The sequence below is a fragment of the Rhodococcus sp. T2V genome (assembly GCF_029269925.1).
Taxonomy (GTDB): Bacteria; Actinomycetota; Actinomycetes; order Mycobacteriales; family Mycobacteriaceae; genus Rhodococcus_F; species Rhodococcus_F koreensis.
This window is the reverse complement of sequence record NZ_JARJBD010000009.1, coordinates 57,672-172,708: the sequence shown is the minus strand read 5'-3', so window position 1 is coordinate 172,708 and position 115,037 is coordinate 57,672. Positions and strand designations below refer to the sequence as shown.

General features: G+C 69.0%; 102 protein-coding genes and 1 pseudogene (2 of these 103 cut by a window edge). 49 read left to right on the top strand and 54 right to left on the bottom strand.

Translation table 11 applies throughout. The features are described from left to right. Both P3H15_RS11095 and P3H15_RS11090 read left to right on the top strand, forming a co-directional pair. Nucleotides 1–958: the 3' portion of an acyclic terpene utilization AtuA family protein gene (locus P3H15_RS11095; protein WP_276137275.1), read on the top strand. Its footprint begins 416 nt before the window's first position; only the last 958 of its 1,374 coding nucleotides appear in the window; the start codon falls outside the window, past its left edge; it ends in the stop codon at nt 956–958. Further along, entirely contained in the window at nt 955–1,284 is a 330-nt protein-coding gene (locus P3H15_RS11090; protein ID WP_276137274.1) for a hypothetical protein, read from the top strand. Before P3H15_RS11095 ends, P3H15_RS11090 begins: the two co-directional genes overlap by 4 nt. Here P3H15_RS11090 and P3H15_RS11085 read toward each other — a convergent pair. The 7 genes from P3H15_RS11085 to P3H15_RS11055 are packed head-to-tail and all read right to left on the bottom strand — an operon-like array spanning nt 1,281 to nt 7,705. Continuing rightward, nucleotides 1,281–2,678: an AMP-binding protein gene (locus P3H15_RS11085; RefSeq protein WP_276137273.1), complete on the bottom strand. Its 1,398-nt coding sequence runs from the start codon at nt 2,676–2,678 to the stop codon at nt 1,281–1,283. The two genes, P3H15_RS11090 and P3H15_RS11085, sit on opposite strands and share 4 nt — an antisense overlap. After that, a complete protein-coding gene (locus tag P3H15_RS11080; protein ID WP_276137272.1) occupies nt 2,671–3,273 on the bottom strand; it encodes an energy-coupling factor transporter transmembrane protein EcfT in 603 nt (200 codons plus the stop codon). Before P3H15_RS11080 ends, P3H15_RS11085 begins: the two co-directional genes overlap by 8 nt. Further along, entirely contained in the window at nt 3,270–3,950 is a 681-nt protein-coding gene (locus P3H15_RS11075; protein WP_276137271.1) for an energy-coupling factor ABC transporter ATP-binding protein, read from the bottom strand. The genes P3H15_RS11080 and P3H15_RS11075 overlap by 4 nt, the downstream gene beginning before the upstream one ends. Then, nucleotides 3,947–5,074 (bottom strand): thiolase family protein, encoded by a 1,128-nt coding sequence (locus P3H15_RS11070; protein WP_276137270.1) that lies wholly within the window; start codon nt 5,072–5,074, stop codon nt 3,947–3,949. The genes P3H15_RS11075 and P3H15_RS11070 overlap by 4 nt, the downstream gene beginning before the upstream one ends. Beyond that, entirely contained in the window at nt 5,071–6,192 is a 1,122-nt protein-coding gene (locus P3H15_RS11065) for a class I adenylate-forming enzyme family protein (protein ID WP_276137269.1), read from the bottom strand. The genes P3H15_RS11070 and P3H15_RS11065 overlap by 4 nt, the downstream gene beginning before the upstream one ends. Further along, entirely contained in the window at nt 6,189–6,773 is a 585-nt protein-coding gene (locus P3H15_RS11060; protein WP_083395608.1) for a biotin transporter BioY, read from the bottom strand. Before P3H15_RS11060 ends, P3H15_RS11065 begins: the two co-directional genes overlap by 4 nt. Continuing rightward, complete coding sequence (locus P3H15_RS11055; RefSeq protein WP_276137268.1) at nt 6,770–7,705, bottom strand: DMT family transporter; 936 nt, start codon at nt 7,703–7,705, stop codon at nt 6,770–6,772. The genes P3H15_RS11060 and P3H15_RS11055 overlap by 4 nt, the downstream gene beginning before the upstream one ends. Nucleotides 7,706–7,788: 83 nt before the next feature. Between P3H15_RS11055 and P3H15_RS11050 the strand changes: the two genes are divergently transcribed. Continuing rightward, nucleotides 7,789–8,727 carry a LysR family transcriptional regulator gene (locus P3H15_RS11050; RefSeq protein WP_276137267.1) on the top strand — a complete coding sequence of 313 codons (939 nt, stop codon included), beginning with the start codon at nt 7,789–7,791 and terminating at the stop codon, nt 8,725–8,727. Here the strand turns inward: P3H15_RS11050 and P3H15_RS11045 are convergent. The 5 genes from P3H15_RS11045 to P3H15_RS11025 form a co-directional block, all read right to left on the bottom strand. Then, the gene (locus P3H15_RS11045; RefSeq protein ID WP_276137266.1) at nt 8,724–9,725 is read right to left on the bottom strand and encodes a sugar phosphate isomerase/epimerase; all 1,002 of its coding nucleotides are present in this window, start codon (nt 9,723–9,725) and stop codon (nt 8,724–8,726) included. The two genes, P3H15_RS11050 and P3H15_RS11045, sit on opposite strands and share 4 nt — an antisense overlap. A gap of 49 nt (nt 9,726–9,774) precedes the next feature. Continuing rightward, the gene (locus P3H15_RS11040) at nt 9,775–10,953 is read right to left on the bottom strand and encodes a Gfo/Idh/MocA family protein (protein ID WP_219457066.1); all 1,179 of its coding nucleotides are present in this window, start codon (nt 10,951–10,953) and stop codon (nt 9,775–9,777) included. A gap of 229 nt (nt 10,954–11,182) precedes the next feature. Next, nucleotides 11,183–12,250, bottom strand: coding sequence for a LacI family DNA-binding transcriptional regulator (locus P3H15_RS11035; protein ID WP_276137265.1), 1,068 nt, complete (start codon nt 12,248–12,250; stop codon nt 11,183–11,185). A gap of 141 nt (nt 12,251–12,391) precedes the next feature. Further along, nucleotides 12,392–13,573 (bottom strand): DUF2254 family protein, encoded by a 1,182-nt coding sequence (locus tag P3H15_RS11030; protein WP_276137264.1) that lies wholly within the window; start codon nt 13,571–13,573, stop codon nt 12,392–12,394. Then, entirely contained in the window at nt 13,570–14,235 is a 666-nt protein-coding gene (locus P3H15_RS11025) for a hypothetical protein (RefSeq protein ID WP_276137263.1), read from the bottom strand. Before P3H15_RS11025 ends, P3H15_RS11030 begins: the two co-directional genes overlap by 4 nt. Nucleotides 14,236–14,450: 215 nt before the next feature. Between P3H15_RS11025 and P3H15_RS11020 the strand changes: the two genes are divergently transcribed. The 6 genes from P3H15_RS11020 (at nt 14,451) to P3H15_RS10995 (ending at nt 23,115) form a co-directional block, all read left to right on the top strand. Continuing rightward, complete coding sequence (locus P3H15_RS11020; protein ID WP_276137262.1) at nt 14,451–16,805, top strand: arylsulfatase; 2,355 nt, start codon at nt 14,451–14,453, stop codon at nt 16,803–16,805. A 131-nt stretch (nt 16,806–16,936) separates the two neighbouring features. After that, nucleotides 16,937–18,841 (top strand): GAF domain-containing protein, encoded by a 1,905-nt coding sequence (locus tag P3H15_RS11015; protein WP_276137261.1) that lies wholly within the window; start codon nt 16,937–16,939, stop codon nt 18,839–18,841. Nucleotides 18,842–18,988: 147 nt separating this feature from the next. After that, the gene (locus P3H15_RS11010; protein ID WP_276137260.1) at nt 18,989–20,263 is read left to right on the top strand and encodes a hydroxymethylglutaryl-CoA reductase, degradative; all 1,275 of its coding nucleotides are present in this window, start codon (nt 18,989–18,991) and stop codon (nt 20,261–20,263) included. A 1-nt stretch (nt 20,264) separates the two neighbouring features. Next, nucleotides 20,265–21,233: a hydroxymethylglutaryl-CoA lyase gene (locus P3H15_RS11005; protein ID WP_276137259.1), complete on the top strand. Its 969-nt coding sequence runs from the start codon at nt 20,265–20,267 to the stop codon at nt 21,231–21,233. A gap of 32 nt (nt 21,234–21,265) precedes the next feature. After that, nucleotides 21,266–21,739 carry a hypothetical protein gene (locus P3H15_RS11000; RefSeq protein WP_276137258.1) on the top strand — a complete coding sequence of 158 codons (474 nt, stop codon included), beginning with the start codon at nt 21,266–21,268 and terminating at the stop codon, nt 21,737–21,739. Then, nucleotides 21,736–23,115: a tripartite tricarboxylate transporter permease gene (locus P3H15_RS10995; RefSeq protein ID WP_276137257.1), complete on the top strand. Its 1,380-nt coding sequence runs from the start codon at nt 21,736–21,738 to the stop codon at nt 23,113–23,115. Before P3H15_RS11000 ends, P3H15_RS10995 begins: the two co-directional genes overlap by 4 nt. 9 nt (nt 23,116–23,124) lie before the next feature. On the opposite strand, the gene P3H15_RS10990 is transcribed toward P3H15_RS10995, so the two are convergent. Next, complete coding sequence (locus tag P3H15_RS10990) at nt 23,125–23,823, bottom strand: GntR family transcriptional regulator (RefSeq protein ID WP_276137256.1); 699 nt, start codon at nt 23,821–23,823, stop codon at nt 23,125–23,127. 90 nt (nt 23,824–23,913) lie between these two features. Here P3H15_RS10990 and P3H15_RS10985 point away from each other — a divergent pair, with 90 nt between their 5' ends. Next, the gene (locus tag P3H15_RS10985) at nt 23,914–25,032 is read left to right on the top strand and encodes an AbrB family transcriptional regulator (RefSeq protein ID WP_276137255.1); all 1,119 of its coding nucleotides are present in this window, start codon (nt 23,914–23,916) and stop codon (nt 25,030–25,032) included. 201 nt (nt 25,033–25,233) lie between these two features. Here P3H15_RS10985 and P3H15_RS10980 read toward each other — a convergent pair whose 3' ends face one another. Next, a complete protein-coding gene (locus P3H15_RS10980; RefSeq protein ID WP_219457049.1) occupies nt 25,234–25,722 on the bottom strand; it encodes an FBP domain-containing protein in 489 nt (162 codons plus the stop codon). Between the two features lie 142 nt (nt 25,723–25,864). Between P3H15_RS10980 and P3H15_RS10975 the strand changes: the two genes are divergently transcribed. The 4 genes from P3H15_RS10975 (at nt 25,865) to ligD (ending at nt 29,576) form a co-directional block, all read left to right on the top strand. Then, the gene (locus P3H15_RS10975; RefSeq protein WP_276137254.1) at nt 25,865–27,475 is read left to right on the top strand and encodes a serine/threonine-protein kinase; all 1,611 of its coding nucleotides are present in this window, start codon (nt 25,865–25,867) and stop codon (nt 27,473–27,475) included. A 92-nt stretch (nt 27,476–27,567) separates the two neighbouring features. After that, nucleotides 27,568–28,002 (top strand): PAS domain-containing protein, encoded by a 435-nt coding sequence (locus P3H15_RS10970; protein WP_072946891.1) that lies wholly within the window; start codon nt 27,568–27,570, stop codon nt 28,000–28,002. A 180-nt stretch (nt 28,003–28,182) separates the two neighbouring features. Beyond that, a complete protein-coding gene (locus tag P3H15_RS10965; protein ID WP_276137253.1) occupies nt 28,183–28,464 on the top strand; it encodes a DUF4190 domain-containing protein in 282 nt (93 codons plus the stop codon). 140 nt (nt 28,465–28,604) lie between these two features. Continuing rightward, complete coding sequence (gene ligD, locus P3H15_RS10960; protein ID WP_276137252.1) at nt 28,605–29,576, top strand: non-homologous end-joining DNA ligase; 972 nt, start codon at nt 28,605–28,607, stop codon at nt 29,574–29,576. Between the two features lie 6 nt (nt 29,577–29,582). On the opposite strand, the gene P3H15_RS10955 is transcribed toward ligD, so the two are convergent. From P3H15_RS10955 to P3H15_RS10905, 11 genes are all read right to left on the bottom strand, one after another. Then, nucleotides 29,583–31,343 (bottom strand): MOSC domain-containing protein, encoded by a 1,761-nt coding sequence (locus P3H15_RS10955; RefSeq protein ID WP_276137251.1) that lies wholly within the window; start codon nt 31,341–31,343, stop codon nt 29,583–29,585. A 476-nt stretch (nt 31,344–31,819) separates the two neighbouring features. Continuing rightward, entirely contained in the window at nt 31,820–33,037 is a 1,218-nt protein-coding gene (locus tag P3H15_RS10950) for a VWA domain-containing protein (protein WP_276137250.1), read from the bottom strand. Next, the gene (locus P3H15_RS10945; protein WP_276137249.1) at nt 33,034–33,696 is read right to left on the bottom strand and encodes an SRPBCC family protein; all 663 of its coding nucleotides are present in this window, start codon (nt 33,694–33,696) and stop codon (nt 33,034–33,036) included. Before P3H15_RS10945 ends, P3H15_RS10950 begins: the two co-directional genes overlap by 4 nt. A 12-nt stretch (nt 33,697–33,708) precedes the next feature. Beyond that, nucleotides 33,709–34,596, bottom strand: a complete 888-nt coding sequence (locus P3H15_RS10940) for a MoxR family ATPase (RefSeq protein ID WP_072946900.1) — start codon at nt 34,594–34,596, stop codon at nt 33,709–33,711. Beyond that, nucleotides 34,593–35,480 (bottom strand): XdhC family protein, encoded by an 888-nt coding sequence (locus P3H15_RS10935; protein ID WP_276137248.1) that lies wholly within the window; start codon nt 35,478–35,480, stop codon nt 34,593–34,595. The genes P3H15_RS10940 and P3H15_RS10935 overlap by 4 nt, the downstream gene beginning before the upstream one ends. Nucleotides 35,481–35,510: 30 nt before the next feature. Then, a complete protein-coding gene (locus P3H15_RS10930) occupies nt 35,511–37,910 on the bottom strand; it encodes an aerobic carbon-monoxide dehydrogenase large subunit (protein WP_276137247.1) in 2,400 nt (799 codons plus the stop codon). After that, nucleotides 37,907–38,485 carry a (2Fe-2S)-binding protein gene (locus P3H15_RS10925; RefSeq protein WP_095863487.1) on the bottom strand — a complete coding sequence of 193 codons (579 nt, stop codon included), beginning with the start codon at nt 38,483–38,485 and terminating at the stop codon, nt 37,907–37,909. Before P3H15_RS10925 ends, P3H15_RS10930 begins: the two co-directional genes overlap by 4 nt. Nucleotides 38,486–38,487: 2 nt before the next feature. After that, nucleotides 38,488–39,393: a xanthine dehydrogenase family protein subunit M gene (locus P3H15_RS10920; RefSeq protein WP_276137246.1), complete on the bottom strand. Its 906-nt coding sequence runs from the start codon at nt 39,391–39,393 to the stop codon at nt 38,488–38,490. Between the two features lie 75 nt (nt 39,394–39,468). Continuing rightward, entirely contained in the window at nt 39,469–40,611 is a 1,143-nt protein-coding gene (locus P3H15_RS10915) for an XdhC/CoxI family protein (protein WP_276137245.1), read from the bottom strand. 37 nt (nt 40,612–40,648) lie between these two features. Then, entirely contained in the window at nt 40,649–42,460 is a 1,812-nt protein-coding gene (locus P3H15_RS10910; protein ID WP_276137244.1) for a DUF4873 domain-containing protein, read from the bottom strand. Continuing rightward, nucleotides 42,457–43,353, bottom strand: a complete 897-nt coding sequence (locus P3H15_RS10905) for a diiron oxygenase (protein ID WP_276137243.1) — start codon at nt 43,351–43,353, stop codon at nt 42,457–42,459. Before P3H15_RS10905 ends, P3H15_RS10910 begins: the two co-directional genes overlap by 4 nt. 154 nt (nt 43,354–43,507) lie before the next feature. Between P3H15_RS10905 and P3H15_RS10900 the strand changes: the two genes are divergently transcribed. Genes P3H15_RS10900 through P3H15_RS10885 form a run of 4 tightly spaced genes read left to right on the top strand, consistent with a single transcriptional unit; the run spans nt 43,508 to nt 45,429 of the window. Next, on the top strand, nt 43,508–44,125 hold the full coding sequence (locus tag P3H15_RS10900) for a TetR/AcrR family transcriptional regulator (RefSeq protein WP_276137242.1): 618 nt from the start codon (nt 43,508–43,510) through the stop codon (nt 44,123–44,125). A 33-nt stretch (nt 44,126–44,158) separates the two neighbouring features. Next, nucleotides 44,159–44,476, top strand: a complete 318-nt coding sequence (locus P3H15_RS10895) for a helix-turn-helix transcriptional regulator (protein WP_276137241.1) — start codon at nt 44,159–44,161, stop codon at nt 44,474–44,476. Next, complete coding sequence (locus tag P3H15_RS10890) at nt 44,473–45,036, top strand: SRPBCC family protein (RefSeq protein ID WP_276137240.1); 564 nt, start codon at nt 44,473–44,475, stop codon at nt 45,034–45,036. Before P3H15_RS10895 ends, P3H15_RS10890 begins: the two co-directional genes overlap by 4 nt. A gap of 42 nt (nt 45,037–45,078) precedes the next feature. Then, nucleotides 45,079–45,429: a VOC family protein gene (locus P3H15_RS10885; RefSeq protein ID WP_276137239.1), complete on the top strand. Its 351-nt coding sequence runs from the start codon at nt 45,079–45,081 to the stop codon at nt 45,427–45,429. Nucleotides 45,430–45,434: 5 nt separating this feature from the next. On the opposite strand, the gene P3H15_RS10880 is transcribed toward P3H15_RS10885, so the two are convergent. The 3 genes from P3H15_RS10880 to P3H15_RS10870 form a co-directional block, all read right to left on the bottom strand. Beyond that, the gene (locus P3H15_RS10880; protein WP_276137238.1) at nt 45,435–45,914 is read right to left on the bottom strand and encodes a sigma factor-like helix-turn-helix DNA-binding protein; all 480 of its coding nucleotides are present in this window, start codon (nt 45,912–45,914) and stop codon (nt 45,435–45,437) included. Nucleotides 45,915–46,039: 125 nt separating this feature from the next. Further along, on the bottom strand, nt 46,040–46,483 hold the full coding sequence (arfB, locus tag P3H15_RS10875; RefSeq protein WP_346348772.1) for an alternative ribosome rescue aminoacyl-tRNA hydrolase ArfB: 444 nt from the start codon (nt 46,481–46,483) through the stop codon (nt 46,040–46,042). A 14-nt stretch (nt 46,484–46,497) separates the two neighbouring features. After that, entirely contained in the window at nt 46,498–47,487 is a 990-nt protein-coding gene (locus P3H15_RS10870) for an alpha/beta hydrolase family protein (protein WP_276137236.1), read from the bottom strand. A gap of 176 nt (nt 47,488–47,663) precedes the next feature. Here P3H15_RS10870 and P3H15_RS10865 point away from each other — a divergent pair, with 176 nt between their 5' ends. Both P3H15_RS10865 and P3H15_RS10860 read left to right on the top strand, forming a co-directional pair. Then, the gene (locus P3H15_RS10865) at nt 47,664–48,758 is read left to right on the top strand and encodes a DUF1524 domain-containing protein (protein ID WP_276137235.1); all 1,095 of its coding nucleotides are present in this window, start codon (nt 47,664–47,666) and stop codon (nt 48,756–48,758) included. Between the two features lie 108 nt (nt 48,759–48,866). Next, the gene (locus P3H15_RS10860; RefSeq protein WP_072947495.1) at nt 48,867–49,163 is read left to right on the top strand and encodes a response regulator transcription factor; all 297 of its coding nucleotides are present in this window, start codon (nt 48,867–48,869) and stop codon (nt 49,161–49,163) included. A 4-nt stretch (nt 49,164–49,167) separates the two neighbouring features. Here the strand turns inward: P3H15_RS10860 and P3H15_RS10855 are convergent, their stop codons facing one another. Beyond that, entirely contained in the window at nt 49,168–50,454 is a 1,287-nt protein-coding gene (locus P3H15_RS10855) for an alpha-hydroxy-acid oxidizing protein (RefSeq protein ID WP_276137234.1), read from the bottom strand. 117 nt (nt 50,455–50,571) lie between these two features. Here P3H15_RS10855 and P3H15_RS10850 point away from each other — a divergent pair, with 117 nt between their 5' ends. Further along, nucleotides 50,572–51,345, top strand: a complete 774-nt coding sequence (locus P3H15_RS10850) for a VOC family protein (RefSeq protein WP_276137233.1) — start codon at nt 50,572–50,574, stop codon at nt 51,343–51,345. Nucleotides 51,346–51,378: 33 nt separating this feature from the next. Here P3H15_RS10850 and P3H15_RS10845 read toward each other — a convergent pair whose 3' ends face one another. After that, nucleotides 51,379–52,308: an alpha/beta fold hydrolase gene (locus P3H15_RS10845; RefSeq protein ID WP_276137232.1), complete on the bottom strand. Its 930-nt coding sequence runs from the start codon at nt 52,306–52,308 to the stop codon at nt 51,379–51,381. 49 nt (nt 52,309–52,357) lie between these two features. Next, nucleotides 52,358–52,975, bottom strand: coding sequence for a TetR/AcrR family transcriptional regulator (locus P3H15_RS10840; RefSeq protein WP_276137231.1), 618 nt, complete (start codon nt 52,973–52,975; stop codon nt 52,358–52,360). 87 nt (nt 52,976–53,062) lie between these two features. Here P3H15_RS10840 and P3H15_RS10835 point away from each other — a divergent pair, with 87 nt between their 5' ends. The 3 genes from P3H15_RS10835 (at nt 53,063) to P3H15_RS10825 (ending at nt 56,452) form a co-directional block, all read left to right on the top strand. Continuing rightward, nucleotides 53,063–54,409 (top strand): cytochrome P450, encoded by a 1,347-nt coding sequence (locus P3H15_RS10835; protein WP_276137230.1) that lies wholly within the window; start codon nt 53,063–53,065, stop codon nt 54,407–54,409. Nucleotides 54,410–54,455: 46 nt separating this feature from the next. Beyond that, complete coding sequence (locus P3H15_RS10830) at nt 54,456–55,616, top strand: alkaline phosphatase family protein (RefSeq protein ID WP_276137229.1); 1,161 nt, start codon at nt 54,456–54,458, stop codon at nt 55,614–55,616. A 74-nt stretch (nt 55,617–55,690) separates the two neighbouring features. Next, complete coding sequence (locus tag P3H15_RS10825) at nt 55,691–56,452, top strand: HNH endonuclease family protein (RefSeq protein ID WP_276137228.1); 762 nt, start codon at nt 55,691–55,693, stop codon at nt 56,450–56,452. Here the strand turns inward: P3H15_RS10825 and P3H15_RS10820 are convergent, their stop codons facing one another. Next, entirely contained in the window at nt 56,453–57,076 is a 624-nt protein-coding gene (locus P3H15_RS10820) for a DUF3060 domain-containing protein (RefSeq protein ID WP_276137227.1), read from the bottom strand. A 34-nt stretch (nt 57,077–57,110) separates the two neighbouring features. Next, a complete protein-coding gene (locus P3H15_RS10815) occupies nt 57,111–58,130 on the bottom strand; it encodes a beta-ketoacyl-ACP synthase III (protein WP_276137226.1) in 1,020 nt (339 codons plus the stop codon). 285 nt (nt 58,131–58,415) lie between these two features. Between P3H15_RS10815 and P3H15_RS10810 the strand changes: the two genes are divergently transcribed. The 4 genes from P3H15_RS10810 to P3H15_RS10795 all read left to right on the top strand — a co-directional run bounded on the left by P3H15_RS10810 (nt 58,416) and on the right by P3H15_RS10795 (nt 63,249). Next, on the top strand, nt 58,416–59,531 hold the full coding sequence (locus tag P3H15_RS10810; RefSeq protein WP_276137225.1) for a DUF4185 domain-containing protein: 1,116 nt from the start codon (nt 58,416–58,418) through the stop codon (nt 59,529–59,531). Between the two features lie 21 nt (nt 59,532–59,552). Then, complete coding sequence (locus P3H15_RS10805) at nt 59,553–60,176, top strand: bifunctional 2-polyprenyl-6-hydroxyphenol methylase/3-demethylubiquinol 3-O-methyltransferase UbiG (protein WP_276137224.1); 624 nt, start codon at nt 59,553–59,555, stop codon at nt 60,174–60,176. A gap of 82 nt (nt 60,177–60,258) precedes the next feature. Then, entirely contained in the window at nt 60,259–62,094 is a 1,836-nt protein-coding gene (locus P3H15_RS10800) for an acyl-CoA dehydrogenase (protein ID WP_276137223.1), read from the top strand. A gap of 171 nt (nt 62,095–62,265) precedes the next feature. Beyond that, the gene (locus tag P3H15_RS10795) at nt 62,266–63,249 is read left to right on the top strand and encodes a hypothetical protein (protein WP_276137222.1); all 984 of its coding nucleotides are present in this window, start codon (nt 62,266–62,268) and stop codon (nt 63,247–63,249) included. Between the two features lie 72 nt (nt 63,250–63,321). On the opposite strand, the gene P3H15_RS10790 is transcribed toward P3H15_RS10795, so the two are convergent. Together P3H15_RS10790 and P3H15_RS10785 are read right to left on the bottom strand one after the other, a co-directional pair. Next, on the bottom strand, nt 63,322–65,616 hold the full coding sequence (locus P3H15_RS10790; RefSeq protein ID WP_276137221.1) for a VanW family protein: 2,295 nt from the start codon (nt 65,614–65,616) through the stop codon (nt 63,322–63,324). A 331-nt stretch (nt 65,617–65,947) separates the two neighbouring features. Continuing rightward, nucleotides 65,948–67,282, bottom strand: a complete 1,335-nt coding sequence (locus P3H15_RS10785) for an acetyl-CoA C-acetyltransferase (protein ID WP_276137220.1) — start codon at nt 67,280–67,282, stop codon at nt 65,948–65,950. 130 nt (nt 67,283–67,412) lie between these two features. Here P3H15_RS10785 and P3H15_RS10780 point away from each other — a divergent pair, with 130 nt between their 5' ends. After that, nucleotides 67,413–68,759, top strand: coding sequence for a 3-oxoacyl-ACP reductase (locus P3H15_RS10780; protein ID WP_276137219.1), 1,347 nt, complete (start codon nt 67,413–67,415; stop codon nt 68,757–68,759). After that, nucleotides 68,759–69,622: a MaoC/PaaZ C-terminal domain-containing protein gene (locus P3H15_RS10775; RefSeq protein ID WP_276137218.1), complete on the top strand. Its 864-nt coding sequence runs from the start codon at nt 68,759–68,761 to the stop codon at nt 69,620–69,622. The genes P3H15_RS10780 and P3H15_RS10775 overlap by 1 nt, the downstream gene beginning before the upstream one ends. 48 nt (nt 69,623–69,670) lie before the next feature. Here the strand turns inward: P3H15_RS10775 and P3H15_RS10770 are convergent, their stop codons facing one another. Continuing rightward, a complete protein-coding gene (locus tag P3H15_RS10770) occupies nt 69,671–70,270 on the bottom strand; it encodes a TetR/AcrR family transcriptional regulator (protein WP_072947513.1) in 600 nt (199 codons plus the stop codon). 103 nt (nt 70,271–70,373) lie between these two features. Continuing rightward, nucleotides 70,374–71,549, bottom strand: coding sequence for a glycoside hydrolase family 3 N-terminal domain-containing protein (locus tag P3H15_RS10765; RefSeq protein ID WP_276137217.1), 1,176 nt, complete (start codon nt 71,547–71,549; stop codon nt 70,374–70,376). 118 nt (nt 71,550–71,667) lie between these two features. Between P3H15_RS10765 and P3H15_RS10760 the strand changes: the two genes are divergently transcribed. The 4 genes from P3H15_RS10760 (at nt 71,668) to P3H15_RS10745 (ending at nt 77,909) form a co-directional block, all read left to right on the top strand. Then, nucleotides 71,668–72,135, top strand: coding sequence for a universal stress protein (locus tag P3H15_RS10760; protein ID WP_072947517.1), 468 nt, complete (start codon nt 71,668–71,670; stop codon nt 72,133–72,135). A 30-nt stretch (nt 72,136–72,165) separates the two neighbouring features. Further along, nucleotides 72,166–73,257: an isochorismate synthase MenF gene (locus P3H15_RS10755; protein WP_276137216.1), complete on the top strand. Its 1,092-nt coding sequence runs from the start codon at nt 72,166–72,168 to the stop codon at nt 73,255–73,257. Between the two features lie 127 nt (nt 73,258–73,384). Then, nucleotides 73,385–73,558: a DUF2613 domain-containing protein gene (locus tag P3H15_RS10750; RefSeq protein WP_072947516.1), complete on the top strand. Its 174-nt coding sequence runs from the start codon at nt 73,385–73,387 to the stop codon at nt 73,556–73,558. 46 nt (nt 73,559–73,604) lie between these two features. Beyond that, nucleotides 73,605–77,909: an alpha-(1->3)-arabinofuranosyltransferase gene (locus tag P3H15_RS10745; RefSeq protein WP_276137215.1), complete on the top strand. Its 4,305-nt coding sequence runs from the start codon at nt 73,605–73,607 to the stop codon at nt 77,907–77,909. Nucleotides 77,910–77,932: 23 nt separating this feature from the next. Here the strand turns inward: P3H15_RS10745 and P3H15_RS10740 are convergent. Then, nucleotides 77,933–78,988: pseudogene (locus P3H15_RS10740) on the bottom strand (acyltransferase family protein); the annotation flags it as partial. 220 nt (nt 78,989–79,208) lie between these two features. Between P3H15_RS10740 and P3H15_RS10735 the strand changes: the two are divergent. Beyond that, the gene (locus P3H15_RS10735) at nt 79,209–80,366 is read left to right on the top strand and encodes a DUF3068 domain-containing protein (RefSeq protein ID WP_276137214.1); all 1,158 of its coding nucleotides are present in this window, start codon (nt 79,209–79,211) and stop codon (nt 80,364–80,366) included. A 102-nt stretch (nt 80,367–80,468) separates the two neighbouring features. Here the strand turns inward: P3H15_RS10735 and P3H15_RS10730 are convergent, their stop codons facing one another. Next, the gene (locus tag P3H15_RS10730; protein ID WP_276137213.1) at nt 80,469–81,665 is read right to left on the bottom strand and encodes a polysaccharide biosynthesis protein; all 1,197 of its coding nucleotides are present in this window, start codon (nt 81,663–81,665) and stop codon (nt 80,469–80,471) included. 62 nt (nt 81,666–81,727) lie between these two features. Here P3H15_RS10730 and P3H15_RS10725 point away from each other — a divergent pair, with 62 nt between their 5' ends. Beyond that, nucleotides 81,728–83,449: a hypothetical protein gene (locus tag P3H15_RS10725; RefSeq protein WP_276137212.1), complete on the top strand. Its 1,722-nt coding sequence runs from the start codon at nt 81,728–81,730 to the stop codon at nt 83,447–83,449. Here the strand turns inward: P3H15_RS10725 and P3H15_RS10720 are convergent. Continuing rightward, nucleotides 83,390–84,610 carry a glycosyltransferase family 4 protein gene (locus tag P3H15_RS10720; protein WP_276137293.1) on the bottom strand — a complete coding sequence of 407 codons (1,221 nt, stop codon included), beginning with the start codon at nt 84,608–84,610 and terminating at the stop codon, nt 83,390–83,392. The two genes, P3H15_RS10725 and P3H15_RS10720, sit on opposite strands and share 60 nt — an antisense overlap. A gap of 174 nt (nt 84,611–84,784) precedes the next feature. On the opposite strand from P3H15_RS10720, the gene P3H15_RS10715 reads away from it, so the two are divergent. From P3H15_RS10715 to P3H15_RS10695, 5 genes are all read left to right on the top strand, one after another. Further along, nucleotides 84,785–85,540 (top strand): bifunctional 2-polyprenyl-6-hydroxyphenol methylase/3-demethylubiquinol 3-O-methyltransferase UbiG, encoded by a 756-nt coding sequence (locus P3H15_RS10715; protein WP_276137292.1) that lies wholly within the window; start codon nt 84,785–84,787, stop codon nt 85,538–85,540. 2 nt (nt 85,541–85,542) lie between these two features. Next, entirely contained in the window at nt 85,543–86,430 is an 888-nt protein-coding gene (locus P3H15_RS10710; protein ID WP_276137211.1) for an ROK family protein, read from the top strand. 80 nt (nt 86,431–86,510) lie between these two features. Then, nucleotides 86,511–87,680, top strand: coding sequence for a phosphotransferase family protein (locus tag P3H15_RS10705; protein WP_276137210.1), 1,170 nt, complete (start codon nt 86,511–86,513; stop codon nt 87,678–87,680). After that, nucleotides 87,677–88,822, top strand: coding sequence for a hypothetical protein (locus tag P3H15_RS10700; RefSeq protein ID WP_276137209.1), 1,146 nt, complete (start codon nt 87,677–87,679; stop codon nt 88,820–88,822). The genes P3H15_RS10705 and P3H15_RS10700 overlap by 4 nt, the downstream gene beginning before the upstream one ends. Before the next feature lie 28 nt (nt 88,823–88,850). Continuing rightward, nucleotides 88,851–90,299: an aldehyde dehydrogenase gene (locus tag P3H15_RS10695; protein ID WP_276137208.1), complete on the top strand. Its 1,449-nt coding sequence runs from the start codon at nt 88,851–88,853 to the stop codon at nt 90,297–90,299. 68 nt (nt 90,300–90,367) lie between these two features. Here the strand turns inward: P3H15_RS10695 and P3H15_RS10690 are convergent, their stop codons facing one another. The 5 genes from P3H15_RS10690 to tnpB form a co-directional block, all read right to left on the bottom strand. Next, entirely contained in the window at nt 90,368–90,868 is a 501-nt protein-coding gene (locus P3H15_RS10690; RefSeq protein ID WP_276137207.1) for a hypothetical protein, read from the bottom strand. A 151-nt stretch (nt 90,869–91,019) separates the two neighbouring features. Continuing rightward, nucleotides 91,020–92,849, bottom strand: coding sequence for a phosphoenolpyruvate carboxykinase (GTP) (locus P3H15_RS10685; RefSeq protein WP_276137206.1), 1,830 nt, complete (start codon nt 92,847–92,849; stop codon nt 91,020–91,022). A 274-nt stretch (nt 92,850–93,123) separates the two neighbouring features. Continuing rightward, on the bottom strand, nt 93,124–93,435 hold the full coding sequence (locus P3H15_RS10680; RefSeq protein ID WP_276137205.1) for a DUF6802 family protein: 312 nt from the start codon (nt 93,433–93,435) through the stop codon (nt 93,124–93,126). Between the two features lie 161 nt (nt 93,436–93,596). After that, entirely contained in the window at nt 93,597–94,187 is a 591-nt protein-coding gene (locus P3H15_RS10675; RefSeq protein ID WP_276137204.1) for a hypothetical protein, read from the bottom strand. 126 nt (nt 94,188–94,313) lie between these two features. Continuing rightward, nucleotides 94,314–95,750 (bottom strand): IS607 family element RNA-guided endonuclease TnpB, encoded by a 1,437-nt coding sequence (gene tnpB, locus P3H15_RS10670; RefSeq protein WP_276137203.1) that lies wholly within the window; start codon nt 95,748–95,750, stop codon nt 94,314–94,316. Between the two features lie 102 nt (nt 95,751–95,852). Here tnpB and trmB point away from each other — a divergent pair, with 102 nt between their 5' ends. From trmB to P3H15_RS10655, 3 genes are read left to right on the top strand one after another with little or no spacing between them, the layout of a single operon-like run. Next, nucleotides 95,853–96,629, top strand: coding sequence for a tRNA (guanosine(46)-N7)-methyltransferase TrmB (gene trmB, locus P3H15_RS10665; protein WP_276137202.1), 777 nt, complete (start codon nt 95,853–95,855; stop codon nt 96,627–96,629). Further along, a complete protein-coding gene (locus P3H15_RS10660; protein ID WP_015888977.1) occupies nt 96,626–97,357 on the top strand; it encodes an NYN domain-containing protein in 732 nt (243 codons plus the stop codon). The genes trmB and P3H15_RS10660 overlap by 4 nt, the downstream gene beginning before the upstream one ends. 10 nt (nt 97,358–97,367) lie before the next feature. Beyond that, nucleotides 97,368–100,346 (top strand): MMPL family transporter, encoded by a 2,979-nt coding sequence (locus P3H15_RS10655; protein WP_276137201.1) that lies wholly within the window; start codon nt 97,368–97,370, stop codon nt 100,344–100,346. Here P3H15_RS10655 and P3H15_RS10650 read toward each other — a convergent pair. The 5 genes from P3H15_RS10650 to P3H15_RS10630 all read right to left on the bottom strand — a co-directional run bounded on the left by P3H15_RS10650 (nt 100,321) and on the right by P3H15_RS10630 (nt 106,038). Beyond that, nucleotides 100,321–102,183: a DUF2339 domain-containing protein gene (locus P3H15_RS10650; RefSeq protein WP_276137200.1), complete on the bottom strand. Its 1,863-nt coding sequence runs from the start codon at nt 102,181–102,183 to the stop codon at nt 100,321–100,323. The two genes, P3H15_RS10655 and P3H15_RS10650, sit on opposite strands and share 26 nt — an antisense overlap. Before the next feature lie 66 nt (nt 102,184–102,249). Then, nucleotides 102,250–102,900 carry a DUF1707 domain-containing protein gene (locus P3H15_RS10645; RefSeq protein WP_276137199.1) on the bottom strand — a complete coding sequence of 217 codons (651 nt, stop codon included), beginning with the start codon at nt 102,898–102,900 and terminating at the stop codon, nt 102,250–102,252. Nucleotides 102,901–102,961: 61 nt separating this feature from the next. Continuing rightward, nucleotides 102,962–103,630 carry a response regulator transcription factor gene (locus P3H15_RS10640; protein WP_276137198.1) on the bottom strand — a complete coding sequence of 223 codons (669 nt, stop codon included), beginning with the start codon at nt 103,628–103,630 and terminating at the stop codon, nt 102,962–102,964. Continuing rightward, nucleotides 103,623–104,825 (bottom strand): MacS family sensor histidine kinase, encoded by a 1,203-nt coding sequence (gene macS, locus P3H15_RS10635; protein ID WP_276137197.1) that lies wholly within the window; start codon nt 104,823–104,825, stop codon nt 103,623–103,625. Before macS ends, P3H15_RS10640 begins: the two co-directional genes overlap by 8 nt. Next, a complete protein-coding gene (locus P3H15_RS10630; RefSeq protein ID WP_276137196.1) occupies nt 104,809–106,038 on the bottom strand; it encodes an AI-2E family transporter in 1,230 nt (409 codons plus the stop codon). The genes macS and P3H15_RS10630 overlap by 17 nt, the downstream gene beginning before the upstream one ends. 188 nt (nt 106,039–106,226) lie before the next feature. Between P3H15_RS10630 and P3H15_RS10625 the strand changes: the two genes are divergently transcribed. Beyond that, entirely contained in the window at nt 106,227–107,684 is a 1,458-nt protein-coding gene (locus P3H15_RS10625) for an adenylate/guanylate cyclase domain-containing protein (protein WP_072947540.1), read from the top strand. 28 nt (nt 107,685–107,712) lie between these two features. Continuing rightward, nucleotides 107,713–108,846, top strand: coding sequence for a YbhN family protein (locus P3H15_RS10620; protein ID WP_276137195.1), 1,134 nt, complete (start codon nt 107,713–107,715; stop codon nt 108,844–108,846). A 21-nt stretch (nt 108,847–108,867) separates the two neighbouring features. On the opposite strand, the gene P3H15_RS10615 is transcribed toward P3H15_RS10620, so the two are convergent. Then, the gene (locus tag P3H15_RS10615; RefSeq protein WP_276137194.1) at nt 108,868–109,719 is read right to left on the bottom strand and encodes an alpha/beta fold hydrolase; all 852 of its coding nucleotides are present in this window, start codon (nt 109,717–109,719) and stop codon (nt 108,868–108,870) included. 86 nt (nt 109,720–109,805) lie between these two features. Here P3H15_RS10615 and P3H15_RS10610 point away from each other — a divergent pair, with 86 nt between their 5' ends. From P3H15_RS10610 to P3H15_RS10600, 3 genes are all read left to right on the top strand, one after another. Next, entirely contained in the window at nt 109,806–110,384 is a 579-nt protein-coding gene (locus P3H15_RS10610) for a TetR/AcrR family transcriptional regulator (protein WP_276137193.1), read from the top strand. Between the two features lie 94 nt (nt 110,385–110,478). After that, nucleotides 110,479–110,856, top strand: a complete 378-nt coding sequence (locus P3H15_RS10605; protein ID WP_072947544.1) for a DUF3054 domain-containing protein — start codon at nt 110,479–110,481, stop codon at nt 110,854–110,856. Between the two features lie 59 nt (nt 110,857–110,915). Beyond that, nucleotides 110,916–112,388: a peptide MFS transporter gene (locus P3H15_RS10600; RefSeq protein WP_276137192.1), complete on the top strand. Its 1,473-nt coding sequence runs from the start codon at nt 110,916–110,918 to the stop codon at nt 112,386–112,388. A 24-nt stretch (nt 112,389–112,412) separates the two neighbouring features. On the opposite strand, the gene P3H15_RS10595 is transcribed toward P3H15_RS10600, so the two are convergent. The 3 genes from P3H15_RS10595 to P3H15_RS10585 all read right to left on the bottom strand — a co-directional run. Then, nucleotides 112,413–113,150 carry a sulfite exporter TauE/SafE family protein gene (locus P3H15_RS10595; protein WP_276137191.1) on the bottom strand — a complete coding sequence of 246 codons (738 nt, stop codon included), beginning with the start codon at nt 113,148–113,150 and terminating at the stop codon, nt 112,413–112,415. 79 nt (nt 113,151–113,229) lie between these two features. Further along, entirely contained in the window at nt 113,230–114,909 is a 1,680-nt protein-coding gene (locus tag P3H15_RS10590; protein ID WP_276137291.1) for an NTF2-like N-terminal transpeptidase domain-containing protein, read from the bottom strand. A 96-nt stretch (nt 114,910–115,005) separates the two neighbouring features. Then, nucleotides 115,006–115,037, bottom strand: partial view of a penicillin-binding transpeptidase domain-containing protein gene (locus P3H15_RS10585; protein ID WP_276137190.1) — the 3' end only. The gene runs 1,777 nt beyond the window's last position; the window shows 32 of its 1,809 coding nt (coding positions 1,778–1,809); its start codon lies off the right edge, out of view — the gene reads right to left on this strand; it ends in the stop codon at nt 115,006–115,008.

Below are 115,037 nucleotides of genomic sequence, written 5' to 3'. Positions count from 1 at the left end.
GGAAACCGGGAAACGCCTGTCCGAGCACGAAGACGTGCTCGTCTCCGCGAACGCGTACATCGGTGCGGAGGCCGTGCTCCCCGCGCTCGACCTGGACGCCGACGTCGTCGTCACCGGCCGCCTGGCCGACCCGTCGCTCTACGTCGCCCCGCTCGCCCACCACTTCGGGTGGGACCTCGCCGATCACGAAACCATCGGCGCCGCAACTGCGATCGGGCATCTGCTCGAGTGCGCCGGGCAACTCACGGGCGGGTACTACGCCGATCCGGTCACCAAACCGGTGAAGGGCATGGCCGATCTCGGCTTCCCGTTCGCCGACGTCCTCGCCGACGGATCGGCGACGTTCGGCAAGCTCGACGGATCGGGCGGCATCCTCACCGAACGAACCTGCGCCGAGCAACTCCTGTACGAGGTGGGTGATCCCACGTCGTACCTGACCCCGGACGTCACCGCCGACTTCGGCAACGTGTCGTTCGGCAGCGTCGGACCCGACCGCGTCGCCATCACCGGTGCAACCGGACGTCCCCGCCCACGGGAACTGAAGGTGACTCTCGGCTTCCGCGGCGGCTGGCTCGGCGAGGGGCAGATCAGCTACGCGGGGCCGCGCGCCTACCCCCGCGCCCGACTCGCCGCCGACATCGTCACCGAACGACTCGTCGACGTGCACGGTGTCAGCGAGGACGCCGTCTCCGTCGAATACATCGGCGCCGGTGCGGCTTTCCGCGGGCTCGATACGGACACCGATGCCCGCGAGGTTCGCGTGCGAGTGACGGCCCGGGCACGGAACCGAGAGGAAGCCGACCTCGTCGGCTGGGAGGTGGAAAGCCTGTACACCAACGGACCGGCAGGCGGCGGCGGTGCCCGGCGTTCCTCGACCGAGGTGCTCGCGATCCGCTCGTGCACCCTCCCCCGCGAACTCGTGCCCACCCGCGTCCATCTCACGGAGGTGTCGAAATGACCACGCCCGCCACCGTTCAGCGCATCGACGCACTCGCGGACGTCCGCGCCGGCGACAAGGGCGACACGCTCATCGTCGCCGTGCTGGCCCGGGACCGCGCCGCCTACCGCCTGCTCGAGCGGAGACTGACCGACGACGTCGTCGCCGCCCACTACGGTGAACTGATCACCGGACCGGCCCGGCGCACCTGCCAGCCCAACCTGCTGGCGATGGTGTTCGAACTGCCCGGCGTCCTCGGTGGCGGCGTCACGGGTTCACCCGCACTCGACGGGCACGGCAAGACGCTGGGCTACCACCTGCTGAGCCTCGAAATCCGAAACGTCTAACCGGGATTCGGGTTCCGCGAGCCGGACAGGGTGGCGGCGAGTGCGGGACGATCGAGCTTACCGCGCGGCGTGCGTGGCAGGCTGTCCACCACGAGGACCTGAACCGGCATGCTCGGGCTGGGAAGGGTCGCGCGCAGATGCCGCCAGATCTCGGCGGTGCTCGGGGCGTCGCCGTGCACGACGATCGCGGCGGCGGGCGCCTCTCCCATCCGTGCGTCGGGAACCCCGATGCACGCGGCCTCCGAGATCCCGGGCAGCGCGGCCAGCGCCGCTTCGACGGCCGCGGGTTCGACATTGAGTCCAGCCCGGATCACCGTGTCGCTGTCGCGGCCGAACAACTGCAGACTGCTGCCCACCACCCGGCCGCGGTCGCCCACCGTCATCCACCCGTCGTCGGGGCCGTTCACCACACCGTCCTCGGTGAGGTACCCGTCGAACAGCATGTCGCTGCGCACGTGCACCAGGCCCTCGCGGATCTCGGCGTCGACGCCGTCGAACAGTTCGCCCGCCGAATGCTCGTCGGCGGCACCGAGACCCCGGTCATAGGACACGAAACTCAGTTCGGAGGCTCCGTAGAAGTGCACGAGCGACGCATTCGGCAGGACATCCTGCAACGCCTCACGCCCCGCGCGCGGCCACCGGGCCGCCGAGGACAGCACCTCCCGGACGCTGTCGACGGGGCCGATCCCCGACCGCACGACGTCCCAGGCGATGGTCGGCACCGAGTACAGGTGGGTGGCCGCGTCGCCCAGCGACTGCGTGACCGGCCGCAGATCCACGGTCGCACCGCGGCTGAGTCCGTGGATCGCGCCGTACAGGAAATGCGTGTGGTCGAGGACCCCGGGCACCGACACGCGATCGCCGCCGCCGATGTCGAACGTCGTGTCGGAGCGGTCGAGAGTCGTGGCCCACGATCGCTGATTGCGCACGAACAACTTCGGTTCACCGGTGGTGCCGGAGGTGATGCCGACCAGCAGTTCGGCGCCGGGGTGTGCCCGGCCCGCGGTGCCGTCGGATTGCAGGGTGTCGGCCGTCTCGACGGTCCCGTCGAATCCCAGCCTCCGCAGCCGGCGGTGCTGGTGCGGCGCGGCGACGACGGCGCCGGGTTTCGCGAGTTCGAGCACCCGCGTCAGCTGCGCGGGCAGCAGGTGCCGGTGCAGCAGGACGACGCTGACGCCCGCGTGCATCGCGGCCGTCACGACGACCAGCGACCCGACGTCCGACGTCGGCAGCACGGCGACCCGGTCCATGCCGTCGAGCCCGGCCGCGGTCCGGGCGACGCGCGACCAGAACCGGCCGTAGTCGACGGTCTCGCGGGCGGAGACGATCGCTACCGTCTCCGGGTTCTCGGCGGCGCGCCGGGCGATGCGTTCGGCGGGCAGCAGCTCAGTCATCGTCCACTCCCCGTGCGACGAGGGCGTCCCCCATCGCGTCCGCGGTCCGGAGGGCACGCACCAGAACCGGTGTGGCCAGCGCCGTCATCGACCATTGCAGTCCTCGCGCCTTCCGCGCCTGCGCCACCTCCTGCACGATCCCGGTGAGCAGCGGGATACACCGGATCGCCAGCGCGAGGAGGAGCCCGATCCGGTCCGGGTCGACCCCGACCCTCCGTAGCGGCCCGAGTGCGCGCGACACGGTGTCGAGCATGTCGGTGACCCGGGTGGTGAGGGTGACCAACGCGGCGAGCGCCACCGAGATCAGCAGCACCCCGCACACGACGACCGCCCGCGCCGGGGACGTGATCAGCACCTGGAACACCGCGATGATCAACAACATCCACACCACGGGGCGCAGTTGCGCCACCGCGACCCGCCACGGAATGGCGGCCACCACGAACAGCAGTCCCACCAGAACGACGACGACGCCGACCTCGAGCGGGGTGCGCACGAACACGGTGGCCGCGACGATCGACAGAATCAACAGCAGCAGTTTCAGCCCGGCGGGCATCCGGTGCAGCAGCGAGTCGCCGGGGCGGTACAGCCCGATCATTCGACCAGCTGCCGGTACGCGGGGACGGCGTCGTCCGGGCTGCCGTCGAACGCGACGAGACCGTCGTCGATGACGATGACCCGTTCGAAACTCTCCAGCAACGCCAGTTGGTGGGTCACGACGATCACCTGCTGGTCCATCGAATCGAGCGCCTCGGAGACGACGCGCGCGTTCCGCAGATCCAGCAGCGTGGTCGGCTCGTCGGCGATGACCACCTCGGGCCTGCGGATGAGGACGGCGCCGATGGCGAGCAACTGCTTCTGGCCCCCGGACAGCAGGTGCGCGGGATGCTCGGCGTGCTTGTCGAGCCGGAACCGCACCAGGATCTCCTCGACGCGGGCCGCGATCTCCTGTTTGCTCAGACCCGACCGGCGCAGCGAGAACGCCAGATCCTCGGACACGGTGGGCATGACGATCTGGGTGTCGGGGTCGGTGAATACGAACCCGACCTTCCGCCGCACCTGCGCGCCCTTCCGGGCGGCGTCGACGCCGTCGACCGTGACGGTGCCGGAGGTGGGTTTCAGCAACCCGTTGATCATGCGCGCCAGCGTCGACTTGCCGGAACCGTTGGATCCGATGATGCCGACGCGACGCTCGGCGAAGCGCAGGTCGACGCCGCGCAGCACCTGGCGGTCACCGAACGCGTGACTCACCGAGTCGAAGACGATCTCACTCACGACGCACGCTCCACGAGCACTGCGATGCCCTGTCCGCCGCCGATGGCGCAGGCGGCGAGTCCGAGCGCGGGTCCGTCCTCGCGCAGCATCTGACTTGCCAAGCGCACCAGCAGGATCGCGCCCGACGCACCCCACGGATGTCCCATGGCGATGGCGCCGCCCTGCGGGCAGATCACGGATTCGTCCAGTCCCAGTTCGTCCGACACCGCCAGCACCACCGACGCGAACGCCTCGGTGATCTCGACGACACCCAGATCCGCCACGTCGTGCCCGGTTCGCTTCAGGAGCTTGCGGATCGCCGGAACCGGACCGAGCCCGGGCAACGCGGGGTCCGATCCCGCGACCGCGGAACCGAGCACCCGCAGCGCAGGCAGTCCGGCGGCCAGCGTCTCGGTGGTCACGGCCAGCACCGCGGCACCGTCGGAGATGCCGCACGAGTTCCCGGCGGTGGCCGTTCCGCCGGCACCGAAACTCGGGCGCAGTCGCGCGAGCCGGGCCTCCGTCAAGCCTGCGCGAATGCGCTGGTCCTTCGCGATGTCGCCGATCGGCACGATCTCCGACGAGAAGTCGGCGGCCGCCGCCAGGGTGTGCGACCGCGCCGCGTACGCGTCCTGCCGCTCACGGCTGATGCCGCGCACCCGGGCGAGATCGTCGGCGGCCACACCCATGTCGGGGTCGGGAAAGCCGTGCGGCGCAAAGGGAGCGCGGGTGTAGCGCACCGGGACGGCGCCGGCGACCGGCGGCCAGAACCGCCACGGCGCGGTGCTCGCCGATTCGACGCCGCCCGCCAGGATCAGCTCGTCGGCGCCGCTGCGCACGCGCAGCGCGGCCTGCATCACCGCGTCGAGACCGGAACCGCACTGCCGGTCGACGGTGACCCCGGGAACGTCCACACCCAGCCCCGCCCGCAGGGCGGCGACCCGCGCCGGGTCGCCGCCCGGCCCGAGGCAGTTGCCGAGCACGACGTCGTCGACCTCGGCGTCGAGGCCCGACCCGCGCAGCGAGTCCAGGACCTCGCGCAGCACGGGGGCGGCCAGATCGGTGGTGGTCAGATCGGCGAACCCGTGCCCGGCATTGCCGATCGGCGTCCGGCGCGGCGCCACCAGTACAGGGACAGAGCTCATGCCAGCCAGTCTCTCACTCGGCCTCGGGCGACCTTGCCACTGGCGGTCCGCGGCAGCGCCTCGATCGGCACCCAGCGGCGGGGCATGGCTTCCTTCGTCAGCACCCGGCGCGCGTGCGCACGGATCTCGGCGATCTCCGCGGTGCCGTCGAGCTCCACCACCGCGGTGACGGTCTCGCCGAGCACCGAGTGCGGCGATCCGACGACGGCGACCGCGTCGATGCCGTCGAGCGTCCCGAGGATGCGCTCGACGTCCTCGGCGACCACCGTGGTGCCGCCGACGTTGATCGCGGAGTCACCCCGGCCGCGCACGGTCAGCTCCCCGTTGTCGCCGAGTTCGGCCAGGTCACCGACGCCGAACCAGTCCGGTGCCCCGATCACGCTGTACGGCGAGCGGACGTACAGCAGACCGTCGCGGATGTCGGCGTCGACACCGTCCAGCAGCCGCAACGGTTCGGGGACCTTCCGCGCCGCGACGAGGGACAGTTCCGCGGCGCCGTAGTACTCGACGATCTCGATCCCGTCCGCCACCGCGCGGGCGCCGTCGTCGAGGGCGGTGCCTGCGACGATCGCGGTGCGCAGCTTCGGCGCCTTCCCCACCACGTCGCGGAGAACGGCGGGGACGGCGTGCACCACCGTCGCCCGCGACGGGTCGTCGGTGACGCACGCGCCGCGCCACAGTGCGTGCACCGCACCGAACAGGTGCATCGTGGCGTGCAGCGGCCCGGTGATCAGCACGTGGTCGGTGGGTTCGATCCCGGTGATCGCGGTGAAGGCGGGGAAGCTGTCGAACCAGGACGCCGCGGTACGCGCGAGCGGTCGGGGCCTGCCGGTGGACCCGGACGTGGCCACCAGCAGGAACGCCGACGGCGGAATCGCGGGCCGGTCGGGACGGGCGTCGGGGTTCTCGACGATCACCGCGGTCCCCTGCCGCGCGGCGGCGCAGACGCAGATCAGCGCGTCTGCAACCGGCAACTCCGACGCGTCGTGGACGGACGCGTCGGGGCCGTGCTCGTCGATCCACCGGTCGACGGCCCGGTCGAGTTGGGCGTAGGTGTACGTGCGGCCGTCGACGTCGAGAGCAGGCTGATCGCCTGCGCCGCCGAGTACGGCAATCACGTACGGATGAGGCCGGGGTACGCGCGGTGCACACTCTTGGCGACGACGGTGGCGACGACGACCTTCAGCGCGTCGCCGGGGATGAACGCGAAGTTGGTGGTGATGGCGGCGCCGACCCCGAGGTCGGTGCGCAGCAGCAGCCCGATGGTGCCGAACAGGTAGATGATCACGATCCCGCCGAGGGCGTTGATCAGCAGACCGAGAGCGATCGGGTACTTCGGCAGGATCCGCGCGGTGAGGAGGCCGATGACCAGCGTCGCGGGAAGCCACCCGATGAGGTATCCGGCGCTGGGACCGGCGAGCGCCGTCAGTCCGGTGCGTCCTCCGGACAGCAGCGGGAGTCCGATCAGGGTCAGTGCGAGGAAGACCGCGACGGCGGCGGTGCCCTTGCGCGCCCCGAGCACGGCGCCCGCGAGGATGACCCCGAGGGTCTGCAGCGTGATCGGCACGCCGCTGAAGCCGACCGTGATGGCGCCGGGCAGACCCAGAGCGGCGATCAGTGCGGCGAACACCGCGATCTGCGCCATGTCCCGCGCTGAGATACCGAGCCTCGACACCCGAGCACTCCCGACTTCTGTCATGACGACTCCTCTTGCTTCAAACTTGAACGACGTTCAAGGTAGCAGGTCGGCGCCGCCAACGGTGCGGCCGACTCCGGCACCTCGTCCGCGATGGGCGACGTGCGCGCCCCGGCCCGCGCTGCCCCGATCCCCGCCGCGACGACGAAACAGATCCCGGCAACCGCCGCGTGGTCCGGTACCTGGTGCAACACGACGAGCCCGATGATCAACGCGAACGCCGGTTCGAGACTCATCAGCGTCCCGAACGCCGCCGTGTTCAGCCGGCGCAGGGCGAGCAGCTCCAGCGTGAACGGCACTACCGGCAGCAGTATCGCCAATCCCAGCCCGATGATCAACAGGTCCGGCGTCATCTTCGCGAGCATCGACGGCCCGCCCACGACGGTCGCGACGAGTCCGGCGACGGGCATGGACACCGCGAGTCCGTTGACACCCGCCACCTCGTCCCCCACGCGCTGGGTGAGCACGATGTAGAGCGCCCAGCACGCGGCCGCGCCCAGGGCGAACAGGATTCCGATCGGGTCGACGCCGCCGACCCAGGGTTGCGTCAGCAGCAGCACGCCCACGGCCGCCAGCACCGGCCACCGGAGGCGGCCCCGCCCGTGCACGACGGCGACGCCGAGGGGTCCCAGAAACTCCAGCGCACTCGCGGTTCCCAGCGGGATCCGGTCGACCGCGGCCATAAACAACAGGGTGACCGCCGCCGTCACCACTCCGAGCAGGATGCACGCGACGAGGGAGGACCGCGTGAACGCCTTCGGACGGGGCCGCACGATCACGGCCAGCAGCACCCCGGCCCAGGCCAGGCGCAACCACGCGGCACCCTCGGCGCCGACGCGTTCGGACACCCCGACGGAGATCGCGAGTCCGGTCTGTACGCACAGCATCGAGGTCAGCGCCATCGTCGCGCCGACGTGGGTCGGGTTCCTGGTCATGTGTGCATTCAAGGACACCTCGACCGTTCACGTCCACGTGACTTTCATGGACAAACCGTTCGGATATCACGAACAATCCGAGGGTGGACACGCGACGCCTGCATCTCCTGCTCGAGCTCTCCCGCCTCGGCTCGATGCGTGAGGTCGCCGAGACACACCGGCTGACCACCTCGACCGTCTCCCAGCAGATCGCCGCGCTGGCGAAGGAGACGGGTGCGCAGCTCGTCGAACCGATCGGCCGCCGGGTGCGGCTCACGCCGGCCGGTCGCCGGCTCGCCGATCACGCCGTCACCATTCTGGCGGCCGTCGACGCCGCCCGGCTCGACCTCGACCCCCACGCCGAACCGGTCGGCACCCTGCGCGTCGGGGGTTTCGCGACGGGCATCCGGGTGTCGCTGCTCCCCGTCGTCGCCGAACTGGCGCACACCCACGCGCAGGTGGACGTGGTGATCAGCGAATACGAGCCGGTCGAGGCGTTCGCACTGCTCGCCGACGACGAACTCGATCTCGCCCTGACCTACGACTACAACCTGGCGCCCGCGTCGCCCGGCGCGGCGCTCGAGGCCGTCCCGCTGTGGTCGACGGCCTGGGGACTCGGCGTCCCCACAGCCGACGCGGTCGAACCCGCCGACGCCGCAGTCGAACCCGCCGACGTCGCGGCGTATGCCGGTTCGCCGTGGATCGTGAATTCCCGCAACACCGCCGACGAGGACGCCGTCCGCACGCTGGCCTCGCTCGCGGGGTTCACCCCGCGGATCGCCCACCAGATCGACAGCCTCGACCTCGTCGAGGACCTCATCACCGCCGGCTACGGCGTGGGCCTGCTGCCCGCCGACCGTCCCACCCGCGAAGAGGTCACCGTCCTGCCGCTCGGCAACCCGAAGGTGGTGCTGACGGCGTACGCCGTGACCCGCCGCGGCAGGTCCACCTGGCCGCCGCTGCGGTTGGTCCTCGACCGGCTGGCCGCGCAGCGGACAAACTCCCCACCCGCGCGGACGCGGGCGGGGAGTCGGCGGTCCTAGCGTGATGCAACGGCGGACGCGGCGTCCTTCAACGTGCGGGCAGCGACCTGCAACCCTTCGAGCTGTCCGAGTTCGACATCCTCGTGCTCGATGTTGACGGCCATGTCGGGGTCGACGCGCTGCAGCGCCGCGAGGAACCGCGACCAGAAGTCGACATCGTGTCCGCGGCCGACGGCGACGAAGTCCCATGCCGAGTCCTCGGGCCACTTGTTGACCACGTGCTTGCCGCCGAGCCCGGTGGGGTTCTGGTCGGCGGGAATCCGGGTGAACCGGTCGTCGAGGACGCCGTAGATCTTGCAGTTCTCGTTGATCCGGGTGTCCTTCGCCGCCGCATGGAAGACGAGGTCACCGAGCCAGTCGACGGCCGCGACCGGGTCGATGCCCTGCCAGAACAGGTGCGACGGGTCCATCTCGGCACCGACGTTCGTCGCACCGGTCTTCTCGACCAGACGCTTCAGCGTCGGCGGGTTGAACACCAGGTTCTGCGGGTGCATCTCGATCGCGACCTTGACCCCGTTCTCACGGGCGAGCGCGTCGATCTCCTTCCAGAACGGCACGGCGACCTGATCCCACTGGTAGTCGAGGGAGTCGAGATAGCCGCTGTCCCAGGTGTTCACGTGCCATGCCGGCCACTGGCCGCCCGCATGCGCGGCGGGCAGCCCGGACATGGTGACCACCCGGTCGACACCGAGCAGGCCGGCGACGCGGATGGCGTTGCGCAGGTCCTCGGCGTCCTCGACGCCGACCTCGGGGTCGGCGTGCAGGGGGTTGCCGTTGCAGTTCAGGCCGGCGATGGCGACGCCGGTCTCGTCGAACACCTTCAGGTACTCCTGCGGCGACACCTCGCCCGAGAGGAGTTCCTTGACGGGCAGGTGCGGGGTGGGCAGGAATCCGCCCGCGTTGATCTCCGCGCCGTCGAGTCCGAGGGACGCGATGGTCTCCAGGGCCTCGCGCAGGCTGCGGTCGTGCAGGATGGCGGTGTAGACACCGAGCTTCATGAGTGGTCCTTGGTGGTGAGAAGAGTGTGGGTCGGGCGAGGGGGCCGGGTCAGCCGATCTTGACCGCTGCCCCGTGGGAGCGGGCGGACTCGGCGACGGCGGTGACGATCTGCATGCCGCGCAGGGCGTGGGCGAACGTCGGCAGCGGTCCCAGGTTGTCGATGCCGGCGATCTGGTCGAGGAAGGCGCGGGCCTGGTAGGCGAAGAACTCGGCCTTGCCGTGTCCGACACCGCCCGCGTCCATCGGCAGGCCACCCTGGATGTACGGGTGCTGCGGCCCGACGATCACCCGTCGCTGACCGTTGACGGTGGGGTCGATGCCCTCGCTGGACACCGAGAATTCCGCGGCGCGAGCCAGATCGAAGGCGGCGGAGCCGGACGTCCCGAACAACTCGAATCCGAGCCCGTCCGGAAGCTGGTGCGCGACACGGGAAGCGGAGAACGTGCCGACCGCGCCGTTCTGGAAGCGCGCGGTGAACGTCGCGAGGTCCTCGTTCTCGACGGGCGCCATCTCCCCGGTGGTCTCGGCCTTGGTGTGGCCGTAGGTGACTCCGGCAGGCACGGGACGCTCGGTGATCACCGTGGTGAAGGTCGCGCCGCTGATCTCGACGATGGGACCGCACACGAACTCGGCCATGTCGAGCAGGTGGCTGCCGACGTCCGCGAGCGCGCCGGTGCCGGGACCGCCGCGGTGCCGCCAGGTGATCGGCGACGCCGGGTCGAGGCCGTAGTCGCACCAGTAGTGCCCGTTGAAGTGGATGATCTCGCCGAGACGCCCGGTCGCGAGTTCGTCCCGGATCGCCTGGATCGCCGGTGAGCGGCGGTAGGTGTATCCGACGGTGGCGATCGTGTCGGCGTCCGCCGCCGCGGCGACCATCGACTCGGCGTCCGCAATCGACCCGGCCAGCGGCTTCTCGCAGAGCACGTGCTTCCCGGCGGCGAGGAGTCCTTCGACGATCTCCCGGTGCAGCTGGTTGGCGACGACGACGCTCACCGCGTCGATGTCCGGGGATTCGGCGATCGCCTGCCAGCTGTACTCGGCCCGCTCGTAGCCGTACCGCTTCGCGGTGTCGTCGGCGACGGCCTCGTTGGTGTCGGCGATCGCGACGAGACGCACGTCCGGCCGGTCGGTCCCGAACAGGGTCGACGCCATGCGATATCCGGCGGCGTGCGCTCGTCCGGCCATGCCGCCGCCGATGACGGCGACACCGATCGAGTTGGAGGTCATGAGTGAAGCCTTTCGAGAGGGTGAAGAAACCGGCGAGAGTCCTGTTCAACTAGTTCGGTCTATTTGACCGGTCTAGTACGACTACTATGAGCTGAATCACGCCACGGTGTCAAGCCCGGTGCCGAGTGACATGCACCTACGCGTCGGAGCAGACAGAAACACCCGCCGGGCGGCCTGCAGCCTCGGCGGGTGGGATTATGAAAATTATTGCGTCAGTGCACGTTCCCGATCAGGACACGTCGGACCGGGATCCTTCCAGCGGCGCGGGCGCCGGTCCGGTGGTCCGGCGCGTGACGAGCCGGGGCCGGAGAACGGTCGCGATCGATTCGGTCCTGCCGCGGTCCAGCCGCTCGATGACCGCGTCGACCGCTGTGGCGGCCTGCTCCCGCGGTTGCTGATTGACCGACGTCAGATCGATGTGCGCGAGCTGAGCCAGGAAGCTGTCGTCGTATCCGGCGACGGAGACGTCCTCGGGGATTCTCACGCCCCGGCTCCGCAGTTCGCTGATCAGCCCGATGGCACTGCGGTCGTTCGCCGCGATCACCGCGGTGGGCAGCTGGGACCGCTCGAGCAGAGTGTGCGCCGCGACCGTCCCGGCGTTGTCGGTGAAATCGCCCTCGACGACGTCGACGTCGAGGCCGTGGCGGCGCATGGCGCGGCTGTAGCCCGATCTCCGGTCGGCCGCAATCGTGCCCGCACCGCCACTGAGGTGCGTGATCTGCCGATGACCCAGTTCCACGAGATGGTCGACGACGGTGCCGATGCCCTTGCCGTCCGCAGTGCGCACGACGTCCACCGAGCTGTCACCGACGCGTCGACCGACCACGACCACCGGCAGCCGCTCCCCCAGCGCGTCGAGGACGTCGGTGTCGAGTTCGGTGCCGAGCAGGATCAGCGCCTCGCAGCGGAAATCGAGCAGCGTGTCGACCACCTTCTGTTCGGCGTGGGTGGGAGTGAGCGCACCCAGCACCACCTCGTACCCGTTCTCGTCGGCGGCGGCGACGAGGTACTCGACCATCTCGGCGTGGAAGCTGTTGCGGATGTCGGCCATCACGCCGACGAGGTGGGTGCGTCGAAGCGACATCAGTGCGGCGGTCCGGTTCGGCCGGTAGCCGAGCTCGTCCGCGACCTCGAGGACGCGTTTCCGCGTCTCGGCACTCGGTCCGGCGACGCGCCGAAACACCATGGAGACCAATGCCTTCGACACACCCACTCGATCGGCGATGTCCTGCATCGTGACGGCCTGCCGTGGCATCTGAACGGAACCGGCGCTCCGGGAATCGTCGTCGCTTCGCATGTGCGGACCCTTTCGCTCGCCGGGCACGAGGCACACCCAGGGTATCCGACACGGACCGAAGTACTAGACCGGGCTACCTCCCCGAACGGTCCGGGCGCCACGACGAGAAGCATCGCGCCGGGCGCGGGATCGTCGGCCCGTTCACGCGGGAGGGGGAAGGAGTGCGGCGAGGTGTTCGTTCACCCGGGTCAGCCGCTGGGTGAGGACGTCGCGATGGTCCGGGTGGGCCCGGTTCCGCACGCGTTCGAGCAGTGTCTGGATGCGGATGAGGACACTGGGTGTGGTCGCCGCCGCGGGGATGAGGTCGTCGAGGGTGGTCCGGACGAAGTCGTCCCAGCCCGGTCGTGCGATCACCAGGCGCAGAGCATTGTTGCGGTCGGTGACGCGCCGGGATTCGATCGGTGCCGCGGCGGCCCGGGCAAGCAGGTCCTCGAGGTAGTCGAGGGCCTGGACCGCCGTCGCCGGGTCGTTGGGCCGCAGCGCGCGTAGCGCGATGTCGGTCAGGAGTCTGAAGGCCAACAGCGGGTCTTGTTCGAATGTCCGCTCGCTGCCGACGACCAGCCCGCCGAGGACGATCGACGGTGCCAGTTCCCCGTGGATGTCGGCGACCGGGGTGCCGCACTGCAGGGTGGTGCCTGGGGCCGCGCGCAGGACGATGACGGCGTTCGCGGTCTGGGCGGCGCCGACGAGGCGGTCGACCAGAATTCTTTGCAGCACGGCAGGTGATGTCGGCCAGGTGACCGTGGTGCGAGGCTCGGGCAGCGGGGCTGCGGATGGCACGACGGTGCTCGCGGTTGTGGGGCTTGCGGCGTCGAGGATGTCGCGGCCGCGGGCAGCGATGGAGTTCAGGACGGGCGAGAGTTGGATGGAGGTTGCCGCTGTCACCTGGAGGGTCCGCAGTAGCACGGCCATCATGGCCAGCAAGACGATGGCCATGATCAGGACGGCCATCGAGACCCGGGCGCGGGGGCCGGTGGCGAAGGCCGCGGAGATGCAGAAGACGGCCACGCCGAGGGCGAACGCGAAGGTCTGCCGCAGAATCGGGGTGTCACGGAATTGGGTCAGGCGCGGGCTGTAGTTCGAGGCCACCCACCGCACGACCAGGATCCCCAGTGAGTAGATGACGGCGACCAGGCCGAGCACACCGAGTCCGATGGTGGTCAGGACGCCGATCACCTGCTGAGCCGGCAGTTCGGGTCCGCGCCGGATCCTCGGAACGGTCAGCCCCAGGCCCAGCCCGACGAGGATGTACAGCACCATGGTGAGTTCGGCGTACAGGATGCGACGACGACGGTAGGCATCACCGGCGGGCGCTGTGCTCATGGTCCTCCCTCCCGCGGCCGGACCGATTGTCGGTGATCGGTGGCGAGGATGTACACGCTGACTGCCAGCACCCACGCCGGGAAGACCAGCGCCACCCAGAGGCTGAAGCTGACGACCACCAGCAGCACCACCGCGAGCAGGTACGTGGCGATCACCAACAGCCCGGGCATCAGCCGGGTCCGCCACCACATCGTGGCCAGGGAGATCATGAACACGGCGGCCATCCGCACGGCGTAGACGTTGGTGACGTGCAACATCACCTCCCGCCCGAAGTACACGATGTCGTTCTCCGGGACATTCGCGTTCCGGGAGACGGCGAGCAGTGCGCCCGCGAGCGCCATCGACACGAACGTCGTGGCGAGAAACAGCAACCCACTGCCCAGGAACACAGTCGAGAAGAAGCGGTCCTCGAGGTCCCCGAACCGGTCACGAAGGACCCCGACGAACCACAGGAACGCGATGCCCGCGAACGGGGCGAGGAACAGGGCAATGGTGATCTGCGATCCACCGCGCACCCAGGGCGCACTCGCGGTGGCCGGCATCGCCGTGACCAGCAGGACAACGCAGGTGGCGAAGAGCACACCGAAGACGATGCCCGCGATCGCCGCGGAACGCGGCGTCCGAAGCTGGCGGTACCGGGCCCCGCCGCGCGGATCGGCCATGGGATCAATCATCGCCGAAATCGGGTGTGGGAACCAGCAGGCAACGGACCCCGTCGCGGCCGCGCGCGGCGCTCCTGCACCGCGGATGAACAAACCCCGCGAGGCTTGCGCGTGCCGGGGGTAGACGCCCCGCCACCGCACCGACAACGATGAAAATGTGGGGTTCCCGCATGCCGAGAAGTGCGCAGCGGGCCGTCGACCGGAGGAGCGACGCCATGGCCACGAACCGTAAGGGCAAGATCGCCGTCGATATTCGAGATTCGGTTGCGGACTGGTCACCGTACCTGCCGCAGGCGGCCCCCGAGGGCGCCCCGAACGTGCTGATCATCGCGTGGGACGACGTCGGCTACGGCAGCATGGACGTCTTCGGCGGTCCCATCGAGACCCCCACCATGCGGCGCATCGCCGACTCGGGTGTGCGGTACTCGAACTTCCACACCACGGCGCTGTGTTCGCCCACCCGCGCCTCGCTGCTGACCGGCCGCAACGCCACCTCCAACGGAATGGCGACGGTCGCCGAACTCAGCTCCGGGTTCCCCGGCATCTCGACGCACATCCCCTTCGAGAACGGATTCATCTCCGAGGTACTGGCCGAACGCGGCTGGAACACCTACTGCGTCGGCAAGTGGCACCTGACCCCGAGCGAGGAATGCAACCTGTCGGCGGTCAAGAGCCGGTGGCCGCTCGGTCGCGGGTTCGAGCGCTTCTACGGCTTCCTCGGCGGCGAGTCGAACAGCTGGTACCCGGACCTCGTCTACGACAACCACCCGATCGAGGCCCCCGGAACCCCCGAGGACGGCTATCACCTGTCGAAGGACCTGTCCGACAAGGCGATCGAGTTCATCCGCGACGCCAAAGCCGTCGACCCCGACAAACCGTTCTTCATGTACCTGGCCCCGCAGGCCGGGCATGCCCCACACCACGTCCCCCCGGAATGGGCCGACAGATACAAGGGCACGTTCGACCAGGGCTACGAGGCCATCCGCGGCGAAATCCTGGCCCGGCAGAAGGAACTGGGCCTGTTGCCGAGGGGTACCGAGCTGTCGCCGATCAATCCGCACGGGGAGCCGAACACCACCGGCCCGGACGGTCAGCTCTGGCCGATCCTCGACACCGTCCGCCCGTGGGACTCGCTCACCGCCGACGAGCAGCGCCTGTTCATCCGGATGGCCGAGGTATTCGCCGGATTCATCTCCTATGCGGACGATCAGCTCGGCCGGGTGATCGACTTCCTCACCGAATCAGGGCAACTCGACAACACCCTGCTCATCGTGATCTCCGACAACGGCGCCAGCGGCGAGGGCGGACCGAACGGTTCCTTCAACGAATGGCGGTTCTTCAACGGCGTCGCCGACACCACCGAGGTGACACTGCCGCACCTCGACGAACTCGGCGGCCCGGCCTCGTACAACCACTACAACACCGGATGGGCCTGGGCGTTCGACACCCCGTTCCCGTACTGGAAGAGGTGGGCCGGATACGAGGGCGGCATCGCCGACATGTGCATGGTGTCCTGGCCGGCCAGGCTGCAACCCCGCACCGAACCGCTGCACCAGTACATTCACGCGGTCGACGTCGTGCCCACCATCTACGAGCTCCTCGACATCGAACCGCCCGCGGTGCTCAAGGGCTACACCCAGAGCCCGATCGAGGGCGAGAGCTTCGCTGCGACGTTGACCGACCCCGAGACGCCGGGGAAACAGACCCAGTTCTACGCCATGCTCGGGCAACGTTCCCTGTACCACGAGGGATGGCTCGCGTGTTCGCTGCACCCGCCGATCTCCGGGTGGGGCAACTTCGGGCACGACGTCTGGGAGCTCTACCACCTCGAAGAGGACCGAGCCCAACTCCACAACCTCGCCGACACCGAACCGCAACGCCTCGCGGAGATGAAGGAACTCTGGTTCTACTACGCCGGCATCTTCAACGGCCTCCCGCTCGACGACCGCAACGCCCTCGAACAGGTCCTCGCCGACCGCCCCCACCCCGGCAAACCCCGCGACCGCTACGTCTACTACCCGAACTGCGCGGACGTCCCCGAAAGCGCCGGTGCCCCGATCACCGGCCGCTCGTACACCATCGCGGCCGGAGTCCACGTGGACACTTCCGACGCCGAGGGCGTCCTCTTCGCCCACGGCGGCGTGGCCGGCGGGCACAGCATGTACGTCAAAGACCACCGACTCCACTACACGTTCAACTGGCTCGGCACCCGAATCGAAGACGTGGCCGCCGACCGCGACCTCACCCCCGGCGGGCACGTGTGCACCGCCGAATTCACCGTGAAAGGCAAGAACGAGGACCCGGCCATGCCCGGATTCACCGGCACCCTCGACCTCTACCTCGACGACCAGCAGGTCGCCAGCAGCGACATCGTCACCCAGCCCGGAGTGTTCTGCCTCGTCGGAGACGGAATCTGCGTCGGACGCGACAGCGCCTCCCCGGTCACCGCCGACTACACCGCACCGTTCCCGTTCACCGGCGGCACCATCGACAAGGTTGTCGTCGACGTCTCCGGGCAACACTACGTAGACCACGAGGCACAGGTGAGGGGCTGGTTCATGATCGACTAGCGCCGCTCACCGGAGCAGCCGGACCACCCTCGATTTTCCGTCCGCGGCATCTGCCCGTCGTGCCGGGATTCGGGCGGGGCGCTGATCTCGATCAGTAGGGACTTCTCCGCCGGTCAGGGCAGAGTGTGGGCATGGATTCACGGGAGAGCGGCGACGCGCTGGGGATACTCGCCGACACGATGGTCGGCGAACTGACCGTGGACTCGGCCGCGGTCCGTGAGGCGCTCGACCGGATTGCTGCCGGTCCGGCCGGGAGGGCGGCGTTCGCGGAGAAGGTGCGCAGGCACCAGGCCGAGCTGACCCGTTTGCGGCGACGGGAACGCGAACTCGGGGTGTTGTTCTCGAGTGCCCGCGAACTCGCCGAACTCCGTGACATCGACGCCCTCCTCGGACGGCTGGTGAGCCGCGCCCACGAGATGATGGGCACCGACGTCACCTACCTGTCCGAGTTCGATCCGGCGACCCGGGAGCTGAACGTCCGCAAGACCGCCGGCTCGGTGACACCGCAGTTCCAGCACCTCCGCGTTCCCCCAGGAATGGGCCTGGCCAGCCAGATCGCCGATTCTCGTGCCGCACAATGGGTTCTGCGTTATCAGGACTACGCGGAGGGGCCGCACGAGGAACTCATCGACGACGCGGTCGCTGCGGAAGGGATCGTGTCGATTCTCGGGGTACCGATGTTGTCGGACGGTCAAGTGCTCGGCGTGCTGTTCGCCGCCACCCGCCAGGAGTACGCCTTCACGCCGGACGAGATCGCCGTGCTGTCCGCGCTCGCCGATCACGCGTCGGTGGTGCTGCAGACCGCCAGCACCCTCGAGCAGGTGCGCAGGTCCGAGGACGAGGCACGCACTGCACTCGACCGGCTGACCGAGTATCTGCAGGTCCGCGACCGGTCCACGGTCGTGCACCAGGAACTCATCGAGGCAGTGCTGGTCGGAGGCGGATTCGAGCAGGTGGCCGGCACCCTCTCCACCGCACTCGGCCGCACGGTCACGATCGTCGACCGAGATCTGCACGCCGTCGCCTCCCACCCGACGTCTGCCGACCCACTGTCCATTCAGCTGTCGCAGGTGGTGCGGGATGCCATTGCGTCGAGCCGCACCACCGGCCACTGCGTTCGCGTCGACGACCCCGGGACGCCGATCGCGGCCGCTGTCATCGCGGGTGAGTTGTATTTCGGCGCGGTACTGGTCGGGTCCGGGGACCTCGAACTCGGACCGGTCGACGAGCGCACCATCGAACGCGCCGCGCAGGTCGGCGCACTGCTGGTGCTGCAGCAGAACGCGATGGCCGACGCAGACCTGCGGGCCCGCGTCGAGTTGGTCGCGGACCTGCTCGACCCGGCACCGGAGCGGCGCCGCGATCTGGAACGTCGAGTGCGTGCCCAGCACGTCGCCCTCGCAGACCTCGAGACCGTGGTGCTGATCGCGGTCCCGGCCGAGGACCGCGCCACCGCGGCCCGTGACGCGACCGCATTCGTCGGCCGCCACGGCCTCGTCGGGGAACACGCAGGCGTCGTCGTCGCCGTTCTCACCGCTACCGCCCCGCCCGAGTTCACCTCGGACCTGCGCAGCCACCTGCGCGAAACGTTGCACGGTCCGGTGCTGGCGATCACGACGCCTCGGGCGGGTTCGCCGGACGCGCTCCCCGCACGATTCGAGTCCGGGCTGCGCACCTCCCGACTACTCGCCGCGCTCGGCACCACCGACGCCGCGGTCAGCACCGACGCGTATCTGCCCTACGCGCTGCTGTTCGACACCGATGCGCGGACGTTGAACGCGTTCATCGACGAGACGATCGGGCCGGTGCGCGCCTACGACGACGGCAAGGGAACGGACCTCCTCGCCACGTTGCGTGCATTCGTCCGCAACGAGGCAAGCCCGACGAAGACGGCGCGGGCCCTCAACTACCACACCAACACGATTCTGCAGCGCCTCCACCGACTGGAGATGCTGCTGGGGCCCGAGTGGCGCGCCGACGAATACCTGTTCCGAATCTCGGCTGCGGTCCGCCTCGACGAACTCCGGGGGCAGTGACAGTCACACATTACCGAAGGAAATACATGTGCGATCGATACATGTCGAGGTCGGCGGAATGCCCCTACCGTGTGAACCGAAGCACAGAACAGGGTTGCCGTCGGGGCTCGCCACACGCCCCCGCCCGTGAGTACGTGGAGGAACACAGTGCCCGTCAACAGCCGCATCCCCGGTCTCAAGGATTTCAGCGCGCAGCAGCGCCGCACAGTGATCGCCGAGAGGACCGGCCTGTCCGAACTCGACGTCGCCGTCTTCGATCCCGGGCAGGGTCTCGGCATCGATCAAGCCGATCACATGATCGAGAACGTCGTCGGGGTCATGGCGATCCCGGTGGGTGTCGCCACCAATTTCACCGTCAACGGGCGCGACTACCTCGTCCCGATGGCTACCGAGGAGCCGTCCGTGGTGGCCGCCGCCAGCAACGCCGCCCGAATGGCGCGGGTGCACGGGGGCTTCCACACCTCCAGCACCGATCCGGTGATGCAGGCCCAGATCCAGATCCTCGACTGCCCCGACCCCGAGGCGTCCCGGCTGCGGGTGCTCGAGGCACGCACGGAGATCATGGAACTGGCCAATGCCCAGGATCCGATGCTGGTCCGATTCGGCGGCGGCGCCCGCGACCTCACCGTGCGACTCGTCCCGACGCGCACCGGCGTGCACGTGGTGGTCCACATCCAAGTCGACGTGCGAGATGCCATGGGCGCCAATGCCGTCAACACCATGGCCGAGGCGATCGCTCCCCGGCTCGCCGAAATCTCCGGCGGGCGTTCGTTGCTGCGGATCCTGACGAACAAGGCGGACCTCCGCATCACCCGGGCCCGGGCCGTGTTCGACAAGGACCTGCTCGGCGGCGAAGAGGTGGTCGACGACATCGTGCACGCCTCCGCGCTCGCCGAATCCGACCCCTATCGCGCCGCGACCCACAACAAGGGCATCATGAACGGCATCACCGCCGCCGTCCTGGCCACCGGCAACGACACCCGCGCGGTCGAGGCCGGTTGCCACTCGCATGCGGTCGCCACGGACGGCCGATACACGGCGCTCTCGCACTTCGAGAAGACCGCGGACGGCCACCTCTCCGGCACCCTCGAGGTGCCGATGGCCGTCGGACTGGTGGGTGGCGCCACCAAGGTGCACCCCGTCGCGCAGGCGGCGGTGAAGATGCTCGGCGTCTCCACCGCGTCGGAGTTGGCGGACGTGATCGTCGCGGTCGGGCTCGCGCAGAACCTGGGCGCCTGCCGGGCGCTGGCCGCCGAGGGCATCCAGCGCGGCCACATGAGTCTGCACGCCCGCACCATCGCCGCCTCGGCCGGCGCCACCGGCGACGAACTCGAACTCGTGGTCACGCGGCTCATCGACGATCAGCGAATCCGGGTCGAGCACGCGGAAAAAGTGCTCGCCGACCTTCGTTCCGGACACTGACGTGACCACCCCCGCAGATCTCGAACCCGTGTGGCGTCCGGCGCCCCACGCGTTCGCCGACCCGTCGCTACCCTCTGCGGTCCGCGTCTACGAGGTCGGACCGCGTGACGGGCTCCAGGCGGAGTCGGCGCTCGCCCCCACCGCGGTCAAGGCAGAGTTCTGCCGACGGCTCGTGTCCGCCGGGGTCCGATCCCTGGAGGTGACGAGTTTTGTTTCTCCGAAATGGATTCCGCAGCTCGCCGACGCCGAGTCGCTCATGGCCGAACTCGACCTTCCCGACGACGTCCGCCAGGTCCTGCTGGTCCCCAACGAGCGGGGGCTGGGTCGGGCACTTGCCGCGGGCGCCCGGGAGATCGCCGTTTTCGTCAGCGCCACCGAGACGTTCGCCCGGAAGAACCTGAACACCTCCGTCGCCGGCGCGCTCGACAACGCCCGGCCGGTGGTCGCGGGTGCGCGCGCCGAAGGAATCGGCACCCGTGGCTACATCTCGATGTGCTTCGGTGATCCGTGGGAGGGGCGGGTCGATCCCGGCCGTGTCGCCGACATCGCCGCGGAACTGGCGGGCATGGGATGCTCGTCGATCTCGCTCGGTGACACCATCGGCGTCGCCACCCCCGGCCACGTCCGCGCCGTGCTCGACGCCGTCGTGGCCGCCGGTGTGCCGGTCGATTCGATCGCCGGACACTTCCACGACACGTACGGTCAGGCGCTGTCCAACGTGCACGCCGCACTGATCGCGGGAGTCACCGAATTCGACACCGCGGCAGGAGGCCTCGGCAGATGCCCCTACGCGAAGGGCGCCACCGGGAATCTCGCCACCGAGGACCTGGTGTGGATGCTGCACGGCCTCGGCATCAGCACAGGCATCGACCTCGATACCCTGACCGACACCTCCCGCTGGATGTCCGGGCACATCGGCCGTCCCAGCCCGTCTCGGGTGGCGACGGCCCTGACCGCCGCACTCTCCTAGCGCACGCCACCTCTCACACGGAAGTACAGACGATGTCCATCGAAAGCCAGCCCGCCTCGCAGGCGCCCCCGCCCACCGACGATCAGACGTCTCGGCCTCGTTACCTCGAGGTGTGGGGCGACACGGTAGCCGGGCGAGATCTCGCCGTCTCCGTCGTCATCGGTATCGTCGTGAGCGTCTGCGCGCTCCTCGGCGCCACCGCGTTCTTCCACTCCTTCGTCACGGATTCGTCTCTGGCAGACGCGTATGCGCTTCTGGTCGGCATCGCCGCATGCCTGGTCGCGGGCGTCGTCAGCGGGAAGCTGTTCCGCCCCAAGCGGAACATCGCCGTCGACTCGTCCGAGGGCGACAAGGTCGGCGACGTGATCCGGGTGCTGCAGGAGGAACGTCAGGGGCTGGGGTCGGTCAGCGACCTGCCTGCCCAGACGGTCCAGGAATTGAAGGATCTCGACCTCTACGACCGGTTCGCCGAGGCGGAGACACACGGGACGGGCGGACGATCATGAGCGTGCTGTTCACCAACGACGTCCTCGTCGCGATCGCGCTCGGCGTCATCGGCGCCATCGTGTTCTCCCTGATCGGGCTCGTGTCCGGGACCGACGAGACGGCCACCATCGCCCCGCTGACACTGCTGGTCATCCTGCTCGGCGCCCCGCCCGCGGCGGTGTTCACGTTCTTCCTCGCCGGCGCCGTCGCCAAGCACATGACCCACGCGGTGCCCACCACGCTGCTCGGCATCCCCGGCGACACGATGGCCGTGCCGCTGATGCGTGAGGCGCGGCTGCTGCGCAGCCTCGGTGTGCCGCACATCGCCCTGCGCAAGGCGATCTCGGGTGCGATCATCTCCGCGTTCATCGCCGTCCCCGTGGCGGTGCTGTTCGCCACCCTGCTCGCCCCGGTGGCGGACACCGTCCAGTCGGTGGCGCCGTGGTTGTTCCTCGTCGCCGCCGTCGCGATCGCCTACACGTCGCCGGGCAAATGGTCCGGGGTGGCCGCGCTCGTGCCGTTCGTCGTCCTCGTCCTCGCGCTCAAGTCGCTGACGAAGAGCTACGACGTCTCCCTCAACATCAGCTACTTCCTCGGCATCGCGGTCGGTCCCCTCATCGCGGATCTGTTCCTCGTACTCGGTGCGTCGGGACGAAAGGACATGGCCCGCAAGGAACCGGCGACGGTGTGGCTCGCCCCGGAGATCAAGGGATGGACGGGGTATTTCCCGAACCCGTTCCGGATGCTCGACCGCAAGCAGACGGCACAGGTCGCCGCGACGGCGACCGTCTCCAGCGCCACGTTCGTCTTCAGCCCGGTCGCGATGACCGTGCTCATGGGCGAGGTCGTCGGATCCCGGGTCAAGCAGGGTTACCACCGGTTGACCTCGGTGATCGCTGCCCGCAACGGGACCACCGAATCGACGTACATCGCCGAAGCGCTCATTCCGCTCATCGCGTTCGGGCTGCCGCTCAGCCCGGTCGCGGCAGGACCGGCCGCTCCCCTGTTCAACGCGCCACCGGTCTTCACCACCGACGACGGCACCGGGCAGATCCGCAACCTGTCCACGGCACTGACCAACTGGGAGTTCCTGCTCTACGGTCTCGGTGCGGTCGTGATCGCCGCGATCATCGCGTACCCGTTCGCGATGAACTTCGCCCACCGCGCCGCCACCCTGGTCGTCCGGTACGTCAGCCACGAGGCGATCATCGCCACGTTCACCGGACTGGTCGTCGTCATCAGCGTGTGGGAGGGCGGCATCCTCGGACTCGCCGTCACCCTCACCGTCGGACTCGTCGGCGGTCTGCTGTCGCGGGCGTTCAAGATCCACGCCGGCGTCCTGTTCATGGGGTACTACGTGGCGGTCCTCAGCGTCCCCGCCATCCTCGCGCTCTGACCGCGCCGGCTACGCGGTGACCAGGTCGATGGAGACACCGGTTCCCTGCGGATCGACCACCGCCGCGAGAATGGTCTGCTGCGTCTGCGTCAGGTGCTCGGCGCAGGCTGCGGCAGCGGCCGCCCCGTCGCCGGAGAGGATCGCCCGGCACATCGACAGATGCTCGGCCAGCGAGACGTCCAGGCGGTCGGGGCGGGAGTGGGCGATGTTGCGCAGCCGCTCGGTGTGCGGCCGGAGTTCGGCGATCGAGCGGGCCAGCTGAGCGTTCCGGGTGTGCGCGATGACCGCCTGGTCGTAGGTTTCCGTGAGCTCGTAGTAGCGATCGCGCCGGTCATCGGACGGCTTCTCCCGGGAGATCGCCTCGAGTGCTTCCGCTACCTCTTCGAACCGCTGCCGGGCCGCGGAGTCCCGGGCGACGGTCTCGGCGACCATACGCGCCGCGGCCGCCTCGAGCAGGATGCGTAATTCGAAGAGGTCGCGGACGCTCTTGATCGAGATGGGAGCGACCCGTGCGCCCTGCCGGTCGATGAGCGTGACCAGCCCCTCCGCCTCGAGTCGAAGGAAGGCCTGACGGACGGGGGTGCGGGACGCCGCGTACCGCGAGCCGACGTCGAGAGCACTCAGCGATTGCCCCGGCGACAGCACCCCGTTCAGGATGTCCGCCCTGAGCTGCCCGTATACCTGTTCACTCTTGCTCTCGCCCGCCATGGATACATTCTAACGTTCGCAGCGGTATCGGCTAAGGTATACATTAATGCACACTATCGAAGAACGAAATCCCGACAAAGGCGCCCGATCGTGAACGACGTGCACACCCCCGAACGGACCGTGCCGACGCGCGCATCCCGACTGCGTCGTCACGGACTCCGATGGGCCGCACTGATCGCACTCTCGGCCGGCGGCTGGGCCCTCGGCGAGAGCATCGGACTCACGGCGGCCGGCCTTTTCGCGGCCCTGATAGTCGCGGCGGCCCTGGCCGTCACCGGCCGGGGTCCGTCCCGAGTGCCCCGCCCGCTGGGCAAGCTTGCCCAGGGCGTGCTGGCCAGTGCGGTCGGGCTGATGGTGCACCGGGAGACGATCGCGGCCCTCGGCTCGCTGTGGGTGCCGGTGGTCTCGATCGCGGCCGCGACCCTGGTGATCAGCGTGGCGGCCGGCGCCCTCCTCGCGCTCCATCGTGACGTGGACGCGGTGACCGGATCCCTGGCCATGACGGCCGGCGGCGCCACCGGACTCGTCGCGATGGCCCGCGAACTCGGCGGCGACGACCGCATCGTCGCGGTGGTGCAATATCTGAGGGTGGCGCTCGTCGTGGTGTCGATGCCGATGATCGTCACGTTCGGTTTCCGCGCGGATACCGGTACCGGAACGGCGACGGCCACCGACGGCGGCGGCGCCGAATGGTATGTGGCACTGCCGTTCCTGGCACTGTTCATCGTGGGCGGCACCGCTGCGGCGTCCCTTCTGCGACTGCCCGCACCCGCGACGTTGGGGCCGCTGGCGGTGAGCGCCGGATTCGAACTCGGCGGCTGGAGCGACGCGGTCTCGGTCCCGCCGATGCTGATGACGGCCGCGTTGATCCTCATCGGCTGGCAGGCCGGGCTCGCATTCGATCGGGCGAGCTTACGGGCGATCGGACGGATCCTGCCGTACGCCGCGCTGCTCACCTTCCTGGTCGGGGCGGCGTGCGCGGGCCTGGGCATCCTTCTCGCCCACCTCACCGGCGCGAGCCTCCTCGAGGCCTATCTCGCCACCACCCCCGGCGGTCTGGCGGCGGTGCTGGCCGTGTCGGCCTCCACCTCCTCCAACGTCACGTTCGTCGCGGCCGCGCAGGTGCTGCGGCTGGTCATCATGCTCGTCACCACCCCGATCATGGCGAAGGCATTCGCCCACTTCAGTTCTCGGCGCCGGCGAGCGTAGCGGGATCCTCTCCGGACGAGGCGGTCCGGTCACGTCCGGGCCGTCTCGACCGGAGAGTAATCCCACACACCCCGGGTTCGGTTGCAGTGTCTCCGAACTCGGGGTGTGCCGGAGAGTGGTTTCTCGAATGTCGGCGCATGGCATCTACCTCTCATTCTCGTCGGCAGCCACCGGGCTGCAGGTTGGTGTGTCGGGGTTCGATCAGCCGTAGACGCGCGCGATGAAGGCGTCGAGGTTGTCGCGAACCCGCGCGATCCTCTCCTCCGGTTCGAGATCCTCACGGTACTGCCTGCCGAGCGCGGGCGACTTCTTCCGGCGCGCGTACAGCGAGCAGGCGAGATCGGCGCACATGTACGTGCCGATCGAGTTGCCCCGGCGCCCGGACTCCCCCGACTTACGCGCGGTCATCAGCGAGACACCGCCACTGGCATGCGTGGTCATACAGACCGTGCACATCTGCGCGCGGCGGTAACCGCCCGTCTCGTAGCGCAGCGCGACGCCGACCAGACGACCCTCCCGCGGTACGACGACATAACAGCGGCCGGGAAACGACGGGTCGCTCCAGCCGAGGAAGTCGAGATCCTCCCACGGCCGATCGTCCAGGTCACGAGGGACCGGTAGGCGCTTGGCGTCGCCCTTGGAGCAATTGATGAACGACGACCGGATGTCGTGTTCGGTGACGGGTTCCATGACGAAGTGAACTCCTTCTGTCGACGGGTGGACAAAGCCACGTGACGATACGGACCGCGGCCGCATCGGGCAACGGATTTTCGGCGGTCCACAGTTCCGACGCTGCGTGTATCGTGCTGTTTCCGGCTTCGAGGGGATGGGTATGGCGGCAGGTACACGGGTCGGCTCGCAGTTCGGGCATTACCATCTCAGGGCTCTGCTCGGCCGGGGCGGAATGGGTGAGGTGTACGAGGCGTACGACACCACCAAGGATCGCACCGTCGCACTCAAGATCCTCGACGTCGACCTTGCGAAAGACCCCACCTACCAGCAGCGGTTCCGCCGCGAATCGCATGCCGCGGCCCGGCTGCAGGAGCCGCACGTCATCCCCATCCACGACTGGGGCGAGATCGACGGTGTGCTCTACATCGACATGCGTCTGGTCGTCGGGCAGGATCTGCGGGCGCTGCTCCGCTCGCGTGGGCCGATGGGCCCCGCACACGCGGTGGCGGTCGTCGACCAGATCGCGGCGGCGCTCGACGCCGCGCACGCCGACGGTCTCATCCACCGCGACGTCAAGCCGGAGAACATCCTCGTCACGGCCGGTGAATTCGCGTACCTCGTCGACTTCGGTATCGCGCACTCGAGTTCCGATCTCCGCCTGACCACCCTCGGCAGCGCTGTCGGCTCGTACGCGTACATGGCGCCCGAGCGGTTCGACAACGCACCGGTCGATGCCCGCGCGGACGTCTATTCGCTGGCGTGCGTCCTCTACGAATGCCTCACGGGGTCCATTCCGTTCCCGTCCAACAGCATCAGCAGCGCGATCCGCGCGCACCTCACGACACCCGTGCCCAGCCCCAGCTCGATCCGGCCCGACGTGCCCGCCACGTTCGACGAGGTGATCGCCCGGGGTCTGGCCAAGGATCCCCGCGATCGGTACCGGACGGCAGGCGATTTCGCGGCGGCAGCCCGCTCCGCGTTGACCGCTCGCGAGCGGAAGACCGAAACCGACATCGCGACCCGCCCGGAACCGTCGCCGGGCATGCGATCCGAGCCGACCCGGGTCGACGACCGCGGGCGTCCACCCGTCTACCCGCCGACCGCGGTCCACAGCGGTCCGCCGGCCCCAGCTCCGCCTTATTACCCGCCCGCTCCCTACACCGCCCCGCCGCCTGCGCGTCGGTCGGCGGCCGTGCCGGTGACGGTGACCGTGCTGGTGATCGCGTTGCTGGCACTCGCCGGGGTGGTCGGATGGCTCGTGCTGGATCGGAACAACCCGGACGACCCCGCGGTCACCGCGGCCGGCAGCAGTCAGGTGCGCCTTCCCGTCACGGAGGACGTCCCCGTCGCGACCACGAAGGCGGCTCCGGCGACGGTCCCGCCCGCCGTGACTCCGCCGAGAACGACGAGGACGACGACGCCGCCCGCGCCGCCGATCGTCGGCGAGGTGTCGGGCGCCGATCGGCAGGGCTTCCTGCCCCCGTCCGATGCACGATGCAACTACACCAACCCGGCGGTGTTCATCGGTCGCACCACGAAGTCCCTGGTCGTGGTCTGCGAGACGGGCGTGGGACGCTATTACTACCAGGGCGTGCGCATCAGCGACGGCGCCGCGATCTCCGTCGACGACCCGAGCCCCAGCGGTTCCGGCTTCGTCGCCACCGGCGACGGCGGCACCGAGTACCGGGTCACCCCGTCCGCCCTGACCATCGTCGGCGGCGACGGCAAGGTCCTCGCGACCGAACCGATGATCGAGTCCGCATACCGCTGAATCGCCCTCCGACGGATCCGAATGTCCTCCGAAGAATCGCCGTCTGCGGCGACAACGGGACGGACGGTCGGAATCGGTGAGAGTATAGGGCTGTGAGCGCAGAGGCAGATCATGAGGAGAGACGTCGCCCGATCCCGGACACCCCGTTGGGCTACCTCGAGCAGTTACCCGCCCTCGTCCTGCTCGAGCGCCTCCCGGTTCCCGTCCTGGCGGTCGAGGACGACGGCACGGTCGTCCACGCGAACAGTGCGTTCGAGAGGATGCTGGGGCACCCCGTCGCGTCACTGCGCGGGCGTCCGGTGTCCGAACTCCTCGACCTGGACGAGACGTCGACGGGCGCCGCGGCGGTCGAACACCTCCGTGAGTCGGCGACCACCCCCGTCGACCTCGCACATCAGGACGGATCCCGGGTTCGCGCACTCGTCAGCAGGCCCATCCTCCGCCGGCAGGACGACCCGGTGACCCTCGTCTGCTTCCACGACGTCACCGAACAACTGTGGAACGGCGGCCGGGCCCCGGGGTTCTGACCTCGCGCCCACAGTTGCACACGGATTTGCCGGAATCCCGCGCAATTGCGCCCGCATCCGGCAAATCGCTGTGCACACAGCGGGGCCTGCCTCCACCGGCGCCGATCCGGTGACCCCGATGCCCCTCGATGTCCTCCTCGACTGGTAGACAGTACTTCCGATTACCCGGGGGGAAGACTCATGCGTAAGAACGTTGCAGGCCAGAAATCACGGGCGTCGCTCGACGTACCGGTACCTGCCCAGTCGGATTCGACCAATGCCACCGCCATCATCTCGCTGTACTCGGCGCTCATCGGTCTTGGGCTGCCCGCCGTGGTGTTCGGCCATATCGCCCTCGATCAGATGCGGACGTCGAGCGAACGCGGCAGATCGCTCGCCGAAGCGGGTCTCCTCTTCGGCTACATCGAGGCCATCGTCACGGTGGCAGTCCTCGTCAATGCGTTCGGAATACCAGGGTTCTGACCTCGCGCCCACAGTTGCACACGGATTTGCCGGAATCCCGCGCAATTGCGCCCGCATCCGGCAAATCGCTGTGCACACACCGTGACGAGGATGGCCGCGAAACCACCCGGGCCCGATCTGCCGCGGGTTAGGTTGGCTGCATGGCGACCGGTAAGGACAAGTCACCCGCTGTCGAACTGGAGGTCGGCGACCGGATCGTGCGGATCTCGCACCCGGAGCGCGTCTACTTCCCCGCCACCGGCGCCACGAAACTCGACCTCGCGAACTACTACCTCAGTGTCGGCGACGGGATCGTGCGCGCACTGCGCGAACGCCCCTGCATGATGCACCGCTTCCCGGACGGTCTGAGCGGCGAGAAGGTGCACCAGAAGCGGTTGCCGCACGGTGCGCCGGACTGGGTGCAGACGGTTCGCGTGACGTTTCCGCGGTACAACCGCCACGCCGACGAACTGTGCGTCACGCACCTGGCGGACGTGATCTGGGCAGTGCAGATGTCCACGGTCGAGTTCCATCCGTGGAACTCGCGCCGCGCGGACGTCGAACGACCCGACGAGTGGCGGATCGATCTCGATCCGATGCCCGAGTGCGGGTTCGACACGGTGCGGCGCGTCGCCGGGGTGGTGCACGAGGTGCTCGACGAAGTGGGTGCGACGGGGTGGCCGAAGACGTCCGGCGGCAGCGGCATGCACGTCTACGTCCGGATCCGGCCCGACTGGGGATTCGGCGACGTCCGGCGGGCCGCGCTGGCATTCGCCCGCGAGGTGGAGCGCAGGGCACCGAAGGACGTGACCACCACCTGGTGGCGGAAGGACCGGGACCCGCGCAAGTTGTTCGTCGACTACAACCAGAACGCCCGCGACCACACCATCGCCAGTGCGTATTCGGTGCGGGGTGTGCCCGACGCGACGGTGTCCACCCCGGTGACGTGGGACGAGATCGACGACGTGGACCCGCACGAGTTCACGATCGCCACCGTCCCCGAGCGGTTCGCGACACTCGGTGATCTGCACGGGGGAATCGACGACGCCGTGTTCTCGCTCGAGCCGCTGCTGGAGTGGGCGGACCGCGACGAGGCCGAGGGCGAGTCGGATCCCGGTGGCGCGGAGGACTAGTCGGCGCTACAGGTCCAGCACCACGTCGTCCGCCGGTGTGGTGCAGCAGATGAGAGTGTTCCCGTCCGCCGGCGGTTCGATCGGTTCCGGGTCGTAGTCGACGGACCCGGACAGCAGCACCGTTTCACAGGTGTGGCAGACGCCGGTGCGACACGACCAGCGTGTCGGCACGTCACACGCCTCGGCGAAGTCGAGGAGGGTTCCCCGCCCGGCGTCCCACGGCACGGTGAGCCCGCTGCGCGCGAACGAGACGGAGGGACCTGCACCCTGCGGCCCGGGCGGCGGATGGGGTGCCCGCGAAGAATCCTGAACCACACCGGGATTGAGAGATCCTTCCGCACCGAACGTTTCGACGTGAATCCGCGCGGGGTCGAGTCCGTCGGCGGCAAGGGCAGATCCGAGATCGGCCATGAACGACGCGGGCCCGCACAGATAGGCATCCGCGTCCGCGGGCAGACCGAGACTCGCAATCAGTTCCCCTGTGAGCCGGCCTGCCGTGGTGTAGTCGGCACCCCTGCTGTCGGTTTCGGCAGGCCTGCTGTAGGCGATGTGCGAACGACTGCCCGGCAACCGGTCCAGGAGGTCGCGGCACTCTTCGGCGAAGGGATGCTCGGATCCGTCACGGGCACCGTGGACCCACCACACCTGCCGCGACGACCCCGCTTCCACGAGTGCGTACAACATCGACAGCAGAGGTGTGACGCCCACGCCCGCGGACACGAGCACCACCGGCCTCGCCTCGCCGTCCAGGAGGAAGGTCCCTCGCGGGGCCGCCACCTCGAGGGTGTCACCGAGGCGCACACGCGAATGGATGTATCCGCCTGCGACGCCGTGCGGTTCCCGTTTCACACTGATCCGGTAGTCGGCGGCGCCGGGGCGATTGGACAGCGAATAGCTGCGGATCACCGGGCCCTGCACGTCGTCGGGGTGCAGGCGCAGTGTGATCGACTGCCCCGCCTGCCAGGACGGCAACGCCGAACCGTCGGGTGCGGCCAACGACAGCGACAGGACGCGGCGGCTCTCCTCGTGAATCCCGGTCACCGTGAGCGAGCGGAAGCCGGGCCACGCCGGCGGCGGGCTGCCTGCGGTCTTCGTCAGCCCGACGTTTCCGCCGGCACCCGAATCGGCGCGGTCCAGAATGCTCTGCAGCGACTCCTTCCACCCGGGGCTCAGCGCCGGGATCCGCAACGCTCGTTCGAGTGCGTCGCGGGGGTGGCCGGGCAGGTACAGGAGCGCGTCGATCTCCGCGACGGGCACCGCTTCCGGGCCCGCGGCGACCTTCACGATGTCCTGCCCGGCCTCGACCTCTCCTTCCTCGATCACCCGGAGGTAGAAGCCGGGCCTGCGGTGGGACACGAGCAACGCCGCCATCTGCGGTTCGTTCATGCGCATACCCACCCGGTAGCACGTCACGCGGGGCTGGGTGACCTCGAAGACCGCGGTTCCGATCCGGTAGCGATCACCGATGCAGACCTCGTCGTCGGGCAGACCGTCGACGGTGAAGTTCTCGCCGAAATGCCCGGGTTCGAGATCGTCACGGCGGAGGTATTCACGCCAGTGACGGTAGGACTCGGTCTGGTAGACGAGCACGGCGCGGATCTCACCACCGTGTCCCCCGAGGTCGCCCTGGCCGTCACCGTCGATGTTGAGTCGCCGGACCGTCCGGGGGCCGTCCACGGGACGCTTCCACACGCCGGTGTGGACCGTCCGTCCCCGCCAGGACACGTCCCGGGGCATCCCGACATTCAGTGAACTGAGCGTAGCCACGGCGTTCGCCTCTTCTGGTCGGTACGACACTCGATCGGCCCCCGATCGATCATCTGTCATCCCATCCCGCGGATCAACGACTCGGCGTGCGGCCGCAACAGACACGCGCCCCGACCGTGCGGCCGGGGCGCGTGTCTCGCATGCCGAACTTCCCTATCGCGGCGGCGGGGGCGGTGGTGGCGGAGGCGGCGGGGGGTTGGGATTGCAGAGTTGGCAGCCGTCGACCGGAGGTTTGGGAACGGGTGCGTGACAATCGTTCTGACAGGGTCTGGCGCCGGCGAACTCGGCGGTTCCCACCAGCGAGATCGACAGGGCAGCGAGGATCGCCCCGATGGCCGCCACGATCCTGGCGGAAGTTCTGGTAGTCGACATTGTTCCTCCTGTGAGCTGAAGCGCGGTGTGCAGCACCGTCGTTCGAGCATCCGGGAAGGACGCCACGACTGCCAGGCACCCTGGGGGTGGATTGTGCCACCCGCTCAGCCGAGGCGGCCGATCACATCCAGCACGTCGCGCAGCGCGGACAGCGAATGCGCGGGGAGAAACGCGTCGCAGAACGGCAGCGCGGCCGCCATCGAACCGGCGAGCGGCCGGAAGCCGGGGTCACCGGCGCGGGGGTTGAGCCACACCAGGCGATGGGCGCGACGGCGCACCCGGGTGAGGGCGTGTGCCAGGCGCTCCGGGTCGTCGCTGTCCCAGCCGTCGGACGCGATGACGACGAGTGCGCCGCGCAGCGCGTTGCCGTGCGGGGACGCGAGCAGTTCACTCACGCTGCCCGCGATGTGGGTGCCCCCGAATCTGTCGACCACCTTCTCGTTCGCCCTGCGGACCGCGGTCTCGGCGCTGCGGTGGGCGAGCACGGGGGTGAGCCTCGTCAGCGACGTGGAGAATGCGAACACCTCCGGCCTGCCCGCGGTCTGCCGTTGCACCGCCGCCCGCATCAGATGGAGGTAGATCGCGGCGTACGGCTGCATCGACCGGCTCACGTCGCACAGCATGACGATGCGGCGCGGGCGGTTCCGGGCGCGGCTCCGCGCGAGCACCACCGGCTCCCAGCCCGTCGCCCTCGACCGGTTCATGGTGGCCCGCAGGTCGATACGCCTGCCGCGGCGATGCACTTCGCGACGCCGGGTGCGGCGGGACGGCCAGACCGCGGTGGCCTGTTCCAGCCAGGCTCCGAGGAGCCGGAGGTCGCGGGCGTCGAATCGGGCGAAGGGTTCGCCGGCGCGGGCCACGAGCCTGCTGGGCAGTGTGTCCGGCACCGCGGTGAGCCCGTCGTGAAGGCCGTCCTCGGCGCTGTCGACGCCGCCGATCATCGCCGGTCGGGTCATCCACGGCACGCCCTCGACGTCCTGCGCGTCGCCGGGCCGGTCGTGGCCGTCGCGGACGGCGGCGAGGGCCGACTCCCGCCCGGCGGCGGTGCGCCGCGCATGCGGATCGACCGACAGCAGCGCGTCCTCGAAGACCGCGGCGAACACCGCGTCGAACGACGCGAGGTCGTCGACGCGGTTGACGAGCGTCAGACGCGCCGACCAGTACAGCCGCGAACGTGAACCCGGCGGCGACAGGTGCAGCGCCTGCACGAACACCGCGGGGCCGCTCGCCGAGACGACGACGCCGCGGGCCCGCAACCGGGCGACGAGTGCCACGGCGAACGCCGCGAGGTCGACGCCCCGCAGGACGCCCGACGCGGTCATCGCCTGCGGCGGCCCATCACGAGGACGACCACGATTCCCGCGAGGACGGCAGCGAGGATCGGGGCGTACCGTTTCCACGCACCCGCACCGGACAGCGCCAGCAGGTCCAGCGGCGCCGGTTCGGCGGCGGGCCGTGCCACGGACAGCGTCGTGGTGCCGGCGGCGTCGGTGGCGGCACCCACTGATTCGGGTTCGGCCGCGGTCTGGTCGGCAGGCCCTCCGGACAGTTTCGCTTCCAGCGATTCCGCGAACTGCCCCATGAGTTTCTCGGACACCTGCTGGATCATCCCGCTGCCGAACTGCGCGAGTTTGCCGACGATCTTCATGTCGGTGTCCACGGTGACGCGGGTGCCGTCGCCCGCTTCGTGCAACTGCGCAGTGATCGTCGCGGACGCATTGCCGGAACCACGCGAGTCCCGCCCGCGGGCGTCGATCACGGCGCGGTGCTCCTGCGCATCGCGTTCGACGAACGTGGCCTTGCCCTTGAACTCACTCGTCACCGGGCCGACCTTGACCTTCACCTTCCCCAGGTAGTCGTCGCCCTCCCGCCCGGTCATCTGCGCGCCGGGCAGCAGGGGGGCAACCTCCTCGAGGTCGCTGAGCACCTCCCACGCCTGCTCGATCGGGGCGCTGACGGTGAACTCGTTGGCGATCTTCATGGCGGAACCCTCTCATCCGGTGGCCAGGCCGCGCGCGTAGTCGACGAATGCGTCCTGAACCATTGTGCGGTCGTCCGGGGTCTTCGCGAGCGCACTCAGGCTCGAGATCGCGTCTTCGCGCACCAGATCGGCCACACCCAGCGCCGCGAGCGCGGACACCCAGTCAATCGTCTCCGCGATTCCGGGGGGCTTGTCGAGATCGAGGTCGCGGGCACGGCCGACGAATCGGGTGGCGTGCTCGATGAGGAGTTCGGACGCCACGGACACCGTGCGGCGCACGATCGCGGCCGCCCGCGCCGGCTCCGGGTAGTCGATCCAGTGGTAGAGGCATCGCCTGCGCAGCGCGTCGTGGAGGTCGCGGCTGCGGTTGGACGTCAGCACGACGACGGGATGATGTTCGGCCGTGAACGTTCCCAGTTCCGGAACGGTCACCGACGCCTCCCCCAGAAATTCGAGGAGCAGGGCCTCGAACTCGTCGTCGGCCCGGTCGATCTCGTCGATCAGCAGCACGGGCGGGGTCGGTCCCCGATACCTCACACAGTGCAGGATCGGACGTTCCAGCAGGAACTCCTCGGTGAACAGGTCGTCCTCGGTCAGGCCGTCGCCCCGCGATTCGGCCAGCCGGATCGTGAGCAGCTGCCGCTGATAGTTCCAGTCGTAGAGCGCCTCGTTCGCGGTGAGGCCTTCGTAGCACTGCAACCGGATCAGCGGTGCGCCGAGAACGGTCGCCAGGGCCTTCGCCGCGGTGGTCTTGCCGACTCCGGGTTCGCCTTCGAGCAGCAGGGGACGGCGCAGGACCGCCCCGAGATACAGCGCCGACGCGGTTCCGAGGTCCAGGAGATAGTCCTCGGCGTCGAACCGCCGGACCACGTCCGCCACATCCTCGAACCCCTCCGTCATACCGCTCCCGTCTCCTGCGCGAACGACGCCCGGCACCCCGGCCCGCAGAACCAGAAGTCGTGGCCGTCGCGCCGGAGGTGGACGGTGTCCGGTCCCACGACGACGCGCATCCCGCACACCGGATCGACCGCCTCCGCCACCGCCGCCCGCGAGGCCGAACCGCCCTCCGGCGCCCGCAGTCCCGCCCTCCGCAGCTGCTGCACCAACTCGGCCGCGATCGACACGGCGATCTCCGCCGACGTCCGCGCCCCGATGTCGAGGCCGACCGGGGTGTGCACCCGCGCCCGCTCGGACTCGGTGAGGCCCAGGGTGTCGAGGATGGCTCCCCCGCGGGTCCGGCTGGCGACGAGCCCGACGTACCCGACGCCGGCGTCGAGCGCCGCGCGGATGACCTCCGCTTCGGGTCCGCCGTGGCCGGCGAGCACCACGGCCGTGGTGCTCGAGAACTGCCCGGCGTCGTCGTGCTCGACGGTGAACCCCAGCAGTTCCGAAATCCCCGCCAGACACTGCGCGATCGGTGTGGTGCCGCAGATCCTGACGAGCGGCGGCGGCACCTGCGGCTCCAGGAAGATCTCCATGGCGCCGCCGGACAGGCACGGATTCACCACGACGGACGCGCCCGGGGTCTCCGGGAACTGCACGGCCCCGTCGGGCAGGACCCGCAGCAGCACGCTCTCGTTGCGCTCCAGCACACCCAGCGCGGCGGTGCGCACCGAGTTCTGGGCGCACTGCCCGCCGACGAAACCCTCGATCGTCCCGTCCTGCAGGAGGATCGCCTCGTCGCCGGTGTGACTGGACGTCGGCGGCTGCGCCCGCACCACCGTCGCGTGGACGAACGGCCTGCGGTCGCGCACCAGTTGCGCCGCACGCTCTGTCAGATCCATCGGGCCTCCTCGCAGCCGACGGGGCGACACTCAGATCGGGGGTGTCGCGCGGCCCTGCATCGCCTCCCACACCCGGGACGGGGTGAGCGGCATGTCGGCGTGCCGTACCCCGAACGGCGCGAGCGCGTCCACCACCGCGTTCACCACGGCCGCGGGCGATCCGACCGTCGCCGATTCGCCGATGCCCTTGGCGCCGATCGGGTGATGCGGCGACGGGGTGACGGTGAAGCCGGTCTCGAGTTTCGGGACCTCGAGCGCGGTGGGGATCAGGTAGTCCATCAGCGACCCGCCGAGGCAGTTGCCGTCCTCGTCGAATTCGATGATCTCCATCAGGGCCATGCCGATGCCGTCGACGATGCCGCCGTGGACCTGCCCCTCGATGATCATCGGGTTGATGCGGGTGCCGCAGTCGTCGACGGCGAGGAACCGCCGCACCTTCACGACGGCGGTGCCGGGATCGACGTCGACGACGCAGAAGTACGCGCCGTACGGGTACGTCAGATTCTCGGGGTTGTAGCAGATCTGCGCGTCGAGGCCGCCTTCGATGCCCTCCGGCAGGTCGCCGGCGCCGTGTGCCCGCATCGCGATGTCCTGGATGGTCACTTTCGCCGAGGGGTCGCCCTTCACATGGAATTCGCCCTTCTCCCACTCCAGATCGGCGACCGAGGCCTCGAGCATCCCGGACGCGATGATCTTCGCCTTGTCCCGCACCTTGCGGGCTACCAGCGCGGCGGCCGCCCCGGACACCGGCGTCGACCTGCTGCCGTACGTGCCGAGCCCGAACGGCGTGTTGTCGGTGTCGCCGTGGACCACGTCGATGTCGTCCGGCGGGATGCCGAGTTCCTCCGCCACGATCTGCGCGAACGTCGTCTCGTGGCCCTGCCCCTGGGTCTGCACCGACAACCGGACGACGGCCTTCCCCGTGGGGTGGACCCGCAGTTCGCATCCGTCGGCCATGCCCAGCCCCAGGATGTCCATGTCCTTGCGGGGCCCGGCACCGACGGCTTCGGTGAAGAACGCCATGCCGATTCCCATCAGCTCACCACGCTCGCGACGTTCCTTCTGCTCCTCCCTCAGGTGGTCGTAGCCGATCATGTCCATGGCCTTGCGCATGGTGGTCTCGTAGTCACCCGAGTCGTACACCCACCCCGTCTTGCTGGTGTACGGGAACTGTTCCGGCCTCAGCAGATTCTTCAGCCGCAGTTCCGCCGGATCCATCTTCAGGTCGAACGCCAGGCAGTCGACGAGCCTCTCGACCAGATACACGGCCTCGGTGATGCGGAACGAGCAGGCGTACGCCACCCCGCCGGGCGCCTTGTTCGTGTAGACCGCCGTCATCGCGCAGTGCGCGGCCTCGATGTCGTAACTGCCGGTGAACACGCCGAAGAAGCCCGCCGGATACTTCACCGGGGCCGCGGTGCCGTTGAACGCCCCGTGATCGGCCAGCACCTTCGTGCGGATCGCGAGCATCTTGCCCTCCGCGGTCGCCGCGATCTCACCGACCATGATGTAGTCGCGGGCGAACCCGGTGCTCATCAGGTTCTCGCTGCGATCCTCCATCCACTTCACCGGCTTGCCCGTCACGAGCGACGCGACGATCGCGCACACGTATCCCGGGTAGATCGGCACCTTGTTGCCGAATCCGCCGCCGATGTCCGGGGACACCACCCGGATCTTGTGCTCCGGGATCCCGGCGACGAGGGCGTACACCGTCCGGTGCAGTTGCGGGGCCTGCGAGGTGGTGTACAGGGTGAGCTTGCCGGACACCCGGTCGATATCGGCGATCGCCCCGCACGTCTCCATCGGCGCCGGATGCACCCGGGGGTAGGCGATCTCCTGCTTCACCACCACGTCCGCCTTCGCGAACACGGCCTCGGTCGCGGCGGCATCGCCTGTCTCCCAGTCGAAGCAGTGATTGTCCGTCTTGCCCTCGAGGTCGTCGCGGATCACCGGAGCGTCGGGCGACAGCGCCGCGCGGGCGTCGACGACGGGATCGAGCATGTCGTATTCGACGTCGATCAGTTCCAGCGCGTCCCGCGCCGAATAGCGGTCCTCGGCGATGACGAACGCGACCTCCTGGCCCTGGAAGCGCACCTTGTCGGTGGCAAGCACGGCCTGCACGTCGTTGGACAGCGTCGGCATCCACGCGAGGTTCTTCGCGGCGAGGTCGGCGCCCGTCACCACCGCCGTCACCTTCGGATGTTCCCGTGCCGCAGTGGTATCGATGCTCACGATGCGTGCGTGCGCGACCGGCGACCGCAGGATCGCCAGGTGCAGCATGCCGGGGAGGGTGATGTCGTCGACGTAGTTTCCGAGCCCCCGGATGAAGCGGGGGTCCTCCTTGCGGAGCATGCGACCGTGGCCGCACGGTTTCTTGTCGTTGTCCACGACGGCGTCGCCCGAGGGCGGACGCGATTCGACGGTGGTCATGACGCACTTCCCACATGCTCTTCGACTGTCTTCGGCGTGCCCTCGGCGCCCCGCGTCGTGTCCTCCTGGACGTCCGCGTCGAAGTCGCCTGCCGGTTCGGGCTCGGCGGCTTCACCGGCCCGGTGGTCCGCCGCCCACTGGATCGAGCGCACGATCGTGGTGTACCCGGTGCAGCGGCAGATCTGCCCGGAAATCGCTTCCCGGATGGTGGCCTCGTCCGGGCTCTCCTCGCGGTCGAGCAGTGCCCGCGCCGTCATCATCATGCCGGGCGTGCAGAACCCGCACTGCAGTCCGTGACACTGCATGAAGCCCTGCTGGACGGGATCGAGTTCGCCGTCGTGCTCGAGGCCCTCGACCGTGCGGACGTCGTGCCCGCCGGCCATCGCGGCGAGCATCGTGCACGACTTCACCGGATCGCCGTCGACGGTGACGACGCACGTGCCGCAGTTGCTGGTGTCGCAGCCCCAGTGGGTCCCGGTCAGGCCCAGTTGGTCGCGGAGGAAGTGGACGAGCAGCATGCGCGGTTCCACCTCGGCGGTCACTGCTTCACCGTTGACGGTCATGTTCACCTGCATGGCTATGCCTCTTCTCCGGTCGGCTCGTGCTCCACGTCGCTGCGGAGCACCCGGTCGACCGCTGTACGGAGTGTGCGGATCGTGAGTTCGGATGCGAGATGACGTTTGTAGTCGACGGTGCCGCGGGCGTCGCCGACCGGCGAGCAGACCTGCGCGGCCATCCGCCCGGCCTGGGCGAACGCCTCCTCGGACGGGGGCCGTCCGGTCAGGTAGTCGGCGATGTCCGCGAGTCCGGAGGGGTCGGGCTCGACCGCGGTCAGGCCGACGGCGGCCCGGGCGATCTCGCCGCCCTCCACCGTGACGGCCGCTCCGGCCGCGGTGACCGCCCAATCGCCGGTCCGCCGTTCGACCTTGGCGTAGGCGCTGGAGCTGTGGCCGTGGACGGGTATCACGATCTCGATGAGCATCTCGTTGTGCGCGAGCGCCGTCTCGTACGGTCCGACGAGGAACTCGGACATGGGGATCTCGCGGCGTCCGCCGGGTCCCTGCACCACGCACGTGGCGCCGAGGACACCGCAGACCGTCGTGAGGTCCTCGGCCGGATCCGCCTGGCACAGCGATCCGCCGATGGTTCCGCGGTTGCGGACCACCGGGTCTGCGATCACCTTCTCCGCGTCGCGGAAGAGGGGGAACGCCGCCGCGAGTTCGTCCGATTCGAGGAGCCGGCGGTGCCGGGTCATCGCACCGATCCGCAGCCTCGACCGCTCGGTCGTGATGTATCCGAGTTCGCCCTCGAGGTCGTTGATGTCGATGAGGTACTCGGGATTGGCGAGACGAAGTTTCATCATGGGGAGCAGGCTGTGGCCGCCTGCCACGAGGCGGGCTTCGTCGCCCAGCCGGTCGAGTAGGGCGATCGCGTCGTCGACGCCCGTTGCACGCTCGTATTCGAAGGATCCTGGTACTTGCATTGTGACCTACCTCACAAATGTGGATCCTTTCAGCCTGCGCAAGAACCGGTGGTCCGTCAACCCCGGTGAACCGCCCTATTCGACGAGGGAATCCACCGGTTCCTCGTGGTGGATCCGGCCGCTCGACTCCGCCAGCGGGCGCCCGGTGCCACCCCACCGGCAGGCGATGATCTCGGCGGCGATGGACACCGCCGTCTCCTCCGGGGTGCGGGCGCCGATGTCCAGGCCGATGGGGCTCGACAGCCGGTCGAGTTCGGTGTCGGTCAGTCCCGCCTCGCGGAGGCGTTCGCGCCGGTCCAGGTCTGTTCTGCGTGATCCCATGGCACCGATGAACGCGACGTCCGGCAGGCGCAGCGCCGCCTCGAGGAGAGGGACGTCGAACTTCGGGTCGTGGGTGAGGACGCAGATCACGGTCCGGCCGTCGATGGCACCGGCCTCGGCCTGGCCGGCCAGGTACCGGTGCGGCCAGTCCACCACCACCTCGTCCGCGGTCGGGAACCGCGCGTGCGTCGCGAACACCGGCCGGGCGTCGCAGACCGTCACCCGGTATCCCATGAAGGCGCCCTGCCGGGCCACCGCGGCGGCGAAGTCGATGGCCCCGAACACGAGCATGCGCGGCCGCGGCGCATAGCTGGCGACGAACACCTCCATTCCCTCGCCACGACGCTGACCGTCGGTGCCGTACGTCAGCACCGTGCTGCCGCCGGCCGCGAGGAGACCCCGGGCGTCGTCGGTGACGGCGGAATCGGCGCGGTCCGAACCGAGGGCACCGCTCACGTCCTCGGGCCGGACGATCAGCCGGCGACCCACCCGGGTGGCATCGGGATGCGCCACGACGGTGGCGACCGCGACCGGCCGGTGGTTCTCGATGTCCCGGACGATCTCACCGAGTTCCGGAAAATTGTCCCGCGAGACGGGCTCGACGAAGATGTCGATGATTCCACCGCAGGTGAGACCCACCTCGAACGCATTCTCGTCGCTGATCCCGTACCGCTGCAGCACCGGCGTCCCCGTCGCCGCGACCTCGGTCGCGAGTTCGTAGACCGCCCCCTCGACGCATCCGCCCGACACCGAACCGGACGCGCTGCCGTCGGGTGCCACGACCATGGACGCCCCCGCCGGCCGCGGTGCGGAGCGGAACGTGCGGACCACCGTTCCGACGCCCGCCGTTCCGCCCGCCGTCCACACCGCCATCAGGTCTGCCAGCACGTCGCGCATCAGCACCCTTCCCGCTCGAGTCCGACTCGCCTCCAGACTATTCCGCCGACGCGAGTTTGGCCGCGGAGACGGGAACCTCGACGTCGACCGGTGCCAGCGGGAACGGCGGCGTCCCGACTCCGGCGATCCGGAAGTGGCCCCACGGGTCGCGCTCGGCGAGGGCGGCGGGCACCTCGGGACCGTCGCCGATCGTGAGGAACAGCGGGGTGCGGTTGCGCTGCTTGGCCGCGTCGACGCCGTCGCCGACGACGCGGCCGTACCAGTGGTAGAGCCCGTCCAGCGGTTCGAGGTGACCGTTCAGGAAGACCTCGACGTCCACGGTCAGGTCGCCGGACGTGAGCAGGCCCGGCCCCCGGTACTCGGTGTCGTCCTCGCGTTCGGTGAGCGAACTCAGCTCGAAGTGCCGGTCGTCGGGGGTGCGCAGGCGCCGCCAGTACGATGCGCTCGAACCCGGCCACGCCGCCCGGTTGTGGCCGGTGGAATCGAGGTACCAGCTGTCACAACCACCCGAATTCCACACCGAACCCTCGAGTTTGCGGTGGATCACCCGGTTGAATTCACGCTGCGCGCCTGCCCGCACCTCGATCCGCGTCGCGTCGCGCTTCGTCATCATCGCCAGGCATCGGGTGATGTAGTGCGCCTGCGCCTCGATGACGAAGACGATCGACTGATTGCCGCCTCCGGAGTTCGGCCCCATCATGAGGAAGAAGTTCGGGAACCCCGTCACCGCGACACCGAGGTAGGCCTCCATGCCGTCGCGCCAGGCCCGCTGGATCGTGAGCCCGCGACGACCGACGATGTGCTCGTTCTCGAATCGGTCGCCGATCGCGAATCCCGTGCCGTAGACGATGACGTCCGCGTGGTGCATCTGCCCGTCCTCGGTGCGGATCCCGCGCTCGGTGACCTCCGAGATGCCCGACGTGACCAGGTCGACGTTCTCCCGTTGCAGGGCCGGATAGTAGTTGCTGGACACCAGGATTCGCTTGCACCCAATGGTGTAGCCGGGGGTCAGAGTGGCACGCAGGGCGGGGTCGTGCACCTGCCTCCGCAACAGTCCGCGGGCGGCCGACTCCAGCACCGTCATCAGCCGTGGGTGCAGGAAACCGGCGATCAGCGATTCGTGGCTCCAGTAGATCGCGTGGCGGTAGGCCTTCTGCACGCCGGGCACAGTCTTGAACACCGCCTTCTCGCCGGCGGTGATCGGGCGGTCCAGCTTCGGCAGGATCCAGTGCGGCGTCCGCTGGAAGACGTCCACGTGTGCGGCCGTCTTCGCGACCTCGGGCACGAACTGCACGGCACTGGCTCCCGTGCCGACGACCGCGACCCGCTTACCCGTCAGGTCGACCGAGTGATCCCATTCGGCGGAATGGAATGCTTTTCCCCGAAACGACTCTCGTCCGGCAAACGCGGGAACGCTGGGTTTGTGCAGCGGCCCCGGGCCCGCGACGACGATCCGCGGGTGGAACACGGAACCCGATCGGGTCTCGACCCGCCACCGGTCCGTGGCCTCGTCGAAGTCGTAGGCGATCACCTCGGCACCGAACCGGAGATGGGGCGCCAGGTCGTAGTCGCGGGCTACGCGCTCGATGTAGTCGAGAATCTCGGGCTGCCGCGCGTACATCCGGGTCCATTTCCGGTTGGGCGCGAAGGAGAACGAGTACATCAGCGACATCACGTCACAGCCGCACCCCGGGTACGTGTTCTCCCGCCACGTTCCGCCCACGCGATCGGCCTTCTCGAGGACGACGAAGTTCTCCCGCCCCGCCTCCTTCAGCTTGATTGCCATGCACAATCCGGCGAATCCGGTACCGACGACGAGGACGTCCGGCTCGGCGAATCTGTCGGTCACAGGAATCCCCCGCGCCGCCACAGCGCGCGGGAGGTCGCTCGCATGAGGCCGTTCTCCTCGAGGAACGCGGCCAGCGATTCGAACCCGCGGCGCTGATTCTCTCGAAAGTTCGGATTTGCCAGCGCCTGTCGACGCGCCTCCTTCGGATCCAGTCCGGCCCGCTCGTACATGACCGGGTTGGTGAACAGCCGCTGGAACAGCGGGCCGCCGATCCCCTGCAGCGTGCCTACCCACAGCCGGTCGATCCGGTGGCCTTCGGCGACACGGCGACGCACCCCCTCGCGCGCGAAGCGGATGTGCCGGGACTCCTCGGTGACGTGGATCCGCATCAGCCGGGAGATCATCGGCTGCAACTGCGGGTCTTCGAGGACGCGCCGCTGCGTGGCGTCGAAGATCTCCTCGCCGATCAGTGCCGCCACCCAGAGCATGGTTCCGCGAAATGTCCTGGGCAGCACGTTGACCACGACGGCCTGGTACCACCGGAGTTGGAAGGGCTTGGCGCCCATCCGCTCGATGGCGCGGCCGAACATCGTCATGTGCCTGCACTCGTCGCCCATCTCGGTGAGCATGTACCGGGTGTGCTGCGAACTCGGATCGTTGTGCAGCAGCGCGCGCAGCAGGGCCTGGTTGAGGATGTTCTCGAACCAGATTCCGACGCTGAGGATGTTCGCCGATTCCTGCCGGGACAGTTCGATGCGCTGCGCCTCGCTCATCGCGTCCCACATCTCCGTTCCCCACAGAGACAGGACCTGCGGCGGCAGGAAGTACTTGCCGTCCTCGAGCGGCGCGTCCCAGTCGATGTCGACGACGGGAGCGTACGAGCGCTTGACGGAACCCGCGAGGAGTCTGCCGGCGACTTCCTCCCGGTCGATCGTGTGTGAACGCTGAGACATCGCTGATCCCTTCGTCGAGAGCGATTCCCTCTCGTTGCCGTTTATAGGTAAAACGTAAACCCGGGTGTGACCCAGGTCAATGGTTGTCTGTAACTCGAGTTCACATTTGCACTTCCGGTTTGCACCCACCCCACCCGACCAGCACAATCAGGCCGTGCGGACGCGGCCGACGACACCGACCCCGAGCGAACTCCGGGAAAAGATCCTCGACGCGGCCGAACAGTGCCTGATCGAACTCGGGTACAGCACCCGGCTTCACGCGGTCATCGCCGAGCGCGCGGGACTGTCGCGGCCCACGCTCTACAAGCACGTCGGCGATCAGTCCGCCATCCTCGAGGCCCTCTTCCAGCGGGAGATCTCCCGCTTCTTCGTCGTGCTCGACCCGATACTGCGGGGACGGCAGAGCCAACTCCAGGTGCGATTCGTCGACGCCGTCGTGTTCGCCGTCCAGTACGCCCGCGGACACCGGTTGCTACAGAAGGGATTGCGCGACGACCCCGAGGTGGTGCTCCCGTGGTTCACGGTGAAGGGAAAGCCGATGATCGAGCTCGGGGCGCAACTGCTGACCCCCCACTTCGAGCGCCTGTTCACGCCCGAGCAACTGTCGGGGGTGAGTCCCGCCGCCATCTCCGAGTGGGCGTTCCGGATCGTCGGTTCCCTCGTCATCACGGAGGGGATCGTGGACACGTCCGACGAGCAGGCATTGCGCGAGTTCGTCCGGTCCCTGCTGTCGATCGCGTTCATCCCGCAACCGGACGTTTATATTCCTTGACGCGTATATACGCATAGGGGCATACTCGGGGTCATGGCACCGGACGTGTTCACCGTGGTCGCCGAACCGCAGCGGCGCAGGATCCTCGAACGGCTGCGGAACGGCCACGCCAGCGTCGGCGAACTCGTCGACCAACTCGCGCTGCCCCAGCCGACCGTGTCCAAACATCTGCGGGTTCTGCGACAGGCCGGATTCGTCACCTGCCGCACCGCCGCCCAGCAGCGCATCTACAGTCTCGACCGCGAACCGTTCGACGAGTTCGAACGGTGGTTGCAGCCCTACCGCCGGCTGTGGACACACCACCTCGACGCCCTCGAGCGGCACCTCGATTCGAAGGAGACCTCGTCATGACCGAGTCGGACGCACGACGCGACTACCGTCCCAGCCCACTCCGGCACGCCGAAGCACGACCCGACGGCAACCGATGGGCCTTGACCTTCGTCCGCGAGTTCACACACTCCCCGTCGGCGCTGTGGACCGCGCTCACCGACCCCGGCGAACTGCCGCAGTGGGCGCCGTACACCGCGGATCGAGACCTCGGCACGGTCGGTCCCGCCACCCTGACCATGGTCGACGGGCCGGACCGCATCGAACTCGACGGCACCGTGACACGGGCCGAGGCGCCGCACGTTCTCGAACACGCCTGGGGTGACGACGTTCTGCTGTGGACGATCGAGGAGACCGGCGAGGGAACGCGACTGACCCTGCGCCACACGCTCGACGACCAGCGCACCGCGGCGATGACGGCCGCCGGGTGGCACATGTGCCTGGACGTCGCGGAGGCCCTGCTCGACGGCAATCCGATCGGACCGATCGTCGGCGCCGACGCGATGAACTACGGCTGGCGCGCACTCAACGAGCAGTACTCCGAACGCCTCGGCGTCGAACCGATCGATCCGACGCTGCCGTGAATCGGCGACGGCCGTCCGCCGCTCCCCGGTACCGTTGACCGCATGGGCCTGCAATGGGAAGCCGTGGTGGTCAACGCCGCCGATCCGACAGCCCTCGGACGCTGGTGGGCCGAGGCCCTGGGCTGGGGCGCCGTGACGGACGCCGACGGCGACGTCCACATCCGGCCCCGGGCCGACAGCCACCCGGAGATCCTGTTCGTCGCCGTTCCGGACCGCAAGCAGATCCCGAACCGGCTCCACCTCGACTTCCGGCCCGACGATCAGCAGGCCGAGGTCGAACGGCTACTCGCACTCGGCGCCCGGCACGCGGATGTCGGTCAGGGCGAGCAGAGTTGGGTGGTCCTCGCCGATCCGGAGGGCAACGAGTTCTGCGTACTGTCCGGCCGGCCCTGACGCGATCAGGCCACCTTCGCCCGCAGGGCTCGCAGCGCCTCGTGCTGCACGACCAGAACCCGGCCCACCGGGAGACCGAGGACGCCCGCGGTGTCGTGCGCGGACAGTCCGTCGATGACCCGCAGCAGCACGATCTCCCGCGCGGTGGGATCGAGTCCGTGCAGCAATCGAGCCACTTCCGCCGGGACGTCGGGGCTTCCGGAACCGCCCTGCGCGTCCGCGACGATCCGGCTCACGACGCGGTACACCTCACGGACCGGATGGTCGCTGCGGGCGAGGGACGGAAGCTGCCGCGCCACCGCGAGCAGCGCATGCTGCGCCACCTCGTCCGCGGACCGCGTGACGTGCGTGGAATTCCCCACGCGGGTACGGCAATACCGCACCACCTGCGGCCACAGCGTCGCCGTCATCCGCTGCACGGCCTCGCGATCCCCCGCCGCGGCGGCCGTCGCCGCCGAATGTAATTTCTCGTCAAGCACACTCATGCTGCCCTCGATCCCCCGACCTCGCCGTCTCCGGTCATCCGTGACGGCGCTTCCGTACTCATCTTCCGACACACGAGGGGGCAACACATCCGGGAAGTTCCCCATTTCCCGGTGCGTGAAACCACCTACATGTCCGGCTTCCTGCGCAAGTTCTTGGTCTGGCCGCGTTGCTTCTTGGCGTCGAGTCTTCGCCGGTGTGCACCCTTGGTCGCCTTGGTCGGACGCCGGGTCCGCGTTTCGGCCAGGACGGCCGCGCGCAGCAGCGCCGCCATCCGCGCCCGTGCCGCGCGCCGATTGCGCAGTTGCGAACGGGTTTCGGACGCCGTCACACTGACCACACCGTCAACGAGCCTGTGTCCCAGCTGAACCTGCATGCGTTCGAGCTGGGCGGGAGACAGCGTCGACAACGTCCACAGGTTCACCCGGAGTTCCACCCGCGAGTCCGTGGTGTTCACTCCCTGACCGCCGGGACCACCGGCGCGGGAGAACCGCCACTGCAACTCGGCGGCCGGGACGACGAGCGACCGGGTGATCTCCAGGTCGTCGGTGACCTCGCCGCCGGGAAACACCGGAGGAACTTCGCTCACACTCCCAGCGCCCGAGCCAGCACCGGCCAGGAATCGTGAAGGTCGTCCTGCCAGTATCCCCACGAGTGTGTCCCCGAGTTACGGAAACTCGCGGTTGCAGGTATTCCCAGTTCTCCCAGGCGATCCGTGAATCGATGCGTGCAGTAGTTGGTCACCGCTTCGATCGGACCACCCGCGTAGATCTGCCGTGCGAGCACCCCGACGTTCCCCTCGATACCGGGGCCGTCGAGGGTCTCGTAGCGACCCGGCAGACCGTTGCCGTTGGAGAGGAACAGTTCCGTGCCGCGCAGTTCGGCGGCATGCACGAACGGGTCGTTCGCCGACCACGCCGGATCGTCCGGCTCGCCGTACATGTTGGCCGGGTTGCCGTAACCGTAGTTGTCCATGGTGATCTTGATGAGCAGCTGACCGAGCGGATCACTGGTCAGAGCGCAGCCGCTGTAGGCGGCGACACCACGGAACAGGCCGGGGGCGGCGATCGCCAATTGCAGTGCCGCCGTGCCGACCCGGGACATGCCTGCGAGCGCGTTGACTCCGTTGGTTCCGAGGGCCGCATCGACGACCGGCGGAAGTTCCTGAGTCATAAAGGTCTTCCACTTGTTCACCCCCATGACCGGGTCGGGGCTCTTCCAGTCCGCCCAATACGCGTTCTCGCCGCCGGACGGGCTGACGACGTTCACGTTCTGATCGGCCAGAAACTCTTCGACATCGGTCTTCTCCCGGCGGATCTGGCCGTCGAGGAAGTACAGCGTCGGCCGCGGCGCGCTCGTATCGGCGGGCCGCTGCACGTACACCGGCACGACGCGTTGCATCGACGCCGAGAAGACGTGCAGCGTCAAATGTCTCGGATCGATCACGGTGACGTGGTCGAGCTTCGAACCGTTCGGCGCCGCGACGGCACCGAGCGCCCGACCGGTGTCGACGACCGGATCGGCGGCCGCGACGGTGCCGCCGAGACAGAGGGACATCACGGTCACGGCCGTCACGGCCGCTGTGCGCAATTTCCCCCGTAAGACATGTCGTGTCACGACCGATTTACCGCCCTCCACCCGCACGAATTCCGGTCCCGGGGGATGCTAACAGTTCTCGCGATGTGCCGAGTAACGGAAGAGCCCTTCCGTGCGATGAACATCCGACCCCCCACGTTCATTGAAGGACCGGCATGACGTCTCCCCTGCCCGCATCATCTGCCTCTCGCAAGAAGTGGCCCTGGATTACCGGCGGGATCGTCGTGGCCGTGGCCGCGGTCGCGTGCAGCAGCCCCGGACAGGACGACCAATCGACCCAGGCCACAGCGGTATCCGCGTCCGCGACCCCCGCGGCCGCCGCTTCGACGGTAGCGGCGGCCACGTCGAGTTCTTCGACACCGGTGCCGGTTTCGTCCGCGCTGGCACTCTCACCGGTCGCACCCGCGGTGGTCGGCGGCGCCGACGCGACCGCCGCGCTGCAGCAGCTCGCCGGCCTCGAGATCAAGGGCCGCGCACCGAAGACCGGGTACGACCGGGATCTGTTCGGCCAGGCGTGGACCGACGACGTCACGGTCGAGGGCGGCCACAACGGGTGCGACACCCGCAACGACATCCTCGGGCGCGACCTCGTCCAGATCGTGTTCAAGCCGGGCACCCGCGACTGCGCGGTGCAGACCGGAACCCTGCACGACCCCTACACCGGCACCACCATCTCCTTCGTCCGCGGAGAGGGCACGTCGAGCGCCGTGCAGATCGATCACGTCGTCGCGCTGTCCGACGCCTGGCAGAAGGGCGCGCAGCAACTCGACACCGCGACCCGGGTGAACTTCGCGAACGATCCGCGGAACCTCAAGGCCGTGGACGGCCCGGCCAACCAGCAGAAGTCGGACGGCGACGCCGCAACCTGGCTGCCCCCGAACAAGAGCTACCGGTGCACGTACGTGGCGGATCAGGTGGCGGTGAAGGCCGCGTACGGGCTGTGGGTGACCCAGGCCGAGCACGATGCGATCGCCCGCGTCCTCCAGGACTGCGGGGCGGCGACGCCCGCCGCGGCGCCCGCCCCGACCACCGACCCGGTCCCGGCCGTGGTGCCTGCACCGGCACCCGTTCCCGCTCCCGCCCCGGCGCCCGCACCCGTCCCGTTCGTGGACACGGCGGGGCCGAGCGACGTCTACTACAAGAACTGTTCGGCGGCCAAAGCGGCTGGTGCCGCACCGGTCCACCTCGGCGAACCGGGCTACGGCACACACCTGGACCGCGACGGCGACGGTGTCGGCTGTGAGAGCTGATCCGGGCCTGCCGAGACACGCACCGCCACCACCAGTTAACCTGAACTGCCTGCAGGGACGTCGGGTACCTGTAGTCAATTCTGTACATGTCAGAAAGATGAGACCGGCATGACCACTGCACCCGACGCACTCGGGCACCCCCCACATACGGACGAACCGCCAGTCGCCCGTGTCTTGGAGAAGCCGGCATTGTCGGCCCGCGAGATCGAGGTTCTCCGCCACTGGCTGCGCGGCGACTCCAAACTCGCCGTCGCCGCCGACCTCCACATCGCCCTCGGCACGGTCAACACCCACCTGACCCGCATCCGCGAGAAGTACGCACTCGTGGGACGTGACGCGTCCACCAAGACGACACTGCTGGTGCGGGCCCTGCAGGACGGCATCATCACCATCGCCGAACTCTGAGGGCCTATGCCCTGCGCAGGGCGCCCCGGTCGATCTCGGCCACCGATGTCAGACCACTGAGACCCATCGTGAGGTCGAACTCGGCGATCACGTTGGCGGTCGCGTCCCGCGCACCGGCCTGACCCGCGAGGGCCAGGCCGTACAGGTGGGGCCTGCCGAGTGTCACAGCGTCGGCACCGAGCGCGAGCGCCTTGAAGACGTCTGCTCCGGTGCGGATTCCGCTGTCGAGGAGCAGCGTCAGCCTGCCGTCGACGACGGGCGCGATGTCCACGAGAGCGTCCAGCGACGACACGCTGCCGTCCACCTGCCGTCCACCGTGATTCGACACGACGATCCCGTCCACTCCGGCATCGAGCGCACGCCGGGCGTCGTCCGGGTGGAGCACGCCCTTGAGGAGGATCGGCAACGACGTCCGGCTGCGGAGGGTCTCGATGTCGGCCCAGCTCAGCGACGGCCGGGAGTAGATGTCGAGGAACGTCTCCACGGCGGCCCGCGGTTCCGGCGACCGCAGATTGTCGAGGAAGCGGCCCGGGAAGCGCCGGGTCATCGACACCAGCGACCGGATGGCGCCGAGCGTCACCTCGACGTCCGGCTTCTTCGCTGCCGCCTTGATCCGGTCGTGCACGATCCGGCGGAACACCGGATCGGACGTGTACTGCGCGATCCCCTGCCCCTGCGCGAACGGCAGCGAACCGAGGTTGAGGTCTTCCGGCCGCCAGCCGAGCATCGTCGTGTCGAGGGTGACGACGACGGCGTCCGCCCGGATGGTCGCCGCCCGCTGCAGCAGGCTGTCGACGAGGTCGTCGTCGGTGCTCCAGTACAGCTGGAACCATCGGGGCGCGTCGCCCATCGCCGCCGCGCTCTCCTCCATCGGGGCGCATCCCTGGTTGGAGAAGATGTACGGCACACCCAGTTCGGCGGCGGCAGCGGCGATGGCGACGTCGGCCTCCGGCCTGGCCAGTTCGGCGGCACCGACCGGAGCGAGCAGCACCGGCGCCGGAATGCGGCGCCCGAACAGTTCGACACCGATGTCGCGCTTCGAGACGTCGCGCAGCACCCGGGGAACGATCTGCCACTTGTCGAACGCGTCGCGGTTGGCCTGCATCGTGCGGCCCAGCCCGGCGCCGCCGTGAACGTACGCCCAACCCTTCGCGCTCATCTTCCGCCGCGCCCGCCGCTCGAGGGTGTCGAAGTCGGTGGGAACGGAGGGGATGCGGCCGAGGACGCCGTCGCGGTAGATCAGATTCTGGCGGGCCCGGCCCGGGCTGTCCTGGTTCTCGCTCGCAGACATGCGCCGAGTCTTGCACAGCACATCGCGAACCGGCGCCGGGTCGCGCGGACGCGTAGGTTTGTGACCGGCGCCACACCGTGCGCTGCCTCGATTCCCCTGACGTCCTAGGAGACCGCGATGCCCGACCGTCCGTCCCTCACCGGCGCTCCCTGCTGGATCGATCTCACCAGTTCCGACCCGCAACAGGTCATTCCGTTCTACACCGGACTGTTCGGGTGGAGGTCCGACACCAGCGAGGATCCGCAGTACGGCGGCTACTCGATCTTCAGCATGAACGGCAAACCCATTGCGGGCCTGGGCCCCCAACAGCAGGGCAACCCGTACGGCAACGTGTGGACCACGTACCTCGCGTCCGAGGACGCCGCGGCCACCGCGGCGAAGGCCGCCGAGGCCGGCGGCCAGGTGATGATGCCCGCGATGGCGGTGGGCGACCAGGGCACGATCGCCATCCTCGGCGATCCCGCCGGCGCCGTCATCGGCGTGTGGCAGGCCGATCAGCACACCGGCTTCGGCCTCGTCGACGAACCCGGCGCGCCGGTCTGGCACGAAACGCTGTCGCGCAACTACGCGGCCGCGCTCCCCTTCTACGCGGACGTGTTCGGCTGGACGTATCAGACCCTCGGCGACACAGACGAATTCCGGTACTCCCAGGCCAACCTCGGCGACCGCACCGTGGCAGGCATCATGGACGCCGACTCGTTCCTGCCCGACGGCGTCCCCTCGTTCTGGCAGTTCTACATCGGCGTCGGCGACACCGACGCGGCGGTCGCGAAGGTGACCGAACTCGGCGGAAGCGTCCGGCGCGAACCGGAGGACACCCCGTTCGGGCGGCTCGCCTCCGTCGCCGATCCCCTCGGCGCCACCTTCCAGATCACCACCCTGCAGTCCTGACCTCGAGACGGTGGCGCGCGGGCCGCGCCACCGTCACACCGGGCCGAACGGCGCCTGCGCCTCCTTGGCGTCCCAGACGTCGAGGAGCGAGCGGAGAATTTCCTCCGACATGCCCAGGCCGCCGAGATGGCTTTCCCCGTGCATCGTGTGAAACTCGGCGTCGGGCAGCAGCGACACCATGTGCTGCCCGTGCCGGAGCGGGATGATGTGGTCGCAGTCGCCGTGCCACCACCGCACCGGGGTCTTCACCGCGTTCACCCGGAATCCCCAGTCCCGCGCGAACAGGACGAGGTCGGCGAACGGGGCACTGAGTTGTTTGCTGCCGCCGTTGAGCAGATCGTCGAGGAACATCGCCTTGAACTCCGGCCGCGCGAGGAGACGGCGATCGCCTTCCGGGGACATCCGCCCGTACAGGTCGATGATCGGCGACGCGAACGGCCTCGCCAGCCTGATGACCGAACTCGCCGCCAGCCCGACCGGGACGCCGCCCGCCGACAGCACCGGGGCGGCCAGCACCGCGAGATCCATCAACCCGCTGCGGATCGCGTCGGGGCCCTTCGTCGGCGCGACACCCCCGAGGATGCCGGTCGCGACCACGCGGTCGGGCATCGCGTACGCCGCGGCGAGCGTGTAGGGACCGCCGCCGGACAGGCCGATCACGGCCATCTGGTCGATGCCGAGCGTGTCGGCGACCGTGCGCAAGTCCTCGGCGAAGTCGATCACCGCGCCGTAGCGGTGCGGGGTCGACGACCCGACCCCCGGCCGGTCGATCCCGATCAGCCGGACGTGCTCGCGTTCGGCGAACGCCCGGGCCTCCATCGGCACCTGACGCCGCGCGCCGGGTGTGCCGTGGAGCCAGAACACCGCCCGGCCCTGCGCCGAACCGAACTCCGCGAAGCCGAGCCGACGCCCCTCGCCTACCGCGACCGTGCCCTCCAACTGCGGGCGTGCGATATCCACCATGCCCACAGCTTCGCACGTGACGGTCGTCACGTTTCCGGCCGGGACCCGCTCAGCGGTGTGCGGTGGACGTGAACTGGTAGGTCGCGGCGTCGACGATCTGCTCGGGAGACACCTCGATCTCACCGTTCAGCCACGCCGTCATGAGTTCGGCGAGCCCGCCCACGAACAGGAGCGCGGTGATCTCGTCCTGCGGCGACGACCACGCCCGGTCGCCGTAGAGTTCCCTCGCCTGCTCCGCCACCAGCAGCGCGAACGCCCGCAGCAGTTCACGTCTTCGCGTCCGCAGCGGTTCGGCGCCCGCCGATTCGATGATCGACACCCGCCCCTTCCGCGGGTCTGCCGTCAGGATGTCGACGAACGCCGCGATCGCCGCCCGCACCCGCACCTCCGGGGCGCCCGTCACGGTCCGGAGCGTGACCCTCGCAGCCTCGCCGATCTCCGCGGCGATCCCCTCGATCACCTGCACCAGCAGGTCGTCCCGGCCGCGGAAGCTCTCGTAGAAATAGCGTTCCGTCAGTTTCGCCTCGGCGCAGATCGCGGTCATGGTCGCCTTGTCGCCGCCGACGGTCCCGAAGACCTGCAGCCCCGCTTCGAGAAGGCGCGCACGACGTTCGGCCGCGCGCTCCTCCGAACTTCTCCCGCGGTACTGCCGCGCCGGCCGGCTCATGACTCGATGTTGACAGACCACCTGATGTGACGCACACTACAGACATCTGACATGGAGTCCTGTCACATACCCGGCGAGGGAGTGCCCGTGCCCAAAGTTCTCGCTGCTCCCCCACCGCAGAGCACCCTGCAACCCATCTCGGGCAATGCCGGATTCCCCGTCATCGGACACTCCCTGGAGTACTTCCGCGACCCGATGGGACTGCTTCAGAGCCGCTGGGACCGCTACGGCCCCGTGTCCTGGCTGAGCATGGCCGGCAAGAGGTGGGTCACCGTGCTCGGCCCCGACGGCTGCCAGGCCGTGCTGCAGAACAAGGACCGCGCCTTCGTCAACAGCGACGGGTGGAGCGTACTGATCGGGCCGTTCTTCCACCGGGGGCTCATGCTCCTCGACGGCGACGAACACCTCGTCCATCGGCGAATCATGCAGCAGGCCTTCACCCGGGACCGACTGTCGCGCTATACCGAGGCACTGCATCCGGCCGTCGAGAAGGGGCTCGACACCTGGCGGCCCACCCCGGGTTTCGCCGTGTACCCGGCGCTGAAGGAACTGACGCTCGATCTCGCCACGAGCATCTTCATGGGCGGCGCCGAGGGGTCGACGCCACGGGAGATGGCCGAGGTCGACAAGGCCTTCATCGACTGTGTGCAGGCCGCGACGTCGGTGGTGCGGTACCCGCTGCCCGGAACGCGGTGGAAGCGTGGCATCGACGGACGCCGCCGACTCGAGGAGTTCTTCGGCCGGTACCTGCCCGCCCGTCGCGCAGGAGCGGGCGAAGACCTGTTCTCGGCCCTGTGCCACATCGAATCCGAAGACGGACAACGGTTCAGCGACGACGACGTCATCAACCACATGATCTTCCTGCTGATGGCGGCGCACGACACGTCCACCATCACGCTGTCGACGATGATGCAGTACCTCGGCCAGCATCCCGAATGGCAGGAACGCTGCAGGCGGCAGTCCGCGGCGCTCGGCACGGCCACCCCGGGCTACGCCGAACTCGAAGAACTGACCGACCTCGACCTCGTCATGAAGGAATGCATGCGCCTCGTTCCACCGGTCCCCGTGGTCGCGCGGCGAGCGGTCCGGGACACCGAGGTGCTCGGCCACTACATCCCGAAGGGCACGTACATGTCGGTGGTCGTGCACTTCACCCACCACATGCCCGAGTACTGGCCCGACCCGGAGCGGTTCGACCCCGAGCGGTTCGCACCCGAACGCCGCGAGGACAAGGTCCACCGGTTCGCGTGGGAGCCGTTCGGCGGCGGCGTGCACAAATGCCTGGGGATGCACTTCGCGGGCGCCGAGATCAAGACGGTCATGCATCACCTGCTGCAGCGATTCGACTGGCAGGTGAGCCCCGGCTACGTCGCCCCGCTGAACTACACCTCGCTGCCGTTCCCCTCCGACGGCCAGCCGGTGGACCTGTACTGAGCCGACTCCGTGGTGCAGCCTCGGCCGATCCACCATAGTGGGAGTCATGACCGTTACGGCGCCCCCGCTCGACGTGTACTCGCAGCCCACGCTGTCCAACCTCATGCCGTCCGTCCTCGCTTCGCTGGGTGTCGCCGGCGAGCCGAACCGGCTGCACCTGCCCGACAGCAGGCACGCCGTCGTGGTCCTGATCGACGGCCTCGGCTGGAGCCTGCTACGTCGCCACCGCGAGCGCGCCCCGTTTCTCGACAGCCTGACCGGACGGCCGATCCGGGCGGGGTTCCCCACCACGACCGCCACCAGCATCGCGTCGTTCGGCACGGGACTGCCGTCCGGCGGTCACGGCATCACGGGATACCAGTCATACGTTCGTCAGGTCCGCGGCACGATCAACTGGTTGTCGTGGCGCGCAGGTCACAAGGGCGACGAACTCACCCGGCTGGTCCCCGAGGTCCTGCAGCCCGCACCGACCGTGTTCGAGCGTGCCGCGGCAGCCGGCATCGCGTGCACCACCGTGGTTCCGGCGAAGTTCGACGGGTCCGGACTCACCCGTGCCGTCCTCCGCGGCGGGAAGTTCGCCGGAATACACGCGTACGGTGACCTGATCGCACACGTCGTCACCGCGGCCCGATCCGGCGAACGGACGCTCACCTACTGTTATCTCAGCGAAATCGACACCCTCGGGCACATCTACGGTCCGGGATCCGCACCGTGGCTGCACCAACTCGACCTCGTCGACCGGCTCGTCGAGAGACTCGCCGCTGAGCTCGCGATCGCGCAACCGGGCGCCGCCCTCCACGTCACCGCCGACCACGGCATGGTCACCGTCGACGACGCCGACAAGATCGACTTCGACGACACACCCGCGCTCTCCGACGGCGTGGTGGCGCTCGCAGGCGAACCGCGGTGCAGGCACGTCCACGCGCGGGCCGGAGCCGCGCACGACGTCGCCGCCCGGTGGAGGGGCGAACTGGGACACCGCATGTGGATCGGCACCAGAGACGAGGCCGTCACCGCGGGGCTGTTCGGTCCCGCCGTGCGATCCGAAGTGCAGGGCCGCATCGGAGACGTCGTCGCCATCGCGCAGGGCGGTGTCGCGGTGGTCCGGCGCAAGGCGGAGTCGCGGCTGTCCGCCCTGCCCGGGCAGCACGGCGCGCTCACCGACGACGAGTTGCTGATTCCGCTGCTGCTGGGCGCCGCCACGTAAACCCGGGTCGTTCACCGGTTTGCCGGGTCACTCCTGATAGAAATGACGAACAGCGTTGATTTCAGGAGAGATTCATGCCCCGCTCTGCGGTACCGAACACCGGCTCCATCATCACGACCATCAGAACCAAGTGGCCCTGGATCCTCGCCGGCCTGCTCGTCGTCGTGCTCGTCACGATGCTCTCACCGGACCCCGATGACACCCTCGCCTCCGGAACCGGACCGGCCGCGCCGGCGGAAGACACTGACGCACAACAGATCCAGACGGCGCTCACCCAGCTGTTCACCCTCGAGGTGAAGGGCAGGGCACCGAAGACGGGGTACGACCGGGAGCTGTTCGGCCCCAACTGGACCGACAACGTGTCGGTCGCGTTCGGACGCAACGGCTGCGACACCCGCAACGACATCCTGCGCCGCGACCTCGTCGACATCACGTCGCGGGACCGCACCCGCGACTGCGTGGTGCAGTCGGGCACGTTGCGGGATCTCTACACGGGCAACATCATTGCGTTCACCCGCGGCACGAAGACGTCGGACGCCGTGCAGATCGATCACGTGGTGGCGCTGTCGGACGCGTGGCAGAAGGGCGCTCAGCTCCTCGACGCGCAGACGCGGGCCGACCTCGCGAACGATCCCCGCAATCTGCAGGCCGTGGACGGACCCACCAATCAGCGCAAGAGCGATGCCGACGCGTCGACGTGGCTGCCCCCACTGGCGGCGTACCGCTGCACCTACGTGGCACGGCAGGTGGAAGTGAAAGTGGCGTACCGACTCTGGGTGACGCCGCCCGAACGCGATGCGATGGCCGCGGTGCTCACCGGCTGCGGCGCGCGGTGATCACGCTCCGGGCGGGGTGAGCCGGTTCTCGGAGCCGGTGTCGACCGCCGGGGCGGTCGCACCGGAGTCCCAGTCGACGGAGTTGTTGGAACCGGTCACCTCGAGGGAGTCGAGGGACACCGCGCGCACGAAGTTGTCGTTGCCGCTCACCGTCATCGCACCGGAGTCGTCGACGTTCAGGGAGTTCCCGCTTCCGGTGACCGAGATCCGCTCCGCCTGCTTGCCGAGCACGGTCACGGCGTTGCCCTGCAAGTCGATCGATTCGACGACGTCGATGGTGGAACTGTTGCTGCGGCCCGAGATGGTGAGCGTTCCGGTCTGCCCGCCGACGACGTTGGTGTCCTGACCGCGCACGACGACCGCGTTCGACGTGGCGACGGTCGCCGAGACGCCGTTGGCCTCGATGGTGACGGTGCCGCACTCGCCCTCGAGGACGACCCCGGCACCGTCCCGGTTGACGATCACGTCGCGGCCTGCGCAGTCGCCGCCCGAGTTCAGTTCCACCGCAGAGCCGGACACCGTCGAGGTGCCGGCCCCACCGGTGCTCCCGCCGCCGCAGCCCGCGAGGGCTACGGCGGAGGACATCAGCACCGCGACGGCGACCGACTGCCGGGTGACACCCATCGATCCCTGCTTTCCTGCCCCCGACGGGACCGGGTCAGTTCTTCGCGAGTACCGGCATCGTCACGACCTGGGCCGCGTAGGACAGCCCGGCGCCGAAGGCGAGTAGCAGGGCGGTGTCGCCGGGCTTGGTGGCGCCGGACTGCAGCAGTTCCTCCATGGCGAGCGGCACCGATGCCGCCGACGTGTTGCCGCTCTCGGCGATGTCGTCGGACACGGGCACGCCCTCGGGAAGCTTCATGCTGCGCGCGATCACCTCGGTGATCCGCGAGTTCGCCTGGTGCGGGACGAACGCGTCGAGATCGTCGACCGACATGCCGGCCTTCTCGACCGCCCGCAGCGCGACCTTGCCCATCTCGAAGGCGGCCCAGCGGAACACGGCGGTACCGGCCATCTTGATGTACGGACGCGTGGCACCCGGCGTCGTGATGTATTCGTACCAGTCCAGGTCCTGCACGATGGCGTCGGCCTGGGAGCCGTCCGAACCCCACTCCACCGGTCCGATGCCTGCGACGTCGCTCTTGCCGACGACCACGGCCCCGGCGCCGTCACCGAAGATGAAGCGCGTCGAGCGGTCGGTCGGGTCGGTGGTGATGCTCATCTTCTCGACACCCACCACGAGGGCGTAGTCGACGGATCCGCCGCGAACCAGGTCGGACGCCACGGTCAGCGCCGTGCAGAAGCCCGCACATCCACCGCCCAGGTCGAACGCTCCCGGCCCGTTGGTTCCCAGGGCGTCGGCCACCAGCGCGGCAGCAGGCGGTGTCAGCAGCAGGTACGTCGACGTGGCGACGATGACGCACCCGATCTGCTCGGGGTCGATCCCGCTCGCCTCGATCGCCTTGCGCCCCGCCTCGATGGACATCGTGACGACGTTCTCGTCCTCCGCCGCGAACCGCCGGTTGCGGATGCCCGAGCGCGACTGGATCCACTCGTCGTTCGAGTCGATCAGTTCACAGATCTCGTCGTTGGTGACGACCCGTTCGGGCCGGTACACGCCGAGCCCGAGAAGGGCGGACTGCCGACCTCCAGCCACGGTGGCAATCTGCTTTCCCATCGATCGATCTCCTCATCAGGTCCCGCGTGGTTACGCGCAGTGTGGACTTGTCGCCAGCACACGTTACGTCGGCGGCCGCCCCGCGGGTAGCACCGGTTCCTGTTACTCGCGGGTAATATCGGATCTGCAGGGGCACGGATGAAACGAACAGGGCGGTCAAATCGACACTTTCGGAAGAACAGACTTGTTAGACTTCTCGCGATTTCCAGCAGTTGATCACCGGTAGGGGGAGTGGTCTCTTCAGGCCACGCAGTGCCGCCTGCTGCTAGAGATGGAGTGACCTTCGTGAAGCGAACCAGAGCTCTTGCAGCAGCCTCGCTCGTCGGCGCGGCCGTGACGTTGATCGCATTCGCGGGCCCGGCCGCCGCGAACCCCAACGCCATCAATCCGATCCCCGGGCTTAACGGCACCAACGGGATTCCGCACCTCACCGGACGCACCCAGGCGGTCGCTCAACAGACCGGCATGCTCAGTCCCAACCGCACCCAGGACGCCAACGTCCTCGGCACCGACCTCGGCATCATGTGGGACAACGGCCAGGGCCAGGTCCTCACGGCGTTCGGCGACTCCGCCGGGCTCGGACTGCCCAACCTGCTGTCGGGCAGCCTGTGGGCCTGGCGCAGCAGCACACTCTTCCGCAGCTCGGACGGCATCCTGTCCGACGGGATGAACTTCGACAGCTCACCCCGCGACATCTTCGGCCAGTCCAAGGAGCTCGTCCCCAGCCCGAAGATCCCGTTCGTCGAGATCAGCCGCATCCCCACCGCGGGCGTCGCCGTCGGCAACACCCAGGTGCTGAGCATGATGTCGGTGAAGAACTGGGGTCCGGCGGGCACGTGGGACACCAACTACTCCGGCCTCGTCTACTCGCAGGACAACGGCGAGAACTGGACCGTCGCCCCCGAGACGCAGCGCCCGAACGTCGGGGGCAACGCCAACTTCCAGATGAGCGCGTTCGTCAAGGCCGACGGCTTCGTCTACCAGTACGGCACACCCGCCGGGCGCGGCGGACTCGTCCACATCGCGCGCGTCCCGGAACCCCAGATCATGGACCTCGGCGCGTACGAGTACTTCGACGGCGCCAAGTGGATCAAGGGCAACCCCGACGTCGCCAAGCCGATCATGCCGGGCGGCGTCGGCGAATTGTCCGTCGCGTACAACGAATACCTCGGGCAGTACCTCATGCTGACCACCGATCAGTTCAACTCGGTGGTCATGCGCCGCTCCCCGTCGGTGACCGGACCGTGGGGCCCACCCGAGGTGCTCGTCGACACCCGGGAACTGCCCACCGCGTACGGCGCCTACATCCACCCGTGGTCGTCGGGACGCGACCTCTACTTCCTGACGACGGTGCACAACAACTACAACGTTCTCCTGATGCGCACCACACTCACTCCGTAGCGGTCGGACTAGCGTCGGGGCATGGATGCAGCTGCCTGGGACGAACGGTATTCACAGAGCGAACTGGTGTGGGGCGCGCCACCCAACGCCGTCGTGGTCGAGCAGGTCACCGCGCTCCCCCGCGGTCGCGCACTCGACCTCGCGTGCGGGGAGGGCCGCAACGCGCACTGGCTCGCTACCCGCGGCTGGGAGGTGACGGGGCTCGACTACTCGGCCGTCGCCCTCGACAAGGCCCGCCGGGTGGCCGCCGAAGCGCCCCGCTCGGTCCGGGAACGGCTCGAGTACCGCGTCGCCGACGTCACCGATTCGGACCTCGGCGGCGAGTACGACCTGGTGCTCATGATCTACCTACATCTCGCTCCCGAGGAGCGTCTGCAGGTTGTGAACCGCGCCATATCCGCGCTGAAACCTGACGGAATCCTCATGATTTTGGGGCATGACGCCGTTAACTTGTCGCAGGGAGTCGGGGGTCCCCAGGACATCGAAATCCTGTACACACCAGATGATTTGGTGACCATGCTCGATGGCCGCCTGAACGTGGACGTCGCCGAACGGCGATTCCGCGAGACGGACGCCGGGACGGCGATCGACGCACTCCTCGTCGCACACCGCCCGAGTCTTGGCAGTCCGGTAAATGGCGCGTAATATCGCTGATGTTACCGACGAGTAATAACTTGGGCGGTACTAACGGATAGACCGCACCATCTCACTGGGAGAGACAGAAGACATGGGCCATTACAAGAGCAACGTCCGCGACCTGGAGTTCAACCTCTTCGAGGTACTCGGTCTCGAGCAGCCGCTGAGTGACGGCGTGTGGGGCGATCTCGACGCCGACACCGTCCGCAACATGCTCAGTGAAGTTGCCCGCCTCGCCGAGGGACCGCTGGGCGAGTCCTTCGCCGACGCCGACCGCAACCCTCCGGTCTTCGACCCCGAGAACCACACCGTCACCCTGCCGGAATCCTTCAAGAAGTCGTTCCGCGCACTGTGGGACGCCGAGTGGTACCGCATGGGACTCTCCGAGGAGATCGGCGGCGTCCCCGTCCCCCGGTCCGTCGTGTGGGCCATCGGTGAGCTGATCCTCGGCGCCCAGCCGGCCGCGCACATGTACCAGGCCGGACCCGCGTTCGCGGACGTGCTGTTCCACAACGGCACCGAAGAGCAGAAGAAGTGGGCCGCCACCTGCGTCGAGCGCGGCTGGGGCGCCACGATGGTCCTCACCGAACCCGATGCCGGTTCCGACGTCGGCGCAGGCCGCACCAAGGCCATCAAGCAGGACGACGGCTCCTGGCACATCGAGGGCGTCAAGCGGTTCATCACGTCCGCCGACTCCGACGACCTGTTCGAGAACATCTTCCACCTCGTCCTGGCCCGCCCCGAAGGCGCTGGCCCCGGCACCAAGGGACTGTCGCTGTTCTTCGTCCCGAAGACGCACTTCAACTTCGAGACCAACGAATTGGGCGAGCGCAACGGCGTCTTCGTCACCAATGTCGAGCACAAGATGGGCCTGAAGGTCTCCGCGACGTGTGAGGTGACCTTCGGCGGCCACGGCATTCCCGCCCAGGGCTGGCTCGTCGGCGAGGTGCACAACGGCATCGCGCAGATGTTCGACGTCATCGAGCACGCCCGGATGATGGTCGGCACCAAGGCCATCGCCACCCTCTCCACCGGCTACCTCAACGCCCTCGACTACGCGAAGGAACGCGTCCAGGGCGCCGACCTCACGCAGATGACGGACAAGGCCGCGCCGCGCGTCACCATCACACACCACCCCGACGTCCGTCGCGCCCTCGCCATGCAGAAGGCGTACGCCGAAGGCCTGCGCGCCGTGTACCTGTACACCGCGGCGCACCAGGACGAGGCCACCGCCAAGCTGGTGTCCGGCGCCGACAAGGACCTCGCGTTCCGCGTCAACGACCTGCTGCTCCCGATCGTCAAGGGCGTCGGCTCCGAGCGGGCGTACCAGTACCTGACGGACAGCCTGCAGACGTTCGGCGGTTCCGGCTTCCTGCAGGACTACCCGATCGAGCAGTACATCCGCGACGCCAAGATCGACTCGCTGTACGAGGGCACCACCGCCATCCAGGCGCAGGACTTCTTCTTCCGCAAGATCGCCCGCGACCGCGGCGTGGCACTCGCCCACGTCGCAGGCGAGGTCAAGAAGTTCATCGACACCGAGGCCGGCAACGGTCGCCTCAAGGCCGAGCGCGCCCTGCTCGCCACCGCCCTCGAGGACGTCCAGACCATGGCCGCCACCCTCACCGGGTACCTCATGGGCGCACAGGAGCAGCCGTCCGAGCTGTACAAGGTCGGCCTCGGCTCCGTCCGGCTCCTGATGTCCGTCGGCGACCTCCTCATCGGCTGGCAGCTCCTGCGCCAGTCCGAGATCGCGATCAAGGCCCTCGACGAAGGTGCCTCCGACAAGGACAAGGCGTTCTACGAAGGCAAGGTCGCCATCGCGTCCTTCTTCGCGAAGAACGTGCTGCCCGAGCTGACCGCCACCCGCGGCATCGTCGCCAACCTCGACAACGACATCATGGAGCTCGACGAAGCAGCGTTCTGATCGGCCTTTGTGGACTCCGGCACTCCTTCTCGGTCGACGCGCACCTTCTCGGCCCCCACAGCCAGTGCGCGGGCAGAGAAGGAGTGCGGGAGTTGTCCACAACCCTCGGTTCATCCACAGGTGGGCCCGCTGGGCCGGATTCGCGGCGTCGCCACGGCGAGAATCGTTCCCATGGAACACGACCCGGGGGCAATGCTGCGACGCCAGGAAGCGTTGGGCCGCGGCTACAGCGACGACGAGATCCGACGCCTCTACACATGTGGTGAGTGGCAACGCATCGGCCGCGGCGCGTACCTCTCCGCGGCGGTGTTCTCGGCGCTCGGCGACGAGGAACGTCATCGCTTCCTGATCGATTCGACACTTCACGCCCTCTCGGACGACGCAGTACTCAGCCACCAGTCCGCAGCCGTCGTGTACGGACTGCCGCTGTGGCGAACCGCCCTCGACCGCGTTCACGTCACCAGAAACCGGCGGGGAGGCGGCCGGGTCAAGCGACGGATCACGGTGCACTGCGCCCCGATCGGAGACCGGGTGGCAGTGGTGGACGGACACTCGCTGACCCTCCCGGCGCGGACCGTCGTCGACCTCGCGAGGACGCTGCCGTTCGAGCAGGCCGTCGTGGCCGGTGACGCGGCGGTCCGCAGGTTCGGCATCAGCCGCGACGAACTGGACGCAGAACTCGCCCTCGCCGCGCGGCGGCACGGGATCGACGCGGCACGGAGGGTCGTCCACTTCGTGAGCGGGCACAGCGAAAGTGTCGGGGAATCGCGAAGCCGGGTGATGTTGGCGCGGGCCGGGCTCGCCGTTCCCTCCCAGCAGGGCGAGGTGTTCGACCCCGGCGGGCGCCGTGTCGGGCGCGTCGACTTCCACTTCGACGGCATCGTGCTCGGGGAGTTCGACGGACGCGTCAAGTACGGACGGCTGCTGAAACCGGGGCAATCACCCGGCGACGCAGTGTTCGCCGAGAAACAACGCGAGGATGCACTGCGCGACCTCGGATTCCAGGTGGTGCGGTGGACCTGGGACGACCTCGAGTCGCCTTCACAGGCGGTGGACCGGGTCCGCCGCGCGATCGCCCGGGCCGAATCGCCGCGAGGACGGGTAGTCCAGGCGCCGCTGCCGTCCGTGCAGCCACTCATGGTGCGGGCACTGTAGACGCACCGACTCTCTGTTCACGCAACACTTCTCGGGTCCGAGAAGGGGTGCTGCTTCCGAGAAGTGGTGCGTCTATTCGCCGTCGTTCGGCTTCGGCTTCGGGGTGGCGGTCGGGCTCTCCGCCGGGGCGGACGGGGCCGGCGACGCGGCGGGGGTGCGCTCGTCGGGCTTGGGCGCGCCGGGTTCCTCGCACTTCACGATCGGGACAGGGTCGTAGCGGACGGTCCTGGTGTCCCGGGAGATCTCCTGGCCGGTGGCGTGATCGGAGATCACCCGGGTGTCGCTGGCGGTGAACCCCGGTGCGCCGCTGGAGGCGATGCAGTGGTCACCGGCGGGCAGGGTGACCGTGTCGGGCTGCGTCGGCTTGGTGCGGTTGCCGGTGATCGACTCGACGTCGACCGACTTGGTACCCCAGAACCGGATGGTCAGATCCGAGGCGCCGCCGATGGCCTGGATCATCACACCCGTCTTTCCGGTGTTCCGGAACTGCAGGTCGATGGCGCCTTCGAAGACGGTGGCCTCCCGCGCCTCGGGGTACCGCGAGATGTAGTACGAGTGCTCGGTGTGCGCGACGTCCTCCATGCCGGCGAAATACGCGGCGTTGTAGAGCGTCGTCGCCACCTGGCTCACCCCGCCGCCGACGGCGGTGTCCGGTCGGCCGTTGTTGATGATGCCCGACTCCACGTAGCCCTGCGCGGTACCGCGCGGACCCGTGTACCCGTTGAGCGAGAACGTGTCGCCCGGCTTGATCAACGCCCCGTTGATCTCGCTGGCAGCGAGCCGGATGTTCGTCCCGGACGCCGCCGAGAAACCGCCGGTCGTGAACTCGCCGATCACTTCCTTCACACCCAGCGCCTGCGCGGCCTCCGTCGTGAGGGCGGGCGGAATCGGTCCGTACACCGCGGCGGTGGTGTGAGAACCGTTGCCGCGCAACACCTCGGGCAGCGTCTCCAACGTCTTGGGCCACTGCACCAGATCGCCGACGACGGCGGGGACGACAGTCGGCGATCCCCCGTCGAGCGTGATCTTCGCGTCCTTCGGAACGATCTCCGTCGACACGAGCTGCGGGGCGAGGATGCCGGTCGCGGCCTCGATGTTGTACGTCGGTTTCAACCCGCCGTTGCCGTCCGGTTCGAATCCGACGATCGCGCCGATCTGCTGACGCGGCACGGTCGCGACCTTGCCGTCACGACCGGTGACCACCAGATCGGCGGACGCCGCCGGCACCGCAACATCGTTGAGCGCACGCTGGACACCGTCCTGCGTCACCGTCACGGGCACGACGTCGACGGGCAGATCCACCGTCCGGCCGAACGCCCACTTCTCGATCAACGCCGCCTCGGAACCCTCACCGTTCAGGTTCTGCCCGGTCGACGGATCCACCGGCACGGGGGTCGCGCCCTCGAACACGACGGTCCCCTCGCGGGACGCGCGGTCGGTCTCACTGCGCAGGCCGTCGACGGCGGACGCCAGCGCCGCCTCGTCGCGGGTCGACACCACCCCGATCTCGTCGGTGGTGAAGAACGACGCCAGCCTGGTGAACGGGTTGAGCGGCTGCGAGTGGGCCCGGTCGAGGGTGGCTTCCCAGTCGACGCCGAGCCCGGCGGCGGACGGAACGAGTTCCGTCGACACGTCGCCGGCCTGCACCGTCAGCGGCTGATCGACGCGCGGGCCGACCTGCGCCTGCAACGTGGCCTCCGCCTCGTCGCGGGTCGAGCCACCCACGTCGACGCCCGCCACGGTCACCCCGCGCGGGACCTTTCCGGAGGACACCGCGAGGTCCGCGGCGTACGCGATACCGATCACGGCGATCACGCCGCCGGTGATCGCGGCAACCTTCACCCACGAGGCACGGGCCGGAGCCTTCTCGGCCGGCTCCTCCGCGGGCTGCGGTTCCGGTTGCGGCAGAACCGGCGACGCGGCCGCCGGGGCCACCACCGTCGGCTCCTCGGCCGGCGGCTCCTCGGCCGGCGGCGTCGTGTACGCCTGCGTCGGACCGGGAACGGGACCCGGCGGAATCGCGGGAATCACCTGCGTGACGTCCTCGTTCGGCGGCGGCTCCACCCACAACGGGGCCTGCTCCTCGGACCGTTCCCCCAGGTCACCGAGGTCCAACTGCGCCGTCGGGGCCTCGTCGGCACTCGGCTGCGTTGTCGGGGCCTCGTCGGCACTCGGCTGCGTCGTGGGAACCTCGTCGTCGACGCTCGGCTGTTCCACCTGCGTCTCGTCGGGAGACGTCACCTCGTCCGCTGCCGAAGCGGGCTCGTCGGCCGCGTTCTCGGGTTCGACGCTGTCGGGCGTCGCGGAAGGGTCCGGCGTCGACCGTTCGGGTGCAGTGCTCCCCTTGTCGCCGTCTTCGTGGTTCACCGTGGCCCTCTCACCGAGTCGTCCTTCGTGCGGGCCTCAGCTTGCCGTCGGTGCTCGTTGCATTTCAAGCGCGATCCGATCCGAGCGAGGCCCGGTCGAGACCCCCACGTCAGCCTACCGGCCGCCGGAAATGCAAAGAGCCCCGCGCTGCTGCCAGGTCGGGGGTCAGGCAGCAACACGGGGCTGACAGGGATATCGCCAGCTAATCTCCAGCGTTACACCTGTCGGAAAAGTTTTCGGGGATCCGGCCACCCCTCGTTGCCGGACCCCCGCTCGCACCGCGCACACGCTGGCCTTTCCGGTCTCCCAGCTACCGGAAAGACCAGTCGGTTCACGCCTCTATGATTGCCGTCACACCCTGGCCGCCGGCGGCGCAGATGGAGATCAGGCCGCGGCCCGAACCCTTCTCCGCGAGCATCTTGGCGAGCGAGGCGACGATGCGTCCGCCGGTCGCGGCGAACGGGTGGCCCGCCGCCAGCGACGAGCCGTTGACGTTGAGCTTGCTGCGGTCGATGGAGCCGAGTGCGCCGTCGAGCCCCAGGCGCTCCTTGCAGTACTCGTCGGATTCGAATGCCTGCAGCGTCGCGAGCACGACGGACGCGAACGCCTCGTGGATCTCGTAGAAGTCGAAGTCCTGCAGGGTGAGGCCGTTGCGGGCCAGCAGACGCGGGATGGCGTACGTGGGCGCCATGAGCAGCCCGTCCGTGCCGTGGATGTAGTCGACGGCCGCGGTCTCGGAATCGACGAGGTGCGCGAGGACCGGAAGCTTGCGCTCGGCGGCCCATTCGTCCGTGGAGAGCAGGACCGCGGACGCACCGTCGGTGAGCGGGGTGGAGTTGCCCGCCGTCATGGTGGCGTCGCCCGCCTTCACCCCGAAGACCGGCTTCAGCTTGGCGAGCTTCTCGGCGGTGGAATCGGGCCGCAGGTTGTCGTCGCGGGTGAGGCCGAGGAACGGGGTGACCAGGTCGTCGAAGAATCCGCGGTCATAGGCGGCGGCCATGTTCTGATGGCTCGCGGCGGCCAGTGCGTCCTGATCTTCGCGGCGGACACCGAACTCCTTGGCGGTGATGGCGGCGTGCTCGCCCATGGACAGGCCGGTGCGGGGTTCGCCGTTGCGGGGGATCTCGATGCCGAGCATGGACGGGCGGACGTTGCCGAGGAGTTTGATTCGGTCGCCGGTGCTCTTCGCGCGGTTCAGGGACAGCAGGAATTCGCGGAGTTCGTCGTTGACGCCGATCGGGGCGTCCGACGTGGTGTCGACGCCGCCGCCGACACCGGCGTCGATGCGGCCGGCCGCGATGGCGTCACCGACCGCGACGATCGACTGCAGGCCGGTGCCGCAGGCCTGCTGCAGGTCGAAAGCCGGGGTGTAGGGGCTGAGGGCGCTGCCGAGGACGCATTCGCGCATCAGGTTGAAGTCGCGGCTGTGCTTGAGGACGGCGCCGCCCGCGACGAGGCCCAGCCTCTCGCCCTGGAGGTGAAAGCGGCTCACCAGTCCGTCGAGGGTGGCGGTGAACATGTCCTGGTTGGACGCCTGCGCGTACTTGCGGTCGGAGCGGGCGAACGGGATCCGGTTTCCGCCGACGATCGCGACGGGACGCTGCTGCTTTCCGCCCGGCTTCGGGGCCGCAGCGGAGTTCGAGGTGGTGCGAGCTTTGCTGGTCACTGACGTCTCCAAGGATCTGGTGCGATTACCTGTTGGCTACTATTCTTACTCAGGAGTAAGTTACTTGTCGACACCGCACTCCACTCGGTGCTCGGTGACTGACCGCCAAACGACGACAGAAGGTAGGACCGTGGCAGCCAGCAAGGGAGCTCCCGACCTCTATTCCCAGTTCCTCTCATCCGCACCCGGCGCGTTCATCGCGGCGAAGGCGGGACTGCCGCGGCCCGAGAACCTGCGGCGATACAAGCACGGCGAACCGGCTCTCGCCGGCCCGGTCCTGATCGGCGGCAAGGGCCGCCTCGTCGAGCCGCTGCGCGAACTCCTGTCCGACTACCCCGCCGCGGGCGCGGGCGACGACCGGTACGGCGCCCTGGTGTTCGACGCCACAGGCATCGGTTCGGTCACGGAACTCGAGCAGCTGTTCGAGTTCTTCCAGCCGGTCATCCGCAACCTCGCACCGTCCGCGCGCGTCGTCGTCATCGGAACCACCCCCGAGGAGACGTCCGGCGTCGACGAGCACATCGCCCAGCGCGCGCTCGAGGGCTTCACCCGCAGCGTCGGCAAGGAGGTCAAGCGCGGCGCCACCGCTCAGCTCGTCTACGTCTCGCCGAAGGCCGCCACCGGACTGTCGGGTCTCGAATCCACGCTGCGCTTCCTGCTTTCGGCCAAGTCCGCGTTCGTCAGCGGCCAGGTCATCCGCGTCGGGTCCGCGGATTCCGTCGCACCCGCCGACTGGGACAAGCCGCTCGACGGGAAGGTGGCCGTCGTCACCGGCGCGGCCCGCGGCATCGGCGCGACCATCGCCGAGGTCCTCTCCCGCGACGGCGCGCACGTCATCTGCGCAGACATCCCGGCCGCCGGTGAGGCACTGTCCGAGACCGCTAACAAGGTCGGCGGCACCTCCCTCGCCCTGGACGTGACCGCGGACGACGCCGCCGACAAGCTCGCCGAGTTCGTCCTCGAACGGCACGGCGGCGCAGACATCATCGTCCACAACGCCGGCATCACCCGCGACAAGACGCTCGCCAACATGGACGAGAGCCGCTGGAACATGGTGATCGGCGTCAACCTCCTTGCGCCGCAGCGCATCACCGACGTCCTCGTCGCCAAGGGCGCACTGAAGGAAGGCGGCCGGGTGATCGACGTCTCCTCCATCGCCGGCATCGCGGGCAACCGGGGCCAGACCAACTACGGCACCTCCAAGGCCGGTGTCATCGGACTCGTGCAGGCGTCCGCGCCGGTGCTCGCGAAGAAGAAGATCACCATCAACGCCGTCGCACCGGGCTTCATCGAGACCGCGATGACCGCGGCGATCCCCTTCGCGACGCGCGAGGCCGGACGCCGCATGAGTTCGCTGCTGCAGGGCGGCGAGACCGTCGACGTCGCCGAGACCGTCGCCTACTTCGCGAGCCCCGCGTCGAACGCCGTCACCGGGCAGATCGTCCGCGTCTGCGGCCAGAGCCTGCTGGGGGCCTGATGTCGGGCAAGGTCGTGCAACTCACGGAGAAGCCGGGCACGCTCGACATCTACACCCGCGCCGTGCGCAGCGCGCTGCCGGTCATCGGTGCGAGCGGGAACAGCGCCCCGGACACGACGCTCGTCCTGAACGGCGTGCACGTGGATCCCGACAACCTGGCGGCGTACGACCGGGTGACGGGGCTGCGCTTCGGCGACACCCTGCCGCTCACGTACCCGTTCACGCTGGTGTTCCCGGTGGTGATGAAGCTGATGGTGTCCGAGGGTTTCCCCTTCCCGGCCATCGGTTCCGTGCACGCGGAGAACGTCATCGAGCAGTTCCGCCCGATCTCGGTGGTCGAACCCCTCGACGTGTCGGTGCACGCGGAGAATCTCCGTGAGCACCGCAAGGGGCTGCTCATCGACGTGATCAGCGAGATCAGGGTCGGACGCGAACTGGTGTGGAAGCAGACGTCGACGTTCCTGCGTCAGCAGAAGACGTCGCTGTCCGGTCGGCCCGGCCCCGAGCCGAAGGCCGAGGAGGAGCCGCCGCGCCCGCTGCGGACGCTGCGGGTCGATCAGAAGACGATCGGCAAGTACGCGGCGGTGTCCGGCGACCGGAATCCGATTCACGTGTCGACGTTGGGAGCCAAGGCTTTCGGGTTCCCGAAGACCATCGCGCACGGCATGTGGAGTGCGGCCGCTGTCCTGGGGTCGGTGGAGGGCCGGATCCCGGACGCCGTCACCTACAGCGTGCGCTTCGGCAAGCCGATCCTGCTGCCGTCCACGCTGAACGTGTACGCCGATCGGACCGCCGATGGCTGGGATCTGTCGATCAAGCACCCGAAGAAGGGGTACCCGCACCTCACCGCGACGCTGCGCTGACGGGGACGAACGGGACGCTCGTTCGATCTGATCGAACGAGCGTCCCGTTCACTCCGGCTTCTTCTTGCCCGCGAGGCCGCGCCACGCCAGCGACTCCAGCAGGTCGGCGGCGGCGTCGACCTCGATCTCGCCGCCTGCGACCCGGTCGGCCACGGCCTCACCGGCCCCGACCAGGGCGATGGCGATCAGTTCGAAATCCTGGCCCGGCTCCGGATCCTTCGTGCTGGACTCGAGCAGGTGCGCGGTGAGTTCGATCAGCCGGTCGCGACTCGACTGCACCGAGCCGACGAACGCCTGCTGCCCCATCGCCTGGCGGTACAGCACCATCCACGACTTGCGGTGTTTGCCCACGAACCCGAGGAACCCCTCGAGCGCGCGGCGCAGCTGCTCGCGCGGGCTCAGCCCGGGATCGCCGGCCGGTGCGAGCGCCTCGACGAAGCGCAACCCCTCCCGCTGGATGCAGGCCGCGAACAGTTCGTCCTTGGAGCCGTAGTAGAGGTACAGCATCGGCTTCGAGATTTCCGCCCTGGCGGCGATCGCGTCCATCGACGTCTCGTGAAAACCTCTGTCGGAGAAGACGTCGACGGCAGCGTCGAGCATCTGCTGCTCGCGCACTGCGCGCGGCAGTCGCTTGGTGCCGCCGGCCATTCGTCCTCCATCATCGTCGAACCCGCTATCTTACTCTACGGTAAGAACCCGGGCTCGACCGGCGGACGAGAAGAATACCAGTACCCCGTCGCCACACCGCGCACTAGCAGGCCAGAGCGCCCTTCGCCCGCGCGACCGTCAGCACCGCCTCGTCGACCCGCTGCTGCGGCAGCTTGCCCGAGGCCACAACGCCTTCGAGATGGTCGAGGACCCGCGGGACGTCGTCGGTGGTGAGCCACAGCGCGACGTCGACACCGGACTCCAGTGCCGTCTCGACGGCCTCGGTGATGTCGTAGCGGTCGGTGATCGCCTGCATGCCGCTGAGGTCGTCGGTGAAGATCGGGCCGGTGAACGGCGGCGCGCCGTAGCCGGTGCCGCCGCGCAGCAGCGCCACGGCGTCGGGGCTGATGCTGGCGGGGATCCCGGGCGCCGTCAGGCCGGGCACCTCGAGGTGGCCGAGCATGACGCCGACTCCGGTGGACACCAGGTTCCGGAACGGGACGAGGTCCTTGGTCTGCAACTGCTCGAGCGGCGGGGTGGTGACGGCCCCGGTGTGGGAGTCGCCGGACGCGGATCCGTGACCGGGGAAATGCTTGATCACCGGAAGGATTCCCGCGTCCCGCATGCCGCGCGCGTAGGCGTCGGCGTAGCGGGTGACGACGGCGGGATCGTCGGAGTAGGAGCGGTCGCCGATGACGCTGTCGTCGGGCTGGCTGCTGACGTCGACGTCGGGCGCGAAATTGACGGTGACCCCGAGGTCCTTCAGTCCGCGCCCGCGCTCGAGCGCCATCTGATACGTCTGCTCCTCGGTCATCGTGGCCGCGGTCTGCCGGGCGGAGGGATCGGCGCCGAGCAGGTTCTCGACGCGCGACACCCGCCCGCCCTCCTCGTCGATCGTCACCATCAGCGGCAGCGACGACGCCGAGGCCACCTGGGGAACCTCGTGGTTCGCGAGCATGGTCTCGTCGGTCCAGCTTCCGATGAAGATGCCACCGACCTGCTCGTTCCGGACCACCTGGGCGGCATCCGCGGTGCCGGTCACACCCACGTTCAGCAGCTGAGCGAGCTTGCGCCGCAACGGCAGCGACTGCAGGAACTGCGTCTCGCACGACGCCGGCGCGGCGGCGGGCGATGCGGTGCCGGTGTGCGACGCGGGCTCGACGGAAGACGGGGACGGCGTCGCCGAGGACGACTCCGCGACCGTCTCGCCACCACCCGACGAACATCCGGCGACGAGGCCGGTACAGGCTGCGAGCGCGAGGGCATACTTGATCCGCATGGGTCCGACGGTAGCCCAGTTCACCGCCGATGCTCCCGCAGCAGGCCCCGAATCGACGACCGCTGCCGCCCGTCTTGGTAATCTGGACACAGAGGAAACCCGTACTCAGGAGGTCGTGGTGCCCGGTGGTTTGATGTTGATCGCCTACGACGGATCCGACAACGCGAAGCGCGCCGTGGAGTGCGCCGGACGATTCCTGGCCTCCAATCGCGCTGTGCTGGTGACGGTGTGGGAGCCGATGGTCCGTCAGGCCGCGCGCATGTCGGGACTGTCCGGGGTGATGCAACCCGAGTGGGTGCCCGACGAGGAGACCGAGGACGTCGCGTTCTCCGACGCCAAGGTCACCAACGAGGAGGGCATCCTGCTCGCCGAGGCCGCCGGGCTCACCACCGAGGGTCGGTGTATCGAGTGCACCAGCACGATCTGGACGGCGATCGTGGAGACGTCGGACGAACTGGCGGTCGACATCATCGTCACCGGCACCCGGGGCACCACCGGCCTGCGGTCGCTGCTGCAGAGCAGCGTCGCCGACCACGTGTTGCGGCACAGTCACCGCCCGGTGCTGATCGTGCCTCCCGGGAAGTAGTCCGGACGCCCGACTACTGTCGGGTGCACCATGGACGGCTTCCTTCTCTCCCGCGCCGATCGGACGCTGCGCACATCCGGGGTGCGGCACGGGTACGACACCGCGGCCGCTGCCGCGTCCGCCCTCACGAACGGTGACACCGGGCTGATCGTCGGGGCGCTGCCGTTCGATCCCGCACGTCCCGCCGCGCTGACTGCCCCGGAGTCGTGGGAGTTCACGGACGGCCCGTGGCGGCCCGGCACCGTCGCCGCACTCCCCTCCGTCCGCGTCGTTCGGCAGGTCCCCGAACCCGCCGAGCACGTGGCCCGCGTCCGGTCCCTCGTCGACCGAATGCGCGAGGGCACCCTCGGCAAGGTGGTGGCCGCGCGCAGCGTCACCCTCCGCGCGAACTCCCCCATCTCCGCAGAAGCGTTGGCGGCACGGATGATTCACCAGAATCCGACCGCCAACGGGTTCGCCGTCGACCTATCCGCGGCCGGCGAGGGCTTCCGCGGCCGCAGCCTCGTCGGGGCCAGCCCCGAAGTCCTGCTCAGCAGGCGCGGCCGACGCGTCACCTGCCGCCCGCTCGCCGGAACCGCCCCGCGGCGCGCCGATCCGGAGGCCGACGGGAAAGAAGGCCGGGGCCTGCTGGAGTCGACGAAGAACCTGGCCGAGCACGCGTTCGTGACGGCGTGGATCAGGGACGTCCTGGCGCCGCTCTGCACGGAGTTGACGGTCCCGGCTTCCCCGGTGCTGACGAGCACGCACGAGGTGTGGCATCTCGCGACTCCCATCGAAGGCGTGCTGCGCGAGAAGTCCACGAGCGCCCTGAGCCTGGCGGTGCTGCTGCACCCGACGCCCGCGGTGTGCGGCACCCCCACCGACGCGGCGCTGGCGACCATCCGGGACGTCGAGGAGGATCGGCGGTTCTACGGCGGTGCCGTCGGATGGTGCGACGGCGACGGTGACGGCGACTGGGTGGTGGCCATCCGCTGCGCCGAGATCGGCGCCGACGGGCTCGAGGCCCTGGCGACCGCGGGCGGGGGCATCGTCGCCGAGTCCGATCCGGAGTCCGAACTCGACGAGACGACCACCAAACTGCGCACGCTGCTCCGGGCGCTGGGTGTGCAGCAGAGCCCGTGAACTGCGGAAACGGCGGCCCCCGAGCACCAATCAGCAGTTCGGCGGCCCTCGGGTGATACCTTGACCCGAGCAATTCGTACGCGGGAGTAGCCGTGTGCGTCGATGGCAAGACGGTGGGAGATGTCTGATGGGGAAGTTCCTTGTGCCCGGTGTGGTCAGCGCCGTGGTCGGTGTCGCTCTCGGCACCGTGGCGACGCTCGGCATCACCGCAGCCGCACAGGACAACACGCGTCCCGAGGTCGACCGGAGCGGCAACGCGGATTCCTCACTCCTGAACCAGGTTGAGTACGGCAGCCGCTGAGAGCGCCGGCTCGACAACTTCCCGCACTTCCCCCGAGTCGGCGGCCATGGCGCCCTCGGCGGAGCCTCTGTCGCGGCGGTGGCTGTTCGGCGCCTCTGTCGTAGCGTTCCTTCTCGCGTTCCTCCAAACCCCCGGCCGGCTCGCCGCCGACACCAAATACGACCTGTCCCAGAATCCGATCGGATTCCTGGAACGGGCGTCCCATCAGTGGAGCAGCCAGGCCCCCATGGGCCAGGTGCAGAACCAGGCCTACGGATACTTCTTCCCGCACGGCGCGTTCTTCGCGCTCGGCGACATCCTGAGCGTCCCGGCGTGGATCACCCAGCGGGTGTGGTGGGCACTGCTGCTCGTCGCCGGATTCTGGGGCATCGTCCGCCTCGCCGAGGCGCTCGGCGCCGGTAGCCGCTCGTCCCGCGTCATCGCCGGTGTCGCGTTCGCATTCTCCCCCCGCGTCCTCACCACTCTGGGTTCGATCTCGTCGGAAACCCTCCCGATGATGCTGGCGCCGTGGGTCCTTCTCCCCGTAGTCGTCGCCCTCGCCCACGTGAGTGGCAAAGCGTCCCGGGACGCGCATTGGCGCTCACCTGCACGGCTGGCGGCCCAGTCGGCGCTGGCCGTCGCGCTGATGGGTGCGGTCAACGCCGTCGCGACCGCGGCGGCGTGCCTCGTCGCAGGCCTGTGGTGGATCTCCCACCGCCCCAACCGGCGGTGGTGGACGTTCACCGCGTGGTGGTTCCCGTTCCTGGCGCTGGCCACGCTGTGGTGGATCGTGCCGCTGCTGCTGCTCGGCAAGGTGAGCCCGCCGTTCCTCGACTACATCGAATCGTCCGGGGTGACGACGCAGTGGACGTCCCTCGCCGAGATCCTCCGCGGCACCGACAGCTGGACGCCGTTCGTCTCCCCCGAACGCATCGCAGGCGCGGTCCTCGTCACCCAGCCCGCCGCGGTCGCGGCGACCGGGCTCATCGCCGCCGCCGGTCTCGCGGGGCTGTGCATGCGGTCGATGCCGGCCCGCGGTCGCCTCACCCTGATCCTGTTCGTCGGGGTCGCCGGACTCGCCGCCGGGTACATCGGCGAACTGGGTTCCCCGTTCGCCGAGCAGGTGCGACTGTTCCTCGACTCCACCGGGGCGCCCCTGCGGAACGTGCACAAACTCGAGCCGCTCGTCCGGATCCCGCTCGTGCTCGGGCTGGCGCATCTCCTGGCGAAGGTTCCGCTGCCCGGGTCCGTGCCGTTCGCGCGGTGGCGCAGCGCGTTGGCGCACCCCGAGCGCGAACCGATGGTCGCGGTGACCAGCCTGGTGCTGGTCGCCCTCACCCTCGCGACGTCGCTGGCGTGGACGGGCAAGCTCGCGCCGCGGGGCACGTACACCGACGTCCCCGACTACTGGCAGCAGGCCGCGTCGTGGCTGGAGGACAATGCCGGGGGCACCAGCCCCGACGGTTCGGACGCGGAGCGCGCGCTCGTGGTGCCCGGCGCACCGTTCGGCAGCCAGCTCTGGGGTCTCACCCGCGACGAGCCGATGCAGGCGCTGGCGTCCACACCGTGGGCGTCCCGCGACGCCGTCCCGCTCACCCCGCCCGGCACCATCCGGGCGATGGACTCGATCCAGCGGTTGATCGCCGACGGCCGGCCCTCGGACGGCATGGCGCAGACCCTGCTCGGCCAGGGCATCCACTACCTCGTCCTCCGCAACGACCTCGACCCGGAGACGTCGCGGTCGACGCGCCCACTGCTCGCGCACCAGGCCGTCACCGGATCTCCCGGATTCACCCGGGTCGCGGAGTTCGGCGAGGACATCGGACCCGGCGACGTCGAGGGCCTCGTCATCGACAGCGACCTGCGGCCGCGATATCCGGCCATCGAGATCTTCGAGGTGTCGACGCCGGACGGATCGCCCGCACCGAGCGGCCCCTACACGGCGAACGTCGACGGCATCCCCCGCGTGCAGGGCGGTCCGGAATCGCTGCAGCGCCTACGGGAGAACGGCGCACTGCCCGGAACCGGACCCGTCCTGCTGGCCGCGGACGCGAAGCGCGCCGGACTGCCCGTCGACGACGTCACGGTCACGGACACGCCCCGGGACCGCGAAACCGACTACGGCCAGGTCGACAATCACAGTTCGGCGCTGCGGACCCCGGACGATGCGCGCCGCACGTTCAATCTCGTCCCCGACTATCCGGTGGCGGACACCCCGCTGGTCGAGGGCCGGTGGGAGGGCGCGACGCTGAGCGTGTCGAGTGCGGCGTCCGACGCCACCCAACTCGGCGGCTCCTCGCCCGCCAGCAGCGCCGCCGCGACCGTCGACGGCGACCCGGCGACGGGCTGGTTCAGCAACGGCATCGAGCGGGCGCTGGGCCAGTGGCTCCAGATCGACTTCGACACCCCGCTCACCAGTTCGCTGCTGCACATCACGACGAGCCCGGCCGCGATCGGCGCGCCCGTCCGCTGGATGGAGGTGTCGACGCCCAACGGCAGCACAGCCGTGAAGGTGGACGCGCCGGGCAAACCGATCGCCGTGTCCGTTCCCGGTGGTGTCACCCCGTGGGTGCGGATCACCGCTACCCGAACCGAGAACGGTTCCCCGGGAACGCAGTTCGGCATCAGCGAGGTATCGGTCGAGGACTTCTCCCAGCGTGACGCCCCGGTCACCGTGCCGATCCGGTACCGGACGGTGCTGCCTCCCACCCCCGAGGGCGCGTCCGTGTCGGGTTGGGACCTCAGCCAGGAGCTCCCCGGCCGCAACGCGTGCGCGGAGGCCCCGGACCGGGTGCGGTGCAGCAACGCCTTCGTCCTGCCGCCCGAGGAGGTCGGCACGTTCGAGCGAACGCTGTCGGTGCCCGAACCGACCGCGGTGACGCCGCAGCTCACACTGCGGGCCCGGCAGGGCGCACCGCTGGAGGATGTTCTCACGCAACGGGATCGGCCGTCCGCCCACGGAACGAGCAACATCACCGACCTGCGCGGCTCGGCGTTCGCCGCCACCGACAACGATCCGCGCACCAGCTGGTCGGCGAAACAGGACACCACCAGCGGCAAGGGCGCGAAACCGACCCTCACGATCGATCTTCCCGAACCCACGCTCGTCACCGGACTGCAGCTCACGCCCAGTCTGGGTGCCGTGCCCGCCGCCCCCGACCGGGTAGCCGTCGACCTCGGCAACGGACCGCAGGTGCGCGACGTGGACGAGGACGACGGGACCGTCACGGTCGAACCCCGGGTGACGGACCGGATCGTGCTCAGCCTCGTGTCCTGGAAGAGCACCCTCGACCAGAACGCTCTCGGGTTCGCCCAGCTGCAGCCCGCCGGACTCGCCGAGGTCGGGGTGCTGGGCGAGGACGGCGTCCTGCTGCCCGGCTCAGGTCCGATCGACGACGCCGGCGACAGCCCGGTCACGGTGCCCTGCGAGGAGGGGCCGGTCGTGTCGATCGGCGGGCAGCCTGTGCGCACGAGCGTCACCGCAACCGCCGGGCAATTGCTCTCCGGCGACCCGGTTCCCGCGACGCTCTGCGACGATCCCGGCCCCGTCCCGCTGGCGGCGGGATCACAGGACGTGACGGTCGACCCGGGGTCGGCGTTCTTCGTCGACAGTCTGCGCCTCGACGCCGGACCGCAAGCACAGGCCGTTCCGACGGAGCAGGTGTCGACCACCGCGTGGACGGAGAACCACCGGGAACTCACGGTGCCCCGCTCGGACACCGAACGCCTCGTCGTCGTCCCCGAGAGCACCAACGTCGGCTGGGTGGCCACCGCACCGGACGGCGGCGAACTGACGCCGGTCGTCGTCGACGGCTGGCAGCAGGGATGGATCCTGCCCGCGGGAACCGAGGGGACGGTGACCCTCGACTTCCCCACCGACCACTGGTACCGGCTGGGGATCTTCGGCGGCCTGCTGCTGCTGATCCCGTTGGTCGCCGCCGCGTTGTGGCCGCGTCGCGCCCGTGAGCGCGATCCCGGGCCGGCACCGCGGACCTGGGGCAGCGCAACGGCCGGGTGGCTGGGAATCCTCGCCGCCGCCACCGTGATCGGCGGTCCTGTCGGCGCGGTGACGACGGTCGTGGCGACGCTGCTGGCCGTGGTCCTGATTCGGCTACGCGGAACCGCCACCACCGCGCGCGTGCTGGTCGGGGTCGCGGGAGCGTCGACGATGCTCGGCATGGCGATGCTGTCGACCGGGCCGTGGCGCGCGCCCGGCGGGTACGTCGGGCACTCGTTCCTCGTTCAGTTCCCGCTGCTGCTCGCGCTCGTCGCGACGGGGCTGGCCGTCCTGCCGCTCGGACGGTCGGCGTTGCTCGCGCGCGCCTCCCAGCGCTTGACGGCGCGGCGCGCCGGTTCCTCCACCAACGCGTAACTGGCCGACGCGACCGCGACGCTCAGCACCGTCGTCAGGAACAGGATGTAGACGAAGTGGCCGGAGAACGGGACGAGCCCGAACACCGGGAAGACGATGGACAGCACGGCGAGGTGCCAGATGAAGATGCCGTACGACCAGCGGCCCACCGCGAGCGCGAGCGGGCTCGCGAGGTAACGGTGGGTGGACCTGTCGGACAGCACCAGCGGTGCCATCAACGCGAAACTGATGACGGCGCCGAGCGCCATCTTGGCGGCGTACTGCCAGGGTTCGGGACGCACCAGCCCCTCCGGCCCGGCGAGGTCGGTCGCCGTGAGCGCGAATGCCACTGCGGCGACGAAGAACATCCGGACGCGGTGATGCGCCCAGCGGTGCATCCGTCCGGGCGGGCTCACCGCCAGTTCGGCCAGCAACATCCCAGCTCCGAACCAGGGCAGGTATCCGGGCAGCCAGTTGTCGTGGTGGATGCCGCCCGGCGTCGAGACCGGCACGAATGCCCACGTCAGGCTCACCGCGATCAACGCGAGGATCGCCGGAACACGCAGCCGCGCAGCCGGACCCCGAAGCCGGACCAGTGCGAGGGCCAGCAGCGGAAGCACCAGATAGAAGGCCACCTCCACCGACAGACTCCACATCTGGGTCAGACCGTCGGTGAGAGTGAGGGGCACGAACACTTGCACGAGACCGAGATTCGCCCACCACGTGCGGTAACTCGCGTTGGCGGTGGGCAGGAACGTCAACACCACGGCCACGGCGACCCAGTACGCGGGCAGGATGCGCGTCGCCCGCGAAATCCAGTACCGGACGACGCCGGGGGCGGAACCCATCCCCCGCGCAGCCCCGGCATGGCTGCGCCACAGCAGGAATCCCGACAGCGCGAAGAAGACTGCAACCGCCAGATCGAATCGTCCCCAGATGCGGCCGAGCACCGGCACGTGCGTCGCGCCCGTCTGGAACGCGACGTGCGTCACGAGCACCCCCAGCGCCGCGAGACCGCGCATCCCCTCCAGTGCGGGAATGAAACTGCGCGGAGTAGCGGGCGCCGCGGGCGCGGGCGAGATTTTGGCCGGGGTGCTCATCACCAACAGTGTGCCTGGTCCGGGCCCTGTGACGGAAAACTCCGTCCCGGTCACTTCGCTGCGGAACGGCCGGTGCGTTTACTATCCGATGGGGCAAATGCGCATTCGAGACTGTTAGTGTTTTGCCTCACGTGGTGTCGATGTGGGCTCCATGCGATCCGTGCAGCCGTGCTGCCGGTGGGGGAATCTCAATCGACAGAATTGGGTTAGGAGAGAAAGCATGGCGGAGCGCTCAGGGCCGAGCCGGATACTTGCTTGCATTCTGGTGGGCCTCGGTGCCTTCCTCTTGGCCGTCGCCATTCTCATTCCCACCTACACGGTGGGCAAATTGGCGAAGACGCCGTTGGACCTCGAAGTGACCACGATCGCCGAAGGTTCCGGCAGCGTGCTCAACTCGCAGTCTCTGCTCGCAGGCAAGGCCGAAGTCAACACGAACGTTCCACTGGTGTCACAGCGTTACGTCACCACCGAGGACCCCGCGAACGCGGACGTCGTCACTCTCCAGGCAGGGCAGACGCTGCGGCGCACCGACAAGCAGGGCGACACCGGACTGCTGTCCGCGATCGTCGACCGCAACACCGTCGACCGCAAGACGTCGATGCCGACCAACGACCCGGTGGGCACCATCCAGACGCAGCCCAACCAGCCTGCCGAGGAAGTTCCGCGCGACGGACTGCAGTACAAGTTCCCGTTCGATTCGAAGAAGCAGAGCTACCCCTACTTCGACCTGAACGCGCGCGCCACCCAGGACATCGACTTCGTCGAGGAGACGGAGATCAACGGCCTGAAGGTGTACCACTACAGCCAGACGATCGCCCCCGTCGACCTGTCGAAGGTCGTCAACTCGCCCACCAACAAGCTGACGCTGCCCGCCGAAGCCTGGGGCGTCCCCGGTGGCACCCTCCCCGTCACGATGACCCGCTGGTACACCAACGTGCGTGACCTGTGGGTCGAGCCCGAGACCGGTGTCGTCGTCAAGGGCCAGGAGCAGCTGCACCAGTACTACGCCCGCAACAAGGACAAGCCGGAGATCGACGTCCTGAAGGTGGAACTGCCGTTCAACGAGCAGACCATCGAGTACCAGGTCCAGCAGGCCAAGGACGGCATGGACAAGCTCAGCACGTTCGGTCGCACCGTACCGATCATCGCCGGCATCCTCGGCCTCATCGCCCTGATCGCCGGACTGTTCCTCGGTCTGCGCGGCGGCAAGGGCAAGCAGCCCGCACCGGCCGACGGTGGTGACTACCCGCAGAGCGGTGGTGGACGCCACGTCGACCTGGGCAAGTCGGAGGAGGCTCCCACGGAGCAGCACGACTGGACCACGGACAAGACGGAAGAGATTCCCGTCGCAGATCCGCGCCGGTACGACGAGCGGTAGAGCACGACAACCGGACGCCACGTAGTCCGGTGCGAAGGGGACCCCGGTTTTTCACCGAGGTCCCCTTCGTCGTACGGAGAGGCCTGTCGAACCGGACCGATGTCAGATCGCGGGTGCGTCGCGTCGCGCGCTGCGCACGGCGAAGAGACTCGCGACCAGGGCGGTACTCGACGCGACCGTCACGGCGACGGCGATGAACTGCCCGATCGTGGACGCGAGGGTCAGCATGGCGGTCATCTCGACGGCGAGACCGATCCAGGCGATGACGGCGAGGTGCGTCCGCTCCCCCGCGATGGCGGACAGCAGGGCGCCCTGCAGGACGGCGAGGCAGGCGCCGTGGAGCGCGAACAGCCACAGCAGCGACTGCACGGGGCGGTACGCGTCGCCGACGAGGAGCGGGACGAGGGGGGCGGCCACCGCGACACCCGCGACGAGCACTGCGCCGAGTCCGACGAGGACGGCGAGCGCAGAGCGGATCGCCTGCGCGGAGTGCGCGGGATTCGCCATCCGCGGGTACAGCACCACCCCGACGGCCTGCGGCAGCCAGAACGCGGCCTTGGTGGCGACGGCACCCAGCGCGTACAGGCCTGCGTCGTCGTTGCTGAGCACGATGCGGGCGATCACGAGGTCCATCGACGACAGCGCGATCAGCGCCAACTGCACCTGCGACGCCTTCAGCACGGCCGCGACGCCGATCCGGGTGCTCGATTCCCCGGTGATCCCGGAATCGGCGAGCAGCCGCGCGCACAGGGCCACCAGGCCGGTGCCGACCGCGCTGGCGGCGAGGGCGAGTCCCGGCCCGGCGCCGACGGCGAGCACCACGACCGCGGGAACGACCTTCGCGATTCCGGCTCCGGCGAGGACGACGCTGAGCGGGCCGAACCGCGCCGAACCCTGCAGCAGTCCCTGTTCGGTGGCGAGCAGGACGAGGACGGGCGCCGTGACGAGCGCCGAGAACGTGGCGAGCATCCCGGTGTCGAGGGCGAACGACACGAGGGGCGCGAGCAGCGTCGCCGCGACCGCGACGATCAGCGCGCAGCGGTACCCCAGCAGCCGGAGCGCGTGTGCACCCTTGCCCCGGACCGCCTCGCGGGCGACGACGGTCTGCAGTGCGAGCGCGGGGACGGCGAGGACGAGTTGGGCGGCCAGCAGACTCGCGAACTCCCCGTAACCCGCCGGGCCGAGCCAAGCGCTCGCCGCCCAGGCAAGCAGGTAGGACGCGATATTCGCGGTCATCGATCCCGCCGTCACCATCGTCACCCCGGCGACCGCCGAGCTGGTGAGGGTCTGGCGTGGCATTCGCCCATGATGCACTACGTGCCGTGCGGGCCGGGTCGATGCACCACGTATCGTGACGGCCCATGACCGTCCGGCGCCGAGCACCGTTCGTGGCGGCGGTCTACAGCCTCGTCCTGGCGTTACTCGTCCTCGGTCCGCTGCTCGGTCCCGGTTACCTGCTGCTGCGTGACGCGGTGAGCACTCCCCGGTCGTATCTCACGGACTCGGCGCTCGGTCTCACCGATGCCGCCGCGCGGGCGGTCCCGCAGGACGCCCTCCTGGCCGCGCTGAGTGCGTTCGTCGACGGCGGACTGATGGTGAAGGCGATCCTGCTGATCGCCCTGTGGACGGCGGGCTGGGGCGCGGCCCGCATGGTCCGGACCGCCCTGCCGACCGCCGGGCTCGGTCCGCAACTCGTGGCCGCGACGGTGACGGTGTGGAACCCGTACGTCGCCGAGCGACTGCTGCAGGGTCACTGGAGTCTGCTGACGGGGTATGCAGCGCTGCCGTGGACGGTGTGCGCGGCCGTCGCGATCCGGCGCGGTCGGCGACAGGGGTGGTTCGCCCTCGCGGCCTGCCTCGCCGCGGCCGGTCTGACACCGACCGGGGTGTTGCTCGCGGCGGTGACGGCGCTGGCCGTCCTCGCCTGTCCGGGTGGACGCTCCGCCCGAGGGCTCCGTCTGACAGGTGCGCTGGGCCTGTTCTTCGCCGCGAGCGCGCCGTGGCTGGTGGCCACGGCTCTGTCCGGCGGCGGCGGGGACGGCTCCGATCCCGCCGGGGTCGCGGCGTTCGCGGCCCGCGCCGAACCGGGTCTGGCGACGCTCGGCAGTCTCGCCGGGCTCGGCGGCGTCTGGAACGAGACCGCCGTCCCGCAGACCCGGACCACCCTGTTCGCCCTGGTCGGAACGGTCCTGCTGCTCGGTGTCGTGCTATGTGGCCTCCCTGCGCTGTGGCGGCGTCGACGGCATCCCGCAGTCGCCGCGCTGACCGTGCTCGCACTGCTCGCGGTGCTGCTGCCGACGCTCGGCGCGACGGCGTGGGGTCTCGACGTCGGCCGCTGGTCGGTGCAGCACGTCCCCGGAGCGGGATTGCTGCGGGACGCGCAGAAGTGGGTGGCGCTTGCGGCCCCGCTGTATGCGCTCGCCGCCGCGGCCGCGGTGCTGCGGCGCCCGGTCACCTGGTCGGTCTCGGCCGTCCTGATCGTGCTGCTCGCCCTCCCCGACCTCGCGTGGGGCGTCGGGGGCTCCCTGCGCCCGGTCCACTATCCGCCGTCGTGGCAGCAGGTGGCCGCCGAACTGGACGGCGACCCGACCAGCGGGGACGTCGCCGTCCTGCCCACCGGCATGTTCCGCAAGTTCCCCTACAGCAATTCCGCTCCCGTCCTGGACCCCGCCCCGAGAATGCTGCCGGAGGACGTCCTGCAGACCGGCGAGCTGGTGGTGACCGGCGGCAGCGTCGGGGGCGAGGGGTCCCGGGCGCAGCAGGTCGAGCGGGTGCTGCTCACCGGCGGTTCCGCCGCCGATCTCGCGTCGCTGGGCGTCCGATGGGTTCTGGTCGAGCGCGACACGCCCGGACCGCGCGGCGAATCCGCGACCACCCTGTCCGGGCTGGAGCGACAGTTCTCGGACGAGCATCTGGAGCTGTACCGCGTCGACGGCGACGTCGCGCCGTACGAGGCGAGCCGACGGGCGCGCGCGACCGTGATCGCGGCCCACGTGCTGTGGGCGATGCTGTTGGCCGGTGGTCTACTCGGCGCGGGCGTGCTCGAGGTCCGGACGCGCCGGCGCCGGCGACACCAGCCCTGACGTGCGCCTGCCCGCGGCCGTGCCCGCCAGCACCTCGTGGACGCCGTTCCCGGTGTGCTTCCAGGAGAATTCACCCGCCCGGACGCGTGCCTTCTCGCCGAGCACCGTGCGGGTCTCGGGCTCGAGCAGGAGCGTCTTGACCGCCGCGGTCAGGTCGGCGACGTCGGCCGTCGCCGACTCGGCCTTGCCGACCAGAACTCCGGTCACGCCGTCGACGATCGAATCCGTGAGACCCTTGGAGCTGCGGTAGCCGACGGTCGGGACGCCGTGCTGCGCCGCCTCGATGACGGCGAGACCCCAGCCCTCCTTGCGGGACGGCATCACGTGCACCCAGGACTGCGACAACAACCGGTGTTTGCGGGTCTCGTCGACGTGCCCGTGGAACGTGACGGCGTCGCCGATGCCCAGCTCGTGCGCGCGGTCGCGAAGGTTCTGCTCCCACCAGCCGCCACCGATGACGTCGAGGTGCACGTCGGCGATCGTGGGGCGCAGGGCGGCGACGGCCTCGAGGGCGTCCTCGATCTGTTTGTGCGGCACGAGCCGTGACAGCACGCACACGCTGGGGTGCGCGGTCCTCGTGTCGGCGCCGCCGATGTCCACACCGAGGGGGATGTCGTCGGCGCCGTTGCGCACCACCGCGATCCGCTCGCGCTCCACTCCCAGTTCGACGAGTTCGTCGGCGGACGGCAGTGACACGGTGAGGTACTGGTCGTCCCGGTGGGTGCGCGGCGACAGCCGGGATTCCACCCACCAGCCGATCTTGCCCATCAACCGGCCCGCCACCGGCCACTGCTCGCGGTGGCAGTGATGGACGAGCAGCGTCACGGGTGCGCCGGCGACGACGCGGGAGAAGAACGGGATGCCGTTCTGGGTGTCGATGACGGCGTCGGGCTGAATCCCTCGCAGCGGTCCGAACCCGAGCCGGCCCGCGGCGATCGCGGCGAGGGCGCGGGGGTAGACGCTGTACCGTCCGCCCGCCCGGCTGATCTCGATGCCGTCGACGGTCTCCTTCTTGGCGGCGCCGCGGTAACCGGCGGTGCGGAGGGTGACCTTGATTCCCCGCGCCGCGAGCTGGGCGCCGACCTCCTCGAGGTACCGCTCACTGCCGCCACCCTGCGGGTGACCGGTGTCGCGCCAGCAGAGCAGCAGAACCTCTCGCACGTTCATATACTCCTGTGGTCGGTGCGGTACTCGTGGTCTCGGGGCGGGACGTTCCGCGCGGTAGTCCCCGAACACCCTATCGGTCGCATTCCGCCCGATGTTGCAGCCACCGCGAACGGATTGCCGTCCCGGCGGCTGCACTCGCTAAGGTTCAGTCTCGTGACGACGCCTCCCGTGACCCGGCGATTCGGTCGACGGGCAACCCTGAAGAGGTCGTTCGGCCTGCTCAGCGACTTCCGGCACGAACAGACCGCGCCCGACCTGTTCTACGGCGCCCTCGCCCGCGACTCCGTCGAACTGATCGGCGACCTGTGGGGCGGCCTCACCGACTCGGATCTCACCGGCACGACGGTCCTCGACGTCGGCGGCGGCCCCGGCTACTTCGCGGACGTGTTCCAGCAGGCCGGCGCCCGGTACGTTCCCGTGGAACCGGATCCGTCCGAGATGCACGCCGCGGGGCTCGCGGTGGGCGGCGCCGTGCGCGGGTCGGGGCTGGCGCTGCCGTTCCGGACGTCGTCGGTGGACATCTGCTTCTCGTCCAACGTCGCCGAGCACGTCAGCGAACCGTGGGCAATGGCGGAGGAGATGATCCGCGTGACGAAACCCGGTGGCCTGATGGTGCTGTCGTACACGTTGTGGTGGGGCCCGTTCGGCGGTCACGAGACCGGACCGTGGCATGCACTGGGCGGCGAGTACGCCGCCCGGCGTTACCTGCGCAGGAACGGCCGGGAACCCAAGAACCGCTACGGTGTGTCGCTGTTCAAAGTGGGTGCGGCCGACGGGCTTCGGTGGGCCCGGCGCACCCCGGACGCGGAGTTGCTGGCCGCCTTCCCCCGCTATCACCCGCGCTGGGCGTGGTGGATGGTGCGCGTCCCCGGACTGCGCGAGTTCCTGGTGAGCAACCTCGTTCTCGTGATGCGGAAGCGCTGACCGTGGTCGCGCTGGCACTCGACATCGGCGGCACCAAGATCGCCGCCGGGATCGTCGGCACGGACGGCACGGTGCCGCACCCCGTGACCACTCCCACGCCGGCGGCCGGAGTCGCGGACTGTTGCGCCGCCCTGCTGCGCGAGGTCGCGGGAAGCGCGAAGATCACGTCGGTCGGCATCGCCTGCGCCGGACCGGTCGACACAGTCGCCGGCACCGTGTCGCCCATCAACATCGAGGAGTGGGCGGGCGGATTCGGCCTGGTCGGCGCCGTGCAGGACCTGTTCCCCGGCGTCCCCGCGCGACTGGCCATGGACGGCGCCGCGTCCGCACTCGGCGAGCATCACCACGGCGCCGGCCGCGGCGCCCCCGACCTGCTGAGCCTCGTCGTGTCCACCGGCATCGGCGGCGGGGTGATCCTCGGTGGTCGCATCGCCACCGGCCGGACCGGCAACGCGGGACACATCGGTCACCTGGTGGTTCCCGGCGGGACCGACCCGTGCACGTGCGGCGGGGTCGGGTGCCTGGAGACGGTCGCCAGCGGACCGTCGTCCGTGCGCTGGGCCCGCTCCCGCGGATGGCGCGGGACGACGGGCGTCGAATTGGCGCGGGCCGCCGCGGACGGCGACGGGGTCGCGGTGGCCGCCCTCGACCGCGCGGGGACCGCACTGGGGCAGGCGATCGCGTCGGCCGCGGCCCTGCTCGACGTCGATCTCGCGGTAATCGGCGGCGGATTCGCGCAGGCCGGACCCCCGTTGTGGGACCCGATGCGCCGGGCCGCGGCCCGTCACGCCCGGTTGTCCTTCGTCGCCGATCTGCGGGTGGTGCCCGCCGAACTCGGCGCCTCGGGCACGCTCGTCGGCGCGGCGGTCCTGGCCGCCGGCGAGGGCTGACGCAGCGGAATCTCCTCACCTGTTCCGAAATTCTGTAACGTGTTCTAGTGTTCAGGGTCACACCACGTTCAGGAGAGGAGGTGACCGTGAGCACGAGCGCAACCCGATCTGCCGACGACTCCGATCACCAATCCGAAGTTGCCCGGCCCAGTGACTCCCGTCGCGATCCGGAGGTGCTGCGGGAGGCGCTCCAACGCTGGCTGGCCGCGCAAGTGCCCTCCGACGCCGCACCCGAGGTCACCCACGTCCACCTCCCCGACGCGAACGGGATGTCGAGCGAGACCATCCTGTTCGACGCCACCTGGTCGGGCGAGGTGCACCCGCTGGTCGCACGCGTCGCGCCCGCCGACACGACGATGCCCGTCTTCCCCGACTACGACCTCGACGGACAGTTCCAGGCGATGACGCAGGTCCGGGAACACTCCGCCGTCCCGGTCCCGGCCGTCTACTGGTCCGAACCCGATCCCGGGCCGCTGGGCGCCCCGTTCTTCGTCATGGCCCGCGTGTCCGGGCAGGTCCCGCCGGACGTGATGCCCTACAACTTCGGGTCGTGGGTGACGGAGGCGACCGAGGAGCAGCGCGCACTGCTGCAGCACAGTGCCGTGAATGTGCTTGCGCAACTTCACGACATCGACCGGCCGTGGGAGCGGTTCGCGTTCCTGCGGCTGCCCGGCGCCGGCCCCACCGTCACCGAGGCGCTCGCCGCGCACATCCGGCAGCAACGCGACTACTACGAATGGACGACCCGGTCCGGCCCCCGGTCCCCGCTGATCGAACGCGGCTTCGCATGGATGGAGGAGAACCTCCCGGACGACTCCTCCCCCGCCGTCTTCTGCTGGGGTGACGCCCGCATCGGCAACATGATGTTCGAGGACTTCCGGCCGGTGGCCGTACTCGACTGGGAGATGGCCACGCTCGGGCCCCGCGAACTCGACCTGGGCTGGATGACATACCTGCACCGGTTCTTCGAGGACATCGCCGCGGCCGCCGGACTCGACGGGATGCCCGGCTTCCTGCGCCTCGACGACCTCGCCGCCCTGTACGAGGAACTGACGGGCCACACGCCCCGCGATCTCGAGTACTACACCGCCTACGCGGCCCTGCGGCAGGCGACGATCATGCTCCGAATTCAGGAGCGCGCCATCCATTTCGGACAGGCCGTCGCCCCCGAGGATCCGGACGACATGATCATGCACCGCGCCTCGCTCGAGGCGATGCTCGACGGCACGTACTGGGAGAAGATCCGATGACCGCCGACTACGCCGGAAACCCGCTGTCCCCGATGGACGACTACCCCATCCATCAGGTGGCCGAACCCATTCGGCGGGTCGCGACGTCCGACCGCAACTTCTACGACCGCTACTACTTCAACTGCTATCCCTCGGGCGAGTCCGACCTGTTCCTCATCATCGGTCTCGGCCAGTACCCCAACCTCGGGGTCACGGACGCGTTCGCGGTGCTCCGCCGCGGCGACGACCACATCGTCGTCCGCGGGTCGGCGGCGCTGGGCCACGACCGCTCCGAGAACACCGTCGGACCGTTCCGCGTCGAGGTCCTCGAGGGGCTGAAGCGCCTGCGCGTGGTACTCGCACCGGGCGACTACGACCTCTCCTTCGACCTCACCTTCGACGGCGCGATCCCCGCGACGCTCGAGCCCCGCCACTTCCGCAGGCAACTCGAACGGGTCACGTTCGACACGAGCCGCTTCGTCCAGACCGGCACCTGGGCAGGCGAACTCACGATCGACGGCGAGAGCCGCCCCGTCACCCCCGACACGTGGCGCGGCAACCGCGACCGGTCGTGGGGAGTGCGCCCCGTCGGCGAGTCCGAGCCGCCCGGACGGCGGGCGGTCGACGGGATCCAGAACTTCTTCTGGATCTACTCGGTGATGCAGTTCGAGGACTACGCCGTCTCCGTCGTCCTGCAGGAGGACGAACTCGGCAGGCGCATCGTCGAGGAGGCCGTTCGCATCTGGCCGGACGCCGACCGCGAACCCGAATGGCTGGGCCGACCCGAACACGAGCTGAAATTCGAGCCCGGGACGCGCGACGTCACGTCGGCGTCGCTGAGTTTCCACCGGCCCACCGGCGAGGTCGTCACCGTCACCTGCGACCTGCTGGTTCCCAACTACATCGGCATCGGCACCGGCTACGGGCTCGAGGCCGACTGGCGTCACGGCATGTGGCAGGGCGAACTCGTGGTGCAGGGACTGCGCAAACGGGCGTCCGAGATCGAGCCGGGACTCCGGATGTTCTGCCCCGTCGACAATCTCACCCGATTCCGGCTCGAGGACGGCGGCGAGACCGTCGTCGGGACCGGGCTGTTCGAGGTCGCGGCGATCGGGCCACACGCACGATACGGATTCGACAATTTCACCGACACCGCCTCCTGACCGGGGGAACGACACGAGGAATGGACTCATGACCGACTACGACAAGCTCTACATCGGCGGCAAATGGGTGGCCCCGGCCACCGACCAGGTGCTCGAAGTGTTCTCCCCGGCCACCGAGGAACTGATCGGCAGCTGTCCCGTCGCGTCGCCTGCCGACATCGACGACGCCGTCGCCGTCGCCAGGCGGGCGTTCGACGAAGGTCCGTGGCCGCAGACCACTCCCGCGGAGCGCGGGGAGATCCTCGCGAAGGCGGCGAAGCTCATCGAGGAGCGCGGCGAGACCCTCAACGCGCTGATCTCGTCGGAGATGGGTCAGCCGCCCGCGATGGTCGGGATGATGCAGCAGACGCCGTCGCTCGCGACGCTGAACTTCTACGCCGGTCTCGCGAACGAATTCGAGTGGGAGCAGACCCGCACCGGCGTGTTCGGCCAGACGAAGGTGCTGCGGGAGCCGGTCGGTGTGGTGGCCGCGGTCCTCGCCTGGAATGTGCCGCTGTTCCTGGCCGTCAACAAGCTGTCCCCGGCGCTGCTCGCCGGCTGCACCGTGCTGCTCAAGCCGGCGCCCGAATCTCCGCTCTCCACACACGTTCTCGCCGAGATCTTCGCCGAGGCCGGGGTCCCCGACGGCGTCATCTCCGTGCTGCCCGGCGGCGCCGAGACCGGTGAATACCTGGTGTCGCATCCCGGCATCGACAAGATCACGTTCACCGGCAGCAGTCCCGTCGGCCGCAAGATCGGGGCCATCGCCGCGCAGAACCTCAAGCGCTGCTCCCTCGAACTGGGTGGCAAGTCGGCGGCCATCATCCTCGAGGACGCCGACCTCGCGTCCACGATGCCGATGCTGGTGATGTCCGGGCTGATGAACACCGGGCAGGCGTGCGTCGCGCAGACCCGGATCCTCGCCCCGCGGTCCCGCTACGACGAAGTGCTGGACGCCCTCGTCGCGGGTGCCGGATTCATGACCGTCGGCGATCCGTCCGACCCGGCCGCGCAACTCGGGCCGCTGATCTCGGAGAAGCAGCGCGACCGCGTCGAGGGCTACATCGCCAACGGCAAGGAACAGGGTGCCCGCGTGGTACTCGGCGGCGGCCGCCCGGAGGGCCTCGACAAGGGCTGGTACGTGGAGCCGACCATCTTCGCGGACGTCGACAACTCGATGACGATCGCCCGCGAGGAAATCTTCGGACCCGTGCTGTCCGTGATCCCCTACGACTCCGAGGACGAGGCGATCAAGATCGCCAACGACTCCGACTACGGCCTCGCCGGCTCGGTGTACACCACCGACATCGATCACGGTCTCGCCGTCGCGAAGCAGATCCGCACCGGCACGTACGCCATCAACTGGTACGCATTCGATCCGGGATCACCGTTCGGCGGCTACAAGGCCTCCGGCATCGGCCGCGAGAACGGACCGGAAGGGCTCGAGGCGTTCTGCGAGACCAAGTCCGTCCTCATGCCGCCCGGCTACACGGGGTAGGCGGCTCCGCCGCCCGTGAGTGGTCGACGAGTCCAGAGACTCCTCAACCACTCACGAGCCCGGAGGGCCTAACTGCCGAACTGGACCCCACCGAGCGGGCCGCCGACCAGGACGATCTGCGGCATCGTGGTCTGGGGATTGGCGACGGTGGTCAGCGACAGGCATTCGCCGAGGACCGCGTAGGCGCCGTCCGGAAGTTCCGGAGTGGTGAACGTCTTGACCGCGTCGCCCGTGGCGTTCGCGAGGACGCGGTCGATCGGGTTGGTGGCCCACGCGACGAATCCCGGTTCGAGAACGACGGTCGGGTCCGCGAGGACCGCGGGCAGCTTGGTGGCGTCGAATGCCACGGCGCCGCAGGACTGGGCGTCCAGCAGATTCAGGACGTTGGGGTTGGTGACGGTGATGTCGAGGGTGCTTCCGTCGACCGCGGTCACCACGGTGGGAGGCTGCACTTCCGTGGCTGCGGAAGCGGTCGCCGGCATGGTCATGGCTACGGTGGCTGCGGCTGCGGCAGCGAGTGCGGCACCCCCGGCGAGTCGTTTCATGCCCCTGCTGGTCCCTGTCTGCATCTGCAATCCTTTCGTCGCGTGCGAGCTTCGAGAATCGAGGCTTTTACAAACCGAATGGTATGCGTTTACTACAGAAACCTCCCCGAAACGACGAATGTCACAGTGGTTCAATCGAACTGAACCACTGTGACATTCGGTCACCGGGGACGGACTAGCCCAGGCGCTGCTTCAGGGCCTCGAACTCGTCACGGATGCCGGAGGGCACCTTCTCGCCGAGGAACTCGAACCATTCCTCGATGAGCGGCAGCTCCTTCTTCCACTCGTCGACGTCGACCTTCAGGGCCTCGTCGACGTCGTCGCCGTTGACGTCCAGCCCGCCGAGCTCCAGATCGGCTGCGGTCGGAACGAACCCGATCGGGGTGGACTCGGCGCCGGCCTTGTGCTCGATGCGGTCGACGATCCACTTCAGCACGCGGGAGTTCTCACCGAAACCGGGCCACAGGAAGCGGCCGTCGTCGCCGCGACGGAACCAGTTGACGTAGAAGATCTTCGGCAGCTTCTCGGAATCCGCGTGCTTGCCGAGGTTGATCCAGTGATTCAGGTAGTCGCCGGCGTTGTAGCCGATGAACGGGATCATGGCCATCGGGTCGCGGCGGACGGTGCCCACGGCGCCCTCGGCGGCAGCGGTCTGCTCGGACGACAGCGTCGCACCGAGGAACGTGCCGTGCTGCCAGTCGAAGGACTCGCTGACCAGCGGAACCGTGGTCTTACGACGTCCACCGAACAGGATCGCGGAGATCGGCACACCCTGCGGGTCGTCCCACTCGGGGGCGAGGATCGGGCACTGCGACATCGGGGTGCAGTAACGCGAGTTCGGGTGCGCGGCCTTCTCGTCCGACTCGGACGTCCACTCGTTGCCCTTCCAGTCGACGAGGTGCTGCGGGTCTCCCTCGAGGCCTTCCCACCAGACGTCGCCGTCGTCGGTCTGCGCGACGTTCGTGTACAGCGAGTTGCCGGCCTCGAGCGTCTTCATCGCGTTCGGGTTCGACCCGTAGTTGGTGCCCGGCGCGACGCCGAAGAAGCCGTACTCCGGGTTGACGGCGTACAGGCGGCCGTCCTCACCGAAGCGCATCCACGCGATGTCGTCACCGAGGGTCTCGGCGCGCCATCCGGGGATGGTGGGCTGGATCATCGCGAGGTTGGTCTTGCCGCAGGCGCTCGGGAACGCGGCCGCGATGTAGTACGGCTTGTCCTCCGGGGAGATCAGCTTGAGGATCAGCATGTGCTCGGCCAGCCAGCCCTCGTCGTGGGCCATCGCCGACGCGATGCGCAGCGAGTAGCACTTCTTGCCGAGGAGGGCGTTTCCGCCGTAGCCGGAACCGTAGCTCCAGATCTCGCGGTCCTCGGGGAAGTGGGTGATGTACTTGGTGTCGTTGCACGGCCACGGGACGTCGGCCTGACCCTCCGCGAGAGGTGCGCCGACCGAGTGCAGCGCCTTCACGAACGGCTTGTCCTTGCCCAGCTTCTCCATCGCGGCCGTGCCCATGCGCGTCATGATGCGCATGGAGACGACGACGTACTCGGAGTCCGTGATCTCGACACCCAGCTTCGGGTCGTCGGCCCCGAGCGGACCCATGCAGAACGGCACCACGTACATGGTGCGTCCGCGCATGCTGCCGCGGTAGAGGTCGGTCATGAGCGACCGCATCTCCGTCGGGTCCATCCAGTTGTTGGTGGGCCCGGCGTCGATCTCCTCCCGCGAGCAGATGTAGGTGCGGGACTCGACGCGTGCGACGTCCGACGGGTCCGAGTTGCCGACGAACGAATTCGGCTTCTTCTCGTCGTTGAGTCGCGTGAACGTGCCGGCCGCGACGAGCTGCTCGGTCAGTCGATCCCATTCTGCGTCCGAGCCGTCGGCGAAGACGACGCGGTCGGGCTGAGTGAGTTCGGCAACCCCTCGAACCCAGGCGAGCAGCTCACTGTGCTCCGTGGGGGGCGTGCCGTCAGTTCCGTTCAGACCGGGAATGGTCGCTGAGGTCATCAAACTCTCCTGGGGTGAGCCGGAACCGGACCATCTGCCGTCCGCTGAGAGAACCTCGCAGCGTGTGCCAGACGGTCCGATTTCCCCTCTCGGCGGGGTCCAGCCAGGCCGTCCATGCCACATGGAAGACGCGGGCGCCGGGTGTCCTATCCCTAGAGGTTAACGCCGCGAGTCCCGTCTCGGGGAATCGGGTGCGGTTGGAATGGTCACAGAAACGATTCAGTAGCCCTGCCAGGAGCCTTTCCCACGTCTGGAGTGCGGATTTCGGGGATGGTCAGCCGCTACCGAGAGTCCCACCATCGGTCCGCTCCCAGTGCACGACGCCGTCGCCGTCGCGGCGAAACTCCCACGACGCGTAGTCGCCATCCTCGTGGATCAACGTCAGATGGTCTGCGTCGCCGTCCGAGTCGAGGTCGGAGGCGATGACGACGGCATCGCCCGCGTCGAAGGTCTGGGTGTCGAGGACGCCGTCGCCGTCGATGTCGTGGGTGGGATCGGTGAGCGCGACCAGCCCGGAATCGTGGCCGAACGTGTTCGGATCGAGGTCCGGCACGTCCGGGACCAGAAAACTCTCAGGCGTCGCCACCGCGGTCTCCCTTCGAATTTCGGACCAGATTCCCACCCAAAACAAGACATATCAAGATAATTCAACACGATCCCACATAAAGCGGGCGAACACCGGTCGGGCACCTATGCATTCAAACGTTCGCCGCGCCGATTCGGTTCCCCGGCCGGCCTGCGGACCTCCTACAGTCCCCGGTCGACCGCCGCGAGGTCGCGTTCGCACGACGACAACTGGCCGCTGTGTCGCGCGGCCAGCCGGCGGAGTTCACCGTCGATCCGGGCGACCCGCTCGTCCACCTCCCGGGCGGCGACCCTGCTCTCGGCGATGACCGCCTCACTCACCCGGGTCTCCGCCGCCAGCAACCGGGCGAGCACGAACTGCTCCCACTGCGGCCGCACGTGCACCAGCGCCTCGGTCGCCCACTGCCGCACGTGGGCACGCTCGGCGACGTGCGCGCGCGACCGCGTCAGCCACCACGCCGCGACCGCGCCCAGCGCGAGGGTGAGCGGAATGGTCGCGATGTCGAGGGCGGGCACCATCGACAGCGGCGAGACCACCAGCCTGCCCAGACCGAGCCCGGCGGACGCACCGATCAGGATCGTCATCCGGTCTTCCAGTCCGCGGTGCCGCGGTTCGGGCCCTTCCGGCACCACCGGTTCCGGCAGCGGAGCGGCGGCCTCGGGATCGGAGGCGGCGACGCCTGCACGCGACCGTAGGTCGTCGAGGCGCCCGGTCACCGCGGCATCGACCGCACCACTTCTCTCGCGCACCATATCGGACAGCCGGCCGGGATAATCCGCAAGCGTCCCGCGGCCCGGCGCGGTCGATCTCGGCGCCGGCGGCGTTCCCGCACGACCCTGCGACCGCCCCCAGGGGGGTGCCCATGACGCAGTCACCGTTCAGGAAACGTGTACAAACGAGTCCTGAGTCGACGCCTCACGGTGTCGACGTTGGCCTGCACCATGCGGTGCGGGTCTTCCCGTGGCAATACCCGTTGCCCACGTGGTGCGGGACTGACATGGGTTTCCATCGGGCTCGTTTTCCGTCGCCCCGCAACTCGGGGAGGACGCCTGCACCAGGGCCGCGAGGTTGCGGGCCGCGTTGAGGTCACGATCAATGCTCATCCCGCAGGATTCGCAGACAAAGGTGCGTTCGGACAGGCGCAGCTTGGCTTTCACCACACCACATACCGAACACGTCTTGGAGCTGGGATACCACCGGTCCGCGACCTGCACCCGCTGCCCGGACCAGGCGGCCTTGTACTCGACCTGACGACGGAACTCACCCATCCCGACACCGGCGATGCGCCGGGCCAACCTTCGGTTGTGGATCATCCCGGCCACGTTCAGGTCCTCGACCACCACCACGGTGTGCGAGCGGACCAACCGGGTCGAGAGCTTGTGCAACCCGTCGCGGCGGGCGTTCGCCACATGCGCGTGCAGACGCGCGATCCGCGCCTGAGTCTGTTGCCACCGCTTCGACGGCTGCTGCCCGGTCCGACGATCGGGGCGTTGCCGTCGGGCGGCCTGCCGCCCGAGCCGCCGCAACTCGCGTTGGGCGTGTTCGAGGTGTTTCGGGTTCGGCACCACCTCGCCGGTGGACAGGACCGCGAGGGACTTGACCCCCAGGTCCACTCCCACCACCGACTCCGGCAGCGTCGTCGCCGGGTCGGATCGTTCGACGTCCACGGAGAAGGACACGAACCAACGACCGGACCGGAACGTGACGGTGGCCGACCGGATCCGTGCCGTCCCTGCCTCGATGCGGCGGGCGAGCTTGCGGGTGGACTCGTGGGTCCGCACGATCCCGATCCGGGGGAGTTTCACGTGCCGGCGATCGGTGTCGACCAGCCCGAATGCCCCGGTGGTGAACCGGCACGACAACGGTGCGCGCTTGCCCTTGAACCTCGGGAACCGCACCCTGGACCCCCGCCGGTTCCCTGCCCGTGAGCTGGACCAGTTCGTCAGGGCCGTCGCCAGGTTCGCCAGCCCGGACGAGTAAGCCTCCTTCGAGTTCTCACCCCACCACGGCGCCGCCTCACCCTTGCCCCGGTTCCAGTCCTTGCGCAGGCTGTAGGCCGACCACGACATCGACGGGGTGAGTTGCTCGCCGGTCACGCCGTAGGAGCGTTCCGCCTCGCGTTGATCCAGGTTCGCCCTGACTTGCGCCAGTCCCCAGTTGAACGCGAACCGCTGACCACCACAATGCGACCGCAACGCCGTCTCCTGCGCACAGGTCGGGTCGAGCGCGAACCGGTATGCCTGCAGCACCGTGTTCACCCGCCACCCCTCATCGAATACGCGTTCGATGCTACGGGGACGGTACGACAGCTTCATACCGCGCCGATTCCGTCAGACTCGCACCGAGTCGCTAGCGGGCAATCGCGCAGGCTGGGCACCGGATTACCGAAAAAGTCTCAAGTTGAACTTCAGACCCGTATGCCAGAAACGCCCCTCATGCGTGACAATGGTCCGGTGAACCACGCTGATCAGGATGCACCCGCCGGCCCCGAGGAGGGGCAGACGAAGGACTCGAAGGGGTCCCGTCTCCACCCGAGGGTGACAAGTTTCCGCTCGCGCAGGGGCGCCCTGACCGCCGCCCAGCAGGAGTCGTGGGACCGGCAATGGCCCGTGATCGGCGCGGACGTCTCGGACAATCGCCTGGACGCGCCGTCGTGGTTCGGCAGGGACGCGCCCCTGATCCTCGAGATCGGCTCGGGCACGGGTACCGCCACCGCGGCGATGGCGAAGGCCGAACCGCACGTGAACCTCATGGCCGTCGAGGTCTACCGGCCCGGGCTCGCACAGTTGCTCCAACAGATCGAACGGGACGCGATCCCGAACATCCGGGTCCTGCGCGGCGACGCCATGGATGTCCTGGAGAACATGATCGAACCGGAATCGCTCACCGGAGTCCGTGTCTTCTTCCCGGACCCGTGGCCGAAGGCCCGCCATCACAAGCGGCGCCTGCTGCAGGCCCCCACTTTCGCCCTGATCGCGAGCAGGCTGAAGGCTGGCGGTGTGTTGCATGTCGCAACAGATCACGCCGAGTACGCCGAGGCCATCGCCGAGGCAGGCAACGCGGAACCCCTCCTGACCTCCCTCGACTGGGAATCACCCATGACGCACGAGCGTCCGGTGACGAAGTTCGAAGACAAGGCCCACCAGGTCGGCAGTGCGATCACCGAGTTGATTTGGGGGAAGATCAGGTCATGAGCGTCAGCGAGCAGTACACCGACACAGCCGGCACCGCCCCGGCAGGCACCGCGGTGTCATCAGGATCTCCCGTGGTGGGTGCACGTGACGGGCGCCACCAGAAGCGGGTCCTTCTCGTCTGGGACGCACCCAACCTCGACATGGGTCTCGGCGCCATCCTCGGCGGCAGGCCCACGGCCGCCTACCGGCCACGATTCGACGCACTCGGCCGCTGGCTGCTCTCCCGGACCGCGGAACTGTCCGCGTCCGGCACCGACACACTCGAACCCGAGGCGACGGTCTTCACCAACATCGCGGCTGGCAGCGCCGATGTCGTGAGACCGTGGGTCGAAGCCTTGCGTAATGTGGGATTCGCGGTGTTCGCCAAGCCGAAGATCGATGAGGACAGCGACGTCGACTCCGACATGCTGGACCACATCGCGCTTCGTCACGGCGAGGGGCTGGCCGGTGTCATGGTCGCCTCCGCCGACGGTCAAGCATTTCGCGAACCGTTGGAGGACATCGCCGCGACCGGCATTCCGGTCCAGATACTCGGGTTCCGCGAGCACGCCAGCTGGGCGGTCGCGTCCGACCTTCTGGACTTCGTCGATCTCGAGGACATCCCCGGCGTGTTCCGGGAGCCACTGCCTCGGGTCAGCCTCGACACACTGCCCGACGAGGGTGCCTGGTTGCAGCCGTTCCGACCGCTTTCCGCCCTGCTCGTCGGGCGGAAGAGTGCTGCCGAGTAGGAGTTGATCTGTGTTCGCGAGCTGGGGAAGCGTCGTCTACCGGGCCCGATTCACCGTCATCGGCATCATGGTTGCCTTGTTGCTCGGTTCGGCCGCGTACGGCCTGGGCCTCGAGAAGCATCTCAGCCAGAGCGGCTGGGACGATCCGGGCTCGGAGTCGGTCGCCGCGGCCAAGCTGGCTGACGGCACCTTCGGCCGCGACACCAACAGCGACGTCGTCGCGCTCTATACGGCGCCCGAGGGCAAGACGATCGAGGACCCCGAGTTCCAGGCGAAGGTCGTCGCGAACCTCGAGCGTCTGGCCGCGGAACACCCGGACAAGATCCTCAAGATCAACGGCGGCTATTTCAAGGTCGGCACCGCACCGCAGCTGGCGTCCGCCGCGGACGCCGACAAGCAGCACGCGATCGAGAGCGTCGCGATCGTCGGCGACAACGACACCGAGGTCACGGCCAATTTCCGCGACGTCAAGGACGAGTTCTACATCGACGGCGTCGACGTGCAACTCGCCGGTCTCCAGCCCGTGTCGGGTGCGCTCAACGACACGATGGCCACGGACATCCGGCGGATGGAGCTGCTCGCGATCCCGGCCGTGGGTGTGCTGCTGTTCTTCGTGTTCGGTGGTGTCATCGCGGCGGCGCTGCCGCTGATCATCGGTGGCCTGACCGTGGTCGGCGCCAACGGCATCGTCCGTCTGATCACCAACTTCACCGAGGTCAACTCGTTCGTCGCGCCCGTGGTCTCCCTCGTGGGGCTGGGCCTGGCCATCGACTACGGGTTGTTCATCGTCAGCCGGTTCCGAGAAGAGATGGCGGAGGGGTACGACACCCGCTCCGCCGTCCGCAGAACGGTGATGACCTCGGGCCGCACCGTGGTCTTCTCGGCGACGATGATCGTCGCCAGCCTCGGCGGTCTGCTGCTGTTCCCGCAGGGCTTCCTGAAATCCGTCGCCTACGGCGCCATCGCGACCGTCGGCCTCGCCGCCCTGACGTCGATCACGATCCTGCCCGCGATCCTCGGCATCCTCGGCAAGCGCGTCGACGCCCTGAGCCTCGACCGTTTCCGTCAGACCAAGAACACCGAGGAGATCGAGGCGAGCATCTGGGGCCGGCTCACCCGCTGGGTGATGCGCAACCCGCTCAAGGTCACCATTCCCATCGTCGTCGGCCTGCTCCTGCTGATCGTGCCGCTGACGGGCATCAAGTTCGGTGGCATCAACGAGACCTACCTGCCCCCGGACAGCACGACCCGCGCCGCGCAGGAACAGTTCGACGAGATCTTCCCGAATCTGCGCACCGAACCGGTCAAGCTCGTGGTGTCCGACGCCGACAACAAGGCGCTCGGCCAGATCATCAAGGAAGCCAGTGGCGCCCCGGGCCTGATCGAGCGGTTCACCCCGGAGGGCGCGGCCAAGGACGGGGTGGTCGTCCTCAAGGCGGGACTCGTCGACCGCAACGAGTCCAAGCCGACCATCGACTATCTGCGCGCCATGGACACTCCGGACGGCGTGCAGGTGCTGGTCGGCGGCACCCCGGCGATCGAGCAGGACAGTATCTCCGCGCTGCTCGACCACCTGCCCACGATGGTGATCTCCGTCCTCTTCCTGACGACGCTGCTGATGTTCCTGACGTTCGGCTCGCTGGTGCTGCCGATCAAGGCGGCGTTGATGAGCGCGCTGGGCCTCGGGTCCACGCTGGGCATCCTGACGTGGATCTTCATCGACGGGCACGGTTCGGAGTGGTTGAACTTCACCCCCGGACCGATCATGTCGCCGGTGCTGGTGCTGATCATCGCGATCGTCTACGGCCTGTCCACCGACTACGAGGTGTTCCTGCTCTCCCGCATGGTCGAGGCGCGGGCGCAGGGGGCCAGTACGACGGAGTCGATCCGCATCGGCACCGCGCACACGGGCCGCATCATCACGGCGGCCGCGCTCATCCTCATCGTCGTCACCGGCGCGTTCGGGTTCTCCGAACTCGTGATGATGAAATACATCTCCTACGGCATGATCGCCGCGCTCATCATCGACGCGACCCTCATCCGCATGTTCCTCGTCCCCGCCACCATGAAGCTGCTCGGCGACGACTGCTGGTGGGCGCCGGCGTGGATGAAGCGGATCCAGGAGAAGACGGGTCTCGGGGAGCCCATCCTCGACAACGAGTTGATGCCCACCGACGTCCCGGAGCTCACCCCGATCGGTGCCGTCCCGCCGCAGCGCAAGCTCGCGGCGCCGCCCGCACCCCGGAAACCGGAACCGCTCACCGAGCCGATCCCGCTGGTGACCGCGCGGGCGCTGGCCGCGAAGATGTCCGAGGACGACGCGAAGGCGCGCAAGGCACAGGACGAGGCCCGGCGGTCGGCGACCGGCCGCCCGGCCCGGCCGCCGGTGGAGATCGAGGAGCCGGCCTCGGAACCGCAGACCACCGCGCTGCCGCAGCCTGCTCCCCCGCGTCCGGCCCCGACGCAGTCCCGTCCCACGCCGGCGCCGCGGCCCGCACCGCAGTCGCGTCCCGCTCCCCGGCCCCGCCCGGCGGCGGCCCCCGCCCCGGGTCCGGCCACCGAGTCGCGTCCCATCGAGAGCTGGCTCGCCGACCTCCGGTCCACGTCGGCCGCCGAACCGCGGCCGATCTCCTCGCCCGCCGAACCGCGACCGAGCGCGTCGGCGCCGTCACTGCCGACGCGCTCGCCGCGCTCGGTGCCCGCACCGTACGAGCAGGAGACCCCCCAGTCGTCTCCTGCCCGCCCGGTGCCGCCGATCCCGTCGCGGCGTCGCGCCGCCGAGCCTGCGGAACCGGTGAACGGCGGTAGGCGCACCAACGGCGCGCCTGCCAACGGGAGCCCGGCCAACGGTGCCCCGGCAAACGGTTCGCGCCGCCGCGCCGAGGAGCCGCCCGTCGATCCGGACGACGCCTCGAGCGGCAGGCACCGCGCGGACGACGGCAACGCCGTGAGCGTCAGCGAACTCATCGCTCGGCAGAACCGGCGCTGACGGAGCCGTTCGGCGTTCCCCGCCCGGCCTCCCGCTCCGCGAATTCACGCGCGTAGCGGGTGCCGGCGAGGAGCAGCAGCAGGCCCACCACCAGGAACGCGAGGACGCGGAACAGTCCGTCGAGGGTGGCCAGGTCGAACAAGAACAGTTTGGCCAGGGCCGCGGCGGTCAGTCCCAGTCCGACGCCGAGCGCGGTGTGGGCGTAGTCGCGTCGAGCCAGTCCGAACACCAGGGCCGCCGTCGCCGCCGCCATCCACGCGATGGTCGCGGCGCAGTGTCCGGCGATGAAGCCCGCGGACGTCCCGGTGAGCGCCGTCCCCGCGGACACCGTGGCGGTGGTGACGGCGTACAGGATCACCAGGCCGGCGAGCACCCACCACGGCTGGGTGTCGGCGGTGCTCAGCAGCTTCAGTGTGTGCGCGTACCAGACGAACAGGAAGACCGTTCCCGCGAGCACCAGCGACGACAGCACCGTGGTCACCCCGAGCGCGTCGAGCGCGCGGTACTCGTCGACGAGGACGAACGGCGGCGCGGCGATCGCGAAGGCGAGCCCGCCCACGACGGTGAAGACGGCACCGACGGCGTATGCGATCCGTGACTCCGCCTGCCCGCCGACGGTGAGGAACAGTGCCGCCACCCCGAGCAGGACGAGCGGTGCGAGGTCTTCGCTCGACCCGAGAAGGCAGGCTTCGAGCAGCGCGAGGGTACCCACGCCGGCGAGCGCGATCCGGGCGTGGTTCGGCAGCGACCGGGCCACGGCGAATGCGGCGAACATCGCGGCGGCCAGTGCCAGCGCGATCAGCGTGGACCCGAGCCGGTCGAAGAGGTGACCGATCACCAGCGTCGGGACGGCCGTCGTGACGATCATCGCGGTCGCGGTGACGTCGCGAGAGTTGCTGCGCAGCAGGATGATCGACGAGACGAACCCGACGAGGGCAACCAGTGCGGCGGAGGCCAGCAGCCAGAGCCGTTCCGGCCGGTCGTAGAGTCCGGTATTCGCGATCGCGATCACCAGTGCGATCACCACCGGGCACGTCCTCGCGATCGCCAGGTACAGCCAGTCGCGATCGAGTTGCGCCGGGAAGCTCGCGACCTGGATCACGAACAGGAACCCGATCAGGGTGAGCGTGATGCCGTCGGTGAGCACGGGTGCGAGCACGGCGGCACCGGTCACCACGAGCAGGGCGAGGGGTTGCGAATCCCACTTGACTGCCAGTGTGACACCGGCTCCCGCGATCCCGAGCGCCACGACCATCGCGAGCACCGGCAGCAGCCAGTGATAGACGACCGCCACGGCCACGACGTCCAGGTAGGCGCCGGCGATACCCGTTGCCGCGAGCGCGATCCCGCCGACCCGGCCGCCGGGACGTCCGAAGACGCGGGCACCGGCGACGACGAGACCGGCCGAGAACAACCCGCCCGCCACCACCCGCAGTTCGGGGCCGAAGAATCCGGCCTGCGCCGCCAGCACGAGCAGCATCACCACACCGATCAGGGTGACGGTGACACCCGCGACGGCGAGGACGCGGCTGATCATCCCGTCGCGCTGCCACCAGGGTTCGCGAACCACCCGGGGCCGCGGCGCGGGAGCCGGCGGGTACGGGATGGCCGGTGCGGGCGGCGGAGGTGCCGGGGCAGTCTGCGGCACCGGTGGCCGGTACATCGGCTGGGGCACCGGCTGGGGCTGGGGTTGGGGCCGCGGGACGCTCGCGAGTTGCGCCTGCAGGACGGCGAGGTTCTCACCCACGTGACGCATCTGCTGACCGAGCGCCGAGAAGTCGCCGGACAGCTGCGCGACGAGCCGGGGGTCGACCGAAGGAATACCAGGTGTGGACATGGATCAATCGTCCTGCGGCGACGGCGTCCACACATGAGTAGGCCTACTCGAGAGGCCTGGGTCGTGCTACCCGAACATGCGGCGGATCGACGTGCCGAAGGGGTGCTTGGCGGTCACGTTCCCGAACCGGACCTTGCCGCGGACGACGAGGTGCAGCGGGCCGATGGGAGGGCCGGTACGCACCTTGTTGGTCGCGGAACCGCCGACCGTTTCAATGCCGTTGAGGTCGACGGTCGCCTCCTCCGGCACGACCAGCGAGATCGTGCTCGCGTAGTCGTCGATCGTCACGTGCACCACCTGAGTGGACATGACGGCGCGCGTGAAGTCGAGCGTCACCGTCGACAGCCGGGTGTTCACCTCGAGGGCGGGGGGAACGTTCCACGAGCCGGTGCGGCTGACCGACGACATCCGGCCGCGGACGACGTCGCCGGGGAGCGGTGCCGGTGACCGGTGCACGGTCGGCGGAACCGGCGGCGCCGGGCGGGACACGTACGGCTGGTCGGGGTACGGCGGCGGCGTGAACTCGGAGATCAACTGGATTCCCGGCAGATCCACCAGGACGACGTTCAGCTCCGCGCGCGTCTTCGCGGCGAGTGCCGTGTCCATCCGTTCGGTGAACTCCCCGAGCGAGAGCATCCCCTGACCCACCGCCCGCTGCAGCAGTTCGCCGACGTGTTCCCGCTCCGCATCCGATACGCGTAGGTCCCGTGCCTCCATACCGACCAGGCTAGCGCCCGTGAGTACTTGTTAACCGCCGGACGTTAACAAGTACTCACGGCTACTCGAGGCCCTGCTCGATCGCGTACCTGGTCAGCTCGACGCGGTTGGCCAACTGCAGCTTGCGGAGGGTGGTCTGGACGTGGTTCTCCACGGTGCGGTGACTCAGCGACAGCTTGTTCGCGATCTGCTTGGCGCTGAGTCCTTTCGCGACGAACCGCAGCACCTCGGTCTCCCGCTCCGTCAGTTTGGGGACCGCGGGCCCCTGCTCGTCGGCGGGCGCAGTCGACATTCGGCGGTACTCCCCCAGTACGAGTCCCGCGAGCCCCGGCGTGAACACCGCCTGCCCGGCCGCGGTGGCCCGCACCGCGTCCAGCAGTTCCTCCACGGACGCGCTCTTCACGAGGTACCCGGACGCGCCTGCCTTGACGGCGTCGAGGACGTCGTCACGCTCCGACGAGGCGGACAGCACCAGCACCCGGCTGTCCGGCGACACGTCCAGGACGGCGGCGGTGGCCGCGGCGCCGTTGCCGTCCGGCAGTTGCATGTCCATGAGGACGACAGCGGGACGGGTCGCCGCCGCCCGGCGCCCCGCGGCCGCGACGCCGTCCGCCGTGGCGACCACGGTGAACCCGGCACCGTCGAGGTCGCGGGCCACGGCGTCCCGCCACATCGGGTGGTCGTCGACGACCATCACGGTGATCTGTTCGCCGGTCTCCGGGTCACCCATGCGTTTCGTCTCCCTTCGGCACGCGGATCTCCCATTCGGTGCCCTGGCCGGGTTCGGTGTCGAGTTCGGCGGTGCCGCCGAGTGCACCGACGCGGCCCAGAATGGATTTCGATACTCCCATGCGACCCTCGGCCTCCGCTTCGGCCAGCCGTCCCGGGGCGATGCCGCTGCCGTCGTCGCGGACGCTGACGATCACCTCGGCGCCCAGATCCTCCAGCAAGACGTATGCCCGGGCGCCGGTCCCCGCGTGCAACGCGACGTTGGACAGTGCCGTGTCGACGATCGCGACGAGTTCGGTCGCCCGTCCGCGCTCGATCGTCACCGGATCCGCCGGAGTCGACACGGACACCGTGGTGCTCGCCCGCGTGCCCAGCAGCAGTCGCACGTCGATCGCGCTCCCACCCAGATCCGACGCGACCCCCGCGCCCTGCTCGGAGATCAGCATGCGCAGCGCCACCTCCTGCTCGCCGGCGAGCTCCGCGAGTTCGGCTGCGGGACCGCCGATCTCGTTGCCCCTGCGACGGACGAGCGCCAGCACCTGCAGGACGCCGTCATGCACCTCGCGGGCGAGTCGTTCCCGTTCCTCGGTGGCGGCGGCCAACCGCACCGCCTGCTCCAGCTGGGCCTGCGCGCGCCTCGCGGTGGTGGTGGCGAGCCCGAGCGCCAACCCCACCGACACCAGGACTGGTGCCGTCGCGTCCTTCCACAGGTCGAGGTTGACCTGGTCGCGCACCACCGCGCTGACGGTCGCCATGAGCACCCCGGACGCCATGCCGAGCCACGGCCCGCCGAAGACGGCGGCGGAGATCACCGCGTTGGTGACCCACAGCGTCGTCGGCAGCGTCTGATGGTGGCTGTACCACTCGTGATCGGAGACGAGGCGCGTCGATGCCATCAGCGCGATGGCGATCACCTGGTCGGCGATCACGACCTGGTAGCGGGGCACCCTTCCGTGGGACAGCAGGACCGCGGACAGTCCCGACCACACCGCCATCAGGGCGACGAAGAACCAGCTCAGCCGCTGATGCGTGTAGTACTGCACCGACACGATTTGGTAGCTGATCGCGTACACCAGCGTGACGAGCCGGAACGCCTGCGCCGCACGCCACAGCGGGGCATCCGGCTGGGTGTCGAGTTCGGTCGCGGCTCTCGGCCGGTAGTGCAGGCGGGTCCGGTGTTCACTCTCGTCGGTCATGGGTCTGCGCCGGGTTCTCCGAGTGCGGGTCGTCGTGGTGAGGCGGTGTGTCGGCCTCGGCCGGATAGAGCGGGACCGACGGGTCGTCGACCTCGAGTGCGTCGTAGGTGGCCTCGGGATCCGCCGACAGTAGTGACCGCACCGCCGTGTTCAGCAGCGCGACGATCGGCACCGCCAGCAGACCGCCGACGATCCCGGCGAGGACGATGCCGGTGGTGATGGCCAGCACCACCGCGAGCGGATGCAAGCGGACCGCGCGGCCGAGCAGCAGCGGTTGCAGCACGTGGGCCTCGAGTTGCATCACCCCGATGATGATGCCGAGCACGATCAGCGCGGTGAGGAATCCTTTGGTGACCAGGGCCACGAGCACCGCGAGGAAGCCGGTGAGGAACGCACCGACGATCGGGATGAACGCGCCGATGAACACGAGCGACGCCAGCGGCAGGGCGAGCGGAACCCCGAGGATCGCGAGTCCCGCCCCGATCCCGATTGCGTCCGCGGCGGCCACCGCCACCGTGGCCCGGACGTACCCGATCAGCGAGCCGAACCCCTCGCTCCCCGCCAGCCGGACCCGCCGCCGGGACGCGGACGGGACGAGGCGGGTGACGAACTCCCAGATCTGCGAGCCGCCGTAGAGGAAGAAGATGAGGGTGAACAGCGTCAGCAGGGCGCCGGTGAAGATCTCCCCGACGACCGTGGCGGTGGTCAGTGCGCCACTCGTCAACTGTTGCCGGTTCTCCTGGATCGACTTGACCACCGAATCGCCGGCCTGCCGGATCTGATCCTCGCTGAAGTGGAACGGGCCGTCCGTGAGCCAGCCCTGGATCTGTGTGACGCTCGCCTCGAATTGTTCGGTGAGGCCGGGGAGACCCTCGATGAACTGCTCGACGACAAACGTCATGATCCCGGCGACGATGCCGATCGAACCGATGAGGACGACGAGAACGGCGGCCGACCGCGGCACCCCCTTGCCCTGCAGCCAGTCGACGAGGGGCACCAGCAGCGCCGACGCCAGGAGCGCCAGACCCACCGGGATCAGGACGGTGTCGAGCCTGGTCACGATGTATCCGAGGGTCAGCAGGCCGGCGAAGATGACCAGCAGCCGCCACGTCCACTCGGCCGCCACCCGCACCACCGGGTGCACCGACGCCGAGGGGTGACCCCCGCCCTGTGTTACCGCGGCAGTGTCCGAGCGTTGCTCGTTCGCGTTCACCTGCGGAGCGTATCGGGGTTCGGGCGGCGCCGGGTGCTTCGCGCGGGAAACCCGTGCGCAGGGCACGCATATGCGCCGTTTAGGGGACGTGTCCTACGCCACCCGGTACACCCCCCGCTAAATTGAACGGCGTGCGGAAATCCTATAGAGCGATCGCGGCGACGGTCCGCAGCAGATGGCCGCTCTATATGATCTCGATGCTCCTCGCCAATTTCATCGGCGCCATCCTCGTGTTCGCCTTCGTGCGGTACGGGGTGCCGATCCCCGAATCGGCAGCCATCATGGCCGACCGGGTGCGCAACGTCGCGATCTTCGGCGGCTATCTCGCGTTCGCCGCCGTGGTGAGTCTCACGGCCGCCGCGATGATGCTGCGATCGGTCGTCCGCTGGCAGTTGCGTGGGGGTCCGCCGACGCGCAGCGAGCAGATGTCGGCGCTGCACGCGCCGCTGCGGCAGGCGATCGTGCACCTGGTGCTGTGGATCCTCGGCGGCATCATCTTCGTTCTGCTCACCATCACCGAGATGCCGGAACTGGCGGTCGCGGTGATCGTCACCGTCTGTATGGCCGCGACCACCACGTTCGGCTTCACGTACATGCTCGGCGAACGCATCCTGCGACCGGTGGCCGCCCGCGCGCTCAGCGAGGGCGAGTTCGACCGAACCATGGCTCCCGGCGTCGGCACCCGGATGGCGATGACGTGGGGCCTCGGAACGCTGATGCCCGTCATCGGCATCATCCTGCTGTGCGTGACGCAGATAACCACCGACCTCGTGTTCTCCCCCGACGCGCTCGCGTGGGCGATCATGCTGCTGTCGATCATCGCGATCGCGCAGGCGTTCGCGCTGTCGATGCTGACGGCCAGCCAGATCTCCGACCCGATCAAGCAGCTGCGGCGGGCCATCGAACGCGTCCAGCGCGGCGCCACCGACGTCCGGGTCGAGGTGTTCGACGGCAGCGAGGTCGGGCGCCTGCAGGTCGGGTTCAACCGCATGATGCGCGAGTCGGACGAGCGGCGGCTGCTGCGTGAGCTGTTCGGCCAGCACGTCGGTGAGGATGTGGCGCGGCGGGCACTGCAGTTCGGCACCGAACTCGGCGGCGAGACGAGGTTCGTCGCGGTGCTGTTCGTCGACATGGTCGGGTCCACCGGCGCCGCCGCGGAGCGTCCCCCCGGCGAGGTCGTGAACCTGCTCAACGAGTTCTTCCGCGTCGTCGTCGACGTGATCGACCGGCACCACGGCTTCGTCAACAAGTTCATGGGTGACGCGGCGCTCGCGATCTTCGGCGCCCCACTCGACCGCCCCGACGCACCGACGGCGGCGCTGGCCGCGGCCCGGGAGCTGCGGTTCGCGTTGAACGAGATCACCGGCCTCGACGTCGGCATCGGCGTCTCCGCGGGCCTCGCCGTCGCCGGCAACATCGGCGCCGCCGAACGCTTCGAGTACACGGTGATCGGAGACCCCGTCAACGAGGCGTCGCGGCTCACCGAACTGGCCAAGCTGCACCCCAGCCGCGTGCTCGCGTCGACGAGTGCCCTGTATTTCGCGGACGACGACGAACAGGCGCACTGGGAACTCGGCGAGCAGGTCCAGCTGCGGGGCCGTCGCCGCAACACCCATCTGGCTTGGCCGGAGGACTATCCGGAGTAATCCGCTACCCGTTGGTTACGCTGGCCAGGTGGCACAGCCTCGATCCGACCCGCCCACTGCCGAGCCTCCTCGGCAGCGAAGCCGATACTGGTGGATCAAATGGCTACTCGGCGCCGGCCTCCTGGCCCTGCTGACCGTCGAGGGCATCTATCTGTGGCCCACGCTCAGCGACTCGTGGAAAGCGCTCACCGAGATTCACTGGGGGTGGGTCGCGGCGTGCATCGCAGCCCAGGCCGTGTCGCTGAGCGGGTACGGAGCAGTCCAGCAGCGGCTGCTTCAGGCGGGCGGAGTCGTCGTCAGCCAGCTGAAGTCGGTGTCCGTGATCTACGCGAGCACCGCGATGGCCGTGAGCCTGCCCGCCGGTCAGGTGTTCTCCACCGCCTTCACCTACAAGCAGACCCGCAAGTGGGGTGCCACCCCCATCGTGGCGTCGTGGCAGCTGGCGATCTCCGGCGTGATCGCCGCGGGCAGCCTCGCGCTTCTCGGCGCCGCGGGCGCATTCGCGGTGGGCACCAAGGTGAGTCCGGTCACTCTGGTGCTGTCGCTGGTGGCCGCGTTCGGCTTGTTCTACGCACTGCGATACATCTCACGTAACCCCGACTCGATCGAGTCGATCGGGCTGTGGGTGCTCGCCCGGTACAACAAGTTCCGCAAGAATCCCCCCGAAGCCGGCGCCGAGCGGTGGCGGGAGATCCTGAGTCAGCTCGATTCGGTCGAGCTGAGGCGCAAGGATTCGATCATCACGTTCGGGTGGTCGGCGGTGCACCGGCTCGCCGACGTCGCCTGCCTCGGTTTCGCGTGCTGGGCGGTGGGCGCGGAACCGTCGTTCGCGGGTCTGCTGATCGCGTTCGCCGCGGCCAAGGCCGTGGGCAGCATCCCCCTCGCGCCGGGCGGGCTGGGGTTCGTCGACGGCACATTGATCGCCACGCTGACCGCGGCCGGGGCCACCGCGTCGCAGGCGCTCGCGGCCGTGTTCGTCTACCGCGTCGTGAGCTACATCCTCGTCGCACTGGTCGGCTGGGTGGTGTTCCTCATCCTGTTCCGGCACAACCAGCACGAGGACCTGGAGATGGACCTCGAATTCGAACGCCGGGAGCAGTCGACCCCGACCACCCACCGGACGCAGCACCCCACGGAGTCCGAGCCCGACTCCCAGCCGTGAGTACTTGTTAACGTCGGGCGGTTAAGAAGTACTCACGGGTGGCGAAGCCGCAAAGGCTCGGATCGCCTCCGCGACCACGTCCGGGCGGTCCTCGGGCATCAACGTGTAGCTGTCCTCGACCTCCCGCAGTCGGGCGTGCGGGTACAGCTCGGCCAGTCGCCGGCCGTGGTCGCGGGGCATCACCTTGTCCTCGACCGCCCACAGCACGAGGACCGGCCGGTCGAAGTTCCGGTTCGCCTCCGCCCATTCGCGCAGCGTCGACTTGGACGGAAGCGACGTCGTGTACTTGCGCAGGTCCCGGCGTACCCGGCGATCGGTGGTCGCGGGGCGGAACCAGCCGTCCATCACCGGTTTCGGTACCGGACGCTTGCTCATCCATCCCCACGCCGCGGGAGCCCGGCGCATCGCCCGGAATCGCAGCGCCTGCATGGTCAGGGCGAGGCCACCGGGGACTGCCACCGCGAGACCGATCGCGCGACCGGGAATTCCCGGTGGGTAGTTGTCGAACGCCTCGCACGGCGTGAGGACGAGGGCCCCGACGCGGCTCGTGTCGCCGAGCGCGATCAGCACCTGCGCGCCGCCCCAGTCGTTCTGCACGAGCGTGACGTCCGTCAGGTCGAGTTTCTCGAGGAACTCACCGATGAGCAGACCGAGACCGCGCAACGAGAGGTCGGCGTCGGCGCGCATCGGGATGCGGTGCGCGCCGAGCGGGAGAGTGGGGAGAATGCAGCGGAAGTCCGGGACGAGTCGCTCGACCACGTGCCGCCACACGGTGCCGTCGATGGTCAGGCCGGAGACGAACACGAGGACGGGGCCGTCTCCTCCGGTGTCGTCGTACTCGACGGTGCCTGCGGAGAGTTCGATCTGCTTCATGGCGCTCACTCCACTTGATAGATCGTTCTACTGAGACTCAGGTTACGATGGGGTGCGCACCGAGCGCAACGGCCGGAGGCAGAAAAGTGAACGACACCAAGGCCCGGATCCTCGGCACCAGCAGCGACCTCTTCCGCCGCAACGGCTACACCGGGACCGGACTCAAGCAGGTCGCGACGGAGGCCCGCGCGCCGTTCGGGTCGATCTACCACTTCTTCCCGGGCGGAAAGCAACAGCTCGGCGAGGAGGTCATCCGCACGTCGGGCGAGGAGTACGCGCGGCTGGTGTTCTCCATCCTCGACGCCCATCCCGACATCCTCGAGGGCATCGAGGTCGGGTTCCGGCTGGCCGGCGAGACCCTGGTGGCCACCGATTACGCGGACGCCTGCCCCATCGCCACGGTCGCACTCGAGGTCGCGAGCACCAACGAGGTGCTCCGCGTCGCCACGGCGGACGTGTTCACGAGCTGGATCGACTCCGGCAGCGCGCTGCTGCGGGCCCGCGGGTTCGGCGAGGCCGATGCGAGGCGCCTGATCCTGGGGTTCGTCACCAGCCTGGAGGGCGCGTTCGTGCTCGCCCGCGCGCTCCGCAGCACCGAACCGCTCGACGCGGCCGGGGCCACCGTGCTCGCCGCCGCGCGCGCCTGCCTCCCCCCACGTGAGTGAGAAAACGTCCCCGGACACGCTTTGCCGCTCACGTGCCGGGTCGCTGAACCGATCGGGCGGAACACCGCGACGGCACCACCTCTAGGCTGGCCGTGTGAAGAAGTACCTCCCCGCGCTCGCCCTGGACGTCGTCCTCGTCATCGTGTTCTGCGCCATCGGCCGCCGCAGTCACGACGAAGCCAACGCCCTGACGGGCCTGGCGACCACGGCCTGGCCGTTCCTGTCCGGTCTGGCGGTCGGCTGGCTCGCGACTGTCGCGCTCTACCGCGACAAGTTCGACGCGTTCCTCATCGTCCCGACGGGCATCGTGGTCTGGCTGTCGACGCTCGTGGTCGGCATGCTGTTACGCGTCGTGAGCGGCCAGGGCACGGCGTTCAGTTTCATCATCGTGGCGGGCACCGTTCTCGCCGTGTTCCTCCTCGGCTGGCGCGCCGTCGCGAAGATCGTGACGAAGGCCCGCGCCACCACCTGATACCGGCGAATCCGCCCCGACGGCACACGAACTGCCGCTCGAGGTGAGACAGTTTTCCCATGAGTGACACCATCGATCCGGCCCGGGACGAGCGGCGGTCCGACCGCGGTTTCTTCGGCCAGCCGTTCGCCCTCGCGAACCTGTTCGGCGTCGAGATGTGGGAGCGATTCTCCTTCTACGGGATGCAGGGCATCCTGATCTATTACCTCTACTATTCGGCCTCCGAAGGTGGCCTCGGAATCGCCGAATCGTCCGCGACCAGCATCGTCGGCGCCTACGGCGGCACGGTGTATCTGTCCACCATTCTCGGCGCGTGGATCGCCGACCGGCTCCTCGGCTCCGAGCGAACCCTGTTCTACAGCGCCATCCTCGTCATGCTCGGCCACATCGCCCTGGCGGTGTTCCCGGGTCTGTGGGGTGTGGGCATCGGTCTGGTCTGTGTCGCGTTCGGCAGCGGTGGGCTCAAGGCCAACGCCACGTCCCTGGTCGGGGATCTGTACGACGAGCACGACGAGCGCCGCGACGCCGGATTCTCCATCTTCTACATGGGCATCAACATCGGCGCGCTCGTCGGCCCACTGCTGACGGGCTGGGCGCAGGACGCCATCGGCTTCCATGCCGGCTTCGCGCTCGCCGCGATCGGTATGGCGCTCGGATTGATCCAGTACACACTCGGCCGCAAGCGCCTCCGGGGCATCGGGGCGGAACCGCCCAATCCCCTCCCCCGCACCCAGCGGCCCAAGTGGATCGCGATCGGCGCCGCCGCGATCGTGGTGATTGCGACCCTGTCCCTGACCGGGGTGATCACCGCGGCCAACATGTCGGACATCGTGGTCGGCCTCACCATCGTTGCGGCGATCGGCTACTTCGCGATCATGTTGTCGAGCCATCGCATCACGGCCGTCGAGCGCAGCCGCGTCTACGCGTTCATCCCGATGTTCATCGCCAGCGCCGTGTTCTGGTCGCTGTTCCAGCAGCAGTTCACCACCGTGGCCGTGTATTCGGACAAGCGACTCGACCGCAACCTGTTCGGCTGGGACTTCCCGCCGTCGTGGGTGCAGTCCATCAACCCGGTCTTCATCATCATCTTCGCGGGTGTCTTCGCTGCCGCGTGGACGAAACTCGGCCCCCGTCAGCCGTCGTCGCCGATCAAGTTCGCGGCAGGCACCATCATCATGGGTCTCGCGTTCCTGGCGTTCATCCCGATGTCGGGTGGCGGCGCCAACAGCGCACCGCTGCTGGGCCTGGCCGGCATCCTCCTGCTGTTCACGTTCGCGGAACTGCTGCTGTCGCCGGTGGGACTGTCGCTGTCGACCAAGCTGGCGCCCGAGGCGTTCCACACCCAGATGGTGGCGTTGTTCTTCCTGTCCGTCGCCCTGGGCACCGCGATGGCGGGCACGCTGGCCAAGTACTACGACGAGAACAACGAGGTCCCGTACTTCACCGCGGTCGGGCTCGGCTCGATCGCCGTGGGCGTGCTCCTCGCCATCGGGGCGCCGTGGATCAAACGTCTGATGAAGGGCGTGCACTAAAATCCGCTGCGCTGAGAAACGGTCTCAGCGCACCCACAACCACACGGCCAAACCGAAACCCGCCATCGCGATGACGACGCGGAGGATGGACGGTGGTATCCGCCTGACCACGGGTGGGCCGCACCAGCCACCGGCCAGGGCGCCGATCGCCATCGCGGCGGCGGCGCCCCAGTGGACGGGGCCGAAGGCCGCGAACCCGATCGCGGCGACGAGGTTCGCGACGCCGAGGAGAAAGCTCTTCAGGATGGTCGCGCGCCAGATCTTCTCCGAGGTGAGGATCAGGGCGATCGCCAGGAAGATGACACCGGCGCCCGCACCGAAGTACCCGCCGTAGATGGCGACGACGAACAGTGACACCGCGTAGGTGCGGGGCATGTCCCGCCCGCCGGCCAGCGCACGCAGCCGGGGTTGCAATAGAAGCGCCAGCGCGGCGAACGCGACCATGAACGGGACGATCGCCTCGAACGACCCCGCGGGCGCCAGCAGCAGGATTCCCGCGCCGACCAGGCCGCCCGCCGCCGAGTACAGCGCCCACCGCCACAGCTTGGGACCGGTGTCGGCGACCTCCCGCGTCGAGTTGGACAGCGCGCCGACGCCGACCGCCACCATCGCGACCGTGTTGGTGACGTTGGCGGTCACCGGCGGCAGACCGACGGCGAGGAGTGCGGGATACGACACGATGGACGCCAGGCCGGTGACGAACCCGACCAGTCCCGCGAAGAACCCCGCTACGACGAGAAGACCGATATCAAGCAGGGACACAAGGTAGAAACTTACCCTTGCTCACTTACTCCCTCAGCGGGGACGGTCCGCCCCTCAGCGCGGACGGTCCCCGTCGTGGTCAGTTCGCCGGCTTCGCCATTTCACGGAAGAGCATGTCGGTCATCTTCACCGCGCGGTCGCCACCGTCGGCGTCGGCGACGAAGACCGCGAAGGCCAGGTCGCCGCGTGAGCCGTAGAACCAGCGGTCGTCGCCGCTCGCACCGTTCATGCCCATGAGGTCCGGGTAGCCGTTGAGGTACGACGCACCGCCCCGCACCACGTTGTCGCGCATCATGCCCCGCAACTGGTCGTTGACGTTCGCCGGAAGCGGCTGAGCGGCCACGTCGGTGGTGCCCGGCTGTCCCTGGACGATCATCGGCGCCGGCGCGCTGCCCCGTGCGATCGACGCGGCCAGCATGGCCATCCCGAACGGCGTCACGGCGGGCAGGTCGCTGTCCTTGCGGTTCATCACCTGGTTCATGCCCGACTGGTCGGCGGTGAAGACGGCGGTCTGATGGTCGAGGCCCGGGATGTTGTAGTTCATGCCGAGCCCGAGCTGATTGCCCGCCTTCTCGATGTCCTCGATCGACAGCGAGGACGGGTCGACGCCCTTCTGCAGTCCGGCGGCCCTTTTCACGAGATCGAGGTTCGATCCGGCGGGATAGAGACCCTGGAACGCGATCGGCCCCTGCTCCATCGCCTGGTTGTTCTGCGCGGCAGCGAGCACGGCGCCGGAGGACGGCTGGATCGCGACGATCGCCGCGGGGGTTCCGACGCTGACCACGGCTTCCTCTGCTGCCAGTTGCAGGTGGGAGTCCACCGTCGCGACGATGTCCGGCCCGGGCGGGCCCTGGAAACCGGCCTGCGGGATGAGCGTGCCGTCGGGGTCGACGAGGTGGACGGCCCAGCCGGCCGTCGCGTCCCGGTTGGCCTGCCACACCTTGCGCAGCGGATCCAGCAGCGGTGTCGTGATGCGCCGATCCGATGTGATGAGCTTCGGCGTCTTGATGGTGATCACACCGGGGATCGCGAGGTCCTCCTCGAGGAATTGCCAGTCCTGGTCGCGCAGCAGCACGGCGGTGACCTGCTGGCCGGGTTTGTCGGCCATCTCCGCCATCATCGTGTCGGCCGTCACGAGGGGAGCCACCGGCTCGAGGACCTCCGCCAGACGCCGGGTGGTCGCGACCGGGTCGGGCATCGTCGCGGGGTCGAGGGTGACCGAGTTGATGGTCTGCTCGTTCATGAGCAGCCCGCCGAGTGCGTCGAAGACCCGCGGCGGCGCGGCGTCCGTCCGGTCGTAGCGGACGACCCGCCCGTTGCCCAGGTCGGGCGCGAGGATCGACGGATCCCAGGAGATGCGCCAGCCGACGGACAGGTTCCGCACGCCACCCTGGACCTGGTAGCTCCAATCCTTGCCCTCACCGAAATGCCAAGCGGCACCGACGGTGAAGAAGCCGGAATCCGAGCCGAGATCCATGAACTGGGTCACGTCGAACTTGGCGTCCTCGGGATGGAGGCCGTCGAACATCTGCTGAATCGCCGTCTCTGCGGCGTTGGGATAGGAGGTCTGCGCTGCAGCGGCAGCGGCGTCGCCCTCGTTCAGTGCGTTGACGAAGTCGTCGACGACCGACTGCGCGGTCGCCTCCTCTTTCGACAGCACGCACGACGCCAGAATTACCGCCAGAACGACAGCCGACGTCAGGGCGATCACGTATCGGTTACGGCGGCCAAGCGATCGTCCATTCCCCATGTCCACCATCTTGCTTTCAGTCACATGCGTAACAAGCACCATTTGCCTACGAAGGAGTTACGGTTGAGCCACAACTTATCCCCGAACAGCAACGCGCGAACGGGTTTATCGAAGAAAACGCCCCGCAGCCTGCACAG

Excerpts from the sequence above, each read along its gene's own strand:
- P3H15_RS11090 (WP_276137274.1), top strand. The coding sequence starts at position 955 with ATGACCACGCCCGCCACCGTTCAGCGCATCGACGCACTCGCGGACGTC.
- P3H15_RS11085 (WP_276137273.1), bottom strand. The coding sequence starts at position 2,678 with ATGACTGAGCTGCTGCCCGCCGAACGCATCGCCCGGCGCGCCGCCGAG.
- P3H15_RS11080 (WP_276137272.1), bottom strand. The coding sequence starts at position 3,273 with ATGATCGGGCTGTACCGCCCCGGCGACTCGCTGCTGCACCGGATGCCC.
- P3H15_RS11070 (WP_276137270.1), bottom strand. The coding sequence starts at position 5,074 with ATGAGCTCTGTCCCTGTACTGGTGGCGCCGCGCCGGACGCCGATCGGC.
- P3H15_RS11060 (WP_083395608.1), bottom strand. The coding sequence starts at position 6,773 with ATGACAGAAGTCGGGAGTGCTCGGGTGTCGAGGCTCGGTATCTCAGCG.
- P3H15_RS11055 (WP_276137268.1), bottom strand. The coding sequence starts at position 7,705 with ATGACCAGGAACCCGACCCACGTCGGCGCGACGATGGCGCTGACCTCG.
- P3H15_RS11045 (WP_276137266.1), bottom strand. The coding sequence starts at position 9,725 with ATGAAGCTCGGTGTCTACACCGCCATCCTGCACGACCGCAGCCTGCGC.
- P3H15_RS11040 (WP_219457066.1), bottom strand. The coding sequence starts at position 10,953 with ATGACCTCCAACTCGATCGGTGTCGCCGTCATCGGCGGCGGCATGGCC.
- P3H15_RS11035 (WP_276137265.1), bottom strand. The coding sequence starts at position 12,250 with ATGCGAAGCGACGACGATTCCCGGAGCGCCGGTTCCGTTCAGATGCCA.
- P3H15_RS11030 (WP_276137264.1), bottom strand. The coding sequence starts at position 13,573 with ATGAGCACAGCGCCCGCCGGTGATGCCTACCGTCGTCGTCGCATCCTG.
- P3H15_RS11025 (WP_276137263.1), bottom strand. The coding sequence starts at position 14,235 with ATGGCCGATCCGCGCGGCGGGGCCCGGTACCGCCAGCTTCGGACGCCG.
- P3H15_RS11020 (WP_276137262.1), top strand. The coding sequence starts at position 14,451 with ATGGCCACGAACCGTAAGGGCAAGATCGCCGTCGATATTCGAGATTCG.
- P3H15_RS11015 (WP_276137261.1), top strand. The coding sequence starts at position 16,937 with ATGGATTCACGGGAGAGCGGCGACGCGCTGGGGATACTCGCCGACACG.
- P3H15_RS11000 (WP_276137258.1), top strand. The coding sequence starts at position 21,266 with ATGTCCATCGAAAGCCAGCCCGCCTCGCAGGCGCCCCCGCCCACCGAC.
- P3H15_RS10995 (WP_276137257.1), top strand. The coding sequence starts at position 21,736 with ATGAGCGTGCTGTTCACCAACGACGTCCTCGTCGCGATCGCGCTCGGC.
- P3H15_RS10990 (WP_276137256.1), bottom strand. The coding sequence starts at position 23,823 with ATGGCGGGCGAGAGCAAGAGTGAACAGGTATACGGGCAGCTCAGGGCG.
- P3H15_RS10980 (WP_219457049.1), bottom strand. The coding sequence starts at position 25,722 with ATGGAACCCGTCACCGAACACGACATCCGGTCGTCGTTCATCAATTGC.
- P3H15_RS10975 (WP_276137254.1), top strand. The coding sequence starts at position 25,865 with ATGGCGGCAGGTACACGGGTCGGCTCGCAGTTCGGGCATTACCATCTC.
- P3H15_RS10965 (WP_276137253.1), top strand. The coding sequence starts at position 28,183 with ATGCGTAAGAACGTTGCAGGCCAGAAATCACGGGCGTCGCTCGACGTA.
- ligD (WP_276137252.1), top strand. The coding sequence starts at position 28,605 with ATGGCGACCGGTAAGGACAAGTCACCCGCTGTCGAACTGGAGGTCGGC.
- P3H15_RS10950 (WP_276137250.1), bottom strand. The coding sequence starts at position 33,037 with ATGACCGCGTCGGGCGTCCTGCGGGGCGTCGACCTCGCGGCGTTCGCC.
- P3H15_RS10945 (WP_276137249.1), bottom strand. The coding sequence starts at position 33,696 with ATGAAGATCGCCAACGAGTTCACCGTCAGCGCCCCGATCGAGCAGGCG.
- P3H15_RS10940 (WP_072946900.1), bottom strand. The coding sequence starts at position 34,596 with ATGACGGAGGGGTTCGAGGATGTGGCGGACGTGGTCCGGCGGTTCGAC.
- P3H15_RS10935 (WP_276137248.1), bottom strand. The coding sequence starts at position 35,480 with ATGGATCTGACAGAGCGTGCGGCGCAACTGGTGCGCGACCGCAGGCCG.
- P3H15_RS10930 (WP_276137247.1), bottom strand. The coding sequence starts at position 37,910 with ATGACCACCGTCGAATCGCGTCCGCCCTCGGGCGACGCCGTCGTGGAC.
- P3H15_RS10925 (WP_095863487.1), bottom strand. The coding sequence starts at position 38,485 with ATGCAGGTGAACATGACCGTCAACGGTGAAGCAGTGACCGCCGAGGTG.
- P3H15_RS10920 (WP_276137246.1), bottom strand. The coding sequence starts at position 39,393 with ATGCAAGTACCAGGATCCTTCGAATACGAGCGTGCAACGGGCGTCGAC.
- P3H15_RS10915 (WP_276137245.1), bottom strand. The coding sequence starts at position 40,611 with ATGCGCGACGTGCTGGCAGACCTGATGGCGGTGTGGACGGCGGGCGGA.
- P3H15_RS10905 (WP_276137243.1), bottom strand. The coding sequence starts at position 43,353 with ATGTCTCAGCGTTCACACACGATCGACCGGGAGGAAGTCGCCGGCAGA.
- P3H15_RS10895 (WP_276137241.1), top strand. The coding sequence starts at position 44,159 with ATGGCACCGGACGTGTTCACCGTGGTCGCCGAACCGCAGCGGCGCAGG.
- P3H15_RS10890 (WP_276137240.1), top strand. The coding sequence starts at position 44,473 with ATGACCGAGTCGGACGCACGACGCGACTACCGTCCCAGCCCACTCCGG.
- P3H15_RS10885 (WP_276137239.1), top strand. The coding sequence starts at position 45,079 with ATGGGCCTGCAATGGGAAGCCGTGGTGGTCAACGCCGCCGATCCGACA.
- P3H15_RS10880 (WP_276137238.1), bottom strand. The coding sequence starts at position 45,914 with ATGAGTGTGCTTGACGAGAAATTACATTCGGCGGCGACGGCCGCCGCG.
- P3H15_RS10865 (WP_276137235.1), top strand. The coding sequence starts at position 47,664 with ATGACGTCTCCCCTGCCCGCATCATCTGCCTCTCGCAAGAAGTGGCCC.
- P3H15_RS10860 (WP_072947495.1), top strand. The coding sequence starts at position 48,867 with ATGACCACTGCACCCGACGCACTCGGGCACCCCCCACATACGGACGAA.
- P3H15_RS10855 (WP_276137234.1), bottom strand. The coding sequence starts at position 50,454 with ATGTCTGCGAGCGAGAACCAGGACAGCCCGGGCCGGGCCCGCCAGAAT.
- P3H15_RS10850 (WP_276137233.1), top strand. The coding sequence starts at position 50,572 with ATGCCCGACCGTCCGTCCCTCACCGGCGCTCCCTGCTGGATCGATCTC.
- P3H15_RS10845 (WP_276137232.1), bottom strand. The coding sequence starts at position 52,308 with ATGGTGGATATCGCACGCCCGCAGTTGGAGGGCACGGTCGCGGTAGGC.
- P3H15_RS10840 (WP_276137231.1), bottom strand. The coding sequence starts at position 52,975 with ATGAGCCGGCCGGCGCGGCAGTACCGCGGGAGAAGTTCGGAGGAGCGC.
- P3H15_RS10830 (WP_276137229.1), top strand. The coding sequence starts at position 54,456 with ATGACCGTTACGGCGCCCCCGCTCGACGTGTACTCGCAGCCCACGCTG.
- P3H15_RS10825 (WP_276137228.1), top strand. The coding sequence starts at position 55,691 with ATGCCCCGCTCTGCGGTACCGAACACCGGCTCCATCATCACGACCATC.
- P3H15_RS10820 (WP_276137227.1), bottom strand. The coding sequence starts at position 57,076 with ATGGGTGTCACCCGGCAGTCGGTCGCCGTCGCGGTGCTGATGTCCTCC.
- P3H15_RS10815 (WP_276137226.1), bottom strand. The coding sequence starts at position 58,130 with ATGGGAAAGCAGATTGCCACCGTGGCTGGAGGTCGGCAGTCCGCCCTT.
- P3H15_RS10805 (WP_276137224.1), top strand. The coding sequence starts at position 59,553 with ATGGATGCAGCTGCCTGGGACGAACGGTATTCACAGAGCGAACTGGTG.
- P3H15_RS10800 (WP_276137223.1), top strand. The coding sequence starts at position 60,259 with ATGGGCCATTACAAGAGCAACGTCCGCGACCTGGAGTTCAACCTCTTC.
- P3H15_RS10795 (WP_276137222.1), top strand. The coding sequence starts at position 62,266 with ATGGAACACGACCCGGGGGCAATGCTGCGACGCCAGGAAGCGTTGGGC.
- P3H15_RS10775 (WP_276137218.1), top strand. The coding sequence starts at position 68,759 with ATGTCGGGCAAGGTCGTGCAACTCACGGAGAAGCCGGGCACGCTCGAC.
- P3H15_RS10770 (WP_072947513.1), bottom strand. The coding sequence starts at position 70,270 with ATGGCCGGCGGCACCAAGCGACTGCCGCGCGCAGTGCGCGAGCAGCAG.
- P3H15_RS10765 (WP_276137217.1), bottom strand. The coding sequence starts at position 71,549 with ATGCGGATCAAGTATGCCCTCGCGCTCGCAGCCTGTACCGGCCTCGTC.
- P3H15_RS10755 (WP_276137216.1), top strand. The coding sequence starts at position 72,166 with ATGGACGGCTTCCTTCTCTCCCGCGCCGATCGGACGCTGCGCACATCC.
- P3H15_RS10750 (WP_072947516.1), top strand. The coding sequence starts at position 73,385 with ATGGGGAAGTTCCTTGTGCCCGGTGTGGTCAGCGCCGTGGTCGGTGTC.
- P3H15_RS10745 (WP_276137215.1), top strand. The coding sequence starts at position 73,605 with ATGGCGCCCTCGGCGGAGCCTCTGTCGCGGCGGTGGCTGTTCGGCGCC.
- P3H15_RS10735 (WP_276137214.1), top strand. The coding sequence starts at position 79,209 with ATGGCGGAGCGCTCAGGGCCGAGCCGGATACTTGCTTGCATTCTGGTG.
- P3H15_RS10730 (WP_276137213.1), bottom strand. The coding sequence starts at position 81,665 with ATGCCACGCCAGACCCTCACCAGCTCGGCGGTCGCCGGGGTGACGATG.
- P3H15_RS10725 (WP_276137212.1), top strand. The coding sequence starts at position 81,728 with ATGACCGTCCGGCGCCGAGCACCGTTCGTGGCGGCGGTCTACAGCCTC.
- P3H15_RS10700 (WP_276137209.1), top strand. The coding sequence starts at position 87,677 with ATGACCGCCGACTACGCCGGAAACCCGCTGTCCCCGATGGACGACTAC.
- P3H15_RS10695 (WP_276137208.1), top strand. The coding sequence starts at position 88,851 with ATGACCGACTACGACAAGCTCTACATCGGCGGCAAATGGGTGGCCCCG.
- P3H15_RS10690 (WP_276137207.1), bottom strand. The coding sequence starts at position 90,868 with ATGCAGACAGGGACCAGCAGGGGCATGAAACGACTCGCCGGGGGTGCC.
- P3H15_RS10685 (WP_276137206.1), bottom strand. The coding sequence starts at position 92,849 with ATGACCTCAGCGACCATTCCCGGTCTGAACGGAACTGACGGCACGCCC.
- P3H15_RS10675 (WP_276137204.1), bottom strand. The coding sequence starts at position 94,187 with ATGGTGCGCGAGAGAAGTGGTGCGGTCGATGCCGCGGTGACCGGGCGC.
- tnpB (WP_276137203.1), bottom strand. The coding sequence starts at position 95,750 with ATGAAGCTGTCGTACCGTCCCCGTAGCATCGAACGCGTATTCGATGAG.
- trmB (WP_276137202.1), top strand. The coding sequence starts at position 95,853 with ATGCCAGAAACGCCCCTCATGCGTGACAATGGTCCGGTGAACCACGCT.
- P3H15_RS10660 (WP_015888977.1), top strand. The coding sequence starts at position 96,626 with ATGAGCGTCAGCGAGCAGTACACCGACACAGCCGGCACCGCCCCGGCA.
- P3H15_RS10650 (WP_276137200.1), bottom strand. The coding sequence starts at position 102,183 with ATGTCCACACCTGGTATTCCTTCGGTCGACCCCCGGCTCGTCGCGCAG.
- P3H15_RS10645 (WP_276137199.1), bottom strand. The coding sequence starts at position 102,900 with ATGGAGGCACGGGACCTACGCGTATCGGATGCGGAGCGGGAACACGTC.
- P3H15_RS10640 (WP_276137198.1), bottom strand. The coding sequence starts at position 103,630 with ATGGGTGACCCGGAGACCGGCGAACAGATCACCGTGATGGTCGTCGAC.
- macS (WP_276137197.1), bottom strand. The coding sequence starts at position 104,825 with ATGACCGACGAGAGTGAACACCGGACCCGCCTGCACTACCGGCCGAGA.
- P3H15_RS10625 (WP_072947540.1), top strand. The coding sequence starts at position 106,227 with ATGATCTCGATGCTCCTCGCCAATTTCATCGGCGCCATCCTCGTGTTC.
- P3H15_RS10615 (WP_276137194.1), bottom strand. The coding sequence starts at position 109,719 with ATGAAGCAGATCGAACTCTCCGCAGGCACCGTCGAGTACGACGACACC.
- P3H15_RS10600 (WP_276137192.1), top strand. The coding sequence starts at position 110,916 with ATGAGTGACACCATCGATCCGGCCCGGGACGAGCGGCGGTCCGACCGC.
- P3H15_RS10590 (WP_276137291.1), bottom strand. The coding sequence starts at position 114,909 with ATGGTGGACATGGGGAATGGACGATCGCTTGGCCGCCGTAACCGATAC.